General features: G+C 51.1%; 106 protein-coding genes and 1 riboswitch (1 of these 107 running past the window's edge). Of the genes, 35 read left to right on the top strand and 71 right to left on the bottom strand.

What is annotated here, in order from left to right; translation table 11 throughout:
* Window positions 1–41 precede the first annotated feature (41 nt).
* Window positions 42–887: an amino acid ABC transporter gene (locus ACQ66Q_RS11905; protein WP_430457006.1), complete on the top strand. Its 846-nt coding sequence runs from the start codon at window positions 42–44 to the stop codon at window positions 885–887.
* Here the strand turns inward: ACQ66Q_RS11905 and ACQ66Q_RS11900 are convergent.
* From ACQ66Q_RS11900 to ACQ66Q_RS11890, 3 genes are read right to left on the bottom strand one after another with little or no spacing between them, the layout of a single operon-like run.
* Window positions 848–1,882: an ABC transporter ATP-binding protein gene (locus ACQ66Q_RS11900; RefSeq protein WP_430457005.1), complete on the bottom strand. Its 1,035-nt coding sequence runs from the start codon at window positions 1,880–1,882 to the stop codon at window positions 848–850. The genes ACQ66Q_RS11905 and ACQ66Q_RS11900 overlap by 40 nt on opposite strands.
* Before the next feature lie 26 nt (window positions 1,883–1,908).
* Complete coding sequence (locus tag ACQ66Q_RS11895) at window positions 1,909–3,531, bottom strand: ABC transporter permease (protein ID WP_430457004.1); 1,623 nt, start codon at window positions 3,529–3,531, stop codon at window positions 1,909–1,911.
* Window positions 3,532–3,555: 24 nt separating this feature from the next.
* A complete protein-coding gene (locus ACQ66Q_RS11890; RefSeq protein ID WP_430457003.1) occupies window positions 3,556–4,560 on the bottom strand; it encodes a Fe(3+) ABC transporter substrate-binding protein in 1,005 nt (334 codons plus the stop codon).
* Window positions 4,561–4,746: 186 nt separating this feature from the next.
* On the opposite strand from ACQ66Q_RS11890, the gene ACQ66Q_RS11885 reads away from it, so the two are divergent.
* The 3 genes from ACQ66Q_RS11885 to ACQ66Q_RS11875 all read left to right on the top strand — a co-directional run bounded on the left by ACQ66Q_RS11885 (window position 4,747) and on the right by ACQ66Q_RS11875 (window position 9,185).
* Window positions 4,747–6,786, top strand: a complete 2,040-nt coding sequence (locus tag ACQ66Q_RS11885; protein ID WP_430457002.1) for a S9 family peptidase — start codon at window positions 4,747–4,749, stop codon at window positions 6,784–6,786.
* The gene (zapE, locus tag ACQ66Q_RS11880) at window positions 6,787–7,929 is read left to right on the top strand and encodes a cell division protein ZapE (protein WP_430457001.1); all 1,143 of its coding nucleotides are present in this window, start codon (window positions 6,787–6,789) and stop codon (window positions 7,927–7,929) included.
* Window positions 7,930–8,198: 269 nt separating this feature from the next.
* Window positions 8,199–9,185 carry a TerC family protein gene (locus ACQ66Q_RS11875; RefSeq protein WP_430457000.1) on the top strand — a complete coding sequence of 329 codons (987 nt, stop codon included), beginning with the start codon at window positions 8,199–8,201 and terminating at the stop codon, window positions 9,183–9,185.
* Here the strand turns inward: ACQ66Q_RS11875 and ACQ66Q_RS11870 are convergent.
* Window positions 9,151–9,582 carry a methylglyoxal synthase gene (locus ACQ66Q_RS11870; protein ID WP_430456999.1) on the bottom strand — a complete coding sequence of 144 codons (432 nt, stop codon included), beginning with the start codon at window positions 9,580–9,582 and terminating at the stop codon, window positions 9,151–9,153. The two genes, ACQ66Q_RS11875 and ACQ66Q_RS11870, sit on opposite strands and share 35 nt — an antisense overlap.
* Window positions 9,583–9,762: 180 nt before the next feature.
* Window positions 9,763–11,244, bottom strand: a complete 1,482-nt coding sequence (gene ilvC / locus ACQ66Q_RS11865) for a ketol-acid reductoisomerase (RefSeq protein WP_430456998.1) — start codon at window positions 11,242–11,244, stop codon at window positions 9,763–9,765.
* Window positions 11,245–11,436: 192 nt separating this feature from the next.
* On the opposite strand from ilvC, the gene ilvY reads away from it, so the two are divergent.
* Window positions 11,437–12,333, top strand: coding sequence for an HTH-type transcriptional activator IlvY (gene ilvY / locus ACQ66Q_RS11860; RefSeq protein WP_430456997.1), 897 nt, complete (start codon window positions 11,437–11,439; stop codon window positions 12,331–12,333).
* Here ilvY and ACQ66Q_RS11855 read toward each other — a convergent pair.
* From ACQ66Q_RS11855 to ACQ66Q_RS11845, 3 genes are read right to left on the bottom strand one after another with little or no spacing between them, the layout of a single operon-like run.
* Window positions 12,307–14,718, bottom strand: coding sequence for an FtsX-like permease family protein (locus ACQ66Q_RS11855; protein WP_430456996.1), 2,412 nt, complete (start codon window positions 14,716–14,718; stop codon window positions 12,307–12,309). The genes ilvY and ACQ66Q_RS11855 overlap by 27 nt on opposite strands.
* The gene (locus ACQ66Q_RS11850; RefSeq protein ID WP_430456995.1) at window positions 14,718–15,518 is read right to left on the bottom strand and encodes an ABC transporter ATP-binding protein; all 801 of its coding nucleotides are present in this window, start codon (window positions 15,516–15,518) and stop codon (window positions 14,718–14,720) included. Before ACQ66Q_RS11850 ends, ACQ66Q_RS11855 begins: the two co-directional genes overlap by 1 nt.
* Window positions 15,511–16,773: an efflux RND transporter periplasmic adaptor subunit gene (locus tag ACQ66Q_RS11845; RefSeq protein WP_430456994.1), complete on the bottom strand. Its 1,263-nt coding sequence runs from the start codon at window positions 16,771–16,773 to the stop codon at window positions 15,511–15,513. The genes ACQ66Q_RS11850 and ACQ66Q_RS11845 overlap by 8 nt, the downstream gene beginning before the upstream one ends.
* A gap of 309 nt (window positions 16,774–17,082) precedes the next feature.
* Here ACQ66Q_RS11845 and ACQ66Q_RS11840 point away from each other — a divergent pair, with 309 nt between their 5' ends.
* Window positions 17,083–17,277 (top strand): hypothetical protein, encoded by a 195-nt coding sequence (locus ACQ66Q_RS11840; RefSeq protein WP_430456993.1) that lies wholly within the window; start codon window positions 17,083–17,085, stop codon window positions 17,275–17,277.
* 64 nt (window positions 17,278–17,341) lie between these two features.
* On the opposite strand, the gene ACQ66Q_RS11835 is transcribed toward ACQ66Q_RS11840, so the two are convergent.
* The 8 genes from ACQ66Q_RS11835 to zapE (ACQ66Q_RS11800) all read right to left on the bottom strand — a co-directional run bounded on the left by ACQ66Q_RS11835 (window position 17,342) and on the right by zapE (ACQ66Q_RS11800) (window position 23,606).
* The gene (locus ACQ66Q_RS11835; protein WP_430456992.1) at window positions 17,342–17,785 is read right to left on the bottom strand and encodes a ClpXP protease specificity-enhancing factor; all 444 of its coding nucleotides are present in this window, start codon (window positions 17,783–17,785) and stop codon (window positions 17,342–17,344) included.
* An 11-nt stretch (window positions 17,786–17,796) separates the two neighbouring features.
* On the bottom strand, window positions 17,797–18,432 hold the full coding sequence (gene sspA / locus ACQ66Q_RS11830) for a stringent starvation protein SspA (RefSeq protein WP_430456991.1): 636 nt from the start codon (window positions 18,430–18,432) through the stop codon (window positions 17,797–17,799).
* 60 nt (window positions 18,433–18,492) lie between these two features.
* Window positions 18,493–19,233, bottom strand: coding sequence for a cytochrome c1 (locus ACQ66Q_RS11825; RefSeq protein ID WP_430456990.1), 741 nt, complete (start codon window positions 19,231–19,233; stop codon window positions 18,493–18,495).
* Window positions 19,233–20,507, bottom strand: a complete 1,275-nt coding sequence (locus ACQ66Q_RS11820) for a cytochrome b (protein ID WP_430456989.1) — start codon at window positions 20,505–20,507, stop codon at window positions 19,233–19,235. Before ACQ66Q_RS11820 ends, ACQ66Q_RS11825 begins: the two co-directional genes overlap by 1 nt.
* Complete coding sequence (gene petA / locus ACQ66Q_RS11815; RefSeq protein WP_208932830.1) at window positions 20,507–21,097, bottom strand: ubiquinol-cytochrome c reductase iron-sulfur subunit; 591 nt, start codon at window positions 21,095–21,097, stop codon at window positions 20,507–20,509. Before petA ends, ACQ66Q_RS11820 begins: the two co-directional genes overlap by 1 nt.
* Window positions 21,098–21,479: 382 nt before the next feature.
* Complete coding sequence (rpsI, locus tag ACQ66Q_RS11810; RefSeq protein WP_208932831.1) at window positions 21,480–21,872, bottom strand: 30S ribosomal protein S9; 393 nt, start codon at window positions 21,870–21,872, stop codon at window positions 21,480–21,482.
* Window positions 21,873–21,885: 13 nt separating this feature from the next.
* Entirely contained in the window at window positions 21,886–22,314 is a 429-nt protein-coding gene (rplM, locus tag ACQ66Q_RS11805; RefSeq protein ID WP_208932832.1) for a 50S ribosomal protein L13, read from the bottom strand.
* A gap of 197 nt (window positions 22,315–22,511) precedes the next feature.
* Window positions 22,512–23,606: a cell division protein ZapE gene (zapE, locus tag ACQ66Q_RS11800; protein ID WP_430456988.1), complete on the bottom strand. Its 1,095-nt coding sequence runs from the start codon at window positions 23,604–23,606 to the stop codon at window positions 22,512–22,514.
* Between the two features lie 121 nt (window positions 23,607–23,727).
* Between zapE (ACQ66Q_RS11800) and ACQ66Q_RS11795 the strand changes: the two genes are divergently transcribed.
* From ACQ66Q_RS11795 to degS, 3 genes are all read left to right on the top strand, one after another.
* A complete protein-coding gene (locus ACQ66Q_RS11795) occupies window positions 23,728–24,177 on the top strand; it encodes a YhcB family protein (RefSeq protein ID WP_430456987.1) in 450 nt (149 codons plus the stop codon).
* 58 nt (window positions 24,178–24,235) lie between these two features.
* Window positions 24,236–25,597 carry a Do family serine endopeptidase gene (locus ACQ66Q_RS11790; protein ID WP_430456986.1) on the top strand — a complete coding sequence of 454 codons (1,362 nt, stop codon included), beginning with the start codon at window positions 24,236–24,238 and terminating at the stop codon, window positions 25,595–25,597.
* Window positions 25,598–25,776: 179 nt separating this feature from the next.
* Window positions 25,777–26,862 (top strand): outer membrane-stress sensor serine endopeptidase DegS, encoded by a 1,086-nt coding sequence (degS, locus tag ACQ66Q_RS11785; RefSeq protein ID WP_430456985.1) that lies wholly within the window; start codon window positions 25,777–25,779, stop codon window positions 26,860–26,862.
* A 63-nt stretch (window positions 26,863–26,925) separates the two neighbouring features.
* Here degS and murA read toward each other — a convergent pair whose 3' ends face one another.
* The 7 genes from murA to mlaF form a co-directional block, all read right to left on the bottom strand.
* Window positions 26,926–28,188: a UDP-N-acetylglucosamine 1-carboxyvinyltransferase gene (murA, locus tag ACQ66Q_RS11780; RefSeq protein ID WP_430456984.1), complete on the bottom strand. Its 1,263-nt coding sequence runs from the start codon at window positions 28,186–28,188 to the stop codon at window positions 26,926–26,928.
* A gap of 6 nt (window positions 28,189–28,194) precedes the next feature.
* Complete coding sequence (locus ACQ66Q_RS11775; protein WP_208932836.1) at window positions 28,195–28,452, bottom strand: BolA family protein; 258 nt, start codon at window positions 28,450–28,452, stop codon at window positions 28,195–28,197.
* 120 nt (window positions 28,453–28,572) lie between these two features.
* Window positions 28,573–28,863 (bottom strand): STAS domain-containing protein, encoded by a 291-nt coding sequence (locus ACQ66Q_RS11770; RefSeq protein WP_430456983.1) that lies wholly within the window; start codon window positions 28,861–28,863, stop codon window positions 28,573–28,575.
* The gene (locus ACQ66Q_RS11765; RefSeq protein WP_430456982.1) at window positions 28,856–29,527 is read right to left on the bottom strand and encodes an MlaC/ttg2D family ABC transporter substrate-binding protein; all 672 of its coding nucleotides are present in this window, start codon (window positions 29,525–29,527) and stop codon (window positions 28,856–28,858) included. The genes ACQ66Q_RS11770 and ACQ66Q_RS11765 overlap by 8 nt, the downstream gene beginning before the upstream one ends.
* Window positions 29,524–29,991 (bottom strand): outer membrane lipid asymmetry maintenance protein MlaD, encoded by a 468-nt coding sequence (gene mlaD / locus ACQ66Q_RS11760; protein ID WP_430456981.1) that lies wholly within the window; start codon window positions 29,989–29,991, stop codon window positions 29,524–29,526. The genes ACQ66Q_RS11765 and mlaD overlap by 4 nt, the downstream gene beginning before the upstream one ends.
* Before the next feature lie 3 nt (window positions 29,992–29,994).
* Window positions 29,995–30,774 (bottom strand): lipid asymmetry maintenance ABC transporter permease subunit MlaE, encoded by a 780-nt coding sequence (mlaE, locus tag ACQ66Q_RS11755; protein ID WP_430456980.1) that lies wholly within the window; start codon window positions 30,772–30,774, stop codon window positions 29,995–29,997.
* On the bottom strand, window positions 30,774–31,589 hold the full coding sequence (gene mlaF, locus ACQ66Q_RS11750; RefSeq protein ID WP_430458553.1) for a phospholipid ABC transporter ATP-binding protein MlaF: 816 nt from the start codon (window positions 31,587–31,589) through the stop codon (window positions 30,774–30,776). Before mlaF ends, mlaE begins: the two co-directional genes overlap by 1 nt.
* Window positions 31,590–32,064: 475 nt before the next feature.
* On the opposite strand from mlaF, the gene ACQ66Q_RS11745 reads away from it, so the two are divergent.
* Genes ACQ66Q_RS11745 through ACQ66Q_RS11700 form a run of 10 tightly spaced genes read left to right on the top strand, consistent with a single transcriptional unit; the run spans window position 32,065 to window position 38,792 of the window.
* A complete protein-coding gene (locus ACQ66Q_RS11745; RefSeq protein WP_430456979.1) occupies window positions 32,065–33,033 on the top strand; it encodes a KpsF/GutQ family sugar-phosphate isomerase in 969 nt (322 codons plus the stop codon).
* Window positions 33,033–33,590 (top strand): 3-deoxy-manno-octulosonate-8-phosphatase KdsC, encoded by a 558-nt coding sequence (kdsC, locus tag ACQ66Q_RS11740; protein WP_430456978.1) that lies wholly within the window; start codon window positions 33,033–33,035, stop codon window positions 33,588–33,590. Before ACQ66Q_RS11745 ends, kdsC begins: the two co-directional genes overlap by 1 nt.
* Window positions 33,587–34,144 (top strand): LPS export ABC transporter periplasmic protein LptC, encoded by a 558-nt coding sequence (gene lptC, locus ACQ66Q_RS11735; protein WP_430456977.1) that lies wholly within the window; start codon window positions 33,587–33,589, stop codon window positions 34,142–34,144. Before kdsC ends, lptC begins: the two co-directional genes overlap by 4 nt.
* Window positions 34,131–34,619 carry a lipopolysaccharide transport periplasmic protein LptA gene (gene lptA, locus ACQ66Q_RS11730; protein WP_377244865.1) on the top strand — a complete coding sequence of 163 codons (489 nt, stop codon included), beginning with the start codon at window positions 34,131–34,133 and terminating at the stop codon, window positions 34,617–34,619. The genes lptC and lptA overlap by 14 nt, the downstream gene beginning before the upstream one ends.
* A 1-nt stretch (window position 34,620) precedes the next feature.
* Window positions 34,621–35,346 carry an LPS export ABC transporter ATP-binding protein gene (gene lptB / locus ACQ66Q_RS11725; RefSeq protein WP_430456976.1) on the top strand — a complete coding sequence of 242 codons (726 nt, stop codon included), beginning with the start codon at window positions 34,621–34,623 and terminating at the stop codon, window positions 35,344–35,346.
* 49 nt (window positions 35,347–35,395) lie between these two features.
* Window positions 35,396–36,874, top strand: a complete 1,479-nt coding sequence (locus ACQ66Q_RS11720) for an RNA polymerase factor sigma-54 (protein WP_430456975.1) — start codon at window positions 35,396–35,398, stop codon at window positions 36,872–36,874.
* A gap of 29 nt (window positions 36,875–36,903) precedes the next feature.
* The gene (hpf, locus tag ACQ66Q_RS11715; RefSeq protein WP_377244874.1) at window positions 36,904–37,191 is read left to right on the top strand and encodes a ribosome hibernation promoting factor; all 288 of its coding nucleotides are present in this window, start codon (window positions 36,904–36,906) and stop codon (window positions 37,189–37,191) included.
* Window positions 37,192–37,202: 11 nt separating this feature from the next.
* On the top strand, window positions 37,203–37,673 hold the full coding sequence (ptsN, locus tag ACQ66Q_RS11710; RefSeq protein WP_430456974.1) for a PTS IIA-like nitrogen regulatory protein PtsN: 471 nt from the start codon (window positions 37,203–37,205) through the stop codon (window positions 37,671–37,673).
* Entirely contained in the window at window positions 37,670–38,527 is an 858-nt protein-coding gene (rapZ, locus tag ACQ66Q_RS11705) for an RNase adapter RapZ (protein WP_031566769.1), read from the top strand. The genes ptsN and rapZ overlap by 4 nt, the downstream gene beginning before the upstream one ends.
* Window positions 38,517–38,792, top strand: coding sequence for an HPr family phosphocarrier protein (locus ACQ66Q_RS11700; protein ID WP_430456973.1), 276 nt, complete (start codon window positions 38,517–38,519; stop codon window positions 38,790–38,792). Before rapZ ends, ACQ66Q_RS11700 begins: the two co-directional genes overlap by 11 nt.
* Window positions 38,793–38,826: 34 nt before the next feature.
* Here ACQ66Q_RS11700 and ACQ66Q_RS11695 read toward each other — a convergent pair whose 3' ends face one another.
* The 8 genes from ACQ66Q_RS11695 to ACQ66Q_RS11660 form a co-directional block, all read right to left on the bottom strand.
* Entirely contained in the window at window positions 38,827–39,162 is a 336-nt protein-coding gene (locus tag ACQ66Q_RS11695; protein ID WP_430456972.1) for a Na+/H+ antiporter subunit G, read from the bottom strand.
* Window positions 39,163–39,170: 8 nt separating this feature from the next.
* Window positions 39,171–39,440: a K+/H+ antiporter subunit F gene (locus tag ACQ66Q_RS11690; RefSeq protein ID WP_377244884.1), complete on the bottom strand. Its 270-nt coding sequence runs from the start codon at window positions 39,438–39,440 to the stop codon at window positions 39,171–39,173.
* Complete coding sequence (locus ACQ66Q_RS11685) at window positions 39,428–39,937, bottom strand: Na+/H+ antiporter subunit E (protein ID WP_430456971.1); 510 nt, start codon at window positions 39,935–39,937, stop codon at window positions 39,428–39,430. Before ACQ66Q_RS11685 ends, ACQ66Q_RS11690 begins: the two co-directional genes overlap by 13 nt.
* Window positions 39,937–41,418: a monovalent cation/H+ antiporter subunit D gene (locus ACQ66Q_RS11680; protein WP_430456970.1), complete on the bottom strand. Its 1,482-nt coding sequence runs from the start codon at window positions 41,416–41,418 to the stop codon at window positions 39,937–39,939. Before ACQ66Q_RS11680 ends, ACQ66Q_RS11685 begins: the two co-directional genes overlap by 1 nt.
* Complete coding sequence (locus ACQ66Q_RS11675) at window positions 41,418–41,759, bottom strand: Na+/H+ antiporter subunit C (protein ID WP_430456969.1); 342 nt, start codon at window positions 41,757–41,759, stop codon at window positions 41,418–41,420. Before ACQ66Q_RS11675 ends, ACQ66Q_RS11680 begins: the two co-directional genes overlap by 1 nt.
* Complete coding sequence (locus ACQ66Q_RS11670; RefSeq protein ID WP_430456968.1) at window positions 41,759–44,560, bottom strand: monovalent cation/H+ antiporter subunit A; 2,802 nt, start codon at window positions 44,558–44,560, stop codon at window positions 41,759–41,761. The genes ACQ66Q_RS11675 and ACQ66Q_RS11670 overlap by 1 nt, the downstream gene beginning before the upstream one ends.
* A gap of 171 nt (window positions 44,561–44,731) precedes the next feature.
* Window positions 44,732–46,300 carry a sodium/proton antiporter NhaB gene (nhaB, locus tag ACQ66Q_RS11665; RefSeq protein WP_430456967.1) on the bottom strand — a complete coding sequence of 523 codons (1,569 nt, stop codon included), beginning with the start codon at window positions 46,298–46,300 and terminating at the stop codon, window positions 44,732–44,734.
* Window positions 46,301–46,632: 332 nt separating this feature from the next.
* Window positions 46,633–48,771, bottom strand: a complete 2,139-nt coding sequence (locus tag ACQ66Q_RS11660) for a S9 family peptidase (protein WP_430456966.1) — start codon at window positions 48,769–48,771, stop codon at window positions 46,633–46,635.
* A 242-nt stretch (window positions 48,772–49,013) separates the two neighbouring features.
* On the opposite strand from ACQ66Q_RS11660, the gene ACQ66Q_RS11655 reads away from it, so the two are divergent.
* Window positions 49,014–49,196, top strand: a complete 183-nt coding sequence (locus tag ACQ66Q_RS11655; RefSeq protein WP_430456965.1) for a helix-turn-helix domain-containing protein — start codon at window positions 49,014–49,016, stop codon at window positions 49,194–49,196.
* Here ACQ66Q_RS11655 and ACQ66Q_RS11650 read toward each other — a convergent pair.
* From ACQ66Q_RS11650 to ACQ66Q_RS11635, 4 genes are read right to left on the bottom strand one after another with little or no spacing between them, the layout of a single operon-like run.
* Window positions 49,170–50,066 (bottom strand): phosphotransferase, encoded by an 897-nt coding sequence (locus ACQ66Q_RS11650; protein WP_430456964.1) that lies wholly within the window; start codon window positions 50,064–50,066, stop codon window positions 49,170–49,172. The two genes, ACQ66Q_RS11655 and ACQ66Q_RS11650, sit on opposite strands and share 27 nt — an antisense overlap.
* Window positions 50,003–50,644, bottom strand: a complete 642-nt coding sequence (gene pnuC, locus ACQ66Q_RS11645) for a nicotinamide riboside transporter PnuC (protein WP_430456963.1) — start codon at window positions 50,642–50,644, stop codon at window positions 50,003–50,005. The genes ACQ66Q_RS11650 and pnuC overlap by 64 nt, the downstream gene beginning before the upstream one ends.
* Entirely contained in the window at window positions 50,641–50,889 is a 249-nt protein-coding gene (locus tag ACQ66Q_RS11640; RefSeq protein WP_430456962.1) for a YkoF family thiamine/hydroxymethylpyrimidine-binding protein, read from the bottom strand. Before ACQ66Q_RS11640 ends, pnuC begins: the two co-directional genes overlap by 4 nt.
* Window positions 50,890–50,910: 21 nt before the next feature.
* Window positions 50,911–53,052: a TonB-dependent receptor gene (locus ACQ66Q_RS11635; protein ID WP_430456961.1), complete on the bottom strand. Its 2,142-nt coding sequence runs from the start codon at window positions 53,050–53,052 to the stop codon at window positions 50,911–50,913.
* Between the two features lie 40 nt (window positions 53,053–53,092).
* A riboswitch (TPP riboswitch) is annotated at window positions 53,093–53,189 on the bottom strand.
* A gap of 138 nt (window positions 53,190–53,327) precedes the next feature.
* Here ACQ66Q_RS11635 and ACQ66Q_RS11630 point away from each other — a divergent pair.
* Entirely contained in the window at window positions 53,328–53,663 is a 336-nt protein-coding gene (locus tag ACQ66Q_RS11630; protein WP_430456960.1) for a hypothetical protein, read from the top strand.
* A gap of 132 nt (window positions 53,664–53,795) precedes the next feature.
* Window positions 53,796–55,445: a BamA/TamA family outer membrane protein gene (locus ACQ66Q_RS11625; protein ID WP_430456959.1), complete on the top strand. Its 1,650-nt coding sequence runs from the start codon at window positions 53,796–53,798 to the stop codon at window positions 55,443–55,445.
* A 10-nt stretch (window positions 55,446–55,455) separates the two neighbouring features.
* Here the strand turns inward: ACQ66Q_RS11625 and mutM are convergent, their stop codons facing one another.
* From mutM to radC, 5 genes are all read right to left on the bottom strand, one after another.
* Window positions 55,456–56,265, bottom strand: coding sequence for a bifunctional DNA-formamidopyrimidine glycosylase/DNA-(apurinic or apyrimidinic site) lyase (gene mutM, locus ACQ66Q_RS11620; RefSeq protein ID WP_430456958.1), 810 nt, complete (start codon window positions 56,263–56,265; stop codon window positions 55,456–55,458).
* A gap of 12 nt (window positions 56,266–56,277) precedes the next feature.
* Window positions 56,278–56,742 carry a hypothetical protein gene (locus tag ACQ66Q_RS11615; protein ID WP_430456957.1) on the bottom strand — a complete coding sequence of 155 codons (465 nt, stop codon included), beginning with the start codon at window positions 56,740–56,742 and terminating at the stop codon, window positions 56,278–56,280.
* A gap of 191 nt (window positions 56,743–56,933) precedes the next feature.
* Window positions 56,934–57,089, bottom strand: a complete 156-nt coding sequence (rpmG, locus tag ACQ66Q_RS11610; protein WP_031566726.1) for a 50S ribosomal protein L33 — start codon at window positions 57,087–57,089, stop codon at window positions 56,934–56,936.
* 11 nt (window positions 57,090–57,100) lie between these two features.
* Window positions 57,101–57,337: a 50S ribosomal protein L28 gene (gene rpmB / locus ACQ66Q_RS11605; RefSeq protein ID WP_377244929.1), complete on the bottom strand. Its 237-nt coding sequence runs from the start codon at window positions 57,335–57,337 to the stop codon at window positions 57,101–57,103.
* Window positions 57,338–57,502: 165 nt separating this feature from the next.
* A complete protein-coding gene (gene radC / locus ACQ66Q_RS11600; RefSeq protein ID WP_377244932.1) occupies window positions 57,503–58,177 on the bottom strand; it encodes a RadC family protein in 675 nt (224 codons plus the stop codon).
* A 60-nt stretch (window positions 58,178–58,237) separates the two neighbouring features.
* Between radC and coaBC the strand changes: the two genes are divergently transcribed.
* Genes coaBC through ACQ66Q_RS11580 form a run of 4 tightly spaced genes read left to right on the top strand, consistent with a single transcriptional unit; the run spans window position 58,238 to window position 61,840 of the window.
* Entirely contained in the window at window positions 58,238–59,467 is a 1,230-nt protein-coding gene (gene coaBC, locus ACQ66Q_RS11595; RefSeq protein ID WP_430458552.1) for a bifunctional phosphopantothenoylcysteine decarboxylase/phosphopantothenate--cysteine ligase CoaBC, read from the top strand.
* Entirely contained in the window at window positions 59,451–59,909 is a 459-nt protein-coding gene (gene dut / locus ACQ66Q_RS11590) for a dUTP diphosphatase (RefSeq protein WP_348728968.1), read from the top strand. The genes coaBC and dut overlap by 17 nt, the downstream gene beginning before the upstream one ends.
* Window positions 59,910–59,915: 6 nt before the next feature.
* Entirely contained in the window at window positions 59,916–60,509 is a 594-nt protein-coding gene (slmA, locus tag ACQ66Q_RS11585; protein WP_430456956.1) for a nucleoid occlusion factor SlmA, read from the top strand.
* Between the two features lie 2 nt (window positions 60,510–60,511).
* On the top strand, window positions 60,512–61,840 hold the full coding sequence (locus ACQ66Q_RS11580; protein ID WP_430456955.1) for a sialate O-acetylesterase: 1,329 nt from the start codon (window positions 60,512–60,514) through the stop codon (window positions 61,838–61,840).
* A gap of 5 nt (window positions 61,841–61,845) precedes the next feature.
* On the opposite strand, the gene ACQ66Q_RS11575 is transcribed toward ACQ66Q_RS11580, so the two are convergent.
* The 4 genes from ACQ66Q_RS11575 to rph form a co-directional block, all read right to left on the bottom strand.
* Window positions 61,846–62,556 carry a substrate-binding periplasmic protein gene (locus ACQ66Q_RS11575; RefSeq protein WP_430456954.1) on the bottom strand — a complete coding sequence of 237 codons (711 nt, stop codon included), beginning with the start codon at window positions 62,554–62,556 and terminating at the stop codon, window positions 61,846–61,848.
* Between the two features lie 129 nt (window positions 62,557–62,685).
* Window positions 62,686–63,060 (bottom strand): diacylglycerol kinase, encoded by a 375-nt coding sequence (locus tag ACQ66Q_RS11570; protein WP_430456953.1) that lies wholly within the window; start codon window positions 63,058–63,060, stop codon window positions 62,686–62,688.
* Between the two features lie 127 nt (window positions 63,061–63,187).
* Window positions 63,188–63,829, bottom strand: a complete 642-nt coding sequence (pyrE, locus tag ACQ66Q_RS11565; protein WP_430456952.1) for an orotate phosphoribosyltransferase — start codon at window positions 63,827–63,829, stop codon at window positions 63,188–63,190.
* A gap of 24 nt (window positions 63,830–63,853) precedes the next feature.
* Window positions 63,854–64,567: a ribonuclease PH gene (rph, locus tag ACQ66Q_RS11560; RefSeq protein WP_430456951.1), complete on the bottom strand. Its 714-nt coding sequence runs from the start codon at window positions 64,565–64,567 to the stop codon at window positions 63,854–63,856.
* A gap of 147 nt (window positions 64,568–64,714) precedes the next feature.
* Here rph and ACQ66Q_RS11555 point away from each other — a divergent pair, with 147 nt between their 5' ends.
* On the top strand, window positions 64,715–65,575 hold the full coding sequence (locus ACQ66Q_RS11555; RefSeq protein WP_430456950.1) for a YicC/YloC family endoribonuclease: 861 nt from the start codon (window positions 64,715–64,717) through the stop codon (window positions 65,573–65,575).
* A 140-nt stretch (window positions 65,576–65,715) separates the two neighbouring features.
* Here the strand turns inward: ACQ66Q_RS11555 and ACQ66Q_RS11550 are convergent, their stop codons facing one another.
* Complete coding sequence (locus tag ACQ66Q_RS11550) at window positions 65,716–66,837, bottom strand: Fic family protein (RefSeq protein WP_430456949.1); 1,122 nt, start codon at window positions 66,835–66,837, stop codon at window positions 65,716–65,718.
* 220 nt (window positions 66,838–67,057) lie between these two features.
* Here ACQ66Q_RS11550 and ACQ66Q_RS11545 point away from each other — a divergent pair, with 220 nt between their 5' ends.
* Both ACQ66Q_RS11545 and ACQ66Q_RS11540 read left to right on the top strand, forming a co-directional pair.
* Window positions 67,058–67,345: a type II toxin-antitoxin system Phd/YefM family antitoxin gene (locus ACQ66Q_RS11545; RefSeq protein WP_430456948.1), complete on the top strand. Its 288-nt coding sequence runs from the start codon at window positions 67,058–67,060 to the stop codon at window positions 67,343–67,345.
* Window positions 67,346–67,645, top strand: coding sequence for a type II toxin-antitoxin system RelE/ParE family toxin (locus ACQ66Q_RS11540; RefSeq protein ID WP_430456947.1), 300 nt, complete (start codon window positions 67,346–67,348; stop codon window positions 67,643–67,645).
* A 321-nt stretch (window positions 67,646–67,966) separates the two neighbouring features.
* Here ACQ66Q_RS11540 and ACQ66Q_RS11535 read toward each other — a convergent pair whose 3' ends face one another.
* From ACQ66Q_RS11535 to ACQ66Q_RS11510, 6 genes are all read right to left on the bottom strand, one after another.
* On the bottom strand, window positions 67,967–68,764 hold the full coding sequence (locus tag ACQ66Q_RS11535) for a GIY-YIG nuclease family protein (RefSeq protein WP_430456946.1): 798 nt from the start codon (window positions 68,762–68,764) through the stop codon (window positions 67,967–67,969).
* Window positions 68,765–68,851: 87 nt separating this feature from the next.
* Complete coding sequence (locus tag ACQ66Q_RS11530; protein ID WP_430456945.1) at window positions 68,852–69,412, bottom strand: hypothetical protein; 561 nt, start codon at window positions 69,410–69,412, stop codon at window positions 68,852–68,854.
* A gap of 97 nt (window positions 69,413–69,509) precedes the next feature.
* Complete coding sequence (locus ACQ66Q_RS11525; RefSeq protein ID WP_430456944.1) at window positions 69,510–70,076, bottom strand: hypothetical protein; 567 nt, start codon at window positions 70,074–70,076, stop codon at window positions 69,510–69,512.
* Between the two features lie 474 nt (window positions 70,077–70,550).
* Entirely contained in the window at window positions 70,551–73,376 is a 2,826-nt protein-coding gene (locus ACQ66Q_RS11520) for an ATP-binding protein (protein WP_430456943.1), read from the bottom strand.
* Window positions 73,373–74,644 (bottom strand): ABC transporter substrate-binding protein, encoded by a 1,272-nt coding sequence (locus tag ACQ66Q_RS11515; RefSeq protein WP_430456942.1) that lies wholly within the window; start codon window positions 74,642–74,644, stop codon window positions 73,373–73,375. The genes ACQ66Q_RS11520 and ACQ66Q_RS11515 overlap by 4 nt, the downstream gene beginning before the upstream one ends.
* A gap of 481 nt (window positions 74,645–75,125) precedes the next feature.
* Window positions 75,126–75,695, bottom strand: a complete 570-nt coding sequence (locus ACQ66Q_RS11510; RefSeq protein ID WP_430456941.1) for a hypothetical protein — start codon at window positions 75,693–75,695, stop codon at window positions 75,126–75,128.
* 186 nt (window positions 75,696–75,881) lie between these two features.
* Between ACQ66Q_RS11510 and ACQ66Q_RS11505 the strand changes: the two genes are divergently transcribed.
* The 4 genes from ACQ66Q_RS11505 to ACQ66Q_RS11490 all read left to right on the top strand — a co-directional run bounded on the left by ACQ66Q_RS11505 (window position 75,882) and on the right by ACQ66Q_RS11490 (window position 78,745).
* Window positions 75,882–76,754, top strand: a complete 873-nt coding sequence (locus ACQ66Q_RS11505) for a WYL domain-containing protein (protein WP_430456940.1) — start codon at window positions 75,882–75,884, stop codon at window positions 76,752–76,754.
* A gap of 105 nt (window positions 76,755–76,859) precedes the next feature.
* Complete coding sequence (locus ACQ66Q_RS11500; protein WP_430456939.1) at window positions 76,860–77,315, top strand: hypothetical protein; 456 nt, start codon at window positions 76,860–76,862, stop codon at window positions 77,313–77,315.
* A complete protein-coding gene (locus ACQ66Q_RS11495; protein WP_430456938.1) occupies window positions 77,299–77,964 on the top strand; it encodes a hypothetical protein in 666 nt (221 codons plus the stop codon). The genes ACQ66Q_RS11500 and ACQ66Q_RS11495 overlap by 17 nt, the downstream gene beginning before the upstream one ends.
* Before the next feature lie 478 nt (window positions 77,965–78,442).
* A complete protein-coding gene (locus tag ACQ66Q_RS11490; RefSeq protein ID WP_430456937.1) occupies window positions 78,443–78,745 on the top strand; it encodes a hypothetical protein in 303 nt (100 codons plus the stop codon).
* A gap of 9 nt (window positions 78,746–78,754) precedes the next feature.
* Here ACQ66Q_RS11490 and brxL read toward each other — a convergent pair whose 3' ends face one another.
* The 10 genes from brxL to ACQ66Q_RS11440 all read right to left on the bottom strand — a co-directional run bounded on the left by brxL (window position 78,755) and on the right by ACQ66Q_RS11440 (window position 98,043).
* A complete protein-coding gene (brxL, locus tag ACQ66Q_RS11485) occupies window positions 78,755–80,842 on the bottom strand; it encodes a BREX system Lon protease-like protein BrxL (RefSeq protein ID WP_430456936.1) in 2,088 nt (695 codons plus the stop codon).
* 3 nt (window positions 80,843–80,845) lie between these two features.
* A complete protein-coding gene (locus tag ACQ66Q_RS11480; RefSeq protein WP_430456935.1) occupies window positions 80,846–83,368 on the bottom strand; it encodes a PglZ domain-containing protein in 2,523 nt (840 codons plus the stop codon).
* Window positions 83,365–87,633, bottom strand: a complete 4,269-nt coding sequence (gene pglX, locus ACQ66Q_RS11475) for a BREX-1 system adenine-specific DNA-methyltransferase PglX (RefSeq protein ID WP_430456934.1) — start codon at window positions 87,631–87,633, stop codon at window positions 83,365–83,367. The genes ACQ66Q_RS11480 and pglX overlap by 4 nt, the downstream gene beginning before the upstream one ends.
* 34 nt (window positions 87,634–87,667) lie before the next feature.
* A complete protein-coding gene (gene brxC / locus ACQ66Q_RS11470; RefSeq protein ID WP_430456933.1) occupies window positions 87,668–91,294 on the bottom strand; it encodes a BREX system P-loop protein BrxC in 3,627 nt (1,208 codons plus the stop codon).
* Between the two features lie 33 nt (window positions 91,295–91,327).
* Complete coding sequence (locus ACQ66Q_RS11465) at window positions 91,328–91,909, bottom strand: BREX protein BrxB domain-containing protein (protein WP_430456932.1); 582 nt, start codon at window positions 91,907–91,909, stop codon at window positions 91,328–91,330.
* On the bottom strand, window positions 91,884–92,675 hold the full coding sequence (locus ACQ66Q_RS11460) for a BrxA family protein (protein WP_430456931.1): 792 nt from the start codon (window positions 92,673–92,675) through the stop codon (window positions 91,884–91,886). Before ACQ66Q_RS11460 ends, ACQ66Q_RS11465 begins: the two co-directional genes overlap by 26 nt.
* On the bottom strand, window positions 92,668–93,210 hold the full coding sequence (locus ACQ66Q_RS11455; RefSeq protein ID WP_430456930.1) for a BrxE family protein: 543 nt from the start codon (window positions 93,208–93,210) through the stop codon (window positions 92,668–92,670). The genes ACQ66Q_RS11460 and ACQ66Q_RS11455 overlap by 8 nt, the downstream gene beginning before the upstream one ends.
* A gap of 390 nt (window positions 93,211–93,600) precedes the next feature.
* Complete coding sequence (locus tag ACQ66Q_RS11450) at window positions 93,601–95,295, bottom strand: methyltransferase domain-containing protein (protein WP_430456929.1); 1,695 nt, start codon at window positions 95,293–95,295, stop codon at window positions 93,601–93,603.
* Window positions 95,296–95,462: 167 nt separating this feature from the next.
* Entirely contained in the window at window positions 95,463–97,328 is a 1,866-nt protein-coding gene (locus ACQ66Q_RS11445) for a diguanylate cyclase (RefSeq protein WP_430456928.1), read from the bottom strand.
* A 298-nt stretch (window positions 97,329–97,626) separates the two neighbouring features.
* A complete protein-coding gene (locus ACQ66Q_RS11440) occupies window positions 97,627–98,043 on the bottom strand; it encodes a hypothetical protein (RefSeq protein WP_430456927.1) in 417 nt (138 codons plus the stop codon).
* A 161-nt stretch (window positions 98,044–98,204) separates the two neighbouring features.
* Here ACQ66Q_RS11440 and ACQ66Q_RS11435 point away from each other — a divergent pair, with 161 nt between their 5' ends.
* On the top strand, window positions 98,205–99,194 hold the full coding sequence (locus tag ACQ66Q_RS11435) for a tetratricopeptide repeat protein (protein WP_430456926.1): 990 nt from the start codon (window positions 98,205–98,207) through the stop codon (window positions 99,192–99,194).
* 501 nt (window positions 99,195–99,695) lie between these two features.
* Here ACQ66Q_RS11435 and ACQ66Q_RS11430 read toward each other — a convergent pair.
* The 9 genes from ACQ66Q_RS11430 to ACQ66Q_RS11390 form a co-directional block, all read right to left on the bottom strand.
* Window positions 99,696–100,895 carry a diguanylate cyclase domain-containing protein gene (locus ACQ66Q_RS11430; protein ID WP_430456925.1) on the bottom strand — a complete coding sequence of 400 codons (1,200 nt, stop codon included), beginning with the start codon at window positions 100,893–100,895 and terminating at the stop codon, window positions 99,696–99,698.
* A gap of 215 nt (window positions 100,896–101,110) precedes the next feature.
* The gene (locus tag ACQ66Q_RS11425) at window positions 101,111–104,173 is read right to left on the bottom strand and encodes an efflux RND transporter permease subunit (protein ID WP_430456924.1); all 3,063 of its coding nucleotides are present in this window, start codon (window positions 104,171–104,173) and stop codon (window positions 101,111–101,113) included.
* On the bottom strand, window positions 104,170–105,345 hold the full coding sequence (locus ACQ66Q_RS11420; RefSeq protein ID WP_430456923.1) for an efflux RND transporter periplasmic adaptor subunit: 1,176 nt from the start codon (window positions 105,343–105,345) through the stop codon (window positions 104,170–104,172). The genes ACQ66Q_RS11425 and ACQ66Q_RS11420 overlap by 4 nt, the downstream gene beginning before the upstream one ends.
* A 333-nt stretch (window positions 105,346–105,678) precedes the next feature.
* Window positions 105,679–107,892, bottom strand: a complete 2,214-nt coding sequence (locus ACQ66Q_RS11415) for a PepSY domain-containing protein (RefSeq protein ID WP_430456922.1) — start codon at window positions 107,890–107,892, stop codon at window positions 105,679–105,681.
* Window positions 107,893–107,919: 27 nt separating this feature from the next.
* On the bottom strand, window positions 107,920–108,390 hold the full coding sequence (locus tag ACQ66Q_RS11410) for a DUF2271 domain-containing protein (protein ID WP_430456921.1): 471 nt from the start codon (window positions 108,388–108,390) through the stop codon (window positions 107,920–107,922).
* A gap of 85 nt (window positions 108,391–108,475) precedes the next feature.
* Entirely contained in the window at window positions 108,476–108,904 is a 429-nt protein-coding gene (locus tag ACQ66Q_RS11405) for a PepSY domain-containing protein (protein ID WP_430456920.1), read from the bottom strand.
* A 178-nt stretch (window positions 108,905–109,082) separates the two neighbouring features.
* Window positions 109,083–109,907 (bottom strand): DNA ligase, encoded by an 825-nt coding sequence (locus ACQ66Q_RS11400; RefSeq protein WP_430456919.1) that lies wholly within the window; start codon window positions 109,905–109,907, stop codon window positions 109,083–109,085.
* A 174-nt stretch (window positions 109,908–110,081) separates the two neighbouring features.
* A complete protein-coding gene (locus ACQ66Q_RS11395) occupies window positions 110,082–111,374 on the bottom strand; it encodes a YncE family protein (RefSeq protein WP_430456918.1) in 1,293 nt (430 codons plus the stop codon).
* 60 nt (window positions 111,375–111,434) lie between these two features.
* Window positions 111,435–113,864 carry a TonB-dependent receptor gene (locus tag ACQ66Q_RS11390; RefSeq protein ID WP_430456917.1) on the bottom strand — a complete coding sequence of 810 codons (2,430 nt, stop codon included), beginning with the start codon at window positions 113,862–113,864 and terminating at the stop codon, window positions 111,435–111,437.
* A gap of 131 nt (window positions 113,865–113,995) precedes the next feature.
* On the opposite strand from ACQ66Q_RS11390, the gene ACQ66Q_RS11385 reads away from it, so the two are divergent.
* Window positions 113,996–114,379 (top strand): MerC domain-containing protein, encoded by a 384-nt coding sequence (locus tag ACQ66Q_RS11385; protein WP_430456916.1) that lies wholly within the window; start codon window positions 113,996–113,998, stop codon window positions 114,377–114,379.
* Here the strand turns inward: ACQ66Q_RS11385 and ACQ66Q_RS11380 are convergent.
* On the bottom strand, window positions 114,370–115,343 hold the 3' portion of the coding sequence (locus ACQ66Q_RS11380) for a DUF1624 domain-containing protein (protein WP_430456915.1). The gene runs 208 nt beyond the window's last position; 974 of the gene's 1,182 nt are visible here — the last part of the coding sequence; the start codon falls outside the window, past its right edge; it ends in the stop codon at window positions 114,370–114,372. The two genes, ACQ66Q_RS11385 and ACQ66Q_RS11380, sit on opposite strands and share 10 nt — an antisense overlap.

The following is a 115,343-nucleotide window of genomic DNA, read 5'->3' as shown; positions in this document are numbered from 1 at the left end:
CTATGCGATACTGCAAATCCGGTTGTCTTGGATGGCGTGCTGTGCTGCGAATTCCTACTCTGCTGACTTTATTGTTGACCACACTGGCCGCAGGCAATCTGCAGGCGGCGCAACCCACTACGACTGCAAAATCCGCGGTGGCACTGCGTTTCTGTTACGAAGACAAACCGCTGGAGCCTTATTATCGGGGGCATGGTGCTCAGGTTCCTAAAGACTACCCAGGTGCCACCATCGAGCATTTATATCAACTCACTGCAGCCATACCCGGTGTTAGCCTCACACTGGAGCGGCTGCCGTGGAAACGCTGCCTGTCAAAACTGCAGGCGGGAGAGACCGATGCGTTAGTCGCCAGTTACAGGCCGGAGCGGGAAGACATCGGCAATTATCCGATGTTAGACGGTAAACCGGACCCGAGCCGTGCTTTTAGTGAGCATCACACTTGTCTGGTGAAAAAGGCCGACAGTCAATGGACCTGGGATGGTGAACGGGTGCAGGGTATTGATAGTTTGGTGGTCGCCAGACCGCTCGGCTATGCGCCACTGATAGTGCCGGGTCCGCAACAAGTCAGCATGCATTACACGTTATCCGGCACCATGGATCTCGACTTGCTGCAAGCGGGCCGGATCCATGCCGTGACGACCTTATGTAAAATCGCCGGGCAAGCCGTGGTTTCGTCAGTGATTAGCGACCTTGGACTTCAAGTGTTACAACCGCCATTGCACAGCAATACAGGCTATCTGGTATTCAGTAAGCAGTTTTCAGAACGCCACCCACAGCTGAGTGCGGCGCTCTGGCGCGAGTTACAGTTGAATAAAGCCATACCTATCTATCGTAACTATCTGAAGCTTCATTTCCTGCAGCCGTCCGCGGAAAACAACACCCAGTGAGCCATCTCAGCCCTGATGCCAATCCATTCGCCCACTGAATGACAATGATGGCTTTGCAACTGACAACTCAGTTGCTCCCCTTGCGCCAACCTCAGCTCATAGTGATAACAACTACCGCGAAAAGCGGTACTGACCACCTGTGCTTTGAGCAGGCTTAAATCGTCATGTTCGATATCTTCAGGACGAACCAGCAACCAGCAGGCATCTGCCGGCACTGCTACTGGCAGCGGGCCTAATGCCGTAAAACTGGCGCCGGCGAGATCCCGTTGTACCGCCAGCAAATGCCCTTCACCAATAAAATCAGCGACAAAACGATTGACCGGTTGATGATATAACTCATAAGCAGTTCCCCACTGCTGCAAGCGGCCCTGCAGAATCACCCCAAGCTGGTCGGCCATCGCAAATGCTTCATGCTGATCATGGGTCACCAGCAAAGCTGTGATCCCTTCATGTTGTAAAATCTGCCGGATATCTTTTGCCAGCGCTTCTCTGAGATCGGCGTCCAAGCCTGAAAACGGTTCATCCAGCAATAGCAATTGCGGTGCCGGGGCCAGTGCCCGGGCCAGCGCGACCCTTTGCTGTTGCCCACCGGATAATTGATGGACCGGCCGCTCAGCCAGCGCCGCCAACCCCACCAACTCCAGCATCTGAGCTACACGTTGCCGGCGTATTTGTTCCTGCAATTGAAACAAGCCAAAACCAACATTGCCTGCGACCGTTAAATGCGGGAACAACGCATAATCCTGAAACACCATACCGACCTGACGCTGCTCAGGCCGCAGGCTAAAAGCAGCCGAGCCGACGGGTTTGCCACCCACGGCAATCTCGCCGGCACTGAGCGGCTCGAACCCAGCAATAGCGCGCAGGATCGAACTTTTACCGGAGCCGGAAGGGCCCAGTAAACAACCGATCTGACCTTTCTCCAGCCCCAGACTGAAATCCTGCACAATTTGAGTCTGACCGTAGTGCAAGTCCAGTTGTGTGATCGTTAACATAAATGAAGTCTCCTGACGGCCTCGCCTCAGCGTTTCAGTGCCGCTCGGTTGAGCAGGATCACCGGCAACAAACCAGCCAGCACAATGGTTAATGCGGGCACTGCTGCCGCGGCCAGTTGCTCGTCCGAGGCCAGCTCAAAGGTCCGGACGGCGAGCGTGTCAAAGTTAAATGGACGCAACAACAAAGTGGCCGGTAGTTCCTTCAACACATCGACAAAAACCAATAACGCCGCGGTCCACAAAGAAGATTTCAGCATCGGCAAATGTAAACGGCGCCACACCTGAGCGCGTGAACAACCTAAGCTCGCGGCAGCTTGATCCATACTGGGTTTAATTTGACTGAGGCCGGACTCCAGCGACTGCATGGCGACGGCCAAAAACCGGATCAGGTAGGCCAGCATCAGCGCCACGACAGTACCGGACAACAGCAGGCCAGTGCGGATGCCAAATTGCTGTTCCATCCACTGGTCCAGCTGATTATCTATCGCGCTGAGCGGCCACATCACCCCAATTGCAATCACAGTGCCGGGTACCGCGTAGCCCAGGCTACTCAACCGGATCAATAGTTTCTGCCAACCTGCCAGACGCTGGCGCAAGCCATAGACCAGAACCATCGCGACAACCAGTAATAATATGGTACTTGCGGCGGCCAGGCTCATGCTGTTCCAGAGGAGCTGCAGATAATCCAGCGATAACCAGGCTTGCGGCGTTTCCAGACTCCAGACCAGCAGAGCCAGCGCCGGCCAAAAAAAAGCAAACCACAAGACCAGCCCAACAGCGCCTGTCGCCAGCCAGCCTTTGACATGCGGCAGCCGTGTTGGCAGCACCGAATGACCAGCCTGGCCGGTATGGTAAAACCTTAACTGGCGGCGGCTATACAGCTCGAGCAGCATCAGACACAATGCAAATGTACAAAGCAACGACGCCAATTGAGCCGCACCGGAACGGTCATTCATACCAAACCAGGTCCGAAAAATGCCGCTGGTCAGCGTCGGAATGCCGAAATACTGCACAGTGCCATAATCAGCGAACACTTCCATCATCACTAACGCCATTCCGCCAAACAGTGCGGGCCGGGTTAATGGCAATACAACTGACCAGATATAACGCCGCCGGCTGACGCCAAGGGTTTGACAAGCTTCCTGCCAACGTGGGCTTTGGCCTGCCAGCGATGCTCTGGTCAACAGGTAGACGTAAGGAAATAATACCAGCGCGAACAAGCAGATAGCCCCGCCGACTGAACGCACTTGCGGAAACCAATACTCGCCGTAACCGAGTCCGGTCAACTGCCGCAAACCAAGCTGAACCGGCCCGCTAAAATCCAGTAGCGCGGTATAACTGTAGGCAATGATGTATGCCGGCAGCGCCAGCGGCAAAATCAGTAGCACGTTAAATAACGCCCGGCCAGGGAACTGGTAGAAATGCAATAACCACGCTAAAGAACCACCCAGCAATAAAGCGAGTAAGCCCGAACCGGCCGCGAGCAGGACAGAGTTCCACAGATAATCCGGCAGCACAGTGGTCGCTAAATGGGTCCATAGCTGTGGATCAAACTGCCCCCAGCTGGCGTACACCACCAGCAAGGGGATCAGCAAGATCCCCGGTAACAGCCACCACTGCGGATTGACGAATAACGGAGTCGCCTTCATCAGTATCTCAGCAACAACTCAACGTCATTTCCAACCCGCTTTATCCATCACCTGAATAGCCTGCTGGTTCAGTTCACCCAGTTTGATCAGCGGTAGTGCATCCGCTTTGAATTCACCAAAGCCCTGTAACACGCTGCTGCGGGCGACCCCTGCCACCACCGGATATTCATGATTCGTTTGTGCGTACCAGGCTTGCGCCTCTGCACCGCTCATATACTCCAGCAGCTGCGCGGCTTGCTTGGCATTTGGGGCAAACTTCGCCACGGCAGCGCCAGAGATATTGATATGGGCACCGCGGTCAGACTGATTTGGCCAAAACACCGAGACCGCTTTTGCCGCTGCCGCATCTTTCGGATCATCAAACATTGCAGCAAGGTAATAGGTATTCGCGATAGCAATGTCGCAAACGCCAGCAGCCGCCGCTTTGATTTGGTCACGGTCGCCGCCTTTTGGTGGCTGGGCAAAATTCTTCACCAGACCATTGGCCCAGGCCTGGGTCTTTTCTTCACCCAACACGGCAATCATGCCAGCCAGCATCGATTGGTTATAAATGTTGTCTGATGAGCGGATACAGATCTTACCGCGCCATTTCGGTGCCGCTAAATCTTCATAAGTACTGAGATCTTTCGGATCGACTTTTCCGGTGACATAAATAATAGGCCGCGCTCTGGTGGTTAAACCAAACCAATGACCAGCTGGATCACGCAACGCTGCAGGGATCGCCTGCTCCAGTGTGTTTGATTTCAGCGGTTGCAACAGCCCCAGCTGCTGCGCCCGATATAAACGGCCCACATCAGTACTGATTAACAGATCTGCCGGGCTATTACGGCCTTCACTTTGCATCCGGCTTAACAGCTCATCCGGTTTACCGGTGATCAGATTCACTTTGATGCCACTTTGCTGGCTGAACTTATCGAGCAGAGGTTTAATCAGTTCCTGCTGGCGCGCGGAATACACATTCACTTCGGCCGCCTGTACCGCAGTCAGGCCGGACATCACTAAAACAAGGCTTAATAATCTGAATTTCATAAAAATCCATCATCCTGTGGGTTAAAGACAAGGCAGTATATCGGGAAAACTTGCGAAACCGAGCACATCTGTCGGTTTTTCCCTGCAGTCAGCCTCAGTCGCACTCCACACGGGGGTCATGCTGTTGCTAAGGCTGTGTAGCTTCACCTATGCTAGCGACTGTTCTTCAGTCCGGGTTCTATATCTATGTTCCGACATTCTCAGATCAGTTTATTCGCTGTTGTTTTTCTCGGTATCAGCAGTCAGGCGCACGCCAGCACGCCGGCACCGCTGACGGCAACCGATTTATATCAGGTACAAAAACCAACCGGTATGCAGGTCTCACCGGATGGACTGCGGGCCGTATTCAGCCTGAACCGCTATGATCTGGCGAAAAATAAAAGTAACACCGACCTGCATGTGTTGGAGTTGGGTTCCGGCAAACAAACCCAACTGACTTTTCATCCGGCAGCCGACAATCAGCCCGCCTGGAGCCCGGATGGCCGCCAGCTGGTATTTGTGTCCAAACGTGATGCGGAAAAAAACCAGCTGCAACTGCTGACCTTGGGCGGCGGTGAAGCACGCCAGCTGACCGATTTGCCGGTCGGCGTCAGCAATCCACGTTTTTTCCCGGACGGCAAAAAAATTCTGTTTAGCGCCGAAGTGCCGGCCGGTTTTGCCGGCGATTTTAAGTTGTTAAAGGACGAGAAAAAGCCGCTGCACTCAGCCAAAGTCAGTGAAAACCGCATCTATCGCTATTGGGATCACTTTCTGACTGACGACAAAGTTACGCAGTTTTTCGCCTACGACATTCAAAGTGGTGATATTCAGGCACTGACGCCGGGCTGGACCCAATGGACCAGCCTGGATGGTGGGCCGGAATTTGATTTGTCACCGGACGGTAAGCAGCTGGCGCTCAGTGCAGTCAGCAGCAAACCGCCGTATAACAGCCTGAATTTTGATGTGTATTTAGTGCCGACCGACGGCAGTGGCAAAGCGGTGAATCTGACCGAAGCCAACCCGGCGGACGACAGTAAACCGGTGTTCAGCCCGGATGGTCGCAGCCTGCTGTACGGCGCGCAAAAACGCACTGATTTTGGCAATGACAATGTCACACTCACGCGGTTCGACCTCGCAAAAAAAACCGCCACAGTGCTGGCCGGTAATATCGATTTATCCCCACAGCAATGGTTCTTCAGCAAAGACAGCCAGATGCTGTATTTCCTCGCTGAAGACAAAGCCCGGGTGTCGTTATTCTCAGTGCCGGCCGCCGGTGGCCCGGTCAAACAAGTGTTGCGTCAGGCCAGTAACGAACAGGTCCAAATGGCTGGCCCGCAAAGATTTGCGCTGGTGCAACACGGCATCAGCCAGTTACCGGAGATCTTTTTACTCGATAACAAAAGCCGCACGTTAAAGCAAATTAGCCAAATCAACACCACACTGCAGCAGAACACCCAGTGGGGCAAAGTAGAAGAGATGAACTATCCGGGCTCGGATGGCAAACCGATCCAGATGTTTGCCATTTTTCCGCCGAATTTTGATACCAACAAACGCTGGCCGCTGCTGAGTTTGCTACACGGCGGCCCGCATGGTGCTTTTAACGACGCCTTTGGCACGCGTTGGCACCCGCAAGTGTTTGCCGCCATGGGTTATGTTGTCATCATGCCGAATTTCCATGGTTCGACCGGTTTTGGTGAAGCCTTCACCGCCTCTATTCATGGCGATCATTCCACTAAGCCATTTTTTGACAGCGAAGCCGCCATTGATTACATGACCTCACGCGGTTACATCGATGAAAGCCGTGTCGCTGCGGCTGGTGGCAGTTATGGCGGCTATCTGGTGAGCTGGATAGCTGGCCACAGCACCAAGTACAAAGCGCTGGTTAATCACGCCGGTGTTTACGACCTGATGGCACAGTTTGCTTCCGACAGCACGCTGCTGCGAACTCATGCATATGCCGGCTCACCGTGGAAAGACAAAGAGAATGTGCTCAAAGCCAGTCCGGCGATGTTCGCAGAAAACTTTAATACGCCGATGCTAATCACTCATGGTGAACAAGACTACCGTGTGCCGGTGACACAAGGTTTGGCGCTGTATGGCGTGCTCAAAGGCAAAGGTGTTGATGCAAGACTGGTGTATTTCCCGGACGAAAACCACTGGATCTTAAAACCGCAAAACTCAATTTACTGGTATCACGAATTCGGTCAGTGGCTGGAGCGTTATATCGGTAAAGGACCAAGTGAATAAGTGCCGGATTTGATTGCGACCGACCTGTCAGCCGGCCTGTTGCAGCGCTATCACAGCGCATTGCAGAGCGGCGAGCTTAGTCCAGATCTGGCGCAGCAACACCTCATCAGCCAACTGGCACAATTGCAACAGCAGCTGGCCTCAGGCGAAAACAGCCGCGGTATTTACTTGTATGGCCCGGTTGGCCGTGGCAAAACCATGTTGATGGACTGGTTTTTCGACAGCACTGTCACGCCACGTAAGTTACGGCTGCATTTTCATCATTTTATGGCGGCGGTGCATCAGGAATTGCGCGTCAGGCAAGGTGAAGCCGACCCGCTGCAGCAGGTTGCGCGTAGTTGGGCTGCACAGTATCAGCTGCTGTGTTTTGACGAGTTTTTTGTCAGTGACATTGGCGATGCGATGTTACTCGCCACCTTATGGCGCCAGCTGTTTGCCGAAGGCGTGGTACTGGTAGCAACGTCCAACTGTGCGCCGGAAAACTTGTATCAAAATGGTCTGCAGCGCGCCCGCTTCCTGCCTTTTATCGATTTACTGCAGCAGCATTGCCACATCTGTAACCTCGATGCCGGTATCGACTACCGCCGCCAGCAACCAACCGACTGGCGTTATCTCGGCATCAACCAAACGAAAGACTGGCTGCAACAACAAGCAGAGCGGCTTTATGGCGCGGTTGAGCCCTGCCCGCTGATCCAGCTGTATAGCCGGCCGATCCCGGCTTTGTGGCGCAATGATCAGGTCATTGCGTTTGATTTTATGGCGCTTTGCAGCGGACCGCGCAGCCAGCTTGATTACATGGCACTGTGTCAGCCAGATCAGGGCAGACATGATCAGAGCAGACAGTATCGGGCCATCGCCGTTGCCGATATCCCGCAGTTTTTACCACACAGCGACACCGCGATTTTACATGGCGTCGAAGAGAGCTATCAGCGCGAACACAGCAATGTGTTTGTCAGCAAACTCGATAATGAAGCGCGCCGGCTGATCGCGCTGGTCGACGAATGTTACGAACGCGGGGTGTTGTTGCTGTGTACGGCGAACACGCCGCCGGAGCACTGGTATCAGGCCAGTCAGCTTAGCTTCGCCTTTGAGCGCACCGTCTCACGGCTACATGAAATGCAGCGCTGGCAGGTAGAAAATTAGGGAGGCGCTGCGGCGAAATTTTCGCCTGTTGAATAGTTGACTAATTTAGTCTGCTTTTGTTAGAGTCGCGCCATCCCAAAGGGGAGTAGCTCCACGCCGGCTTATCGTCATGCCGAAACCAACAGGTTTCCGGTAACCGGGTCAGATCATCTGATGAGCAAGACCTTTGCCACACTGGCAAAGATCCCCCTCTAAACAGGACATCCGGCCAGCGTGGGTCCGGACAACGCTGGTATCTGCCGGCCATACCATCCTGTTTGGAGTTATTCATGGAAACAATTGCCAATCCCTGGCTCTGGGCGGTGTTTTTCAGCATCGTGCTCATCATGCTCGCCATCGACCTCTTTGTCGTCGGTGGAGGCAAACAACATAAAGTCTCTGTCAAAGAAGCCGCTATCTGGTCGGTGATTTGGATCTCGGTCTCAATGCTTTTTGCTGCCGGTTTATGGTGGTATCTGCGCGATAGCGCAGGTCCGGAGATCGCCAATGCCAAAACGCTCGAATTCGTGACCGGCTACCTGATTGAAAAATCGCTGGCAATAGACAATGTGTTTGTCTGGCTAATGATTTTCAGTGTCTTTGCCATCCCGCCTGAGTTACAAAAACGTGTGCTGGTACTGGGCGTCCTCGGTGCCATTATCCTGCGCACTATTATGATTTTTGCCGGTGTCTGGCTGATCTCCCAGTTCCACTGGTTGCTTTATGTGTTTGGCGCTTTCCTGTTGTTAACCGGGATTAAAATGTGGTGGGCTGCCGATAAAACGCCCGACTTGAAAAACAATCCACTGATCCTATGGATCCGGCGGCACATGAAAGTGACCGACGAGCTCGAAGGCGAAAAATTCTTTGTCCGTCGTGAGGTAAACGGCCGCTGGGTGCGTTATGCCACACCGCTATTTTTGGTCTTAGTGTTGGTAGAGTTCTCCGACATCATTTTTGCTGTCGATTCCATTCCGGCCATTTTTGCCATTACTACAGACCCTTTCATCGTCCTGACATCTAATATCTTTGCGATCCTGGGTCTGCGCGCGATGTACTTCTTACTGGCCGACATGGCAGACCGCTTCAGCTTACTGAAATATGGTCTGGCGTTAGTCCTGATCTTTATCGGCGCGAAGATGATGCTGATCGATATCTACAAGATACCGGTTGCGGTATCCCTGACGGTGGTCGCACTGATCATCGGCACTTCGGTGGTACTGTCACTGCGTCGTAGCCGCATCAGCGCGGATCAAACCGGCGCTGATGGCCAGTAAAATCCGGCACGGCACGCTGATAATCGGTCTGAAATAGACTGGAATGCACGATAAAATCCGCGGTGGCCTGGTTACAGGCCACCGGGATATTCCACACCACGGCGAGACGGATCAGTGCTTTCACGTCCGGGTCATGTGGCTGGGAACTGAGTGGATCCCAGAAAAACACCAACCAGTCGATTTTCTGCTCGGCAATTAAAGCGCCGATTTGCTGGTCGCCACCCAAAGGCCCGCTGGCAAAACAATGCACCGGTAACTGCAATTTATTGCTAATCAAACGCCCGGTAGTGCCGGTTGCGTACAGCGTCTTGTTTTGAAAAAAGCCGGCATGAGTTGCCACCCAATCCAGCAGTTCAGCTTTTTTGCCATCATGGGCAATCAGGGCAATAGATTTCATAGCGTTCCTTAGCGATAAACAGATGATTGAAGATAAAGGACTAAAAGCAAGAAACAAAGTCTGGAACGATTTTAGCCTCTAAAGAGTTTTGGCTTAGTGCCAAACAAAAAAAAGCCCGGCAAAGCCGGGCAAACAACCAAGGTCCACGTAAAAAACTCAGTGTGGGGTTGGTAGCGCTATTTAAGCGCTAACTACAATCCGCTTCATCGCGGTCATGTAACCCCGTAATGTCTTGCCAACGATTTCCACCGGGTGATTGCGGATGGCATCGTTTACTTCAATCAATCGCACGTTATCAACACCGTTGCTGCCTGCAGCTAAACCTTTACCCAGCAGTTCAGGGCTGATGTTGTTCACCAGGTCGCGCAGCATCGGCACTGCAGCGTTGCTGAACAGGTAGTTACCGTATTCGGCGGTGTCGCTGATCACCACGTTCATCTCATACAGACGTTTCCGCGCAATGGTATTGGCAATCAGTGGCGTCTCGTGCAGAGACTCGTAATAAGCAGATTCTTCGACGATACCGGCTTCCACCATGGTATCAAACGCCAGCTCTACCCCTGCTTTGACCATGGCGACTAACAAAATCGCCCGGTCGAAATAATCTTGTTCTGCGATGTTTTCACTAGATACCGGTGCATTTTCAAAACCGCTTTGACGGGTTTCTTCGCGCCAGCCAAACAGTTGTTTGTCATCGTTCGCCCAGTCCGCCATCATGGTCTCGGAGAATTTACCGGAGATGATGTCGTCCATATGTTTGGCGAACAGAGGCTGCAGAATGCCTTTTAATTGCTCAGCTAAGTCGTACGCTTTGATTTTCGCCGGGTTCGACAGGCGGTCCATCATGTTGGTGATGCCACCATGTTTCAGCGCTTCGGTGATGGTTTCCCAGCCGAACTGGATTAACTTAGCAGCAAAACCAGCTTCATAACCATCAGCGACCAGTTTGTCGTACGCCAGAATCGCGCCGGTCTGTAACATACCGCACAGGATGGTCTGTTCGCCCATCAAATCTGATTTCACTTCAGCGACGAAGCTGGATTCCAGCACGCCGGCACGGTCGCCGCCGGTGGCAGAAGCATAAGCTTTGGCGATGGCCAGGCCGTTGCCGTTCGGGTCGTTTTCCGGGTGTACAGCAATCAGGGTTGGTACACCAAAACCACGTTTGTATTCCTCGCGCACTTCAGTACCCGGACACTTCGGCGCCACCATGATGACGGTGATGTCTTTGCGGATCTGCGTGCCTTCTTCAACGATATTAAAACCGTGCGAACAAGCCAGTGTCGCGCCTTGTTTCATCAACGGCATCACCGCTTTAACAACTGACGTATGCTGTTTGTCCGGCGTCAGGTTCAGTACTAAATCCGCCGTTGGGATTAATTCTTCGTAAGTGCCAACTGTGAAGCCATTTTCGCTGGCTTGCAGGAACGATTTACGTTTTTGCGCAATGGCATCAGCCCGCAGTGCATAAGAAATATTCACGCCAGAATCGCGCATGTTCAGGCCTTGGTTCAAACCCTGAGCACCACAGCCAACGATGACTACTTTCCAACCTTTGATAAAGTTACAACCGTCAGCAAATTCTGCTTTTTGCATGAAACGGCATTTGCCCAGCTGTTTTAACTGCTGGCGTAAGTTCAGTGTGTTGAAATAATTAGCCATGTGTCGATCCTAAAAATTCTGTATTTGCCGGTCCGGGCAATGTGGCTGATAGCAACGACTGCGGGACGTTTCGGCAGAACAACGCTCTGTGCGCTGTTTTGATAAAGCCAGCATAAGACACTGGTCTCATTGCGTGAAGTGATATATTCTCAAAACAGTATTTCACTTTTTGCAATTAAGAATAAGCATCTGATGGATATCCGTAGCGCTCAGCTTTACCTGCACCTGGCCAGCAGCCTGAACTTCACTAAAACCAGCGAACAGCTATATGTGTCGCCGTCGACGCTGACGCGGATTATTCAGCGGCTGGAAGAAGATTTAGGCGTGCAGTTATTTAGCCGCGACAAAAGGTCAGTGCGGCTGACGCCGGCCGGCGTGCGCTTTGTGCAGTTTGTGAAACAATATCTGGCCGACTGGCATCAGCTGCAGGTCGATTTGTCGTTAACCTCTGACGCGCTGCAAGGCGAGATCCGACTGTTTTGTACAGTGACCGCCAGCTACAGCCATTTACCGGCGATCCTGGATAAATTCCGGGTACTGTGCCCCAAAGCAGAAATCAGCCTGACTACCGGCGATGCGGCGTTGGCGCTGGAGAAAGTGAAAAACGACGAAGCGGATATTGCTTTGGCGGTGTATCCACCAAATTTACCGCTGAATATCGCTTTTGCCAGCATCGCTAAACTACCGCTACAGCTGATTGCACCGGTGATCCCCTGTAAAGTCAATGATTTACTCAACGAAACGGCGATGGACTGGGACAAGATCCCGCTGATAGTGCCGGAACATGGCCCGGCGCGTAGCCGCCTCGATGCCTGGTTAAAACAGCAAGGCATCACGCCGAATATTGTCGCCAAAGTGGAAGGCCACGAAGCGATGGTCAGTATGGTGGCGCTTGGTACTGGCGTGGCGATAGCGCCTGATCCGGTGGTGCAACACAGCCCGGTGCGCGACCGGGTGCGCGTGCTGGCGCTCGATTACCAGTTTGCCCCTTTTGATTTGGGCATCTGTATGCAATCCAAACGCCTGCACGAACCGCTGATGCGAGCGTTCTGGCAAGTCGCCTCAGGTGGCCCTGCCCTGCAGCAATAAGGCGATTGGTTTTTGCAACAAGCGCAGCGCCGGTAACACTGTGGCAAGCAACACCAGGCCCAGCAGCAATGCAAGCGCCGGTAACACAGCGTTGTGCTGAAATACCGACGCCCCCAGTTTGCCACTGAGCCAGGGCGAAAGCCCCCACAACAACAAAGCACATGCCGGTACACTGAATAGTAATAACCCCAGCTGATGGCCACATAACCGGCTGATTAACCCTGGCACTGTGGCGCCAACCGCCAGCTTGGTTGCCAGCACACTTTGCTCTAACAGCAGCTGGGTTTTCAGCTGATAATACAAACTTAACGCGGCGAGCAGGCTAATCACCCCGGCTAACAGCATAGAGATGCGGGCAAAAATCCAATAAGGTTCATTCATTTGTTCCAGTTGAGTGGCCAAAGTGCCCCGGTAGCTGATGTCTAAATCCTGACCTTGTCGGTCGGCCCAGTCTTCCAGCGCTGTGGTTACCTCATCGACCAGTTTTGGGTTTGTGATGAGGGTAAGAACATCATGCGGACCCCAGCCGTTGACTTTCAGCTGGGTGTACATCATCGGCATTGAAGTCGCAGCAACCCCACGATGCGGCAGGTTTTGAATGACCCCACGGATTTGTGTCTGCACGGCAAATGGGGCTAAGTAGCTCAAAGTCGTGCCAGGTAAATCCGCATAGGTCTGGCCCGGCTCCAGCAAACGGTCGGCCAGCGCTCGGTTAATCACAATGCCTTCACTGTCTGTTTCGGCAGTACCTGCAATGACATCGGCACCGATAAATTGCAGATAATTGCTGCTCATTTCAGTACTGTGGACAAACAGCTCCAGTGTGTGACCGTTGACTGTGGTGCTAAGTTTACGTTCCACCGGCTCCGTGAACTCGCTGGCAAACGCCAGCTGTGCTGCTGAATACTGACCAAACTCACCGCGTTGCAACGCTGCATCCGGGTGAATTCCGGGATTAAGCCGCAGCCTGATCTCCTCGAATGGCAACCAGCGGCTGATGGTGTTTTCCTGCTGCAGCAATTGAAACTGTAACGACAACGCCAGCACCAGCGCCAGACCGGCAAAACTCAGTTGCAGTACCTGCTGCGCCAGCGCCAGCCGTTGCTGTAACACATTGCGCTGCGCCTGACGATTGCGGAACATCCGGGCACGGCGTAACAGCCACAGCAGGGGCAACTGGCTGCACAGCAGCAAAAATACAGTAAGCCCCAACACGGCAACGGCGGCATAGCCCCAATCAAACGGCACCCCAGCACTGCCAAAATATTGCTGATACACCTTGAGCCCGGCAAGCAGCCCAGCGCCCTGCCAATACAACAACCCACCTATGGCCAAAGCCGCGCACCAAAGTGGTAACTGCTCCAGCGCCAGCTGCCGGCTTAACTGCAGGCTGCGGGCACCCAACACCTGGCGCATCCCCATTTCATGCTGGCGTTGTACCAGCTGACCTATCAGGCAAAACACCAGGTTGATAGCGACCACGGCGCCGCATAACAACGTCAGACAAGACAGTAACCAGAATTGCTGCAATAAGTCAGCGCGTTGCTCCGGAAACAGCTCAATCCCAGGAATAATGTCAGCCTGATGTTTATCTTCAATCATTTTAAAAGCTTGCAGACCCAGCCATTCAACCGGTGTCGCATCGTAGTTCTTGGCTAGCGCAGTGAGATCCGCTCCCGTTTTATGCTGAATAAAACCAATACTATCAGGAAGGTTTTCAGTCATCGCTAATGCTTCAGGGCCAGGGCCTTTGCTGGTGTCATGGTCCTCATCAATGTCCAATAAAGGCAAAAACCGGTCCTCCCAGGGTAACCACAAACCCGGTCGTTTCTCACTAAAGCGGTCCAGCGCCGGCGGTAATACCGCTGCAATCACATAACGTTTGTCATTTTCACGGACTAATACATCTAAGCCTTGAACTTCCGGCTTACCCAATAACTGCCAGAGCCAATGACTCAGGTACACCGGCTGCGCCTGCCCTGCTTCCGGCCGGGTAAAAGGCGCTTGCATCCCCAACACTTCTGGCAGATTTTCGCTGTAATACACCAGCTTAGTGCGGTCGATATTCTGTTCGGCAATCCGCAGCTCGCTGCTCTCAAACTGAGCTATAGCCAGCGCATTCACTTCAGGTTGCCGCTTTAACCGGTATAACTCCGCATTGCTTACGGGTTGATAACGGCCTTGCGGGTCGGTGCGGTGCACAGTCGCCACCAAGTCTGCCGGCTGCGCCCAGCCCGGCAATGGTGTTCGCAGCTGTGGCCCTAATTGCAGCAGTAACAACAATAAAGCACTGAAACAACCTAAGCCGAGCGCCAGCAAACTCCATTGCAGGCGCTGGCCACGCCATAAGCGCCAGCTAAACTTCAGCGTGAACAGCAAATGCATTAGCTGGCCCTCTGCTCGGTCGCTGCTGTAGTCATTGACTTAGGCTCTGGCGCAACAGTAGTTGGCTCTGTCGCTGTAACCGGCTTTGATGCTGTTACGACAAACTGGCCATCGGTCAGATACAAACGGCGCTGTGCCCTGGCGGCCAGCTGCGGGTCATGCGTCACCATCAGCACGGTTGCGCCATTCTGGTGCAATTTAGCCAGCAGGTTCATCACAATCTCGGCACTTTGCGAATCCAGGTTCCCGGTCGGTTCATCCGCCAATAACAAGCTCGGGTTAGTGATTAGCGCCCGTGCTATCGCCGCCCGTTGTTGCTGACCGCCGGACAACTGCTCCGGATAAGCATCCAGCTTGTCGGAAAGCTCCACTTGTGCCAGCACTTGCGCTGCGCGGCTGCGGTAGTCGGCTGCTTTGACACCGGCTAAATAACGCAGCGGTAAACTGACATTCTCCGCCACTGTCATGCTGCTAATCAGGTTAAAGTTTTGAAAAATCCAGCCAATATGGCGGTTACGCAGCACACTATGCTGATAAGCCGACAAACCCGGCACCGACTGGCCAAGCAGCAAATACTCACCGGCTGAAAAGCTATCAAGCAAGCCGATAATGGATAACAACGTCGATTTACCACTGCCGGAGCGGCCTTCAATCGCAACAAACTCGCCGCGTGTCACCTGAAAATCCAGTGCCTGTAGCACCGGCAGTTGTAGCTTGCCCTGAGTAAACACCTTAGACGCCTGCCGGATGTCGATGAGGGTTTCCGCCTGATGGGTTGGTGTTTTATTGGCTTCAGCCATTGAGATCCTCCGGTGCAATCACTTCGTTGTTTAACAGCGCCGCCGGCACCTGCAATAGAATTTGTTCACCGGCTTTGACACCGTCTAACAGCTGCATTTGTTTGTTGGTCAGGCTGCCGATCAGCACTTCACGTCGCTGGTACTGCGCTGAAGACGCATCCCAGACAAACAGCGCCTGACGTTGTTGTGGTTTTTGAATATAAGAAGCGCGGTCACTGAGCAGGGTTTGTTCTTGTGTCCCGACATTGATATCTGCCTTCACTTCAATATTGGCGCGGGCGGTATCCGGTAGCTCACTTAATAAAGCCACATCGACCCGTAAAAAGTTATCCACCACATTCGGCGACACCCAGCTGACTTCACCGAGCATGGGTTTGCCTTTGATATTCAGCGTCACCGCCTGACCGGGTTTGACTAAAGCCGCATCGACCGCGCCAATTTTTAACTCTGCTAACAATTGCCCCGGCTCAGCCACTTGCCCCAAAGCTTGCCCTGCTACCACCTGACTACCAGGTTTTAAGCTTTCATCCAGCGCAATCAGCTGGCCGCTGATATCGCTGCTGACGGCCAACGCCTGCACATCCTGCTTTGCGATATCCCGTTGTTTTTCTGCGCGTTGCCGGTTGAGTTCAGCTGCCGCCAGCCGGTTTTGGCTCGAACTGGCAAAGCCTTTAAGTTTCTCTTCGGCCAGCAGTACTTTTTGTTTGGCCTGAGTCAGCAATGCTTCGCTTTGGGCAAAATCCAGCGCTGAAACAATTTGCTGGCGAAACAGCTCTTGTTTTGCGGCCAGTTGGGTTTGCAACAGCTGTTGCTCGGCCTGAGCCAGCCGTAAATCATGCCGCAGTTGTAACTGCTCTTGTTCCAGCTGCTGCTGCAGCAATAAAAATTCGGCCTGCTGTGCTTGTAATGCCAGCTCCTGCTCTTCCAGCTGGCGCTGTAATTTTGGATTCACCAGCTGCAAAATCGGCTGCCCAGCCTCGAGCATAGCGCCGGGTCTTTGCGCCAGCTGCAACACCCGGCCTTCGGTCATCGCAATCAGGCTTTGCACTTTTTGCGGGACTAAAACGCCGAAAGCGCTGATTTGATTGTCCAGTGTCCCCTGCTGTATCCGGCTTGTCTGCTGCTGTAATGATGCAGGTGAGGCAGAAAAGAAACCGGATATCAGCATGCCCAGCGCTAAGGTAACCAGAGTTATCACGCCAAGGATTACTTTAGGTTGTTGCCAGAAAGGGAAACGATCAGTGGGGATATGCATCAGCAACACGTCCTGTGTGAAAAGTCTGCCAAAATCAGGGCAGATAACTTCATATTGATAACTCGAAATGTAATATTTTTGTTTCTGCAGTTCAACAACTGTTGCAACAGCGCAAATTCAGCCTAAATAAAATCGACTTGAAAAACCTGATGAAACATTGATATCGGTTGGTAATAGCGTCTGTGCGACCTTGCTGGTGCGTTGCGTTCCCGTAAGAGATTTACCCAACCTTTACCTGCCTTTTCACCTGATTGACATGTTAATCACTACACTCAGTCCGTAAATAACCAACACGATAAAGGACCTGAGATGCAAAAGTTTACGGGTGCGGTGATAAGAGTCTGGCTGACGGGCTTAATCGCGATGGTGGTGCTGTCAGGCTGTGTAGTACATCCGGCGCATCACCGGCACGTGGTAGTGGCAAAACCGGTGACGAAGACCGTGGTAGTGAAACCTGTGGTGGTGAAAAAACCGGTCGTCGTGCGAAAAGTCGTCGTGCATTAATTTTACCGGGCCATAAAATAGAAAAGCCGCATAATGCGGCTTTTTGGTTTTACTCAGGCAATGTCTATTTCACTACCCGCAAATGACTACCTTTTTTCGGTTTGTCATCATCCGGACCAGGTTCCGGGCTGTCACTGGCTGCGACTTCTTCAACGTCAGTGTCCGCGTCATCCAGCTCATCTTCCTGCCATTCTTCTTCCGGCGTGAACATAGTGCCGGCGCCGTTTTCACGGGCATAGATCGCCAGCACTGAACGCTGCGGAATATACAGCGCAAAGGGATTACCGCTAAACCGGGCATTAAAAGTCACTGCATCATTACCCAGCAATAAATTGCCAATAGCTCCCGGGCTGATATTCAGCACGATTTGACCATCTTTGACATGCTGCAATGGCACTTTCACGCCAGGCATAGTGGCATCAACGACCAGATAAGGCGTGCAGTTGTTGTCGACAATCCATTCGTAAAAAGCACGTAACAGATAAGGCCGGTTTGGAGTCATTTGCATGATGAATTCTCTTAATACATACCGGGATGAATGCGGCGCTCTGCTTCAGTCAAGGACTGTTGGAAGGCATCGCGCTCGAACATCCGCAGCATATAATTTTTAATTGGTTTACTGCCAGGACCGGACAACTCAATGCCAAGCAGTGGCAGGCGCCATAACAGCGCTGACAGGTATACGTCCTGTAAGCTGAATTCGTCACTCATAAAAAACGGTGAGTCAGCAAAAATCGGCGCGGTCGACAGCAGACTTTCACGTAAATCGTGCCGGGCATCCGCCGCACCGGGTGCATCGGCCAGAATTTTATTAGCAAGACCATACCAGTCGCGTTTGATGCGATACATCATCAGCCGGGTCTGGCCACGCGCGACCGGATAGACCGGCAATAATGGCGGATGCGGAAAACGCTCGTCCAGATATTCCATAATGATATCGGCCTGATACAGCGCCAAATCCCGGTCAATCAGGGTGGGCAAACTACCATATGGATTCACTTCATACACATCTTCCGGCAGGTTGCCGGGATGCACGACCAGAATATCTGCGCTGATGCCTTTTTCGGCCAGCACCATTCGCACGTGATGGCTGTCCATCTCGGCTGCGGCACTGAACAAAGTCATTGTATTACGTCTGCTGGCGTTGCTCGCCATGGCTTCCTCCGAAAAAGGCAAAGGGGCCTTGCGGCCCCTTATACTGACAGCGCGTGGCGCTTAATGAACGTCTTTCCAGTATTCTTTCTTCAGCAAGAATGCCAACACAAAGAAAATAAACAGGAAGATCATCACTTTAATACCCAGACTATGGGATTCAAGTTTTGAAGGCTCGCCAGTGTACTCCAGATAGTTCACCAGATCAGCTACAGCACGGTCATATTCTTCCGGGCTGAGTTCACCTGAACCATCGGCGACAATACCGACATAAACTTCTTTCGACTCACCATCGACCATTTGTGTTTCGTGTTTTTTATGCGGGATACCCTGCAATTCCTGCAGCACATGCGGCATACCAACCAGTGGGAACACTTCGTTGTTCACGCCGAATGGACGCGTTGGATCGACGTAAAACGAACGCAGGTAGGTGTAGATCCAATCTGGACCGCGCACCCGGGCGACGTTGGTCAGATCCGGTGGCGGCGCACCAAACCATCTGGCCAAATCGGCTTTTGGCGTTGAGTTCTTAATGAAATCACCGACCTTATTTGCCGTAAACGCCAGCTCTTTCATCCCGACGTCATCCGGAATACCCAGATCACGGAACGTACGTGAATAACGCTGGTATTCCATCTGGTGGCAACCCAGACAGTAGTTCTGGAACATCTTAGCGCCGCGCTGCAATGATTCTTTGTCATGCAGGTTAATAGGTGCTTTGTCCAGGTGGACAGCATGACCACCTGCAGCCAACACTGAAGCAGACGTCACCAGTGCCAGTACTGAGAATAACTTTTTCAGCATTATGACAACCTCACAGGCAATGGTTTGGTTTTTTCGTTTTTGCTGTACCACCACAGCAAGCCGAAGAAGCCGAAGTAAGCAACGGAAGCAATTTGTGCATAAAGCGTGTAAGTCGGCGTTGCTGGTAATACACCCAGAACCCCTAACACGATAAAGCTAATCACAAAGTTAACCAGATTCAGTTTGTGCAGTGTTGAGCGATAGCGCACTGAACGCACTTTACAGCGGTCTAACCACGGCAACAGTGCCAGCAGAATGATGGCGGCGAACATCAGGATCGCGCCCCACAACTGGTCAGGAATCGCCCGCAAAATGGCATAGAATGGCGTGAAGTACCAAACCGGAGCAATGTGATCTGGTGTTTTCATCGGATTCGCCGGTTCAAAGTTCGGTGCTTCCAGCAGATAACCACCGCCTTCCGGTGCAAAGAAAATCACTGCACAGAAAATAATCAGGAATCCCACCACGCCAACGATATCCTTCACCGTGTAATACGGGTGGAATGGGATCGCATCGACGATGATTTTCTTACCACCTTTGGTGAAATACTCATGGAAGGTGAATTTTTCTGAGACGTTATTCTCAAACTTCTGCCCTTCGTTTGGTACTTTCACATCGATACCATCTGGGTTATTTGAACCCACTTCATGCAATGCGATGATGTGCAAGAACACCAGAATAACCAGAACCAGTGGCAGCGCAATGACGTGTAACGCGAAGAAACGGTTCAGTGTCGCGCCGGAAATGACGTAGTCACCACGGATCCACAGGGTTAAATCATCACCAATCCCCGGAATAACACCGAAGATAGAAATAATAACCTGAGCACCCCAGAACGACATCTGACCCCACGGCAGTAAGTAGCCCATGAAAGCTTCAGCCATCAGCACGACAAAGATCAGCATACCGAAAATCCACAGCAGCTCACGTGGTTTCTGGTAAGAGCCGTACATCATGCCGCGGAACATGTGCAGATACACGACAACAAAAAAGGCAGAAGCACCGGTTGAGTGCATATATCGCAGCAGCCAGCCGTAGTCGACATCACGCATGATGTATTCAACAGAAGCAAAAGCGCGTTCAGCAGAAGGCTCGAAATTCATCGTTAACCAGATGCCGGTGACAATCTGATTTACCAGTACCAGCATCGCTAACGAACCGAAGAAGTACCAGAAATTGAAGTTTTTTGGTGCTGGGTACTGCATCACATGGAGATTCATCTTCTCCATAAATGGCATACGGTACTCAATCCAACTCATGAAATTTTTAAACATCAGGCAGTCCCCTCGTCAACACCGATAACCAGCGTCGTGTCATCAGTGAACATATATGGTGGGATCATCAGGTTTTTTGGCGCAGGAACGCCGGAAAACACCCGACCAGCCATGTCATACGTGGAGCCGTGACATGGGCAGAAGAAACCAGATGCGATCCCTTCAACATGGGCATCAAAATCAGCCATCTTATAAGTTGGCGAGCAGCCCAGGTGGGTACAAATACCGACCGCGACAAACACTTCTGGCTTTTTCGAGCGATGCTGGTTCTTCGCATAAGCCGGCTGCTGTTCTTCATCAGAATTCGGATCCCGCAGCTGACCTTCAACGGCCGCCAGACTTTTTAACATATCAGGTGTACGGTTCACGACCCACACCGGTTTACCGCGCCATTCCACCCGAATTAACTGACCTGGCTCGAGTTTGCCGATATTCGCAGTAACAGGCGCACCGGCTTGTTTTGCTTTCTCACTCGGATTCCAGGACGCAATAAAGGGAACGGCTGCTCCAACAGCACCAACACCACCTACAACAGAGGTCGCGATGGTCAGGAAGCGACGGCGACCATGATCAACTGGCGCATTGCTCATCCACTCATCTCCACGTTTACGCTTAAAACTTAAACAGTTTAAGCGGCTGAATTACAGCGATTATTATAAGTTGCAAAATACGGCGGATCATAATGAAAAGCCCTGCCTGTTACAAGGATTTACACTGATTCTATGCGACCAGCTGCAGTTTTTTTTCGCAATTTTTTGATCCCGGACAATGTGGGCAACAGACTGAATTTGCTTTACAAATTACTAACGATAACCAGCAGCGCATCTGAGCAGATTTTGCTCCTTAATCACCATAGCTGTTTTATGCCGGACGCAAACAAGTATTACCGGACTTTGTCGAATTGCCAGAGTGCCGGACATTGTTTCAGACGAAAAAAAACCCGGCAGAAGCCGGGTTTTTCGGGAAAACGAATTAACGTTTTGAGTACTGTGGGCGCTTACGCGCTTTGTGCAGACCGACTTTCTTACGTTCTACTTTACGAGCGTCGCGGGTTACGAAACCAGCTTTACGCAGCGCAGGACGCAGAGACTCGTCAAATTCCATCAGTGCACGGGTGATACCGTGACGGATAGCACCAGCTTGACCAGAAATACCACCACCTTTTACAGTGATGTACATGTCAAACTTGCCAACCATTTCAACTAACTCTAATGGTTGCATAACAACCATACGAGCAGTTTCACGACCGAAGTATTCAGTGATAGTGCGTTGGTTGATAACGATGTTACCAGCACCCGCTTTCAGGAATACACGTGCAGTAGAGGTCTTACGACGACCAGTACCGTAATATTGATTCTGTGCCATGTCTATGCTCCCGTTAGATGTCTAAAACTTGTGGTTGCTGGGCAGCGTGCTGATGCTCGGCGCCTGCATACACTTTTAACTTACGGAACATAGCGCGACCCAGTGGACCTTTTGGCAGCATGCCTTTGATCGCGGTCTCCAGTACCATCTCAGGTTTTTTATCCAGCAGCTTTTCAAAGTTAATTTCTTTGATGCCACCTGGGAAACCAGAGTGAGAATAGTACATTTTGTTTTTCGCTTTGTTACCAGTTACAGTCACTTTGTCAGCGTTAACTACGATGATGTAGTCGCCGGTGTCAACGTGTGGCGTGTATTCTGGCTTGTGCTTGCCGCGCAGACGGCTAGCGATTTCAGTTGACAGACGACCCAGGGTTTTACCTGCGGCATCAACAACGAACCAGTCGCGTGTTACGCTTTCTGGTTTAGCAGTAAAAGTTTTCATCAAAAACTACCCAAAAATAAATATGTTACACCTTACACAACCTACTCAGGCTGCGTCGTTTATCGTACCCCTTCGAGTACTGCAAACTGCCAGGCTACGGCAGAATCAGGCTGTAACGTGGGCCGGCGGCGGATTATAAAGGAAGGCTGCACAAAAAACAGCTATTTTGTGCAGATTTTTTCGATCGAATCAGTGTTTTACGGCAAATGAGCCAATGCCAGATAATCCTGTGACTGCATTTCCTGCAGACGGCTCAGGCAGCGCCTGAACTCAAACGACAGGATTCCTTGCGTATATAACTGCTCCATCGGCAACTCAGCGGAGATGATCAGCTTCACTTTACGCTCATAAAACTCATCGACCAGTGCAATAAAACGCCGGGCCACATCATCGTTGCCCTGCCCCATCTGCTTCACGCCGCTGAGCAGCAGCGTATGGTAGATTTTTGATAGTTCCATGTAGTCGTACTGACTGCGCATCGTCTCGCACAACTCACTGAATTCAAACCAGATGATGCCATCAGCTTCACGGCGGTAATTCAGTTTCCGGCTGGCAATGTCAATTTGGCCATCCTGCTGACGCGGCTCAACCGACAGGGCCAGAAAATATTGCTGCAAATTCTGTTCTGCTTTTTCATCGAGCGGCGCGTGATAAATTTCAGCCTGCTGCAAAGTACGAAGCCGGTAATCAATACCACTGTCAACATTGACTACATCGGTATGTTGTTTAATCAAAGCAATCGCTGGCAAAAACCGGGCGCGCTGCAAACCGTTGCGATATAAGCCATCCGGCTCAATGTTCGATGTCGCTACCAGCGTAATGCCACGGGCAAACAAGGCCTGCATCAGCGTGCCGAGGATCATCGCATCGGTGATATCTGACACAAAAAACTCATCAAAACAGATGATATCCACATCACGTTTAAAGTGGTCGGCGACTTTTTCTAATGGATTTGACTCACCGGCCAGCGCTTTCAGTTCGTCATGTACTTTGTGCATAAAACGGTGAAAATGCACACGCAGTTTGCGATCACCGGGTAAGCATTCAAAAAATGTATCAACCAGATAGGTCTTGCCGCGGCCGACACCACCCCAGAAATACAAACCTTTGAGCGGGCTTACATCCGCTTTTTTTCCAAGTAACTTATTGAAAATCGATGTGCTTTTTGGCTTCCGGCTAACAAAATCGTCATACAGGCGTTGCAGTTGCAACACGGCATGTTGCTGAGCAGCATCAAACTGAAAATCGGGGCGCTGTAAATCAAGCTGATATTTTTGCTGTGGCGTCATCATACAATGCAGTGCGGGCGCAGGTTCTGGCCGGGAAAAGTTAGCGCTTATAGTAACATGCCTTACCACTACCGATAAGAAGATCGGTTACACTTGGCAGTAAATCGTAGTTTCAGGAGTTGTTATGTTGATATCTTCCATTCTTTGGCTGATTGCCGGTTTAGTGATTGGTGCTGCAGCAGCCCGTTTTTACAGTGTCCGGCAATTTAATCAGAACAAACTGCAGGTTGAACTCGAAGAGAGTAAAACCCAGCTGCAAAATTATCGCACAGAAGTGTCCGACCATCTGGAAACGACGCAACGGTTGATGAGTCAGTTGCAAGACAACTACGAACAGATCGTCCGCCATATGGCCAGTACCAAGATGACGCTGGTCGACAAAGCCCCGGTTCAACGCCCAACGCATTTGAATTATTTGTCGACGGATACAGCGGAACACATTCGTAAATCGCTTGGACAAATCGATGAACGCCGACGCAAACAAGTGTCACATGCACAACAACCACTTGATTATGCGGGTCATTCCAGCGGGTTGATGAAAACCTTCCCAACTGAAAAAAATTCAGGAAACTGAAACTTTTTAAAAATGCACCGGTCTTCAGAGGCAGTTACCCGATGGAGACAAGTGCGTTATGAATATGAAGTTATCCTTTGTCACCGCAAGTATTCTTGCAGTTTTTCTGTTAGCCCAACCAAGCCCTGCAGCGGCAAAACTCCCTTTCTTCGGTGCCGAAGCCGGCACCGAAATGCCAAGCCTGGCACCTATGCTCGACAAAGTGACCCCTGCCGTCGTCAACATTAACGTCGCAGGCAACCGGGAAGTGCGTCAGCGTGTGCCGGATGCGTTCCAACAGTTTTTTGGTCAAGGCGAAATGCGCCGCTCTCAGCCGTTCCGCGGCTTGGGTTCGGGTGTGATCATTGATGCAGCCAAAGGTTATGTGGTTACCAACTCTCATGTGATTAATCAAGCCGATGAAATTCAGGTCACCTTAAAAGATGGCCGGACTTTTGATGCAAAAAAAATCGGTGAAGACCCGGACAGCGATATCGCGCTGTTACAAATCAAAGCCGACAACCTGACCGCGATCACGGTCTCGGATTCTGACACGCTGCGGGTCGGTGATTTTACGGTTGCTATTGGCAACCCGTTTGGTTTAGGCCAAACCGTCACATCCGGTATCGTCAGCGCGCTTGGCCGCGGTGGTCTTGATATTGAAAAATATGAAGATTTCATCCAGACCGATGCAGCGATCAACAGCGGTAACTCAGGTGGTGCACTGGTCAACTTAAAAGGTGAGCTGATCGGCATTAACACCGCCATTCTGGGACCAAACGGCGGCAATATCGGTATCGGTTTTGCCATTCCATCGACGATGATGAAAAACCTCGTTAATCAAATCATCGAATTTGGTGAAGTAAAACGTGGTGTGCTCGGTATTGAAGGCTATGACTTGAACGCTGAGCTGGCCAAAAATATGAACGTGAAAACCAACAAAGGTGTCTTCGTCCGGATGGTTACACCCGATTCAGGGGCGGAAAAAGCTGGCGTAAAAGCCGGCGACACTATCGTCAGCCTCAATGGCAAACCGATCCAGGGTATGTCAGAACTGCGTGCTAAAGTAGGTACACTCGGCATCGGTAAATCAGTGAAGCTGGGAATTCTGCGCGAAGATAAACAAGTCTCACTCGACGTGAAATTATCTGCCGCGGATCAGGCCAATGTCACCGCAGAAAATCTGCATGAAATGCTGGCTGGCGCCAACTTTGCCAACGGTAAAACGCCAGACGGCGAAGCTGGCGTTGTCATCACTGAAGTTGCCGACGGCTCACCGGCGGCACGTCTCGGTCTCAGTAAAAATGATGTCATTATCGGTATCGGCAGAACACGAATTGAAAATATCACCCAACTCAGGTCCGTACTGGAACAGGCGCGTGGTGTGATTGCTCTGCAAATTCAACGAGATAACACTGTGTTCTATACATTGATCCGTTAATTCGAACCATCAGATAAAGCCGGGGCAACCCGGCTTTTTTATTGCGCTCGTAGCAGACTCTGGTCAGTTTCAATTTGATTTCGACAAGCCCAATTTCATGATCAGTAACGTTTTTTCTGCTGCAGCTTTACAGGCATCAATGCTATGCTGAAGCATTACTGAGTTCAGATACAACCGTCGTGACTAATTTCCTGCTGCTGATTTTTAAGAGCGTGGCCTATGGGCTGGCACTTGCGCTGCTTTACCTGTTGCTCGCCCCGTCCGGGCAATTGCAGCTTGCTCATCTGCTGCAACCTGCGGAATCCGAGCCAGCCGCCATATCCTACGCCAGAGCGGTCCGTGCCGCTGCACCTGCAGTGGTCAATGTTTATACGCGCAGTACGCAATTGGACGAGCGTTCGTATGAACGCCGCGTGATCCAGAATCAGTCGCTTGGTTCGGGGGTGATCATGCGCAGCGATGGTTATATCGTGACCAACTACCATGTCGTACACGGCGCAGATCAAATCGTCGTAGCGTTGCAGGATGGCCGGCAGTTGGATGCCTTGCTGATCGGCCAGGATCAAATGACCGACCTTGCTGTGCTGAAGGTAGAAGCAGAAGATCTACCCGTCATTCCACAAAATCCTGAGCTGGCACCCCAAGTCGGCGATTTGGTACTTGCGATTGGTAACCCATTGAATTTGGGCCAATCAATCACTCAAGGCATCATCAGTGCAACTGGCCGGGCTGGCCTGAGTACCAATTCTTACACTGATTTTATGCAGATGGACGCAGCCATCAATGAAGGCAACTCCGGTGGCGCGCTGGTCAACAGCAATGGCGTATTGGTCGGCATCAATACCGCCGCCTTTCAGCGTCAGCGCAATCTGGAAGTTCAGGGAATATTCTTTGCGGTGCCCTACAAACTGGCCGCCACCGTGATGCAAAAACTGATTAAACACGGACGCGTCGTGCGTGGAGCGCTCGGGATGAATGGCATTCCGGTCGTCAATGCCGCCGGCGAGCGCCAGGTATCAACCGGCCAGCCATTTTATGGCGTGCTGATCGATCAGGTTGAGCCCTTTGGCCCTGCCGATACTGCCGGCGTGCAGCAAGGCGACATTTTGTTGCAGGTCGACAATAAAGCGCTGACGAGTGTCGGTCAGGCGTTGGACATCGTCGCCGAAACCGAACCCGGCTCAGAGATTGATTTATTACTGGAGCGGCAAGGCCAGAAAGTCACGCTCAAATGCCGGATTGGCTTGCGGCCAGAAGCGGAATGATCCGAAATAGAAAACGCCCGCGGCTGCGGACGTTTTTTATCGTGTTTAACACAGCGAGCGCTATTAAGCCGGCGCGTTGATCCGCGTGATCTCTGCACCTAATTTCTGTAATTTAAACTCTATCTGCTCGTAACCGCGGTCAATATGATAAATGCGGTCAACAACAGTGTCGCCTTGCGCGACCAGACCGGCAATCACCAGGCTGGCTGAAGCGCGCAGATCGGTCGCCATCACTTGTGCGGCGTTCAGCTGTGGCGTGTGTTGGCATACAGCCGTATTGCCTTCCAGCTGGATCAGCGCGCCCATCCGCTGCAATTCCGGCACATGCATAAAACGATTTTCAAAGATGGTCTCGGTGACCACACCGACACCACTTGCCACCACGTTCAGCACCGTGAACTGCGCCTGCATATCAGTCGGAAAACCCGGATGTGGCACTGTTTTCACGTTCACCGAGTTTAAGCTGCGTCCGGTCATATTCAGGCGGATCCAATCGGCACCTGTGGTGACTTCAGCACCGGCTTCCCGCAATTTTTCCATCACGACTTCAAGTTCAGCCGGATCGGTATTGGTACAGGTTACATCCCCGCCAGTCACCGCCGCTGCGACCAGAAAAGTACCGGTTTCAATCCGGTCCGGCAGTACTTTATGGTTGGCACCAACCAATGACGGCACCCCTTCAATCCGGATTGTCGCACTGCCAGCGCCGCTGATTTTTGCACCTAAAGCAATCAAATAATTAGCTAAATCAACCACTTCAGGCTCACGGGCGGCGTTTTCGATAATGGTCACACCATCAGCCAATGTCGCAGCCATCAACAGGTTTTCAGTGCCGGTGACACTGACCATGTCCATCACCAGGTGCGCGCCTTTCAAGCGGTCAACCCGTGCTTTGATATAGCCATTCTCAACAACAATCTGTGCACCCATTTTGCGCAAGCCATCGATGTGCAGATTAACCGGACGCGCGCCGATCGCGCAGCCACCCGGTAACGATACTTCGGCATAACCAAACCGGGCTAACAACGGCCCTAACGCCAGAATAGATGCGCGCATCGTGCGCACCAGCTCGTAAGGTGCGACCTGGCTGGTGATGTTGGTCGCGTCGACGGTCACCCGATCGGCTTCACGTACAACGACGGCGCCAAACATCCGCAGCAATTTAAACGTGGTGTCGATATCTTTTAACGCAGGCACATTGCTGATCACTGACGGCTGTTCAGCCAACAGAGTTGCGAACAGGATCGGTAATGCGGCGTTTTTAGCACCGGAAATGGATACTTCGCCTTGCAGGCGGGCGCCGCCTTTGACTAAAAATTGTTGCATCTTTGCTTACACCGGCGGGTTAAGAAGTTTTTCACGACGCCATTGGGTTGGCGTGAAGGCTTTAATTTGCAGGGCATGAATACTGCCATTCGCGATATCGCTCATCAGCGGTGCGTATACCAGCTGCTGTTGTTTCACCCGGCTCAAGCCGTCAAAACAATCGCCCACGGCCGTGACGGAGTAATGACTGCCATCAGTTTTCACATACACTTCAGCCAGTTGCAGCTGCTCAAGCAACCGCTGTTCAATCTCTTTACAATCCATCTGGATACCCTTGTGCCACAGTGTGGTGATTTGCGAGCATCCGTAAACCGGACAATCGCCAAAAATAAAACCCGGCATACGGGAGCCGGGTTGTCATTATATCCTGCCTCGGAGTGCTTTTCAGCTCTCTGTCGGTAAAAGGCTTAATACATCGCTGACCGCAGCCAGTGAATGCAATTGTGCCGGCATGCCACGCAAAGTAACCTGCAGAGATTTTGCTTTGGCTTGCGACAACACCTGAATAAGCCAGGCCAGGCCTGCCGTATCAACATGCTTCAAAGCGGCAAGGTCAAACACGGCATTGCCCTGCATACTCTGCAGCGGTTTAAATGGCCAGAACTGCACAACGGTGTTGCGATCCAGCTCGCCGCTGAATACCAGCACTTGCTGTTCCTGACGGATCTCAAGCATTTTTCGCTTTCTCAGGCGCTTTAATCGGTGCTTTGGCTTTTTCTTCTAACTGCGCAGCCACGCTGACCAGGCCTTGCTGACGGATCAGGCTGCCCAGTTCAGAACGCTTACTATCCAGCAAAGAAATACCTTCGGCGACCATATCAAAGACCAACCAGTTGGTCGCACCTTTGACGCGACGCAGTTTAAATTCGATTTTGATATCCGGTTTGCCAGGGTCGATCACCCGGGTTTTGATCGTGATAATTTTCTTTTGTGCTTCAATCGGCTGACCAGGCTCAATCATCACTTGCTGATCGCGATACTGGGTAAATACACCGGCATAAGTTCCAACCATGTAGTTCTGGAAGGCGCCGACAAATGTATTAAAATCTTCCTTCGGCACTGTATTCAGTTTGACTGCGTTGCCAATGACATAACCGGCAGCGTAACGGCTGTCGATATAAGGCACCAGTTCTTCTGTCACGATCGTACGCAGAATTTCCGGATCCTTTTTGATGTCAGCCTGTTGCCGGGCAATACGTTGGAAGGTTTTATCTGCCAGCACTTCCATCATTTTGTATGGGTCGTCATATTTCGGCACTGCAGCGTCTGCCGCCTGAGCCTGCGAAAACGCCAGCAGCGCAGTCGCCGCCAGCAATACTTTGAATAATGCTTTCATCATTGATTCCCACGATTGAATAAGAACTGGCCAATGAGCTCTTCCAGCACAATGGCGGATTTAGTGTCTTCGATGTAGTCACCGTTTTTCAGAATTTCAACGTTCTCATCGACAAAACCTGGCTGTAACCCGATGTATTGTTCACCCAGCAGCCCTGAGGTCAGGATCGCCAGCGAGCTGGTTTCCGGAAAATTGTTATAACTGCTGTTGATCTCCAGCGTCACCACCGGCTGGAATGACTCCGGGTCTAACTGAATTGACGCGACCCGTCCTACCACAACACCACCCACTTTGACCGGTGAACGCGCTTTCAGCCCGCCAATATTTTCAAACTTGGCCAATAACTGATAACTCTGATCCGAACCGGCGACACCGGTATTGGCCACTTTCAGTGCCAATAACAACAACGCTGCGATCGCCAGTGCGACAAAAAAACCTACAAATAACTCTAATTTACGTGATGCCATTTCTCATCCACCAAACATGACAGCGGTTAATACAAAATCAAAACCCAGTACAGCCAGTGAGGCTGTCACCACAGTCTGAGTCGTTGCCTGACTGATCCCTTCCGACGTTGGGACCGCATCAAAACCTTTGTGCAGCGCAATCACGGTCACCACAAAGGCAAACACGATACTTTTGATCACGCCATTCACCACATCCTGCTGGAAATCCACATTAGCCTGCATCGCAGACCAGTAACCACCACCATCGACCCCCAGCCAGTCGACACCGACCAGATGGCCACCCAGAATCCCAACCGCATTAAAAATCAACGCCAGTAACGGCATACTGATGACGCCCGCCCAGAACCGCGGTGCGATCACACGACGCAGCGGATCTACGGCCATCATTTCCATACTCGACAACTGCTCAGTGGCTTTCATCAGACCAATCTCTGCGGTCAGCGCACTGCCGGCCCGACCGGCAAACAACAATGCAGTCACGACCGGCCCCAGCTCGCGCAACAGACTCAATGCCACCAAAGGCCCTAACATCTGTTCGGCACCAAACTTCGCCAGAACGGTATAGCCCTGCAGCGCCAGTACCATGCCAATAAACAGGCCGGACACCAGAATGATCAGCAAAGACAATACGCCGACCACATAAATCTGTTTCATATACAGATGCCAATTCTTCAGCGGCCGTGGCCGCCCCCATAAGGCCCCAAACAACATCAGGGTTGCCCGGCCAAGGCCCTGCAACGTACCCAGTGTATTGGCACCTAACTGCTGGATTTGCTTCAGCATCAGCGGCTTAACTCCATTAATTCAGTAGCATAATCGGCTGCTTTAAAGTGGAACGGCACAGGCCCGTCCGCTTGTCCCTGCAGGAATTGCTGCACCAACGGTGATTCGTGTTGGCGTAACTGTTCAGGGGTGCCATGACCAATGACACGGCGTTCCGCCACCACGTAAACGTAGTCCGCGATACTCATCACTTCGGCGACGTCGTGCGACACGACAATCGAAGTCAGCCCCAGCGCATCGTTCAGCGATCGGATCAACCGGACTATCACACCCATGGAAATTGGGTCCTGCCCGGCAAATGGCTCATCGTACATAATTAATTGCGGATCGAGCGCAATGGCGCGGGCCAGCGCTGCGCGGCGGGCCATCCCACCAGATAGTTCGGCTGGCATTAAATCCCGGGCGCCGCGTAACCCAACCGCTTCGAGCTTCATCAGCACCATAGTGCGGATAATCGCTTCCGGCAGCCGGGTATGTTCGCGAATAGGAAATGCGACGTTGTCGAACACCGACATCTCGGTAAACAACGCACCACTTTGGAACAACATGCTCATTTTTTTACGGGCCTGATACAGCTCCTGCCGGCTGAGCGAGGGAATATCAGCCCCTTCAAACAGGATTTTGCCGCTATCTGGCTTTAACTGACCGCCAATCAGGCGCAGCAGCGTCGTTTTACCGATGCCGCTTGGCCCCATGATCGCGGTGACTTTGCCACGCTGAAATTGCATGCTCATGTCATCGTAGATGACACGTTCGCCGCGGCGGAAAGTCAAATTTTGAATATCAACCAATGGTTTATCCAAACCAAACTCCATTCGTTTCTCGCTATGCACATTCCTGACCGGAGTGCTGATTCCGGTCCCTGCACTGGCAGGCGGGAAAAAACGGCGCAATATACGGGGCCTGACAGTACTATGCAAGGCAAATGCCTAATTAATCACCGCATTTTAACCGCATTCACCGCCGGCGTCGCTCTGAAAAATTGTAATCATCAGTTGCAGAAATTCGAACTGTTGGCGTTTACCTGACCCATCACTTGTATAGAAGTCGCTCTAACCACTTCGCAGCGCTGAAAAGCAGTCGCAACACCGGGCATTGGTGCCTGCAAACGGCCATCAGTTCAGGTTTTTTTGCAATTACCGGACAGAAACTGGAAAATGCTGCGTCATCAACGCCTGCTTTCAGTGTGAAGCTGATTGCATTTGCTTATAATTCGCATTTTGCCGGCGTTAACTGAATATCAGCTTAATAGAACGGTGATATCAGGCACAAAAGGGCTGGAGGATTGGGGTGAGCACGAATTTTTGCGAGACCGCCACGCGGGTGCTGGATATTGAGGCCAAGGCAATCACTGGTCTTAAAAAATATATTAATCAAGACTTTAACGACGCCTGCCAATTGTTCTTTAATACTAAGGGCAGGGTCGTCGTCAGTGGCATGGGCAAATCCGGCCATATTGGTAATAAAATTGCCGCCACGCTGGCATCCACCGGTACGCCGGCCTTTTTTGTTCATCCGGGCGAAGCCAGTCACGGCGATCTCGGCATGATCACGCCATCCGATGTAGTTCTGGCACTATCTAATTCCGGTGAAACCGAAGAAATTCTGAAGTTGTTACCGGTGCTAAAACGCCTGGGTATTGCGATTGTCGCAATGACCGGTAATCCGGACTCCACACTGGCGAAGCTGGCTGATATTCATTTATGTGCCCGCGTCGAACAGGAAGCCTGTCCGCTTGGTCTGGCTCCAACCGCCAGCACCACCGCTGCGCTGGCATTGGGCGATGCCATCGCCGTCGCCTTGCTGGACGCCCGTGGCTTTTCCGCCGATGATTTTGCCCTGTCCCATCCGGGCGGCAGTCTTGGCCGCCGTTTGTTATTACGCATCAGTGATGTAATGCACGATGGCAGTCAAATTCCGCTGGTTGACGAACAGGCAACGATCTCAGCAGCGCTGCTGGAGATTTCCCGTAAAGGTCTCGGCATGACCGGTGTATTAAACGCGCAAGGTCAATTAGCCGGCATTTTTACCGATGGTGACCTGCGGCGGATCCTCGACCAGCGCATTGATATTCATCAGACGCTGATTGTCAGCGTGATGACGCGTAACTGTGTCACAATCCGGGCAGAGCTGCTGGCCGCTGAAGCGCTGAAGATTATGGAGCAAAAGAAAATTAATGCCCTGATGGTAGTTGATGCCAACAAAGTGCCGGTCGGCGCTTTGAACATGCATGATTTGTTGCGTGCAGGAGTACTCTGATGTCACTGGGTTATCGCGAACTCTATCAGCCTTTAAGTGCCGAAGCAGAAGAAAAAGCAAGCCAGATCAAACTGCTAATTTGTGACGTCGACGGGGTTTTTTCCGATGGCCGTATTTACCTCGGCAATGACGGCGAAGAACTAAAAGCGTTTCACACGCGTGATGGTTATGGCGTGAAAGCACTGCGCCAGGCAGGTATTGAAGTGGCGATTATTACCGGCCGACGCTCACTGATTGTCGAAAAACGCATGCAGGCTTTGACAGTGCAGCATATTTTTCAGGGACAAGAAGATAAAATGCCGGCATATCAACAATTAAAGCAGCAGCTGACGCTGGAAGATCAGCACATCGCCTACATCGGTGATGACTTATCCGACTGGGCCGTGATGCAACATGTGGGTCTGTCGGTCGCCGTCGCCGATGCACATCCGTTGTTGCGTCATCAGGCGAGCATGACAACCAGCTTGCCGGGTGGATTTGGCGCTGTACGTGAACTTTGTGACCTGTTATTACTCTCTCAGCACAAGTTTGGGAATTTCTCAGGAAGCAGCACATGATCAGGCAATTGCTCTGGTTATTTCTGGTACTCACCGGCGCCACAGTGTTATACAGCTGGATTGAAGCGGCTAATGAGCCAAAGCAAAAACCAGTGGAGCGTGAACTGGTGCCGGATTTTGTTGCCTACCAGCTGACCCGGCGTAGTTTTGACAAAGACGGCAATTTGTCTGGCCAGGTCAAGGCTGCCCAGATGGCACATTTTGAACAGCTGGGTCAGATCCAGTTTGAACAACCGGCCTACACGCTGTATGAAGATCGGCAGCCACGCTGGCAAATCAGCAGTGCTCAGGGCGTGTTTTATCAGGATAACAAAGTGATCCTGGAGCAAAATGTTCAGGTCGACAACCTGCATCCTGACGAAATGTTCAAACAAATTCAGACCGAACAGCTGGAAATGCTGCTCGATACGCAAATGCTGCAAACCGACCATCCGGTACTGGTGTTGGGCCAGAGTTTTCAAATCCATGGTCAGGGTCTGCAAGCCGATTTAGCCGCGCAGAAATTGCGCCTGTTCAAGCATCAGGGGACGGTATATCAACATGAAAATCAATAAGCTGGGTTGTTTGTGCCTGCTGTTAATCAGTATGACGGCTGCGACAAAAACAACCGATTTCAGCGAACCTATTGAAGTAAACGCTGACCGGAACGAAGCCAGCCTGAAACAGCAAATGCTGGTCTATTCAGGCAATGTCATCGTCAAACAAGGCACGTTATTGATTAAAGCTGAAAAGCTGACAGTCGATCGCTCCGCCGGTGAAGGCAAAGAAGTCTTCATCGCTGTCGGGCAACCTGCGGTGTACTCACAAGTGCTGGATGGCGACAAACCGATCCAGGCCAGTGCTGAAGAAATTCGTTATGCGATGGCAACCCGGGTGCTGACACTCACCGGGAAAGCGGAGATCACACAAAGTGGCAGCCTGGTACGCAGCGCCAAAATTGAATATGACCTGCTAAAACAACAACTCAGTGCTGAAGGTGAAAAAGGCAAAGAGCGGGTCACAACTATCTTTACCTCTGAAGGAAAATAGGGTGAAAAAGCTTGTTGCTGCGCACCTGGCGAAGAGTTACAAAGGCCGCCAGGTAGTCAAAGATGTCAGCCTTGAAGTAGGTGCTGGCCAAATTGTCGGGTTATTAGGTCCAAATGGCGCCGGTAAGACCACCACATTTTATATGATTGTTGGTCTGGTGCCGTCTGACAAAGGCCAAATCACTTTGGGCGGTCAGGACATCACTTTTGACCCGATCCACGCCCGCGCCCGCCAGGGGATCGGTTATCTGCCACAGGAAAGCTCGATTTTCCGCAAACTAACAGTGTTTGAGAATCTGATGGCGATCTTGCAGATACGCAAAGATCTGACCGAAGATCAGCGCGAACAAACGGCCGACGAGCTGTTGGATGAGTTTAATATCACCCATATCCGGAACAGCCTGGGCATGAGCTTGTCCGGTGGCGAACGGCGTCGGGTTGAAATCGCCCGCGCTTTGGCTGCCAATCCGGCATTCATTCTGCTGGACGAGCCATTTGCCGGTGTGGACCCAATTTCAGTGCTCGACATCAAAAAAATCATCCAGCACCTGCGTAATCGCGGCATCGGCGTATTAATTACCGACCATAATGTCCGCGAGACCCTTGATGTTTGTGAGATCGCCTATATCGTCAGTCATGGGGAGTTGATCGCCTCTGGTACACCGGCTGAGGTATTAGCCAACCAGCAAGTCAGAGATGTATACCTCGGTGATCAATTCAGGCTATAGTTAGCAAAAAACCAGTCCCCAGCTGGTCGTCAGGAGTGACAAGAAGTACATGAAGCCATCTTTACAACTTCGGCTTGGACAGCAACTAACAATGACGCCTCAGCTGCAGCAAGCTATCAAGCTGCTTCAGCTGTCGACCATTGAATTGCAACAGGAAATCCAGGAAGCACTGGACGCCAACCCGCTGCTCGAAGCCGAAGATGAATTTAGTTTTTCCGAAGCCCCCAGTGGCAATGAATTGCAAAATACTGACCCTGCGCCTGAACATAACAGCGCTGATGAATATGCTGAACCGGAAGTGCCGGACAGCAGCGAGTCGATGACCGAACAGAACATCAAAGAAGATTTACCCCTCGACAGCAACTGGGACGATCTGGTCAGTGCAGCCCCGGTATCAGGCACAGGCTCTCCTGACGAAGATACCGTGTTCCAGGGCGAAACCACCGAAACCTTACAAGACTATCTGCGCTGGCAAATGCAGTTAACGCCGTTTAGCGAAACAGACCGCGCCATTGCCGAAATTATTATTGAAGCCATCGACGAAAACGGCCTGCTGACCATCAGCTGTGAGGACGTGCTCGAATCATTGGGCCTTGATGATATCGAAGCAGACGAAGTGGAAGCCGTACTGAAACGGATCCAGCTTTTTGACCCGGTTGGTGTGGGCGCCCGCACTATCCAGGAATGTTTATTGATTCAGTTGCGCCAGTTTGACCCGCAGACGCCTTTCCTGAAAGAAACCTGCGAAATAATTAAGCATCACAGCGAATATTTAGCCAATCGTGATTTCCGTTCTCTGATGCGCGTGTCTAAACTGAAAGAGGATGATCTGCGTGAAGTGATGCGACTCATCCACAGCCTGAATCCCCGCCCTGGCGCGGATGTGATCCGGCAGGAACAGCAGTATACGGTGCCGGACGTGTCGGTGAAAAAAGTCAAAGGCCGCTGGATGGTCGAACTGAATCCCGACGCCTTCCCGAAAATCAGAATTAATGAACAATACGCGGCGATGTCGCGGCAAGTACGCAATTCATCAGACAGCCAGTTTATCCGCTCGCATCTGCAGGAAGCGAAATGGTTCCTGAAGAGTCTGGAGAGTCGCAACGAAACGTTATTAAAAGTAGCCAACTGTATTGTTCAGCAACAACAGGCGTTTTTTGAACATGGCGAAGAAGCCATGAAGCCGATGGTGCTGAATGATGTGGCAGAGATGGTCGGCATGCATGAATCAACGATTTCCCGGGTCACTACCCAGAAATATATGCATACCCCGCGCGGAATTTTTGAACTTAAGTTCTTCTTTTCCAGTCATGTCAGTACAGAGAGCGGAGGCGAATGTTCGTCAACCGCGATCCGGGCCTTTATTAAGAAATTGGTGGCGGCGGAAAATCCGGCCAAACCGCTCAGCGATAGCAGAATGGCCGAGATCCTGTCGGAACAGGGGATAAACGTCGCACGGCGCACCATCGCCAAGTATCGGGAATCTCTTTATATTCCGCCGTCTAATCAACGTAAGAGCTTGCTCTAAGTAAGTGCTCACCTAAGAAGGAAATGTCTATGCAAATTAATCTAACTGGTCGTCATGTAGAAATTACTGCAGCACTGAGAGAATATGTAGACAGCAAATTTGCCAAGCTTGAAAAGCATTTTGAACATATCAACAATGTGCATGTCGTGCTCAATGTCGAAAAGTTAAAACAAATCGCCGAAGCCAAACTGCATTTAAACGGCGGAGAGGTGTTTGCGCAGTGTGAAGATGATAACATGTACGCCGCGATTGACCTGTTGATCGATAAATTGGATCGTCAGGTCATCAAACACAAAGAGAAGATTTCTCGTCACTGAACTCTGGATTTATGAACCTAAGCTCAATGTTATCGGAGGACTGCACAAAAAGTGCGGTCCTTTTTAATAGTAAAAAACGCATCCTTGAATACGTCGCGGAGCTTGCACACCAGCATATGCCGGAATTGTCTGAGTCCACTGTGTTTGAAGCGCTGATGGCGCGGGAAAAGCTTGGCTCAACCGGTATTGGCGGCGGCATTGCCATTCCCCATGGCAAACTGAAAGGCGTTACCACCCCTGTACTGGTGTTTGTCGTCAGTCAGGATGCTATCCAATTCGATGCAATTGACAATCAGGCCGTGGATATCTTCTGCGCCATCCTCATTCCGGAAAATCAGTGCCAGACGCATTTGACGACGTTAGCCGGCATCGCCCGTCTGCTCAGTCAAAAAGATCTGACACGAAAAATCCGTCATGCCGGCACTGATCAGGCCCTGTACCAGCTACTGCTCAGCCACGCTGACACAGGCACCGCCAAATGAAATTACTGGTTGTTAGCGGCAGGTCAGGCTCAGGGAAATCCGTCGCGTTACGGGTGATGGAAGATTTGGGCTACTACTGCGTTGACAACATTCCGGTCAATTTGTTGCCCACGCTCGCCAATGCTGTGATGGGGCAATATGAACGGGTCGCTGTCAGTATCGATGTGCGCAACTTACCGCAGGAACCGGAGGAACTCACCGAGATCCTGTCGTATCTGCCGCGTAAAGTTGAACTGACCATCCTGTACCTCGATGCCGACCATACCAGTCTGATCAAACGTTTCAGTGAAACCCGCCGGCTGCACCCGCTGTCGCATCAGGCGATGTCACTGGACGAAGCTATTCAACGCGAGCAGCAGCTGCTCGATCCAATCTCCAGTCGCGCCGACTTGTATATCGACACCACAGAACTAAACGTGCATCAGCTGACCGAGCAGTTGCGCGAACGGATCCTCGGACAAAAAACCGGTCGTCTGGTGATGTTATTTGAGTCTTTTGGCTTTAAATACGGCATCCCGAAAGACGCAGACTTTGTGTTTGACGCCCGCTTCCTGCCGAATCCGCATTGGGAACCTGAACTGAAGATCCTGACAGGTCTTGATCAACCCGTGAAAGATTATCTGGAAGCGCAGCCGGTTGTCGCAAAATATACCTGGCAAATCAACAGCTTCATCAGTACCTGGTTGCCACACCTCGAACGCAATAACCGCAGCTACCTGACGATTGCCATCGGCTGTACCGGTGGACAACATCGTTCGGTTTATATTGTTGAATCTTTGGCAGAGAGCTTCCGGGCTTTACGCGAAGACGTGCAGATCCGCCACCGGGAGTTAGTCCGTCACCATGGCAAATAGCTTTAAAGATACTGTCACCATCGTCAATCAACTGGGCCTGCATGCCCGTGCAGCAACCAAGTTGGCGCAGCTATGTATGCAATTTGATGCCAAAATTGAACTGCAACAGGATGGCCGTAGCGCCGATGCCAGTAGCGTACTGGCATTGTTAATGCTGGCCAGCAGTAAAGGTAAAAATGTTGATGTGGTCACCAGCGGTGAGCAGGCTGAAGCTGCGCTAATAGCTGTCACCACGCTGATCCGTGCCGGTTTCGACGAAAACTGAAGTGCGCCGCAACCGGCACTCTAGCCTTGCGGTTTCAGTCTTTTGGTAATTGTTCCTGTCCCTGCGTGTTGTCACAGGCTTTCAGCCGATGGTGTAACGCCACCTTAATCAGCATGTGTGCAGTCACCGGCGCTGAAATAAACAAAAACAATGCAATCAACAGTTGTTGCAGACTCAACGTCTGCTGATGCAGATTAAAATACAGCATGGACGCAAGCACAAGGCTGCCAAGCCCTAGCGTTGTAGCTTTCGTCGGGCCGTGCAATCGGGTATAAAAATCCGGTAATTTCAGCAACGCGACCGACCCCAACAACACAAATAATGCACCCAATAGCAAAAAGCCACTAATCATCCACTCCAGTAAGCTCATCTAGCCTCCTATTCGATAATATCGCCGCGTAGCATAAATTTACAGACCGCAACTGTACTGACAAACCCCAGCATCGCAATCAACAGCGCCGCTTCAAAATACAGCTGGGTCGACACATAAATTCCGTATACCAGCAATAGCGCGATACTGTTGATATACATAGTATCCAGGGCCAGCAAACGGTCTGCCAGATCCGGGCCACGCAATAATGAAAGACCATTTAACAGTAGTGCAAACACGATCACACTCATTACAGCAATCAGGATCAGACTGAACATGCAAAAATCTCCTTCAACGGCATTTCATAACGCTGTTTCAGCTCTGCGATCAAACTTGCTTCATCTTGCAGATCGAGCACGTGTAATAACAAGAACTGTGGTTTGTCTGCATTACGCGGCAATAATTCAGCGCTGACGGTGCCGGGAGTCAGGCAAATCGTGCCGGCCAAAATCGTCAACGGCAACGGCTCAGTCAAATCTAAAGGCAGCAACACGAAACCAGGCCGCATGGCACTGTTAGGCCCGAGCACGACTTTGATCACCTGTAAATTGGCGACAATAATGTCCCACAACACCATCAGCAGATAACGTAGCAACAAACCATAACGCCGCACTGCCGGCTGAGGTTCACGAAAACCGCGACTGAGCCATGGGATCAACAATGCTAACAAAACGCCGGTCACCAGGATCAGCGGCGCAAAACTGTTGTGCAGCGCGCACCAGACCAACAGCAGCAACGCACTGCGCAAAGGTGTAGCAAATAATGTCTGTTTCATCAGTGCACTCCCACGCCAGCCTGTAGCTGCGCAATTGCATCAACGCAAAATTGGGTCCACCAGTTGCCACACAGCACCAACGTCAGGCCAGATAATAACAATAAACCCACTGCGCTAACCGGCAACCGGCTGGCCGGGTTTAGAGCCTGCGCCGGTGAGTTGGCTCGCCAGAACAGCATGCTGCCAGCCCGGCTTAATGCAATCAACACCGCCAGACTACTCAGTAAAAGCACAGCAATCAGTAGCATACCGGCCGGGTGGCTGGTAATGCCCTGGAGTAGCCACAGCTTGGCGACAAAGCCGGAGAATGGCGGCATCCCAATCACTACCAGTGCACTCAGCGCAAACAGCCAGCCATAGAGTTGCGGCTGCACCAGACGTGGACCAGGCACCAGACGATCGCCGACACTACCGCGTTGCTGCCCTATCTGGTCAGCCAATAAAAACCATACCGCGCCAATCCAGCTGGAGTGAATGGCATACAACAAGGCAGCGGCTTTAACTTCAGCCACTCCACTGCCCAGCGCCGTCAGTAGGGTGCCGGCTGACAACAATACCAACGCCGCCGCCATGCCTTTTAAATCCACTGCGGCCAGCACCATCGCCGTGGCGAGTAGCATTGTCAGCAACCCGCCCCACCACAGCAATGCATCGCCATAACCACTCAGCGTGCCGGCTGTGGCGCCAAACAACAGACCAAACACTCGCAGCAGGCTGTAAATCCCGACTTTGGTCATCACCGCAAAAATCGCCGCCACGCTGGCATTGGCATGACTGTACGCCGCCGGCAACCAGAAATGAAACGGCAACAACGCAGCTTTTAAACCAAATACAATCAACAATAAGGCTGCCGCCGCTTTTACTGCCAGAGCTTGCGACGGCTCCAGTAGACTGATCCGCTGGGCCATATCGGCCATATGCAAAGAGCCGAGCATCGCGTACAGCAGCGCCAGCGCCAGCAAAAACAATGCCGAACCGACCAAATTCAGCACCACATAATGCAGTGCCGCCTGAATGCGTTTTTTGCCACCGCCATGCACTAGCAGGCCGTAGGACGAGATCAGCAGCACTTCAAAAAAGACAAACAGATTAAACAAATCACCGGTGAGGAAGGCGCCGTTGAGCCCCATCAGCAGAAAATGTAATAACGGATGGAAATATGAACCTTTTTCATCATCACCGCCGCAGCTGTACAGCGTCACTGCCAGCGCCAATAGCGATGTCAGCCAGACAAACAGTGCAGACAGCTGGTCCGCAACCAGCAGGATGCCAAACGGCTGCGCCCAGTTTCCGAGTAAATAATGCTGTGCCGGCACATTAGTTTGCTGCCACAACAGCACTGAGCTGACCAAGAACGTCAGCAGCATTGCCGCAACACTATAACTACGCCGTAGCTGTGCGGACCCCGTCAGTGGGTGCAGCAACAATAAAACCGCAAATAAAGCCGGCAATAAAATCGGTAGAATGACTAAATGTGACATCAGGGCATCCCCCGCTTCGGCGAGCGTTGATTATCCAATTCGTCATGCCCAAGCTCGGCACGCGACCGGATCGCCAACACCACAAGGAATGCGGTCATGGCAAAACCAATCACAATCGCAGTCAGTACCAGCGCCTGCGGCAGCGGATCAGCGTAGCGAGCAGTGGCACCCAGCACTGCACCGGCTCCGGCAGTAAGTCCACCGCTGACAAAAATAAACAGATTCACGGCATAAGACAGCATGGTCAGGCCCAGCATTACGGCAAAGGTACGGCCCCGCAGTAGCAATAACACACCACAGCCAGTCAACAGACCAATGGCTACTGCCAGTAATAATTCCATCAGGCTTGCTCCTTATGTTCCGGTTTATACCTTGTCGTCAACTTGCCAAGGTTGGCCAGGATTAACAGCGTGGACCCCACAACTGTCAGATAAACGCCTAAATCAAATGCCATCGCACTGGCCAGCTCAATTTGTCCCAGCAGTGGCACCTGGAAATAATCAAACCAGGAGGTTAAGAATGGTTTACCAAACAGCCAGCTAAACGCGCCGGTCAGCCCAGCAATCAAAATACCGCTGGCGATCAGCGCCGAAAACTGCAGGTTTAACCGCGGTTTGACCCAATCCACGCCGTGGGCAATATATTGCAAAATCAGCGCAATTGCAGTGACAAGACCCGCGACAAAACCACCGCCCGGCAAATTATGACCACGGAAAAAGACGTACACCGACACCAACAATGCCAGCGGCAACAAGCCCTGCGAGACCACCCGCAGCAACAGCGGATGTGCATCCAGTGCCCAGCTACGACCATCGGCATCAGCACTGGGTTTAAAGCGCGGAATGCCAGTTAGTAGCTTGTAGATGCCAAGCGCCGCAATCCCCAGCACTGTGATCTCACCAAAGGTATCAAAACCGCGGAAATCGACCAGGATCACATTCACCACATTGGTGCCGCCGCCACCGCTCTTAGCATTGGCCAGAAAATAAGCCGATACCGAATCCACCTGTTGGGTCAGCATCAGATACGCCAGGCTTCCGACGACAATGGCACAAGCGCCAGCCAGCACCAGATCGCGCAATAAGGTTGAATGTGCGCTCTGTTTCGGGCTGCGGTGCGGTAAAAAATACAACGCCAGCATCAACAACACCGCGGTCGCAACTTCAACGGCCAACTGGGTCAACGCCAGATCCGGTGCGGAGAAACGGATAAACAACAAACTCAGCATCAGGCCGACGACTGACACCATGATCAGCGCCAACAGACGTTGCCGCTGCCAAAGCACTGTAGCAACAGCCGCCAGTACCATCACCAGCAATAATGCGGCAGTCAGCAGATCAGCGGCCATCGTAGGCCGTGGCCCCTGTAAATCAGCAAGTTGCAATAATGGATAACCGGCCAGTAGCACCATCGCCCACAGGATAATGGCAATGTACCACTGCAGACGACCAGGCTCAGCCCATTGACTGAAGCGGCGACAAGCGTATACCAGCCGTTGTACCAGCCCTTCAAAACGATAAATCGCCAATGTCGATTGGAAGCCGGCCTGAAACAAAAACAACTGTTTACGGTTGATGTACAGCACAATACCGGCAAAAAATGCCACCGCACTCATCACCAGCGGCAGGTTCACCCCATGCCATAACGCCAGGCTATAAGCCGGCGGCGCTTGCTGTAACGCTGCCGTTGAGGCCGCAAGCAAAATATCGCCCACCAGCCACTGCGGAAACAAACCAACACCGATACAGAGCGCGACCAGAATCTCCATCGGCACCCGCATATACCGGGGCGGTTCATGCGGGGTCTTGTCGAGGCCTATTGGCTTACCGTTAAAAAATACGTCGTGAATAAAACGGGCAGAATAGGCCACCGAAAACATCGCAGCTATAGTCGCCAGCAGTGGCAATAACCAGCTGAGCGAACCCAGCACACTCTGGTGAAGCGTCTGGCTGAAAAACATCTCTTTTGACAGGAAACCATTTAACAGCGGTACGCCAGCCATTGCGGCAGCAGCCACCATCGCCAGGCTGGCGGTAACCGGCATAAAATGCCATAAACCATTGATCTTACGCATATCACGTGAGCCGGTTTCATGGTCGATAATACCGGCAGCCATAAACAACGAGGCTTTAAACACGGCGTGGTTAATAATATGAAAAATGGCGGCGACGGTAGCCAGATCGGTATCCAACCCCAGCAACAGGGTAATCAGCCCCAGATGTGAAATGGTCGAATAAGCCAACAAACCTTTGATATCGTGCTGGAACAAGGCGAAATAGGCGCCGGTCAATAGCGTCAGCAAACCCGCCAGGCTTACCAGGCTGAACCACAAATCGGTCCCGGCTAATGCCGGATATAAACGGATCAGTAAGAAAATACCGGCTTTGACCATCGTCGCCGAATGCAGATAGGCGCTGACCGGCGTCGGCGCGGCCATCGCATTGGGCAGCCAGAAATGAAATGGAAATTGGGCTGATTTGGTAAAAGCCCCCAGCAGCACCAAGGTCAGGATCAGCGGATACTGAGCGTGAGCAACAATCTCCGATCCTTTGCTGAGGATTACATCAAGCTGATAACTGCCAGCCACCTGGCCAAGTAACACCAGGCCAACCAGCAACGCCAAACCACCAGCGGCCGTGACCGTCAGCGCTAGCCGGGCGCCTTTGCGCGCATCGGACCGATGCGACCAGTAGCTGATGAGTAAAAACGAGCTGATACTGGTCAGTTCCCAGAACAGCCAGAGTTGTAGGACGTTACCCGACAATACAATGCCAAGCATCGCCTGCATAAACAGCAGCAGACAGGCATAAAACCGCCCCATCGGATCTTTTGGACTGAGGTAATACCGGGCGTAAAAAATCACCAACAGGCCGATGCCGAAGATGAGCAGGACAAACAATAAAGCCAGAGCGTCCAGGCGTAAAGTCCACTGCAGACCCAATAATGGCAACCATTGCCATTGTTGTTGCAGCACCTCTCCTTGCAGCAACTGCGGGATCGACGGCGCTAACAGCAACAGACCAAAAGCCGGTGCTGCCAGTGCTATCCATGTTTGCTGATTGCGGCTGAGCTGCCTGAAACACAACAACAGCGCAATACCGAATAAAGGGGCAGACAAAATCCAGGGGAGTATCGACACCATGTCATCGCCTCTTTAGCAGTTTTGTGTATTGAGCGCAGGCAAAAATCTGTACCGGCTCACACAACAGATTAAAAGATATCCTGAGTTGTCTGGGTGACAGCGGATGAAAACAAGTCCCTAACCGGTCAATGGGGCATTCTGACCGGTGAATGCCCCAGTTTTACCGATGAATTAATGCGCCGCTCCCGGCACATAATGATGGATCCAACCAGCACTGTAGAAGTAATGAGTCACTTCCGGCAGCAGGAACACCGTCGCCAATAAGCCTGCCACTGTCAGCACGATGGTATACGGCACCGCCATCCACACCATCCGCATGTATGACAGACGAATGAGCGGAGCCAGAGCGCTGGTCAACAGGAACAGGAACGCGGCCTGACCGTTTGGCGTCGCGACACTTGGCAGGTTGGTACCCGCATTAATCGCAATTGCCAGCATTTCAAACTGCTCACGGCTGATCCGGCCAGCTTCCCATGCCGCTTTCACCTCGTTGATGTAAACAGTGCCGACAAAGACGTTATCACTAACCATCGATAACACGCCATTAGCCAAAAACAACACAGCCAGTTGCTGCTGCCCGTCAAACGTCAGTACCCAGCTAATGATTGGGGTAAACAGATGCTGGTCAATAATGACCGCGACCACGGCAAAAAACACCACTAACAGCGCGGTAAAAGGCAAGGCTTCTTTAAACGCATTACCGATGGCATGTTCGTCAGTGACACCACAAAAAGTAGTCGCCAGAATGATTACCATCAGACCAATCAGGCCAACAGACGCGATGTGCAGACTCAGACAGATGATCAGCAATACTGAAATAACGCCTTGTACCCACAGCTTAGATATATCTGAAGCAGTCAGTTTTGCGCTTTGGTGTGCATCATAGTCGACCAACACTGCCCGTACGGCATCCGGCATTTTATAACCGAAATCAAACCACTTTATTTTCTCTACCAGCGCCGTGGTCAACAAACCACAAATTAAGACCGGTACACTGACGGCACACATCCGCAATGCAAATTCAGCAAAGCCCCATTCCACAGCTTCGGCAATAATCAGATTTTGCGGCTCACCCACCATTGTCGATACACCGCCCAAGGCAGTACCGACACCGGCATGCATCAGCAGGTTTCGCAGGAAACCACGGAAATTCTCCAGATCGGCGCGCGATAACTCGCGAACCTCACCATCTGCATTGTGATCATGGCTATCGAGAAAAGTCTTGCCTGAGGAAATTTTGTGGTAAATCGCGTAAAAACCAACGGCAACGCTGATGACCACCGCAACCACCGTCAGCGCATCGAGGAACGCCGATAAAAATGCTGCCATTACACAAAATGCCAGTGAAATGCCGGTTTTAGACTTAACTCGCAACAACAGCTTGGTGAACACAAACAACAGCAGGTCTTTGACGAAGTTAATGCCTGCAACCATAAACACCAGCAGCAAAACAACTTCTATATTGACGGAGACTTCATGCATGACTTTTTCGGTGCTGGTCATGCCCATCGCAACTGCCTGAATCGCTAACAAGCCACCGGGTAACAATGGATAACATTTCAGCGCCATCGCCAGCGTGAAAATAAATTCCAGCACCAACAACCAGCCCGCAACATACGGGTTCTGAATAAATACCAGTGGATTCAAAAACAGAAAGGCAATTATGGTCAGTTTGAACCAGTTGGGCGATTGCCCGAGAAAATTGGTGTACAGCGCCAGCGCAGTGCCAGATGGTTTCATAGCGGATCTCACTTGTTATTATCTGATTTGATCTTTATCGGCAGTTTCGTCAACGTTTAATGTAGCGTAACTGAGATGATTCGCCTGCCCTACCCATGAGTAAATTACGGTCCAGTCCCGAAAAACATCAACGACGTCAGATTCTTATACCTGAGTTCAGCCAAATATGTCTATGGCAGCTTTATGACATTTATGAATGCAGCCTGAAATTTGCGACCAGTCAACTTAGCTTGTGGCTGACTAACGTCTGTGTCTTGCCTCACTGAAAGTGGCGAAAAAAAACCCGGCAAATATGCCGGGCTTTCGTTTATACATATTATATTACTGATATATCAGGACTTCTTATCCAGCAACGACAGGATAAAGGCATATTCCTGCGCCACTTCTTTCATCCGCGAGAAACGACCTGACTTACCACCATGACCCGCTTCCATATTGGTGCGGAATAACAACGGTTGCGCATCAGTTTTCTCTGTTCTGAGTTTTGCCACCCACTTCGCCGGTTCAAAATACTGCACCTGGGAATCGTGCAGACCTGTCGTCACCAGCATCGCCGGGTAAGCCTGCTTTTTCACCTGGTCATAAGGCGAATAGGACAACATATAGTCGTAGTAGGCTTTTTGTTTTGGATTACCCCATTCGTCAAACTCGTTGGTGGTCAGTGGGATAGATTCATCCAGCATAGTCGTCACGACATCGACAAAAGGCACGTTGGCCACTAAAGCCCGGTATTTCTCCGGCGCCATATTGGCAACAGCACCCATCAGCAAACCACCGGCGCTACCGCCCATGCCAAATACTTTGTCTTTGGCCGCGTACTGCTGTTTTACCAGATAGTCGGTGACATCAATGTAGTCAGTGAAAGTATTGATTTTTTTCAGTAATTTCCCATCTTCATACCAGTGACGCCCCATTTCCTGACCACCGCGGATATGCGCGATGGCATAGACAAAACCACGGTCGACTAACGACAATACGCTGGAGCGGAAGCTTGGAGCAGATGAAGAACCATAAGAGCCATAGGCATATTGGTACAGTGGCGCACTGCCATCCTTTTTAAAGCCTTTGCGGTACAGCAAACTGACCGGCACTTTGGTACCGTCACGAGCTTCAGCCCACACCCGTTCGGTCTGATAGTTGGCACGATCAAAACCACCTAATACTTCCTGTTGCTTCAGCAGACGTTTTTCGCCGCTACGCAAATTCACTTCATAAACGGAATTCGGCGTGGTCAGCGACGTATAGCTGTAACGCAACCATTCAGTGTTTTGTTCCAGATTGACGTCGGTGGCGGCGACATACACCGGCTCATCTGAACTGATATAGCTGGCTTTCGCCGGGTTTTGCCACGGCAGCACACGGATGCGATTTAAACCTTCACTGCGTTCGTTAATGGCCAGATAGTCATTAAACAACTGAAAGGACTCGATAAAAACGTTTTTGTCATGCGCCAGTAATTCAGTCCAGCGTGCACGGTCACCGATTTGATCGTCCGCCACAGCCATAATGCGGTTATTCGGTGCATTCCAGTCAGTGCTGATAATCCAGCGATTGCCTAAGTGGTCGGCCTCGTATTTGAAGTCCCGTTGCCGCGGCGCAATGGCCTTAAATTCGCCCGTCGGCTGGTTAGCCGGCAATACACGGATTTCAGACGAGACAGTACTTCCCAGCCACAACACAATAAACTGGTCATCACTGCTGTTGCCGATGCCGGTGTAGAAGCTGGTATCTTTTTCTTCATACATCAGCACATCTTTGGCGACCGCTTCACCCAGCTGATGACGGCGGATTTTATTGCCTAGCAATGTTTGTTTATCTTTTTCAATATAAAACAAATGCTTGCTGTCGGATGACCAAGCCAGCGATGCTTCGACGCCCGTCAACACATCGGGCAGATCTTTACCGGTTCTGAGATCGCGAATCCGTACCGTGTATTGGCGGCGGCCATTGGTGTCTTCGGCATAGGCCACCAAATTGTTGTCAGGACTCACCGCATAATTACCGACCTGATAAAAATCTTTGCCGGCAGCCATTTTATTGACGTCGAGGATCACTTGCTCTTCGCCGGTTTTCAGCACTTTACGCAGATATACCGGGTACTGCTGGCCAGTTTCATAACGGGTATAAAAGCTGTAATCACCTTTTTTCGCCGGTACAGAACTGTCGTCCTGCTTGATGCGGCCAATAATTTCGTCGGTCAGTTTATTCGTCAGGTCCTGATACTTATCTGCATATTGTTGGTAATACGCGTTTTCTGCGTTCAGATGCGCCAGCACTTTCGGGTCTTGCCGTTTGTCATCGCGCATCCAGTAATACGGATCTACCCGATCGCCGTTGGCCGATTTGACGGTATATGGAATTTGTTCCGCAACGGGCGCCTGCACGGGTTGACTGGCGTGACTGATGCCGCTGATCAACATTGCGCCGGCACCCAATAGTGCAGTCCATTGAGAGAGAGGTCTATTTGCCATTTTTGCTTCCTGTTATTTTTTTGCTTCATGCTTAAACATTTATAACTTTGCTTTTTTAACATATCAGATACAAGGCTGCCCACAGGATTGCGTTCAAACGCCTGCGTTGACCGACTTAAAAAGTGTAACTAAGGATTTTTCCGGACTTAATCGGGTTAAATTTCGATTGTTCCGGCGATCAGTATTCACAAACCTGCATATCTGCGCTTATATTATTGAGATACATCACGCAGGAAATCATCATGGCTTTAATGACTGTAGCCGAAGTTGCGGCTTTTTTATCAATTCAGGATATCCGGGTCGAACGACTGGCACGAGAAAATTTATTAGTACCGGCCGACAAGGATGCTGCAGGCAAACCGATGTTCGAAGAAGAAGACGTGAAGCGTTACAAGATATTAGCTGAGCGTCTTGGCGGCATCTGAATGCTGACAAGGGAACTGGCGTAATGTAAGTTGCGCCAGTTTTGCTTTATCTGCACCACCTTCCAGCGATTTGTACCACAACCAGCAAAACCCACTGTATAACAACGAAGCCAACTGCAAGCGCTGCGCTAAATCTTGCCGCGCCTGAGGCCGGAATTGCAGATATAAATTCAGTAATTGTTCCTGTTCCTTTGCATTCAGCTGCAGATTCAAACATAACGCTGCTAGATCAAAGGCACTGTCAGCCTGCTGACAATATTCATAATCAATCAGCCATAACTGCTGGTGCTGCAACAAAATATTGCCGCTGTGCAAATCCATATGACACAACACCTGATCACCCGGCAACAAGCTGAAGGCGCTGGCTGCAGTGCGGAGTCGTTGCCAGTCGTGCTCATCATCCGCACTCCAGGCTGCATCAAACACTTTGTCACGCAATTGCTGCAGATAAACAAAAGGATCTAACACCGGCGTCTGCACTTTCAGTTTGTGCAGCCGCACCAGTTTTTCTACCAGCTGCAATAAATGCGTGTGGTGTAGTTCCCAGTCAAAATGCCGGCTGTGAGTCAGAAAATCACTGATCAGAATGCGTTGATGGTTATTCAGGCACAGCGGTGCCGGTGCCACACCTGCGGCAGCAGCAGCATGCTGGCAACGCAGTTCCTGCTGCCGGCACACCCCGGCCACGCCCGGTTTATAGTGCCGGACCAGATAGTGGCCACGCTGCGTATGCACGTAGTAATTGTCGTTAGTGCTGCTGGCCGCCAGCTTCTGTAACGCCAGCGGCACGTGATTGGCAAAAAACTCTAGCCGCTGACACAGATGCCAGATGCGTTGTTCAGTTGCTGTTGCCGGTAGTTGCTGCGCCATGCGAAATATCCCGAAGCTGCGGTCAGCGTATAAATAACAAAAAGCGCACTGAAAAAATACAGATCTTTTTGCAGATACATGTAAATAGAGGCCGCATCAATGACAATCCAGTACAGCCAATTCGAGACGACTTTCTTCGCGACCAGATAAGTTGTCACCACGGCGAAACAACTGATTTGCGCGCCAAGCCAGGCAAAATCGGTACTGGTGTATTGCTGCATCAGGAAGCCCAGACACAAACCGGCGACCGCCGTCAGGCTGATGAGCAGCAAATGCTGCGAACCACGCCACTCCACCACCTGCTGCGCCTGACCACTCTGGTTGCGCAGTTGCTGCCAGTTCCACCAGCCATACAGCGCCATACCCGCGTAATACAGCTGCAGCAGTGCGTCAGTGTACAGATTGGCGCTTAGCATAATTTGCAACGTCAGCACTGTGCTGGCCAATGCCGCCGGCCAGCACCAAAGACTATGGCGGATCGCCAGCACTGTGTAGGACAGCGCCAGCACTGTCGCAATCAGCTCCAATGCTGTCTGAAGTTGCCACTGGTTCAGCAGTTGCTGCCACAGTTCCGTCATGGCCGCAAATCACCGTGCAGGAACTTCACAACAAACACCACTTTGCCATAACGCTCAAACGACCAGCGGATGCACCGTTGCAGCGCCGCCATCACCGTATCGTATTCCCCAAACACCTGAGTGCTCATCGTATTGGTTAACACGTGCAGGCCCGCGTCTTTATTCAGCTCTTCGATAAAACCTTTAATTGGTTCGATGTAATCACTGGTCAGCGGATATTTACTGATTTCGATCGAAAGTTGCATCACGAGATCCTTTTAATGGGTTCAGAACTGATAAGTCGCGGTCAGACCGATACGGCGCGGTTCGCCAAACTGCTCATACAGATGGTCGGTATAACCATCACGTGGATCGTTTCCAAAGTAAAAACCACGGACGCCGTAAGTTTCATCCAGCAAATTGCGGCTCCACAGTGCCAGCTCCCACTGCGACCACTGATAGCTTGCCCGAAGGTTCAGCAAGTTACTGTGCGAGGCACGGATGTTCTCAGAATCTGAATAGTAATAACCATCTTTGTGGGCAAACTGTGCCGAGATTTGCAGTGCTTCCAGTGGCGACCAATCGGCCCCGACACTGAACTGATATTCAGGCGCTTGTGCTTGCGCGCGGCCGCTCATATCGAGGCCAGCTTTGGTGACAAAACCGCGGATCTCAGATTTCAGCACAGCACCACTGAAATGCGCCACCAATACCGGGGTTAACTGCCAGCGGTTTTCCGTTTCCAGACCATAATTACGGCCGCTGAACGCATTATCAATATAACCGACAAACTTAGTGCCCTGATTGATCCAGGCTTTGAGCTGCATGTCATCCCGCCACATATAAAATGCCGAGACACGGCTGACCAGCGTTTGATCCGCATTCTGACCTTTGACACCAAATTCAGCGTTAATCAGCTGTTCTGGCGCAAAAGTCGCTTTGCCCAATAAGAAGTCTTTTAATCCGGTCAGTTTTGGGTTCAGTGTTTCAGCCAGAGCTTCACCATTGACGCCTCCCACTTTGTAGCCTTTGGACACTAAACCATAAATCTGGCTGAGGGGGCTAACCTGATAGGCCAAACTCAGTTTGCCACCCCACATCTGGTCATCGCCATCAGTACGAATACCGTTATTGTCGGTATATTCGTCCTGATATTGCTCAAACCGGCCGCCATAAGTCAGCGTCAGATCTGGCGCTAATTGTTGTTCATTCTCTGCATAAACGGCCAGATTCTGTCGTTCGAAATCACTGATAAAGTTCTGATCAAGCCAGGTATATAACCGGGTTAAGTCAATCATCTGCTGGCTGGCATACAAACCAGCGACCCAGTTGTGACCCTGCTGATTTTTATTGATGAACCGTTGTTCCAGACTCATGAAATCACGCTCACGCAGATATTGGTCTGTTGACGAGTATTCATCCGGGTGCAACCCGACATAACCCCAATCTTCGTCGTACCCATAATCGGTATCTGCTTTTAACAGACTAAGCTGCGTCAAACTATCTACGTTGGCAAATCCCTGATACTGCAGTTTGAGCGCGCTGGCATCTACATCCTGTTTGTCCTGACCGGGTTGGTCCGACAACGTTATGCGGTTGCGATCAAGCGAAAACGCATCGTAGCCGTTATCGATGTCGTGATGGTTCCACAACCAGTCCAATGTCAGATCCTGATTCGGTTGGTAGCGTGTTTTCAGCCGGAACGTAGTTTCGTCGATGCCGTTAGTATCTTCGCGTTGCAGAAAATCGTTGCGGATAAAGCCATCTGACTTTTGCTGATCTGCCACCAGGCGCACAGCAAATTGTTCTGTCAGCGCCTGGTTTACCATCATGCTGGCTTGCCAGCTGTCGTAATTCGCTGCCGTCAGTTGTACGCGACCTTCGCTGGCAAACATCGGGTCAGCCGTTTGCAGGTTCAGCATGCCTGCCAGCGCGTTGGCGCCAAAACGAGTCGCTTCCGGGCCACGGAATACTTCAAGCTGCGCCGTGTCGGCCAGCGACAGCAGCCCAAGCGCTGAATAGTCGATGCCGTCGACCAGCAAACCCACCGACGGATTGATGTTGTCGACAAACTCACTGCGCTCACCCACCCCGCGCATCTGTAAAAAACGACTGCGCGATGCGCCGGCGGACGCGTTTAAATTGGCGATATTGGCAAGTAAATCATCAAGATGCTGAGCGGATTGGCGTTTGATGTCGGTTTCGCCCAGTACGACGACACTACCCGGTAGTTTTTGCAGATTGGTCTGCCGAAAATCACCACGCACTTCGATACGTTCGACATCCTGCACCGTGACGGCCTGTTCTTCGGCATGCAAAGCGCCGGACACAAGCAAGGTAATAGCAGATAACGCCGGTAAAAACGGCGGACGCTGAAGAGTTACAAAAGAAAAATGACCGACAGATAAAGGCGAGAATGCACGTAACATCAACTTACTCCGGTAAGGACCGGGATCACGCGCGCGCAGCTGGAAGTGTTTACACCATCCCTCCGCCGGTATGACCCGGATCAGGTTCTAAGGGTTTGCCTTGCGGCATCTCAGCTTTCGCACCCCTTGGTTTGGCCGGCAGTTTAGCGGCTTTTCTGTACAGTCGCAAGAAATCAGAAAAATTCATCTGGGTACAAGCTGGCAAAAAAGTTTTCTAGCAGCTAGGGTTAAAACGAACGTCATTTTTGACGTGCAGTTATAACAAGAGGAAAACTATGAAAAAAAGTCTTATCGTACTGTTGGCAGCCGGGGCTCTGACCAGCAACATCGCTTTTGCTCAGGAAGCAGAAGACGTCGTGTACTCTACTGAAGGTTATTGTTTACTGTCGAATGAAGGCGCGTCAGACGAATATCTGAAAGCCTATGCCAAGAAACTCGGCGGCAAACCGACCAACTCTGTCTGCGCCAGCTTCAAGAAAATCGTTGAAGAATCACGGCCACGTGAATGGGATTACCCAGCCGGCCGTGCTTATCCGGGCAGCGTGATCAAGCTGTCACCCAGCCAGGTCGCATTATTAAAATCACTGAAGAAAAAAGACGGCAAAATGTAAGTCGTCTGCTCAGCTCTGCCAACAGGCAGAGCTGATCTCTTTGTTATTTCTCACAATTTTATCTTCCCTCTTGCATTTCTGTGTCAAAGCGCATTAACTGAGCCGCATCGTTCCGGAACCAAGGAAGCTGTGATGCGACGGATCCGATCCCTGCCGATCATACTGAGAATGGCTGTACTGCTAACTCTTTGCGGCAAAGCAATGGCCGCGGAGAACTGCACCACACTCGCTGCTGCCGAAACACTGCCCGCAGCAGCGCAACAGTGGCGTATCGCTAAAGTCCTGTTTGCCCGCAACGACATTTTTGACCTCAATAACAAACACAGTGTCTGGTTTCATCGTTTTGCCAATGAATACCATGTGATCACCAGCGAAACCGCGCTGCGTGAGGACTTATTGTTTCAGGAAGGGGACCGGCTGGACCAAGCCGTCCTGGCGGAAACTGAACGCCTGTTACGCTCCCGTCGTTATTTGCGCCATGCCGAGATTCATATCACCGCCTATTGCCCGGCCAGCCAGAGCGTGCAGATCACAGTACAAACCTGGGATAACTGGTCATTACTGCCACGTCTGTCGTTAGGTCACACCGGCGGCGCGACCAAAGCGAATCTGGGTCTGGCCGAAGATAATTTGTGGGGCACCGGCAATCAGGCACAAATTGAATACTTCACGGATAGCGAACGCGATGGTTACAAATTGCAGTTTCATAGTCCGAACATCAGCGGCAGTCACTGGCAAACCACAATGCAATATGCCGACACCTCAGACGGTGAAAGTTACCGGCTAAATCTGGCAAAACCCTTTTACCGGCTGTCTTCCGAGCGGGCGTACAATTTGGATATCTTTAAAGAAATCAAAGATATCAGTGAATATGCCCGTGGCGATGTCTACAACGAATACAAAAGTAACCAACAGTTAATCGAACTGAGCAGCGGCTGGAGCTTCTGGCGGGACAGCGACAGCGTGCAGCACCTGAACAGCGGTATTACGCTGGACGAGCGTCAATTTGATTTGAACAGTGACAGCACTCAGGCCGCTCCCGAGAACCGCGATTTATCGCAAGTCTGGTTAAGCTGGGAGTTCCTGCAATCGGATTATCGCGAGCTGACTAACTTCTTTTTGTGGAACCGCGTAGAGGACGTAAATTTTGGCTGGCAAGCCTCATTGCGTCTCGGCCGGCTGCTGGAAAGTCTGGGCGCCGATGAAGGCGGCTGGCACTGGCAGGCCAGTGTACAAAAGAATTTTGTGCTCAATGACATTAGCTGGATTGTGGGCCGGCTGAGCTATTCGCAGTTACATCGCAATCAGCTACAGGAGCAGCAGCTATTTCAAAGTGAGTTGCGTTATATCCGCCATTTATCGGCGCAACAAGTGCTCCTTGCCCAGCTGCAGTGGTCGGTGGGCAAAAATCTGTTTCGCGATCAACGCATGACGATCGGCGGTGACGAAGGTATGCGTGCGTTCCCACTGTATTATCAAACTGGCGATAAAGCGGCGATAGCGTCACTGGAGTACCGCTATATCACACACTGGCATGTGTATCAGTTATTAGACGTGGCGTTAGCCGGTTTTGTCGATGCCGGCCGCGCCTGGGATAATCCGCAGCGTCCGGCAGGCCCTGACGACGAACAGAATCTGGCGGGTTACGGTATCGGTATCCGCTTGTTGCCGAGCCACTCCAGCCGCGGCAGTGTGATCAGTATCGATTTGGCTAAACCGGTCAGTGATAACCCGGATTTATCCGGCTGGCGCTGGCGTCTGATCGCGAAAAAGCCGTTTTAATAACGCCCCGCTAGGCCTGACAATGCCGGCAGAACACCGTGCTGCGCTGGCCTAAACGGATTTCCTCCAGCGGGCTGTTGCAGCTGACACAGGCATCGCCACCGCGACCATACACCAGCAATTCCTGCTTAAAATAACCCGGTTTGCCGTCTGCCTGGCTAAAGTCTTTTAACGTGGTACCACCCTGCGTGATCGCCTGCGCCAGAATTTGTTTCACCACCTCGACTAATACTGCACATTGCGCCAAAGTCAGTTGATTAGCCGGTTTGGTCGGTAAAATTCCGGCTTTAAACAAAGATTCATTGGCGTAAATATTTCCCACGCCAACCACGACATGATTATCCATCAACACCAGTTTGATGGCGCTGCTGCGTTTCTGGCACTGCACGAACAACTGCTCGGCGTGAAAAGCCGGCGTCAATGGTTCTGGCCCTAAAGTGGTTAACAACGGATGATCGATTCCGGTTGGTTGCCACAGCACAGCCCCAAAACGGCGGGTGTCGTTCAGACGTAATAAGGTCTTGTTATCAAGCACAATATCGACATGGTCATGTTTACCGGCGGGCGTATCGGCGCTGAGGATCTTCAGGTTACCAGACATCCCCAGATGCAGAATAATGCTGCCGCCCGACACTTCAATTAGTAAATATTTGGCGCGGCGGCTGACGTTCAGCACCGGCGCATTTGCGACAGCCATCACCTCTGCCGGCACCGGCCAGCGCAGCATTGGCTGGCGCACATCAATGTGGCGAATCGTTCTGTTCGTCAGGTGTGGCGTGATGCCTAACCGGGAGACTTCAACTTCTGGTAATTCAGGCATAACAACTCCGGTTTAACGTAAAGAAGGCGGGCAAAGCTGGTCAGCGGTAGCCTGATCAATCGGGAATAACACCTGCTGATACTGCAGATACCACTGTTGTTGATCAACCGCAATGAGCCATAGCGCAGGCTGCGCCTCGCCACTTTGATAAAGCAGAACGCGGCATACCTGCGCCAGGATCTGTGGACCATCGGTTTTCGCCGCAGGTAACTGAAAATTCGCCCAATGCTGCAAAATGGTGTCGGGCGCCGGCTGATCCAACTGCGGTTCGAAGCGCCAGACCGGTCCGGCTTGTTTCAGCGTGGCACGGGGAAATTGTAATTGCAGCAGTTTTTGTCCCGGCACAACAATGCTGATGGTCTGGTCGCGGCTTAACATAAAAGCCAGATGACTGGGCGCAATGTAAAACAGGAAAAACAGCGCCAGCACGCCAAAAATAATCAGATTGTTCCAGGATTGGCGGGATAATCTCAGCATAGGGTTCGCTTGTCGCCTGAATATGCTTGCAGTGTACCGGATCGTGTTGCGGTCGCCAATTTGTCTGCGATGCAACTTCGCCTGTCGCCATAGCGTTTGATATCGGCACTTCAAACGGCAGCGGATTTACAGCAGGCTAAAAAAACAAAACCCGACACGAGGTCGGGTTTTGTTTTTGGAAATAAATCCGATTACTTGATTTTCGCTTCTTTGAAAATCACGTGCTTGCGCACTTTAGGATCGAATTTTTTGATTTCCATTTTTTCTGGCATGGTGCGCTTGTTCTTATCAGTTGTATAGAAGAAGCCAGTACCAGCAGAAGAAACTAAACGGATCTTATCGCGCATTTGCTAATTCCTTAAACCTTATGACCTTGCTTACGCAGATCAGCTAAAACGGCATCGATACCATTTTTATCGATGATACGCATAGCCTTAGTTGTCAGGCGCAGCGTGACGAAACGGTTTTCACTGTCAACCCAGAAACGGTGAGTTTGCAGGTTTGGCAGAAAACGGCGCTTAGTTGCGTTGTTGGCGTGTGAACGACGGTTACCTACCATCGGACCTTTACCAGTGATTTGGCATACTCTAGACATGTCAATAAATCTCCAAAATTACTTCAGCTCGAGCTATCGTCATCCTTCTGGCCAAGAAGAATGCCCCGGATTTCTGAAAGGGCGCAATTTATACACGATCAGCTAAAAAAACTCAAGCAATAATGCCTGAACTTTACGCATAGATCGTGTTGATCCTTTCAGATCTTAAAGCCAGCCGCGTTCGGCGAAGGATATGACCTCGGCGTCGCCGACCACAAAGTGATCCAATAACTTAATGTCGACCAAAGCCATGGCTTGGGTCAGGCGCTCCGTTATCGCTCTGTCAGCGCGACTCGGCTCAGCAACTCCGGATGGATGATTGTGAGCCAAAATAACGGCGGCGGCATTATGCGCTAAAGCAGCCTGAACTACAATACGCGGATAGACCGGCGAGGCATCTATCGTGCCATAAAACAGCGGTTCGGCTTTGATCAGCCGGTGTTGGCTGTCTAAATACAACGTCATAAAGACTTCCCGCGTTTCGAGGCCAATGCTGTATTGCAGATAATGCTTCACCATACCGGGATCGGAAAACACCGTATCGCGCTGCATATGCTGATATAAACAGCGTTTACATAGCTCCAGCACCGCCTGGGTTTTTACGTACCGATGCACGCCGAGCCCTTTGTGCCGGCAGAACTGGCCACGCGGTGCGGCGAAAAACGCCCGCACGCCGCCAAAATCATGTAATAGCTGCCGCGACATCGCGACCGCATCGAGGCCAGCGCAGCCGTGGCCGAGAAAAATCGCCAGCAACTCGCCGTCGGACAAGGCGCCGGCGCCATAACTTAACAATTTCTCGCGTGGTTGTTCGGCCGTCGGCCATTGCTTGATGGTCATGATTACTCGTCCTTGAGTTCGTGGTATCTTATCGGCCAGTTTCTGGCTGATGGTTTTCTTATGCACAACATCCTTGCTGGCAAAAAGATCCTGCTTGGGATCAGCGGTGGCATTGCTGCCTACAAATCTGCAGATTTAGTTCGCCGACTGAAAGAGCGTGGCGCCGACGTCCGGGTGATCCTGACTCCGGCCGCTGCAGAATTTATTACCCCTCTGACGCTGCAGGCGCTGTCCGGCAACCCGGTGGGCCAGTCGTTGCTCGACCCGGCGGCCGAAGCTGCGATGGGCCATATCGAACTGGCGAAATGGGCAGATTTCATTTTAGTGGCGCCCGCCTCGGCCGATGTAATCGCCCGCATCACCCATGGCATGGCCAATGATTTGCTGACCACCTGCATTCTTGCCAGTAGCGCGCCGCTGGCGATCGCGCCGGCGATGAATCAGCAGATGTATAAGAACATAGCGACTCAAGCCAATTTATCAACCTTAATTTCACGAAATATTCACATATTTGGACCTAATGCCGGTGAGCAGGCGTGCGGCGATGTCGGCCCGGGCCGAATGCTGGAACCGCTGCAGCTGGTCGATGCGGTAATTGCGGTGCTGAGCAAGCCTGCTGATCAGCCGCTGCAAGGTGTGAAAATCACTATTACTGCCGGCCCGACGCGTGAAGCGATTGACCCGGTGCGTTACATCAGCAACCACAGCTCCGGCAAAATGGGTTATGCCCTCGCCGCTGCCGCTGCCGCGCTGGGTGCTGAAGTGACGCTGATTAGCGGCCCGGTACAGTTGGCAGCGCCTGCTGGCGTGACGAGGCTGGATGTCACCACCGCCGAACAGATGTATGTCACTAGCATGCAACAAGCGCCACAGAGCGACATTTTTATCGGTTGCGCTGCAGTGGCAGATTTTCGCGTCGCTGCACTCGCTTCGCAGAAAATCAAAAAAACCGCCGACAATGACGGCCTGACGCTGCAGTTGGTGAAAAACCCGGACATTATCGCCAGCGTTGCGGCACTGACCGCACAGCGGCCTTTTACCGTCGGTTTTGCCGCCGAGACCGAAAAAGTGGCCGAATACGCCCGGCAAAAGCTGCAGAAGAAAAATCTCAACCTGATTTGTGCCAACGACGTGTCTGACCCGGCGCTTGGCTTTAACAGCGAACAAAACGCCATCACGGTGTACAGCAGCACCGCTGAATTCGCGCTGGGCCAGCGCAGCAAAACCGACTTAGCGCAAGCCTTAATTTCCTTGATTTATGAGCAATACCAACATGAAAAAAAGCATTGAACTGAAAATTCTTGACCGGCGCATTGGCACTGAATACCCGCTGCCGGAATACGCCACGCCAGGTTCTGCCGGTCTGGATTTACGCGCTTTGTTAGACGCACCGCTGACGCTGTTACCTGGCCAGACGGAACTGATCCCAACCGGTCTTGCTATTCACATCGGCGACGCAAACCTGTGCGCCACTATTCTGCCTCGTTCCGGCATGGGCCATAAAAACGGCATCGTGCTCGGCAATCTGGTTGGCTTAATTGACTCGGATTATCAGGGCCAGCTGATGATCTCGACCTGGAACCGCGGTCAAAACGCTTTTACCATTCAGCCGGGCGACCGCATTGCCCAGCTGGTATTTATGCCAGTGGTGCAGGCGCAGTTTGAGCTGGTCGAAGAATTCGATACCTCAGAGCGTGGCGAAGGTGGCTTTGGTCACTCAGGCCGGTCGTAACGACTGATGTCGACGCCCAGAAGCAGCAATCGCAAAGCGGAAATTCTGGATGCGCTGGCCGTGATGCTGGAAAAAAGCCCCGGTCAGCGCATTACCACCGCCGCGCTTGCGGTGCAAGTGGGCGTCTCTGAAGCCGCGTTATACCGCCATTTCCCCAGTAAAGCGCGGATGTTTGAAGGCTTGCTTGACCTGATTGAGCAAGAGCTACAACAAGAATTTCGCGTCATTTTTCAGACCCACAAACAAGCCGAAGCCCGTATTCAGCTGATGCTTGAGGCTTTGCTGCAATTCGCCGGCCGCAGGCCCGGTTTGTGCCGGCTGCTGACCAGTGAAGCCTTGCAGGGCGAGCAGGAACGGCTACGCGAACGCGTCAGCCAGTTGCTGGAAGGACTGGAAAAACAACTGAAACAGTGCCTGCGCGACCGTAAACTCGGCACCGGCAAACGCCACGGTGACGAAGCCGCGGTGGCCAATTTGCTGCTGGCGTTTATCGAAGGCCGGCTGCATCAGTATGTCCGCACCGGATTTAAAGAACCGCCGCATCAGAGTTTTGCCAGTCAGTGGCCGGCGCTCAAAGCGGCGCTGTTCGCGCAAGATTAACGATGATCCGCTTGTCGCCGCTGTGGTCATCGGGCGCTGTGCTGCAACATAGCAGCCTGCAACAACTATGCGGCACTGCCGCACCACAGCAGCCGCTTCGTATCAGCCTGCGATCGGAGCACCGCGTTTATCACTTCGAAGCCAACACCGATGCAGACGGTGTATTCAGGGTCGGTATCCCCGCACAGCCTCCTTCCGGCCCCTGGTCCCTGTCTATTTCAGGCGTATCAGCAGACAGCATCCGGCTGGATGACCTGTGGTTTGGCTTGCGTTTGGTATGCGCCGGGCAGTCGAATATCGGCTGGCCGCTGCGGCACTACCCGGAGCAGCTGGTCGATGTCCGCGAAAAACTTTCCGCAGCATCCCCCCAGTCGATGGCGCGGGCTTATCTGACCGGCGCTTATCAGCATCCCGATCATCCGGCCGATTTTCACAGCGCCGGCAGCTGGCAAGCGCTGACCGTCGAACAATGCGCCGACTGGCCGGCACTGCTGTGTCATTTCAGTCAGTGCTATCAACCCAAAGCGGGCGCCACCCCACTGATGCTGGGGCTGGTCGATCTCAGCTGGCCTGGTTCAGCGATAGACGCCTGGACCGAAGCCTCTGTTCCTGCCAGCAGCCCGTGGCAACCCGGTGCATTATTCGCTGCGCGGCTGGCGCCGTGGCTGCAACAGCCTTTTGCCGCGTTGTTGTGGTATCAAGGCGAACAGGATGCGATGGGCAAAGAGGCAGCCTGCTATGCTGACAAGCTGCAGCATTGGCTATTCCGTTGCCGTCGTTATGCCGGTTGGGATTTCCCTTTGCTGTTGGTGCAAATCGCCGGCTTTGGCAAACCGGGTTTGCCGGACCTGCAGCATGGTTTTGTCCAGGTCAGACAAGCGCAACAGCAATTCGCGGCCAGCACGCCCAACTGCGTTTTAGTGTCGGCCGCGGATTTAGGCGCTGTGCAGGATATTCATCCGCCTTTAAAAGCCGAACTGGCACGCAGGCTGGCCCTGCAGCTGGATCAGCTGCTGCAGCCTGAAAAGACGGCCACGCCACTGCAGGCGCAGCTACAACAGGTGACGGCCGCTGTGGCGGTCTTGCGTTTGCCGGACGGGGCGCAATGGCCACAGACTGAGTTGATAACAGGCTTTTTTGCTGATTGCCCGCCGACCGGTTGGCAAGCGGTGCCGGCCAGATCCAGTGCAGATCAGCAACAGATTGAGATTGACCTGCCACCCACTGCCACAATGCTGTGTTATGGCATGGCCGCACAGCCAGAACTGACGCTGTATAACGCCGATGGCTTGCCGTTATGGCCGGGAATTTGGCCGTTACAGTCGTCTTAAAAAGTTTATTGCGCTGTGGCCGCGGCTTGCTGCCACTGGGCTTTTTTTGCCGCCAGATGTTGCCAGATTTGCTGACATTTTGCCGCCGAGCCCTGACAAAACCCCGGATAAAACGCCAGATACAGTGGCATCGCAAACAACGGCGTGTCGAGCTGCTTCAGCTGTGCAAAGCCAGGTTGCTGTCGGAAAATCCGCTCGACAGCACCGGGTGGGATCACAAAACCATCCAACCGACCTTTATTAACCAGCTCTACCGCCTGATGGATATCGGTTTGCAGCGGTGATAAAGCGCCGAGTTCGCGCAACCGGTCTTCTGCCAGATAACCTTTGAGAGTGATGAGACCATAAGTTAAGCCATTGAAACGCTTGCCGTTCCAATGCACTTTACTGTCGCGGTGTACATAGATGTGGTATGGCACTTCGTATAACGCCAATTGGGTGTCCGGCGCTTTGCCTTGTAGTGGAAAGCTGAACCATTGGGCCCGTTCTTCTGTCCAGCCAATCGACAATAATCCGGTGACGCGCCCTTGCTGGGCTTGAGTCAGACAACGTTGCCACGGCTGATTAACAAACACCGCGTCAGGCAACACTTCCAGCACCCAACCGGCAATGCGCGCCGTATGTTGTCCGTCGACACGCTGGCCGTTGACCTGAATTTGTTCGGAAGCCGGCACTTCGCCCGGCATGTCGTAGCAGAATACTTCTGCAGCAAACAAAGCAGGCTGCCAACAGCAGCAGATGAGGAAAAGGCCGCGCCAATGCATAGTCCGGACAGCTCCGCCAAGATAGATAGAACTACCTTAGCACAGCCTGGTCCGGCGCGGTAAAACCAATGCCGCGGCGTTTTATTGCAGCAATTGCCAGATCGCCGCGCCCCATACCAGCGCAACAATAGTCAGGCTTAAGGTGACAGCAGCAGAGCCCATGTCTTTGGCGCGGCCGGATAATTCGTGGCGTTCCAGACTGACACGGTCGGTCAGTGCTTCAATCGCCGAATTCAGCAGTTCTACAATCAACACCAACAACAACACGCCAACCAGCAAAGCCCAGTGGCCGACCGATTCAGCCAGCACAAAAGACAATGGAAACATCAGTATCGCCAGCAGTGCTTCCTGGCGGAACGCCGCTTCAAAATGCCAGGCGGCGACAAAACCTTTGCGTGAACATTCAGTTGCTTTCAGAATGCGGCCAAAACCGCTGCCGTTTGGTTTGTTGATCAACACAGACTCCGCTTTAAAACAATCAGGCCAGCAGCGCTGGCCTGTTCAGATGACAGAACGTCTTTAGTTATCGCAGCTTAAACTTAACAATTCCTGAAGACAAATCTGTCCGGTTTACAGGCCAAACTCAAACGCCAAACTCAGCCCGGTAAGCTTTGACTGCATCGAGATGCGCCGCCAATTCTGGCTTGCCTTCGAGGTATTGGATTAAGTCTTTCAGACCAATAATCGACACCACTTTGGTGCCAAAATCACGTACCACTTCCTGAATCGCCGACAGTTCGCCTTTGCCGCGTTCCTGCCGATCCAATGCGATCAGCACGCCCGCCAGTTCCGCGCCCTGCACCTGAATGATTTCCATCGATTCGCGGATCGCAGTGCCTGCCGTGATCACATCGTCGACCAGCATAATGCGGCCTTGTAATGGTGAACCGACCAGACTACCGCCTTCGCCGTGCGTTTTGGCTTCTTTGCGGTTAAAGCAATACGGTACGTCCTGGCCATGATGTTCAGCCAGCGCGACTGCGGTAGTCGTTGCGATCGGAATACCTTTGTAGGCCGGGCCAAACAGCACGTCGAATGCAATGCCAGCATCCATCAGCGCTGCCGCATAAAAGCGGCCCAGTTTCGCCAGATCGCCGCCGGTATTAAACAAACCGGCGTTAAAGAAATACGGGCTGGTACGGCCGGATTTCAGCGTAAATGAACCAAATTTCAGCACCTGACGCGACAGGGCAAATTCAATAAATTCTTGTTGAAAAGCTTTCATCGGAAGACCTTTTAGACGGATTCGTTATGCCAATACACGTTTTTGTTCGTCGACGATTTCGCGGATAGCGTCTTTCGCCAGCGCCAGCATCGCCTGCATTTCTTCGAAGCTAAATGGCTCAGCTTCGGCAGTGCCCTGAATTTCAATCAGTTTGCCGGTTTCGGTCATGACCACGTTCATGTCGGTTTCAGCGGCTGAATCTTCAACATATTCGAGGTCGGCGACTGGCTCGCCTTTGTAGATACCAACAGACACCGCAGCAACCATATATTTCAATGGGTTAGTTTTGATCATGCCTTTGGCGCGCATAAAACTCAGTGCGTCACATAAAGCCACACATGCGCCGGTGATAGCTGCAGTGCGGGTGCCGCCGTCGGCCTGGATCACGTCACAGTCAAAGGTGATGGTGTTTTCACCGAGTAATTTTAAATCCACCGCTGCGCGCAGAGCGCGACCGATTAAACGTTGGATCTCCATGGTGCGGCCGGCTTGTTTGCCACGTGCGGCTTCACGGTCGTTGCGGGTATGGGTTGAACGCGGCAGCATGCCGTATTCCGCCGTGATCCAGCCTTTGCCCTGGCCTTTCATAAAACGCGGCACGCCTTCTTCGACAGACGCGGTGCACAACACTTTGGTGTTACCGAATTCGACCAAAACCGAACCTTCGGCGTGGGCAGTAAATTGACGGGTGAAACTGATAGGACGGATCTGACTGGCTGTTCTGCCGCTTGGACGCATGGGAAACCTCGGTGGCCGGTGAATTGGCGAAAAAAGATGGCGGCATTATAGGGCTTTCACCATCATCCTGCCATCTATTCGCCTAAAGGCATTGTTCTGGGTATACTCGGAATTTCCGCTATTCCAGATGTATAAAAGGATAATCGCATGATCCACAGCATGACCGCTTTTGCCCGCCACGAAGTTAAAGCCACCTGGGGCAACGCCGTGTGGGAGATCCGCTCCGTTAACCAAAGATATCTCGAGAGTTATTTTCGGTTACCCGAGCAATTCCGTGGCATGGAAAGCCTGCTGCGCGACAAACTGCGCCAGAGCCTGCAACGCGGCAAAGTGGAAGTGAATTTGCGTTATAACGCGGCGCAGCAAAGCGGCGACTTAAAGATCAACGAAGCCTTTGCCGCTCAGCTGATTAAAGCGGCGCAGGCGTTATCTGCACAGTGCCCACAAGCCCAGCTGAATATCGCCGACATCCTGCGCTGGCCTGGCGTGATGGAAACGCAGGAAGAGGACATGGACTCGGTGCAGGCCGAACTGCTGGCTGGTTTTGACATAGCGATGAAAGATTTCCTCGCCGGTCGCGGCCGCGAAGGCGTGGCGATTGAGCAGCTGATCCGTGACCGTCTTGACCAAATCTCCACCCACGTCGCCAGCTTACGTGTCCACCTGCCGCAAGCGCTGCAATGGCAACGCGACAAAATGCTGACCCGCTTACAGGAAATTAAAGCCGAGATGGACCAAAACCGTCTCGAACAGGAAATGGCCTTTCTGGCACAAAAATCCGACGTCGCCGAAGAACTCGATCGCCTCGACGCCCACATCAAAGAAACCCGCCATCATCTGAAACAAGGCGGCGCCATCGGCCGTCGCCTCGACTTTATGATGCAGGAATTTAATCGCGAATCGAATACGTTGTCGTCAAAAGCGATTTCGACGGAGATCACCAATACCGCGGTGGAATTGAAGGTGTTGATAGAGCAAATGCGGGAGCAAATTCAGAACGTAGAGTGATGTTTCTGGCTGGAAATCAACTGCTTAAATAAAGCATATCTTACTGATTTATATAGTTTTATAACTACCTACATCGTCCGCAGCCATTCAGTAGCAAACAACTGGTTACCACTTTGGTAACCAGTTGTTTTTTGCAGAACCTAAGACTGAACCAGCCGATACCGCGTACTCCTGCCCCCTGCCTCAGTCTTCACTAAGCAGCCCAACTCGACCAACTGGGCCAGGTGGCGGGTCGCGGTTGCCGGACTGACTTTGGCGACTTTACCGTATTGGCTGTTACTGATGCCTTCGCTGAAATCGCCGTCCAATAAGCGGTTCAGCACTTTGACTTGTTCCTTATTCAGCTGGGTTTGGTCCACACGCTGCCAGAATCTGGTTTTTTGCAGCGTTTGTTCGATATCCGCCAGCACCTGGCGCATGCTTGCAGCCAGCGTATCGAGGAACCAGGTTAACCAGGCGGTAATGTCAGTCTCCCCTCGCTGGCTTTGCTCAAGGATATCGTAGTAACTATTTCGACGTTCCAGGATGGTAACTGACATGGCATAAAAGCGGATGGATTGATGCTCTGCCTGCGCCAGCGCGAAGTCGGTCAACAGCCTGGCTAACCGGCCATTGCCATCTTCCATCGGGTGAATAGTGATAAACCAGAAATGCGCGATGCCGGCGCGCAGCAACGGATCTAAATCGCTACTTTCTCTTGAGCGGTTAAACCAGTCGATAAAGCATTGCAGTTCGCGCTCTAACACCTGCCGGGGCGGCGCTTCGAAATGTACCTTAGGCTTGTCTATCCTTCCAGAAACAACCTGCATGGGTTCGTCACCCCGCCGCTGACCACCCTGTACTCGCTGTACCAGTGAACTGTCAGATGGGAACAACCAGGCATGCCATTGCAATAAGCGCTCTAACGTCAATGGCTGCTGCCAGTTGCCAATTGCATCGGTCACCATGGCAGCTAAACCATCGGATTGTACTGTAGTTGCAGTTGGCTGAAGCTCTGCGATACCCAGCTTACGGGCCAAAGACGATCTAACCACGCTGTGATTGAGCTTCTCGCCTTCAATAGCGCTGGACGTGAGAACATTCGCCAGCATGGTATCAAGAGCAGCGTGCTCGTTATCCTGTACACCCATTTTACCCAGCAGCAGCCCTTGCAAAAAATGCAGCTCGCGCAATGTCGGGGACAATGCAGCAAGATCATAACGAAAGGCAGGCGATACCCCTTGCTGACGGCTAGGCCAGTCCGATTGTTGCCAGATCCACATAGACAGGACTCCTGCTGATTGAGGGGAATAACACCATCAATCTAATCAAATGGTGAGCAGATTAACAAATCTATTCATCTCCACAACAACCAGATTACTTACCCGATCACTTGGCACAAAGTGCCCTATTCAAGATTTGACTGGCGGAGCCAATCCCAGAATTTCAAAATAGCACTCATTGACCATACCAGTTAACAGGTGCTATTAATGGCGCCTAACTATGAAGGAGATAATCGTTATGCAAGTAAAATTCTCCGAGGATGTCATTCCTCTGTCAGATCTTAAGATCAACCCTGGCAAGGTGGTTAGCCGGGCGCAAGACACCCACCGCCCTATTCTGCTGACTAGCCGTGGCCGCGGCATCGCTGTTGTGCAAGGGCTCGAAGATTATGAGAGAACTGCAGAGGAGCTACAGTTTGTAAAAGCGGTTGCACAAGGCTTACTGGATGTCCGTGAGGGAAACACGGTATCGCTGGAAGATGCTAAAAAAGTGCTAGGCATAGAGTAAATGAAATTACGTATCGCAAAGTCTGCGGTTGCGGACTTACAGGCTATTCAAGCGTACTACAAAGAACAGGGTGTTCCTCATATCGGCAATGATTTCGTGGCTGCGATCTTACAGCACATCGAGATACTACAGCCCCATCCGGATGCCGGCAGAGTTGTACCTGAATTCAACCAAGATAATATACGCGAATTGATCCATGTGCCATTTCGGCTTGTCTACTTCAGACAGGCTGAGGGGATTGTGCTCATTCGGGTCTGGCGAAGTGAAAGACAGCTTGCGTTACCTGATAGCGAAATATAGATACGCCTAAAAAATTGATTGAGTAGGATCGTATTTTTCATGCGGTGGGTAAGATGGTGGGCACTATTTAAAATGAATCAAACGCTTACATGCAACCAATTGATTATTTACAACATAAACTCACCAAACCAAAAACAGATCCAGAACGTGGAGTGATGGGCATTTTCATACAAACGTGCCCGATCAACGATGTCGGACCGACAAAGTGAGCAAAGCCCTAACTGGTTGTAGGGCTTTGGTTTTTACAGGATGCGGGTTTGCTGCAGCAGACATTCCTGGCAGAAACGGTGCGTCAGTATTGTGCTGGTGCTTTAACCGATCTTAATTGCAGTTGAGCTGTTTGCCGTTGTATGGTCCAGCGTTATACGTGCCTAAAGTTGTTTTCCAACGCGTTTCAGCCGAAAGCGCGTTATCCACCGGAGTGATTTCAAGCACGGTAAACAAAACATTGTTATAGCCATTTTCCAGAATATAAAAATTGAGATGCTTGGCGTCGCCATTGCTGCCTAAATGCCGAATCCAACGTCCGAGCAACCCGCCAGTGCCATATGCTGAACCCACATAACGAGCGGTCCCGTCTGCGGAGCGCTGAAGATAAACACCACTTTGCGAAAGTGCTTTTTTCAGATTGTCATCGTCAGCATCGTGAATAGCCAAGATTTCCTTCCACGTAAATGTACGCCCAAGGATCGTATCATCTGCGGTATCGACGTCTGGCAAACTCAACCCTTCATAACCAGAGTTTCTCGAATACACAGGGTTAGCTTTTGCAGCCGCTAGCGCCGTATCTGAACTCAACACTTCTTTTAACTGCTTGCAGATGATCGAAAAATCCCCTCGAAAATCATGCACATTCCCTCGCGCGTTAAACAGCCCATCAACCTGCTGAAGCAGTATTTTGACCTCATCCGCGATCTGGCTGCCATGATAAACACGGAAAAACTGTCCTTGAGGATTATCCCAAATCTCAATCGCCCTGATCCGTAAATCGTTCGATTTAAACCGTAACGAAGAGAAGCGTTCGAGCTCATCCTCTTTACGAACAGAAAATAATTCAGACAAAAGTGAGTCCGCAAATAATTGTTTTAATTGCATAATCTTTGAATTTGGTAATTCCATTTGTTCAATCTCTGAAAAGTTACTAAGAGTGCAGCATGGCTACTTTGAGCACGCTTGCACATAAAACGCATGCTTTGGTTGTAACGCCTAACCTTGCAACCACTGGAAAAACTCTGCGGGCATCTCCGCTTCCACCACGTCCATCGTGCGGATATCGACAGTCGAGTTACAGCCCAGTAGCGGCACTTCAATCTCGTCGCTTTGCGCTGACCATTCCATCTGCAAAAAGCGTACGTTGTTTTCATCGGTAGCCAACGCAGAAACCCGGCCGTGACCATATAACTTCATGGTTTTACCGAATTTCTCCCGTTTTTTCAGTACAACTAAATCGCCTTTGCAGATACTTTCAAAACGTTCCTGCTGATGAGCACTTTCAGGCCAATCAAAGCGGCAGATGCCTTTTTCTTTCCATTCAATATCGAGACGACCATTAAAGTCTGCAGCCGGGCAAAATCCCATAAACAGAATGTATGCATCGTCCGGTACGGCAACATCCATTGCATCTAACACTTGTTGCGCCGCCGCATCACCTTGTTTGAGTTTCTCCTCAGCGTTGCGTTTCAGTTTGCTGAGCTCGGCGCGCGACATAGTGCCGCTTTGAATACGCGTGATCACTTTGGCGTATTTGGCATTTTCGATTCCTGACATTGACCAATCCCCTGGTTCTAAATTCTATCCAAAAACAGGCTATAGAAAGTCTTTGCCCACAGCCATATTTTTTGCTGAATCAGCAGTTAAACGTTTGTTATTTAATCACTTGCACCCAGTTGGCTGTGGCATAGGTTTTGGCTGCATATGCCTCTGTTTCCGGGCTCATCATCTCTTCACTGATGCCACGTTCACGGCGCTTTTGTTGCCAGGCCGCCTGATATGCAGGCGACATCGGATCTTGCCCACGGCGGCGGATCCGCGCATCTTCGATGCTGTCGTACAGATGGTCATAGCACTCGGGAAATAGCTTCAGATGCAGCGCATCGATGCGCTGTTGCCGCGATGATTTCAGTTCTTTTGCAGCATTGCTTTGCAGCACTGCCAAAACCGTGTTGGTTTTGTCTGCAGCGATGTCCGCGTCAAATAAGTCGGTCAGCGCGGAGCGGACTGCCACTTGTTGCGATCCAGCCGCAGCTACGCCGTCATGGATCCACTGCGCCAACTGGTCATATTCGTTTTCCATGCCGGGGTTTTGCTGACAACCGGTATTGAGCACGTCAGCGTGATAAAGCAGATAACTGATTTCACAAGGTAATAACGCGCTGTCTGTAATGGCTTGTTGCTGGCGCGCTTCAAATTCTCTTAACTTCGTTTTTGACATTCATGCTCCGTGTTTGATGTAACAAATGCCTGTCCTACCCTTGTTCAATAGCAAGGTTCTGACTTTGTAGATCCGAACTAAAAATGCCCGGTATTCGTCCTGTCGCGTCCTGGCGAACCAACATCGGCCGTTTTCCTGCTGCCGGTCCCTGCTGGCACATCCTCGTTCCCTGTGCCGGCAATGCGTCCTGCATTGCTTGTTGTTTCTCCATTCCCTCAGAGCATTTCCCTCGACCATCATGCTAACAGCGTAAATTTTCGCCGCCAGAGCTGTGTTTTTACTCATGTATGATTTGGCTACAGCACTTGCCGGCAACACCCACGGCAGCCGCAGCAATGTTGCCTGACCGGACAGCGGGAATAGCCTAAATTCGGCAGGACTATCAATGAATTACAGAAGGAACAGTGAGATATCTCAGCCACTGGCTAGCGCCTTGCCAAAGCACTTTGATGTATGGTTGTGATAGCCGTCGCTTTAGGCGCTCTCTGCAGCGAATGTTGCTGCTACTGCAGCAAAATCAGCGCTGCATTGCGCAATCAGCTCGAATGCCTTGGCGACTAGCTGCTGGGCGTCAGGATGTTGCGGATCATGCTTTAACAATTTTTCGATAGTGGCAATCTCATTGGAAAAAGCACTTGCGCCCATCATTGCCGATGAGCCTTTTAAAGAATGCAACTCACGGCTGAATGTGACCATATCAGCGGCGGCGGCCAGTGTTTGCAGCCGGTTTGGTAATTCATCCAACTGTTGCATGAAACGAGGCAGAAGTTTCAGATACATACTCTGATTGCCGCCCATGCGCGCAATTGCGTCCTGTAAGCAAATTGCATCTTGTGTGTGAGTTGCCGCACGCTCTTCGCTGCTCATGGCTGGCGATGGGGCGACCTGTGCTACGGTTTGATTGTTGGCAACATCACACTGTCCTGTGTACTGGCAGATGATCTGGATCAGATGCTGCGCATCAAATGGTTTGCCTATGTGATCGTTCATGCCTGCGCGAAGACAAGCGTCGCGGTCTGATGCCATCGCATTGGCTGTCATCGCTATAATGGGCACAGTGCTGAGTTTTAATTCTGCCCGGATCTTTTGCGTGGCAGTGATGCCATCCATAACCGGCATTTGTAAATCCATTAAAATCAAATCGACATGGCTGGATTGTTCAGGCCGTGAATGCTGGATTAAATATTCAATTGCTTCTTGGCCGTTATTTGCCACCGACACTTTCGCACCTTCAGCCTCTAACACTTCCACAGCGATCTGTTGATTAATAATATTATCTTCAGCCAACAATATATGTAAGCCGGTCAATCTCGCAGCTGTATGTTCCTGCGTTTCTAAGCGCTGATTTAATTTATATGTTTCAATCTGACTATCAGATAACCGCGGAATATCAATTGAGAAACTAAACACACTGCCAAAGCCGACCTGACTTTGCAGTGATAAAGTGCCCCCCATCAGCTCGACTAAGTTTTTACTAATGGCCAGGCCTAATCCAGTGCCACCAAAGCGTCGAGTGATATCCCCTTCAGCCTGAGTAAAGCCACTGAATATTTTTTTCTGATGCTCTGGGGCGATACCAATCCCGGAATCTTTAATTGTAAAGGTAATATTAACCCTATCTGCAGTGATTACATTTTGCTGAACAGATATCACTACAGAACCCTGCTCAGTAAATTTAATCGCATTGCCGCCCAAATTAATTAATATTTGCTGCAGCCGTAATGGATCACCGAACAAGTATCGAGGCACATCATTGCCTATATCAAAAAGCAAAACGACTGGTTTAGCACCAATATATGTAGACAAAATATCTGAAATATCCGCAACCAAACTATCCAGATTAAACTCAATTAAGTACAGTTCCATTTTGCCGGCTTCGGCTTTTGATAAATCCAGAATATCGTTCAGGATGCTGAGTAATAACCTGGCCGCAGAAGAGGTTTTGTCGGCATAGTCCGCTTGTTTTGGTTTTAACCCCGTCCTCTTCAACAGCGACAACATCCCCAGGATCGCATTCATTGGCGTGCGTAATTCATGGCTCATATTGGCAAGGAACTGGCTTTTCGCCAGATTGGCCGCTTCTGCTTTTTGCACTGCGAGTTTTAAATCGATTTCACGTTGTTGTAACTTAAAACTGAAATCTTCCGTCTGCGCCAGCAATTGATGGGTACGCACATTGGTTTGGCGGAAAATATCGGCGGCGCTGGCTAACCGGCCTATCTCATCAGACCGTTCTGCTTCTGGAATTTCCGATACATGTTCACCACTGGCCAACTGACTAAAGGTGGTCGTGATTGATTGCAACGGTCTACGAATATTACGACTAATCTGCAGGGCAATGGCGATAGCAAAAATGGTCCCGAGCAGAGAACTCACAACCGCGATCTTTTGTAGATAACTGATTTGCTGATCTGTGGTGACGATTAACTCTTCCAGCCTCGCCAGATACTCAATACGCAGGCTATCAGAGAGCACGCTAATTTCGGCGGTTTCACCGGCCAGTACAACGTTAATCAAAAATGAGTAACTTCGGTCTGCTTGGACTGCTTGGTTAAAAATATTTTTCGCTTGTTCTAGTTTATTTTCAATACGGAGAATAATTTCTTTGTTTTCATTGCCGCCAGGTAGGGATTGAATTGTTTTTAATCTGTCTTGCGCCTCACGAATGCTGGATAAAACCTTACTTTTTACCGACGATTCGTGTTTATTAAAATACCGCGTAGATAAAACACTAAAATTTGTCACATCAGTTTTTATCAACCATAAAGCATCAGCTGCAACTGCTCTACCGTTCTTGTTATTCGAAATAAAAAACTCATTTACCAAACTATCAAGCTCAGTGTAAACACTATCCAGCTGACCATAAATAATTTCGGTGCGCGATTGCTGCTGTGATTGTAAACTTTCAATTTTCTCCTCAAGCCCCACCACCAACGCTAACATTTTATTGATTTGCTCTGGTACAGCTTCGTTATAACCTGCGCTTTCACTAACAATGCTGTTTATTTCAGCAATGATTAACCGATGATGCCCTTTTATTTCATCGATATTATTTAATCTATCTGCGCGACTAAAAGTTAAAATATGCCGTTGCAGATCTGAAATTTCTTTATCGACGGTAGCTATGGCGCGAGCCAAGGTACTGGCCTGTTGATAGGTATCAAAATAATGATGAAACTTTTTCAAGCCAGACAGATGCAATCCTGTCACCACCAATAGGATCAGCATCAATAGAGAAAATCCAACAACAATACTTTGGATAATGCCAAGCTGGATAAATTTTGGAGCGAATTTTGTCATGCCAGTAGAAACTCGTACCAGCGATCTAATGAATATTCATAGTTTTCCATGACACTATTCCACACCCGCACATGACTAAATCGATTGACATAAGAGCCACCGGTTCTGATATCGCCTGCTGGCACTGAAATGCGCCCATCCGTGCCTTTCAGCGCTATCTGAGTCGGTTTACCGTCATACCAATAATCCCATTCATTGGCGGATAACAACGGGCGGGAACGCTCGGGATTGGAGATGTAGTAGCCCTGCCGGGCAATAAAGGCGCCAGCCCAACCACTCAACCACCAATTCATATAGTCATATGCCGCATCTTTCACCGCGCCCTGACACTCACGCGACATACACATCACGCCATGCCAGGCCCGATAGCCTTCTTTTGGCGCGGCATAAGTGACCGGGACCCCTAACCCATTTGCGCTGGAAACGCCTGGTGAAAACATGCTTTGAATGGCAACACGCTTGCTGGTCATAAAGTCGACGGATTGCGGCACTGAGTTCCAAAAACCGGCAAAATGTTTTTGTTTCTTAAATTTCATCAGAATGGCAAACAATTGATCGATTTCCGCAATGGTCATATTGCTGATGTCGGCAAATGTCATCAGCCCGTTCGCTTCTGCAGCGAGGGCTAAATCAAAAATACCAATGGTTGGCGCGTTCACGACAGCGACTTTGCCATGCCATTTGGGGTCGAGTAACCAGCCCCAGCTTTCAGTTTGGTAGGGTACACCTTTTGGGATCACGTCGGTGTTATAGCCAAATGAATCGACATTATGGACATAAGGTAAAAAGCTGATATTGCCGGTGAATTCACTGCCCAGGCTGCCATCGGCTTGGACGTTGAGAATTTTGTATGGCGCGTCTCCCGCACCGATGGGTGCTTCAGGTGTGATACGGCCTTTTTTCGAGATGTCGTTGATTTCTTTCCAATAAGTCAGGCGGTCTGTTTTGATCGGTTGGATGGCATTGGCTTGCCATAAGGTGCGGATACTGTCTGTCCACTGCTCGAATAGGTCAAATTGATGCGGATAGGTTGTCGCTTTTTGTACCAGTTCCGCTTCGCCTTTGGTTTCAAACTCCAAATGGATGCCCAAATCGGCCATGGCTTTTTGTCTTATTTCTTCTTGTAAGGTGACGTGTGTACCTAACACCCGCAAAGTCGTTTTTGTTTTTGCAAACACGTATGGCGCTTTGGCAGCTGCCAAACCTACGCCCGCCAGCGTAAGACTTTGCGTTAAGAATCGACGACGTGTTGAATTAAAACTATCCATAGAAACCAACTACCTGAGCAACCCTGTAGGCCGAGTATAGTTAATGTTTCACCACTTTCCATTGGTCCCAAAGCAGCAGATAATGAAATGAAATCCGTGAATAGTTGTTTAAATACAGCTATTTAATCAACACAACCGCCTTCACCACAGTCCCTGAAGTTTTAACAGAAGCCGCGCAACAGATGACAGCAACAGGCAACTGAACGAATCTCCAATGATTTTGGGTATATACCCTTATTCTTTGAAAACTCGGGGTTGTTGGGCATCCGTGCCCGGTATTCGTCCTGCAACGTCCTGTTGAACCAACATCGGCAGTTTTCCTGCTGCCGGCCCTTACTGGCACATCCTCGTTCCCTGTGCCGGCAATGCGTCCTGCACTGCTTGTTGTTTCTCCATTCCCTCAGAGCATTTTCCTCGACCATCATGCTAACAGCGTTGATTTCCACCGCCAGAGCTGTGTTTTTACTCATGTATTGTTTGGCTACAGCAGCGCATCGCCGGCCAGACTGAAATAGTCTGGCGCGGTGCGGATATGGCAACTGAAGTCGGAATATCTGGCTTGCCATAGTTCGCCACAGCTGTGTCGCAAAGTTTCAGGGATCTTTGCGAGAAAACATGAATCTCGATATGGATATTCCGGGTAGCCAATGAATGCCGTGCTACCACAACTGAGGCAACGCGGTTGTCGCTCCGGTGTTTGCCTGACCCGCAACAACAATTCTGTTGCGGCGATTTGTTGACTGAGTTCAGCGTATTGACGCTTACTTGCCGGCCAAAACTGCAACATAAATCGTGGCCAAATCTGCCCGACCATCTCATGTTGCAGTTGCTCTAACGCCCAAAGCTGCTGGCGCAGCGAGGCAATTGGCGTGCTGAAATCTTCAACTGAAATCAAGCCCTGACAGCAGTCACAAAACCCAAGGCAGCTCGGAATTGCTATGCAAAGCTGACTCGTTTCATCCCAATAAAACATCGGCGGCTTGCGATTCGGCAACGCCATGCTGACATCACAAAGTTCACAGTGCAGATAAACCGACGGACAATTTCCCATACAACACTCCGGCAGGTAACAAAGCCACAGCCTACAAAATGCCAGGGCTCAGTTCAGTACTGGATAAAACCTCATGTCACCTCAGCATGCAGATAGAGCCAGCAGCGCACTGATACAAATTGACCTTATTGCAGGAACAGCTTAGATTCGGCAGGACTATCAATGTATTACAGAAGGAACTGTGAGATGTCTGAGCCTGTGGCGAGCGCCTTGCCTTATAGCTTTGAAGTACTGATGCGCTATCGCCTGATTGAAATCATCGCGCTGTGGGAAGGGCGGCTGACGACTAATCACCTGTGCCAAAGCTTTCAAATCAAGCGCCAGCAAGCCTCCAAAGACATCAATAAATACAATCAGGACATCGCCCCCGGCAACCTGGTGCTGGACCGTAAACTCAAAGGCTACCGCCCTTCTTCGACTTTTAAACCGGTGTTTACCCGAGGCATCGCCGAAGAGTACCTGCTAGCGCTGGCCAGCAATCGCGACATCTCGCACAACTTCAGTACGCTCGATTTAGGCTTTCATCAGACCGAAATGCTGCATTCGCCGATGCGCCATGTCGACCCGCAGATCTTACGGGCATTAGTGCAAGCGGCCCGCACCGGCGAAAAAATTGATATGGGTTATGTATCGATGACATCGCCCGACGAAGAAAGCCGCATCATCACGCCGCACTCGCTGGTGTGCACCCCGCTGCGCTGGCACGTTCGCGCCTACTGCGAGAAAAACCGCGACTACCGCGATTTTGTGTTAAGCCGCTTTCGCTCCATCAATGATACCGGCGGCCCCAGCGCGAACCTGAAAGATCAGGACAGCCGCTGGAATACCGAGGTCAGTATTGTGCTGCGGCCAGATCCGCGCCTGACCGACTACCAACGCGCCATCGTCGAACACGACTACGGCATGGTCGATGGCGCGCATACCGTGCGCACCCGCTCCGCCTTAGTGCCCTATGTGATCCAGCAATTGAACCTCGACCTCAGCAAACTGGAAATCAAACCAGAGGCGCAGCAAATCGTGGTGGATAACTTAGAAGAAGTGAAGAAGCACGCGTTTTAGGGCGATGTGTCTGCTTTGCAGACATGACAAAAACCACAGTATTGGCCGGCAAGCAGCAGCGTTCTAGAATCAACACAAAATGAAACACCCGCCCCGGGAGTTACGATGAAACCTTTGCTGTTAAAAACGCTGCTGAAACCGTTGTTGCCGCTAAGCCTGCTGCTGGTATTGAGCTCGCTGCCAGCTATGGCTGACGGGCAAACCAATAAAAACCAGGCCAGCAAAACCTATGATGCCAAAGGCAAGTTGCTGCAAAAAACCGACGACAAAGGCCGCATCTACGACGCCAAAGGCCAGTACCAGGGCAAAACCACACGCGACGGCAAACACTATAACGCCAAGGGCAAACTCACCGGCAAAACCGTCACATCGCCCACCGGCAGCAAAAGCTATGACGCTAAAGGCAAGTTGCCGCAAAAAACCGACGAGCGCGGCCGCATTTACGACGCCAAAGGCAGCTATAAGGGCAAAGTAAAACCGGTCAGCCCGGTAAAAAGCGAAAAGCGCGATGCCAAAGGCAAGTTGGTTGAAGTGAAGAAGACTGATGATCCAGGCCTTTGATGACATTGCAGTAGCAGCGCAAGCCTGCATCGAAAGCCACTTGCCGCCAGACCCAAAAGCCGCGGCATTGTTTGTCGCGCTGAAAAACTGGCATCTTGCAGCGCTGCACCGGGATCACAACCGGCTGCTGCCAGATTTATATCCATTGCTGCAACAGTTCACCCAGCTCAACGCCCAGCAACAGCAGCAACTGACCAGCCGTTTTGCTTTTAGTTATGCGCTGCGGGCCCGTTCCGAACAGCAACAATTAGCCGATGCTCTTTGCCACGCCGTGCTGTGGCAACGCTACGATGCTTTGTGCAACTGCCTAAAAGCAGGCGATTCGAATGTCCGACTGGACGCTTTATGTTGGGGCTATCGCTTGCGCAGACAACTCCCCTGGCAGCAGGCCGTCCCGGCACTATTGAATAATGTCTGCGACAAGATCTTTGATGTAGATTTGTCGTTAGGGCTGGCTTGGTGGCTGCTAGTCCAAGCCGACCAAGATCCAATTCCCTACATGCAAGCCTTCGCCCCGACGCAGCAACTACTTTGGACACAATACCAAGCAAGGTTAACCGAGCTGATGCCGGGTGTTGGCGTGCATGTGATGGAGCTGGCGAATATGGCGGGGCAGACAAAGTACATGACAAACAAGTTAGGAGATTAGATATGTTTGAGGGACACTCATGCGACCACTGCAGGCTTCATTTTTCGGGTATGTCTCAACATTGCTACCTCAACGAAGCAAATGAGCCCGTGCTTAGTATGAGACCGACGGGCTCACGCCCGCTTTATGAAGAAATAAAACAGCGATTACCTGCGGATTTTTTTAAGCCTGGCGAGTTTTACTTTTTATGGGATGCTTTTTGTATCGACTGTTTTCACATGTCCCAACTCCTCAGTGGCGAACCCCATTGCTGCCTAAAATGCGGCAGCAAAAATGTGAAATCGATCGAACAACTAAAAGATAAGACATGCCCCAAATGTAAGATTGGCGTGATCCGGCAAAACCCGGAAAGTGGGATCTGCTATTGAGTGTTGCCGCAATTAATACCGCACAGCGTTGTTTCACTTCATACTGCCTTCAAGTAACATCTCGCCGTTCAAACCATCTTGAGTTGTTTTTTTGAAGGCCAAGTACCGAAGTGAAACTACTAAACACCTACGAAGACCGCGAAGAAGCAGAAACGGCAGCGCAAAAAATAACTGGTGAAAAACGACTGGCTAGCGAACGTGACAGCACAGTCGTTATTTACAACCTTTTTGGCCAGCCAACCTGGAGTAATTTTTACGCTCTGGGAATGTTTAACTTGGCAGAGCTGAAGCAGATCATCGAAGCTCGTCGGTTAAGCCAGAATTACAACCAGCGCAGGCACCAAGAGATTCTTGGCACCTTGCGCTATGTTGAATCAAGTTTTGAGATCAAAATTCCGAGCCACTGGTTGTAAAAAGCCCAACTAAGCTTTGTAGATATCTACCTTGGTTTCCAGGCACTTGCGAAGTGACAGGTCATTCGTTCCAATACCAAACCAACTGTCAGGCTTTTGAAAGAAGTCCAAACCTCGGCCAATCTTTACTACCCAGCCATTGTCGATGCGAATTTCGCGATCATGCATATGCTCGTTGATTTTAATATCCAGCTCGATATCGATCTCCAATAAACTTTGCTTGAGCTCACCTAACTTATCCGACATCTCTTTAAGGTCAGTATCACTGTCATAACTGGTAATCAGCTGAATTTTCCGAATATTCGGAACTTTGACTATCGCTTCACAAAAACGAACGAAGTTTTGGATCTGATGAGTCAGTCGAATATACGGATCTTCAATGACTACAACCTTGCCGCCAGCTAAATACGGGCCAACGATTGATTCATAGCTGTAGCCAGTAGCACCATAATGAATGGTGTAATGTTGTTCAGTTAGTTGCGGCACAACCACAACAGGAGCACTCAAAGCTTGTTCGGTGGATCTAGCTTCGGTTGCTGCAATTACAGGCGTTCCAAACAGCGATTCAGGTCTGGAAACTGGTTGCTCTGTAGTTTCACCTGCTGCGTCATGAATATTCTTACGAACAGGCTCTTGGGTTGCCTGTGCCAGCTTAGATTCAGGGCAGAAAACAACGATCTCTTTGCCATCACTATTGAAATACGACAGATTAATCTTGGCAAATTCATCATCTGATTTACGCTTATTCATCTGCTCTTTTACCCGTCGACGAGCTTCAATCGCATAGGCCACATACTCTTCAAATTCTGCATCAGTAGCGGTACAACCTGGGTGTAAGATTTTTAAGAAGGCTGCAACCGTCTTCTTAATCCCTTTCTCGTCACGGCCTTCAACGGCTCTCCCTAAGCGGATCCGTTTTGTGACTTCCTCGTACCGATTGGTCTGCTTCAACTGATAATGGAAGGCTTCAGCTAAATAATCAGTGATAAAACCATAGTTACTGGTTAAAAACTCACTACTATTTTTTGGCATTTCCCAGCCGGGTAAATAGCAAGCGAATCGGTCCATTACTGCTAAATCAAACTCTTTAGGCAATGGTTGGAACAAGTCATAGACTTCAGAATTAACGATTTGCTCGACGGACAAATCTAAATTGCCAACAAATGCCATCGAGGCATCTGCAATAACCTCAACACCACGAGAGAAACGGCCATTCGCCATAAAGTCTTTCATGATCTGAATGGTGTCGTGGTCTTTGACTTTAATCCCACCAACTTCGTCAAATGCCACCGTATCCCAAAAGCCAACGAGACCGATTTTTTTCCGTTGATTGTTATAAAACAAAGTGGATTTCGTCGCTTGACCACCGCTAATCAAGGTTGAATACGGTGAGAACTCACTGAAGAAATAAGATTTACCGGTACCACGCGGACCTAGTTCGATAAAGTTGAAGTTGGGTTCAACCAAAGGCAACAATCGCGCGATAAAGTGCATTTTCATTCGAGGCGACAAGCGCGAAGGCTCTAACCCTACCGTGCGCAGAATAAAACTCATCCACTCATCACGGCTGCAAGCATTTCGCCCTTCACAGTACTGCTCAAAATTGAATCGACTTAATTGAATAGGCCGAAGGTCTTCAATGTAAAACGCATAGTCATCGTCTTCAATTTCGTTGTAAGCAATGGTCACTTCAGCCCAAAGCCCGCCTTGTAATAATCGATCATGGTCTCGATAAAATTTCTCGCTTATCGCCACTTTGCGTGAGTCGAAGTTTTCCAACGCAGCCCAATGGCGCCGGTCTTTTTCTACATAGTTGACATGAACTTTATCGATGAAGCGGTATTTGCCTTTGGTCGCGACTTTAGACTGAGCTTTATTGGCCTCATTCGGCCGAACATAATTGTCATTTAGAGTGTCAAGTACCGCTTCCATGCCCGCCTGGATCTCGGCTTCATCGTCACTGGCACAATAACGCGCTAATAAAAACTCCAGAACAAACGTTGGTACGTTCGTACCTTTTTTTATCCGATGTACTAAGTCTTTTCGCACAACCTTGCCATCGAATAACTGGTTTAGCTTTTCATCAATCGCGTCCATAAATTACACCGTGTAGTCCGTTTCAAGATCTAATTGGCAGAACGCTTTTAAAGTAGAAGGGTTTAACGCCTTCACCTTAAATTTGCCTTCAAATTCCAATTGCATTTTTAACGTGATTTGTTTTTTTTCATCAGGCTTCAAAGTAATTGTGCCTGTCGCCGGGTTAACTGCACCACCAGGCTTCGCTTCACCCACGACATTGCCACTTTTATCGTGCGCTTCCAATAAGATCTCAAAATCACAGCCCACCGAGAACATATCCTGGGTTTCGACTGAGATTTCAACAACAGGTAAGCGAGTGGTGATGCGAGTCGCACCATTCTTATAGGTCAACACCACATTTGCTTGTTCAAGCGGCGCTTGTTTAGCAATGGGCAGTTGAATATGAATTACAGGAACAACACACTCTTGTAACGACGCGCCACCATGGTAATACAACATGCCAGCCTTGTATGACGCCATCGTTAATGGACCGGCAAGCTTAGCAAAGTCACCACGAATACCTGCTTTCTCCGCAGCTATGGCAAAATGGTGTTGGTCAGCACTTCCATCACCCAAGCCGCAACGTTCATGGATGTTTAACCAGTCCCCTGATGGCTTATTGCAGGTGTCACCCGCCTGGGCATGTGTGTTCATAAAGAAGCCATGATCGGTAGCTATTACCACATCTCTAAATCCAGCATCTTTTAGCTTATGGATCGCCACTCGAATACGTTTTAAAGCACTAATGATTTCAGCAGGTGCCGTATCAGGCGTATTTTCAAAATGACTGTCAATTTCTACGCTGCGAAGAACCAATAATTCAGTGCCATCTTCAATCTTAAAGCGACTTCGAACAAAATCCTCTAACCGGCCTTCTTGAAAACGAGCCCCATAGCGTTTACGGATATGCTCCATGCGCTGCGTCACTGTTTTCACTTCTTGATCATGGATATAAGGGACTAATTTGCCGTCAACTTTATTTAAAGTCAGCCCTGTGCTGGCATCAGGCAGCAAACTTGCCATTCCCACCAGCGTAATACTGGGTAACTGGGCTAAAGCAGGCATTAACTCTACTTTGCCATCTTCCTGCAACTGTTGCTCCAACGCCATACCAAGCTCGTAACGCAATGCGTCAACCATCAGGTAAGCGACTTTGGTACCGCTTTGCTTCAGCTTAGGCGCAACAAGCTTATCAAATACTTCGGTGTTGGCTAGGTAACCTGGTTGTGGCCAGCCAGAACTTTGCAGGTGTTTGGTAAACACCAACTGCAATTTTTCAATTAAACGGCCATATTGCTTACGAACTTGCTGTTGCAAAGGTTGCATCAGGCCATGTTTGTCTTGCCAATCATAATCGCTAACGGCTTGCTCAAACTCACGATGTAACCTATCAACTTCCCTAAACTGGGCAATATAGAAAGCTAACAAGGAATCCATGGTCCGAGTGTTATCGGCAAGCACGCGCTCATTGTCCTGGCAGGCGGCAATCAAACTTAAGGCCGCGCGCAATAAATCCCACTGCGCCTGACTTTCCCCTTTTCCTGTCCAAACCGATTGGGCATGGCGGGATAAAATCTGGCGAACCTTATCAGTATCGTCTCGCAACAAAGCATCGATAGCCTGGTGCAAGAAAGTGCGCTCTTCAAATGGAAATGTATCACGCTCCCCTAAGTCAGCAATGGCAACACACGAATCTCTTAAGCCAAGCTCGTTTTCAACGGCTTCTGCCCGCTCAATGTAAGTTGGACGTGTCCGGCGATCGCTTCGTAGCCGCTCACAAATATCTTCTATAAGTGGCTTGGCAGCTTGATTGGCTTTGGGTACGTCAGTCAATTGGGTTGGTAATGCAGCTGGTAAGTCAAATACAAACTCACTAAACAGTACAAAGCGCCATACTTCATCGGCAATTGCAGACCAGGTTTTCCCTTTGGTCTTTAGTTCAAGGCCAATACTGGCAGTCAGCAATTCTTTTAATTCAGTTACCCACGTTTCATTACCTTTTAATGCCGTCAGCTGCGGCTCGCTAGGTACCAATAGGCTAAATAAAATGTCTCGCGTCGATTCAACTTTTAAAGTTGCACGTAAATTTGGCCAGTTTAAACCACCACCAATGGCATCAATCACTGCAAAGCTTGGGTTTAAATCACGCTCAAATACTGCCCTCACCTGTGTGGCATAATCCGGTTTTGCTTTCAGGCAAATACTAAGGAAGTTATCGCCGTCACTGGCTGGAAACACTGCGCCGCACGCTGCATAGAGTGCATAAGGGTCGCGCTGTTTTTCTTCGTCTTCCAGCGGTTTTTCGGCGGGGACATACACTAACAACTGAGCAAGTTTATGCCCACCCAGTTCTGTCAGTGTTTTGATGGCTAGGGTTCTTGCATGAATGCTCGACTCGGTAGCATCAACTACAACACATTTTTCGGATGCTAAACCTAAACAGGTCTCGCGATACCGCAAATCAGGGTCATAGACTACCAAAACCTGGCTCTTTTCTAATCTTGGCGTCAAAAGTTGCTTTTGAATAAACTGCTGAATACTCATAAAGCCCTCGCGCTTTTAATTTGCTTAATGAGGTTTGAAATTTCTATGTCAGTGAATGGCTTTGGTTGCCATTCATACTTACTTTCACCAGTCGTTTTGCTACCACGTTTTGCTGGTACTTCCACTTCATGCCAAAAGTAGACTTCAACATCATGGGCAATAGCTAGGCTGCGGTCCTGATGGCACTTACGTAGAACACGATCCGGCCAAATGCTGCACGCAAGATGTGCCCAATCGTATTCGCCTTGTTCCAGGCTTTCCCAGGTTTCTTTTAGCTTTTTCTGCCAGGCTTTGTGTTGGAATAGCTTCCATAATGGTGCGGCGGTAATTTGCACGCCGTCGTTTAAGTTAGGTTTCCAGAATTTAGCGATGCGCAGCAATTCATCACGGAAATCGCGAAGCTCATTGGCTAAGTCACTTAGTTTTTCCAGGTCCTTTTCTTCATGGGTGCTGCGTGCAGACTTGCTACGCAAAATGTTCAAATCTTGTTCTACTAGCGCAAGCTTGGGCTCTACGTGATCGTTAACGCAGCTGTAGACTGTTTGCTCATCCAAGCCGTGGTAATAAATCCAAATGGTATAGGAACTAGAGGGTGTCTGTAGCGGCCAATATATCGGAGCCTTTCTTCTACTTTTAGAGTAATTTGACAGATGATTATTAAAAAATAGCTTTGAATCACAGAAGTAATTGCTGATCCCCTTACCTGGCAAAATATCAAATAGTGAGAGATCATAACTGTCAAAAATCGAGGAAATTGCCGCTTCAAATTTAGAAGAAAAATCAGTTGCTGTTTCGTCGATGCTTAATACAATATTTGAAATATGCTTAAAATGTTCTTTAGTATGACTACTGAAGCCCGAACCGTTTATAAAACAATCTAAATCAAATAAACCACCAGATTTAAGAAAACTCGAGTCGAACCTACCAATTAGTAAACCGAAAATCTCAGACGCAATACTACTTACGATTTCCGAAATTCTTACAGAGTCCTTTACGGGATCGTACTTTTTCAAAGTTGAAAGTGGGTTAACTTGGTATATATGGCTAATGATCTCAATTTTTCTATCAACAAAAAACATTTTTTTTGTCAACCATCGACTAGCTCCATGGGTTTCAATTGCTAGGTCAACAATATCTTTTTCATTCCCATACATTAAACTAATCCCAGACGATGGCACATCGCCATGTGGATATTCCATCGGGTGCGGCCCTACCTCTTCTCTTATAAAAGCTAGCTCTTCAGATGAAAGAGATAAGAAATCTGTTATTTTTTTATCTATGAAAAAAGAACATTGTAAAGCTTCGAAAACATCTTCTTTTTCTTGAATTAAAAGTACACGAATAGACGCTTTTGATAAATCCTCTAACCGAGACACATACGGCTTTGAAAAAATTCTTGACGACTCATCAAAATTAAATTTTGTTATAGCTCTTTCCAAAAGTTTCAATGCATTAATTTGTATATCGTTATCATTAAGATAGCTCGCAGGTACAGTAGGAACTCCCTCAATAATTGATGTTGTATATCTTCGAGCGGCACCTCCGGAGGCTGATACATCTCCTCCTCCAGTGGCAATGTCTATAAAAGTTTGCGCAACTCTGGATGTAAGATATGCCATTGACCCGATTAGGGTTTTAAGCTCTTCGCTATGCCATGATTGCGCATTGTGGCTGTATATTGTCCCGGCAGGAAGAAATTTTGGTGCAAATGCGCTTGCAGTTCTTACAGTATAAGTAACACCCTTTTTGAAATATGTATCAGCATTCTTGATGACAAAAGACCAATTACCATTCAAATATGGATATTGATGAGATATATATGCTTTCAACTGCTTACCATCAATTCCCCAATCTACAGATAAATGAATATCATCAAAAAATGGACTGTACTCACCGCCTTTAGAAAATGGAGCCCACCGGTTGCTACTTGATTCCCATGCTAGTCGTACAAAACGAAAATCATCAGCGGTTGCCATGCCCTGTCTAACTTTTGATACTTCCTTCTGAAAGGAAGGCATTTCCTTATACCTAAGAATAAATTTGGGTGGAGCCCAATAAGCTAGTGTTGAGCTTGGAATTATTTCAAGAAGGCTCTGTGGAAAAACATATGTATTACTAGGCATTTTTCTTATTAATGCATCTTCAAGAGATGTCTCTTTATCTTTCGAAGACAAATGACGGGAGGCAAAAATATAGTTATTTTGATTGCGATTACGTTCTAATACATAGGCAGCGGCCTCAACGAGTGCATCATCAAGAACATTAAGCCCAAAGTCACCGAAACAATTCATCTGATTACAAAAAACAATTTTTTTCCGCCAGCTTTCACTGTCACCAAAAAAGAATCCCGTGCGCGCACTCAAAACGCCTTGCTTTCCGCATGAGACTAGCAATTCGAAAGCTCTTTCGACAAAACATTGAAGAATGTCTTGTGCACTGTCTGGGTATATATTTTTTATTTGCTTTTTAGTAGAACCTGTAGGCTCACCAAACGGTGGATTCATCAACACGACGTCAAACCGTTTACGGCATAAATCAATAAAGGCAAAGCCTTTTGCTGCATCCTCAGCAAAAAGTCGTTTTTGACCTGCTGTAGTTTCTGCCTGCTCAGCATAATCACTTAAAGCCTGCAAAATACGCTGCTCAGCATCATCCCAAAAGCTTTCGTCGTTAATGCCGCGCAAGTCAAAACCCAGCGTGGTTTGTGGAATGGCAGCATCCAGTTCAGCTTGAAATAAATCGCTGGTACCGCGACTACCTGATTGCTTTAGCCATTGCTCACGAGCTTCTTGGATCGCCGTTTGAATTTCTTCTTCGATTTTGAGCAGCGTACCGGCCTCACCAGCTAACTGCATCTTGTCGAAAATAACCTCTAACAGCTGCCCTAATACCGGCGGGTTCAGCTTACTAGTAAATTCCTGCAATAAGGCTTTTTCGCCTGGCATCGGCTCGGCACAAACGATATTCGATTTAACAATGGTTGGCCGCTGCTGTGGTTTAATCCCTTGCTGGTTCCATGCGCGCTGGGCGCGTTGCCATAAACTTAGCCCAGCGATTTGTACTGCTCGTGGGTCAATATCGACGCCATGAATATTGTGCTCGATAATCAGTTTAGGAATTTGCTGCTTAAATGCATCTAGCGACACATAGCTTTCTTGTAATGAGGCTAAGCCTTCCTCCCGGGTAAAGGCGGCAGCACCAAATTGCTTCTCTAACTGCCAAGCTTCCAGGTAGATGCGCTCAAATAAGTCAAAAGCATATAAACCAAAATGCATAGAGCCGCAGGCTGGGTCTAGCATGCGAATGGTACGCGGATCTTTTAACGGCCTATGTGGAATATAAACAGGTTGCTTTAATAGCTCTTCCTGGCTTAACGCCTCATCATTTAGTTCTGTCTCCGGCGCAATTTGACCGGGTTTTAAGAAAATTTCTGTTGGCCTACGTACCAGATATCGGCAGCTATCTGCTAAGCCGGTATTACCCTGGGTCATCTCATACCAAATACGTCCCAGGGTATTGTCAGTTAAGAACTCGACAACGTAACGCGGGGTAAAAAACTGATTGCGAACTGCAAGTTCACGGCTATTGCGCGGCGCCTGTGATTCGGCGCGCATTTGCTTGCGCTCTTCCTGCGAGTTGAAATATTGGTAAATCCAACCAATGGTTTCGTCCTCAGCCCACAGGTGCTCGATGTCAGCATGGTTTATCTCAGCCAAAAGCTCTAATAAAGCGCTTTCCCTGGGAAACAGCCGGCCTTGCGCGCTATGGCGGTCAAACAGGACTGCGAGATCTAAACTGAACTCGTCGAACAAGCTAAACAGATAGTTCTTGTATGCATCACCGGTTTCACCATGTGCCGTACCAGACAATTGCCGGTAAAGTTGAAAGCCTTTTGAGCTGTGTGCTTTGGCAATAGATTCCAATAAAAAGCCACGGGCTTCCGCCATGCGAAGTGCCGACAAGCGGTTCAGCACGGTAAAGGCTTGCTCGCGTACGATGCGATCAAGCACTTGCTTAATACGATCTTTTTCAGTTTTACCCGGTGTGGTTGCCAGGTAATGCGCCAGTGTTTCACGCAACAAATGTGCTGTTTGTCGCTGCCGGTTATCCAAATGGATTAAGCTTTTGATTGGCGCATTAGTGCCAAGTTTCGGGTCTAAACCATACGTTGCTTGCAGTTGCCGGGTAAACTCTTCACTTAAAATGGCCCGCGCGCTACTGACAAATTTTTGCAAGCGATTACGGGTACTTTGATCAAATGCCATTTATGACTTCCTGTTAAATGTGTTCACCGGGCTGTTATTCGCCAAGACTAATTTCCAGTTCAAACTCATGGGCGTAGTGCAGCTCGCCACGTAATTGCTCTAGCTGGCTAATGAGCTGGTTCAGTTCTGTCAAACTGGTAATGTGTTTCTTGGCTTTCACACTACGGGTAATTTTCTTTTTACCTTCTTTGGCAGCAGCCGCTTGTTCTTCACGCAGTTTGTCTTGCAAACGCTGCTGGCCTAAGCGTTGGATACGCTGCTTGAACTGTTGTACTTGGCTTTGGATGTTGTATTCCTGGTTTACTAAGGTCCGTAACCCCTGTAAATCACTGCCGGCTTGGACTGAAAGTTTCTCTAAATCAGCCAATAAATTGTTTTGCTCTTGCTGGGTCAGCTCTGCCCATTCTGCGACACGAGTTAACTCTTGCTCCGCATCAACAATACGTTGCTGTTGTTCGTTTTGCAGGCTAATCGCCGTATCGCGGACTCGTCCTTTGATGTGGGTTAAATGACTGGCAAATTCAGTGGTGTATTTAAAGAAATCCGCTGATTGCAAGCGAGAAACGATATCGCTTAACGGTTCAGTTAATTCTTCTTTTAATGAACCCGGCGTACCACTGGCAGGCAATGAATCAATTACGCCGCGATAATGTTGCAGGTCGTTTAGAGTCACTTCTAAGCCATTTTCCAGGCTGCGTTTCAGTTCTGCTGCCCATTTGAGGCTGTGGTATAAATTAGATTCTTCGCTGCCCAGCCGTGCCGGGGCATCTGATGCATCCGTGAACAACACGTCTTTAATATCGTTACCGAGTGAATTTATCCGTTCAACACCAGGCAAATGCAGACGGCGCAGTTTTTCAGCTAAAGGACCGTACTGATATTGCAACTGCGGAAACAGTTTAATGGTCGCCTTACTGATTTCATCCTCCAGCGGCACCACCATATCACCACTTAATTCCGTCAGGCGTTCAGCTGCTCGCGCCATAACTTCCATACTGGGGCGTTCTTCACGAAGCGATACACCCACGGTTCTAAAGGTATTGTTAGTTTTAAGTGCTTCGATTGCCTGCTGGCCATTAACTGTCACTTCACGGCCAGATACTTTTAGTTTGATTTCACCGGCAACCAACATGGCAGCCAGTAAGTAACGTAAAGTGTCTTGTGACCAACCATAAGGGGCATCGGTAAAGATATCGGTGAGTCGCTTACCTTCAATCGTCCCCTGGCGTTCAATCATGTCACGAATACTGGTGATGGCTTTATGATCGATGTTAATGGATGGGCGACCACCACTTCGCTGCACCAACCCTAAAGGGTCAATGTCACTTGTAATACCAGACAGGCTATTGGTACTTAGGAACTTTTCTGCAAGGTTAGTGTTGACCCGCACAGATGCTTCGCTGTATCGGTCAAACACTTGTTCAGCCACGTTATTTAATTGTTTCTTGGCTGCATCTAACAGTTTCAAATCTAGACTTTCTACTGCACTCACTTCGCCACGGAAGATAAAAGAGCCTTGTGTTAAGCTTCTGCGTAACAGCCCCTCTAATTCAGCCATTTTCCGATTAGCAATGTCACCTTGGCTTTCGCAATACTGTTTCACTTCCTGGTCTGGTTCGCTTTTGTATTTGCTTGCGATTTCACGACAACGATAGATTTCGCCCACTAACTCATCAATATCATGAGTCGTTCGGCCAAGCAGGAATATGGTGTATTGCGATGATTTATGGCGGCTTTCATCGGTGAGACGTGCTTTAACCGCGTCATAATCTTTTGGTTCTACTAATTCAACGATGGTTTGCACTGGGTTACGTTCACCTGCCAGTGAAGTCGGCACGCCAGTACTATTTTGGGCTTTTAAACCGGTTTGAACACTCAGACTGCCGTGCAAATTTACGCTGGGTAGTGGTGCATAGGCTTCGCGCAGCGCCTCATTTTGAATGCGGCGAAGTTCAATACTACGTAATGGAATATTTGCGCGCTCTTGTTCAATATCATTTAACTTTTCACTGAAAAAACACAACTGACCTTCTTGTTCACCAAAAGGTACAAATGCATCGCTAATTAATTCATCGACTGCTTGTTTCACCGCGTCGGCATTAGATGCATCGCTGATGCCTGCATGCATTAGGCTGGTTACGTTCTGAATAGTGCGAGGTAAATTGTTGAGTATCTGAAGGACACAGACCGTTTTAGCGATATTCTGATGTAAATCAGAATTTGGGAAGCGGACCTTGACCTTATTAACAACTTGATACAGTGACGCATATGCCTTCTCAATGTCTTTACGTAATGCATCAAATAAGGTCACAGTATTGGCAAGCCAACCGACTTGTTGATTCGCAATCGGTGTCTTGCCATCAGCGCCTTCGACCAATACATCCTGAATAACTTTAATCGCTGAACGAAGACCAATACCACCCGTTGATTTAGCCAAAGCACCCAAGAGATGCAGCAAAATGTCAAAATGGGCAGGCAAAAACGGATAGAGATTAATAAAAGTTTGCTTATCAAAATCGGCACCATAGGCACGCGCATCAACCAGCTTTGTGTGATTTCGCAGGGCTTGACCATATTTATCAAACAAGCTCGCCAGTTCAGTTTCACCGGATGGCGATTTGCCAAGTAAACGGCTATAACAAATCTCTTTAATGTCATTCGCTTCCAAGTCAATTTGGATCGGGAAGCGGTCTTTTAGTTTGTATAGTTCTGGCGAGTTTAAGGACGCTTTAGGGTCATCCTCTGTCAGTGTCTGTTGCGCTGTACCAATGACCCAGACTTTACCATCACCAATGTTTTTTAAATTTTTAGCCAGACCATCAAGGTTCAAGATCAGATTTTGCCGAGAGCCAACATATTGACCGACTTCATCGATTATAAAGATGATGTGCTCTTTACCTGAAGCCTCTCGAGCAACTTCAATCATTTCTTCAACGCGGTCATTTTCAAAACGGATAACTTCGCTAGTTTCTGTTGAGAAAGACGACTCAGTTTTAAAAAGCGAAGGGTACATCTGGTGTGCCAATGCAGGGATCACGCTATCGACAATCAGCTCGTTGTTACGATAATCATCCCAATCTAGGCCCTCCGTGTACTCACTGAACAGCTGAACAAATTCCTGATGGCGTTGCTCTTTCTTCAACTTGCGTTCAAACGCTGCAACTTTCAAATTTCGCGAGTAGCCCGCCCATTGCAGCACTTTGTAATAAAGCACCGTCGACACTTCTTCCATTGTCGCGCCAGCGACTTGCTCACTCGCTAAATCGAGCATCAGAACCGCTGCTGGGAACCGTTTTGCGACGGAGGACAGTAAGGCTTTGGTGGTGGATTTCTTCAGCCTGTCTTGCAAATGCTGGATAAATGGAATGCCATCAATTTTGATATTGTCATCAAACGCTAGACCAAGATATTTGGTAAAGGAGCTTTTACCAGACCCATAGAAGCCTGATACCCAGACGCCAACCTCATTTTGGCCGCCAGCTTCCATTGCAGCTTGCATTTTTGCGAGCAGCTTTTCGAATTGCTCTTCGATGCTTTCAGTTACAACGTATTCAGAAATTTCTGCCTTGAGACGCGCCTCTTGCGAGATGCCATAAGTGATAACTTTTTCAATAGCACGGTAAATATCTTTGTTGTTATCGAATAGTGATTTGATTTCCATTTCTACTTCCTAAATCTTGTTGTAAGCGGGTGATTAGCCACCAACGTGTTCTGAGCGGTAATTACCATCTTCTGGATAAAAACCCAAAAATTTTAAACGGGTTTTCCCGGTTCTTATCCCTGGGTAAAAAAAGACGGTTGGCACGTGGAACTTACCCTGCAACTGACTTTCAATAGAGCCAATACGCATATATGGGTGGAGCGCTTCAATATCTGTGACTAGCAGGATATTCTTAGGCTTGCCTTCCAGTTCGCTAAGAACCGCTTCAAGCTTGTTCTGCAAAGCATTTTTCTTGGTTAGCGCTTCAGCCAATGAGTTGTTGGTTTTTTGCCATTGCAAAGGGGCTGCTGAGTCCTGCTTTTCCCAAGTTCTTTTGACAAAGGGTGGCATTTCATCGAATACCTCCTGAATGGCTTGGGCGATTGAAAAATGATGCACCGTCCACCCATCGTTCTTTAGCTTAGAATCCCAGGCTGGTAGCAGACGCTTTACTTCCAGGATTTGCTCAGGCCGGAAAATAAGATAAAAAATCGGCTCAAAGCTGGCGTGAATGAACTCACGGCCAGCTCTCACTTTTTCCATTAATTCATTAAAGTCTTGTTTCAGTGATGACATTTACCACCTCATCCATAGTTTTGAACTGCCAGCTAATCCTTGTGACATCAGCGGCGGACTGCACGATCATCCAGTTATGCTTTGCTAATTTTTTGAATTCTTCACGAACATCATGCGGCTCCAACCCAAACAACTTCCAGCTGTCGTGGTGAATGACTGCATTGTCACCAAGACCAGAAAAATGCAGCAAATGGGCTAGGTAGAGGGATGTTGACTGTTGTAAGCGCACTGGTTGGATAGTTCGGTTAGAACTTCGAGCAGCTGAAAGCAAACCATAATCGGCACAACAACCTAACAGATAAGAGGATTGTCGCTTGATCGTGATCTCAGACCACGGCATTTGGGTTTTACCTTCACGAACTGCGTTTTCGACAAAGCGGTGAGCATCTTCCGAACTAACCACATCTTGGCCTGAAATGTACTTAGACCAATATATTTCGACAATAAAATCAAGGAGTAACCTATTCGACATAGCGGTATGCAACAAGAGGAATTGGACAAATGCACTACTGTTTAGGCTGATTGACAACGGTTTTAGAAGAGTGGCTACGCTTGTTTTTAAATACCTAGGCGAAAAGCATTCTGCAACGATATTTCTCAACCGGCGTGCAGCAATGTTTGGAAAAATGCCTGAACTCAAAGCTTTTTCGATTAAAGTATTACTATCCATACCGCCTTCGTAAATGGATAGCAGTGCCTTGGTTTCATCAACCAAACCTAAACCTGCACTGAGCCGTGTTGCATATTTGTTCTCCACCTTAATCATGCGAACCTCGCATGTAAGGGAAAGAGCGCTTACCTTGCTCAAAAGCACTGAGGTAACAACCTGCACTCGTCCTTATCAACTGTTCTAAACAAGACTCGTCAAAATTGCCGATATTTACTGGCCCGTCTTCGGCATTTGCTTTAATAGCTAGTTCAGTCAATCGGCTGAGTGCATTCTCTTTGGAGCTAAGTGTATTTCCCAATGAATTTGCCAGTGTCATTTCTCTGACTGCACTCGCGATACTGCGCTCAATCGAGACTGGTAACCTGAAGAGATGATAATTGTGACCGATACCCACACTCTCATCGTGAGCAAGCAAAGCTGCTTCACTTACACCATGGTATTGGGCCAGCAATGTGGTTCTTGGATAAGGATGGATTAAAAAAACACCACTAGATGTCCCTAAAAAATTACTGTCCCACCAGTTGAATTGATTCTTTTCACCCAGGTAGCCAATGAGGAGTTTGAGCTCAGCAATTAGTTTGTAAATGTTCTTTGTCATTTCTTTCCTGGTAGTGGTTAATTTCAGTTGCATGATTGTCTCTGACTTAAATGCAAATAGCTCGTGGGGTTTTAACTAAAAAATGGGCTCTGGAGCAATGTCTATTGGATGTTAAATTAAAAAACAATCTAAGAGCTCTAACTTTGAAATGATATGGCCAGTAGGATACCCGGATGGACCTATAAAAGAAAATATCTATTCACAGCAAGGCGCTTTGACTCCATATATCCATATCAAAGCAATTAAGCATAAAGGCAAGGATATCTGAGATCAGCAGAAAACCAAAAGCTGGCTATCCGTACATGTCGCAAAACCGTACAGTTGGTTTGAGTTGATAACTTTAAGTAAAGTTTGGGCGTTAATTTACTTAGTATCGCGCTTTGGCGCTTTGCCATTTTAGTCGGTGGGGTAACGATTTGCCCCCTACCACTCTGCCACCTGCAGCCGCTGTTTAATCCCTGCCGACTGGAACTGCAGAGCTTCAAATACAGCGTCGAAATCAGTGCAGTTGTAGGCGATGTTAGGTAGGGACAACGCGGCTTCGACAAAGAACCTTATTTGCTCGGTTTCACTGTGCCAGGCTTGTTGCCACCAGTCGGTGATTTGGCTGCGCGAGGCGTGCAGCCTGGACTGGCTGGGTAAGCGGTCGCTTTTCTTGCGGTTCTCTTCGCAGCTGGCTGGCAGCAGGTTCCATAAATCGTTGTTGGGCCAGTAACTAAATGGCAAACAATGGTCGATGTCGTAGCTGTACAGCGGTTTGCCGCTCCATACACTGCGAACGTCATGCCCGGCACCACGCAGCGTTTCTACTTTCTTCCTGACATAGCCTGTATCGTGTTGCCGGTCGAGCCAGCGCAGGTGATGGTGGTAGGTATCCAGCGTGAAACCCTGCTGCCGGTTCAGTTCATACTTTTGCATTTCGCTGACCCACTGCTGCACCAGCAAAGGTTCAATCCAGCAGCCGTAAACGCGAAAGCAGTCCCACATCGATTCACTCAGAACAAAATGGCCGTAACTATTTAAAAACGGCTTATCGATCAATACAGTGCTTTGCCGCTGTATCTTTTGACGCAGCATACTGAATAGCTGGTTGTCTTTTTGCCCCTGCCAGATATAGGTGACAGGCCCGTCTTTGATGGTTTTTAGCGTATCGCTGAACAGTTGTTGCAACGCTTCGGCGTCGGGGCCGGTAAATAGGGTTCCGACCGCGAAATCGTCGGCGGTTAGATGCTGTAATGCCTGCCAGCCGCGCTCAGTGACAAAACCCAGACCTTTCGCCGGGTCCGAATTTTGCTGAATATTGTTGTCGACCAGACGCTTAAATAAGCGGATCCAATACAGTGCGACCAAGCCAAGCGAAATAGCTACTTTGCCGTCTTGCCGGTCCAATACTACGCCGGGATGCGCGTCGGCGATCCTGACCAAGGTGCGCAGTAGCGCTAGCTTGTAGGTTGATGATTTGCTGTCATTGAGCACGATGTGGCGAATTCTGCTGAGGCTGGCGCTGCCATCGTCGGGCAGTTCCAGCACCAGTGTTTGCCACTGCACACCGGCACGGCCGCCGCTATCTGCGGTCAGCGCGCTGACAAAACTCAGCACCAGACCAAACTGCCGGGCCAGCTTGGCGATTTCATCGACACTGACCGGAAACGACACACGGCCATCGCTGAAGTCACCAAAACGCAGGCTGAGCACAAAGCGCCCGCCAGGAGCGAGTAAATTGGCAATTTTACGAAAAGCGCGTTCGCGCTCGGACGGCGCCAGGTGCATCCAGACGGCGCTGAGCAGGATGGTATTAAACTGCAGATTGAGCTGATAAGTGGCTTTGAGTTCAGGCAGGCTGTCGCTCAGCCATTGCACTCTTGATACAGAATGCTTATCGGTTTTGCTTTGTCCGATGCGCAATAAATCGGCTGCAGGTTCGGCGGCGATAACCTGACAGCCGCGCTCTGCCAGCCATAAGGCATCGCGGCCACTGCCGGCGCCGATATCCAGCACCATGCCGTTGTCAGGCCAAAATTGCTGCCAGCTTTGATGCACTTGCACAAAACTCAGCGCATCATATTGCTGTGCAAATAAGGCGGCGCCTTGATGGTAAATATCCAGCGTTTTGTTCATCAACTTCCCTTTAGATCCCTCAACGGGCTGGCACTTTTGTACCAATATTCACCAAACTCTGCAATCCGGTTGGTCATATGCAGACCACGCAAAATGCCCATCCAATCAAGTCGTTAGGACAATAAGGCTCAATAACCTCAGAAAAACGCTGTGTATCGCTGTGAAACCTACGCCATCGTCAGCAATGGCACACAGATGTCTGCCATACATACCTGCTGCCGACCATTGCCCTTCGCTCTGTACAGCTGTTCGTCAGCCTGACGGATCGCTTCCTCGATGGCCTGCTCATCATTGATTTCATGTTGTATGTTCAGAGCTGCAGTGCCGGCAGAAAAGCTGACGCTAAAACCGATTTGGCTATCCTGCAAACACATCTGTTTAAAGCAGTGCTGTAGCCGTTGTAACAGTGAGGCGAGCGCGTCTGCATTTTGCTGCGACGTCATCAGGATAAACTCTTCGCCACCAAAACGGCCGACTACATCGGTTTGGCGCAAGGTGGCCTTGGCCGCATCGGCAAAAGCGCGCAGCACTGCGTCGCCCGCCTGATGGCCGTGTTGGTCGTTGATTTGTTTAAAGAAGTCGAGGTCAATCAGCGCCAGTGCCAACGGGAACTGCTGACGTTGCGCCAACAGTTTTAATTGCTCGGCCTGGCGCAAAAAGGCGCGGCGGTTTAATAGGCCGGTCAGTGGATCCGTGTCTGACAGGCGCTGCAGTTTTGTACTCAATTGACGGCTACGCACCAGATACAGCGACAACACTGCTGCAACGACAAAACCTGCTACCGCGATGGTCAGCAACAGGTAAAAACGTAAGCTGGCTTTTTGTTCCGAGGCCTCCAACAGCTCTGCTTGTTTTAATTGCTCAGCTGCAATAGCTTCATCTTGCGCAAGCTTGAGACGAACTTGATAGCTAGCACTCATCAACCGGCGAGCGTTTTCGGCAGCTTGTTCGCGAAGTCGCATCAGGTTTTCTGCTGCAGCCAGGGCTTTGTCAAATTCACCCCGCTCACGATGAATACGCTGCATTAAATCTGCATGCTGCCAACGCCCCACCATGCTTGCTTTACCTGCCATGCGTTCAGCCGCATCAAGATCACGTTTTAACAAAAAAATCCGTGCCGAATAGTAGTAATAGCTAACGGCGCAGTCCGATTTTCCCTGCTCCACTTCGGCTGAGGGGCTTGCTTCGGCAGCGCTAAATTTTCCGTTCTGTGCATCTGCGAGCTCAATCATCTTTTTTAGCCGGTCGGCGCAATAGACGGTTGGATCTTCGATCAATGCCTTTCTGGCAAAATCGACCTGCTCTGCAAACGGCAAAAAATCTAAGTTAGAAAGATTGGCGTAAACGACTGCGATATTAAACTTCTGATCGAACTGCCGAAGATGGTCCACCATCTGCATCGATACTTGTTTCGCTTGTTCAACATCACCAGACTTGCCTGCAAGGGTAGATAACTCAGTCAGAAAAGGAATTAGCAGGCCAATTTCATCACATTGCTGTCCATGATGTTTTTCAAGCTGTTGGGCAAATTTAAACAATGGCTCTGGAATACGCTCATAGGCATGCTGTTGGTAATACAAATCCAACAGGTTTTGCAGATAGCCGCTGTACAACCATAAATCGTCCTGCAGCGCCTTGTTACCAGACAAGTTTTCCAATATGGCGATGGCTTCTTCAGTTCGATTACGATAGGTATATTGATAAAAACTTTCGAGGATCTGTGAATAGACGTACAAATCGGGGGTTCGCTGCGGATCGAACAAGGGTTTGGCTTTGGCAATATTCGCTGCGAGCAGGTCAGCCGATTTAAACATCTCGCATTCTGCTTGCGTCAGATACAGCTGTGCCAGTTTGGCTGGTGCTTGTTTCTGCTGCGCAATCCCTTCGGCCAATAGCTGCGCCCAAACATCTTCGCTAGGACAAGGCGTAGATAGTTGCCCCCGTAACTCAACCCGTTCGGATTGTGACAAATCACTTGCAACTGCCGCCTTGACCAAAAAGATCAGTAACAGAACGCTGAATGTTTTAAACATCAAACACAAATTCCTCAAACGGCAACTACTTAACCGAACCGATTTTTGCCCAGATTCTCAGCCACCTGCAACCGCTCTGCGAATAAAGCGGCGCCCTGATGGCAGATATCTAACGTTTTGTTCGTCGGCTTCCCTGTAGATCCCTCAACGGGCTGGCACTTTTGTACCAATATTCACCAAACTCTGCAATCCGGTTGGTCATATGCAGAGCACGCAAAATGCACTTTCATTCAGGTCTTGAGAAAAACAAGGCCACTAATCCACTCACTTAATGAGCAGAATAACTCAGCGATTCCCCTCAGCCCTCCTCCACCACCAACGGCGTCCACAGCTGTTTCCAGCGTTCGGTTTTGCTGTCTGCCGCTAATAATCTGGGTTGCACTGTCATAGCTGCGACGAAGGGGGGTTGCGGTTGCAGCAAGCTGGCGTTGATAGCGCCGACGCTGATGTCTGCTTCGCGATAGCAGACGGCGACGACGGTTTGGCATTGGCTGCAGGCGAGGAATTCGGCTTGTTCTGAGCCTTGTTTTAGCCGGGTCAGTGCGCTGTTGGCGCTGATATGTAGTTGGCCGTTGGGGTCTGATAGGTACAGCAAATCGCGGGCGGTGCAGAAATCACAATCGCAGCGCCTTGGTGCATAACTGCCTGGCGGTTGCGGCAGCTGGATGTTACAACTGACTGCGCCACAACGGCAGGTTCCGGTCACTGCGTGCATCTGTCTGTCCTGCTGGGTTGCAATGCTGCCACATTAACGGAACTCGATGCTGTTGCCCAGTAGGCTAACTTCTCTGCTATTTTTTCAGCACAGCGACGGGCAATCAGCTGAGAGACACAATGTCTACACGAAGCCATGCCGTTTTCAGATGCAGAGGGACGATGAAAAAAATCCTGCTAGCCGTGTGGCTGCTTCACACCAGTACGTCCAATGCGACGGACGCCTTCGACAAAGCCCGGGCTGCGGCGCTGACGCAGCCAGCGGAAACTGTGGCGTTGTTTGAACAACAGTTGCCGGATCTCAGCAGTACACCGGCCTGGCATCAGCGTGATTGGCTGGTACTGGCCTCGCGTGCTTACACCCGACTGAAACAATTTAGTCAGGCCGAACAAAATCTGCGGCAGGCTGATCAGCTGCTGTCCGCAGGTTTGAGTAAAACCGATTTGTTGCTTGCGGCTGGTTTCGTCAATTTTATGCAGCAGAAATATCCGGCGGCGTTTTACTGGTATCAATGCAGTGCCCGCTTTGATTTGCCGCCCATCGAGCAAGCGCGGGTCGGCACGAGCCTCGGGCAAATCAGCTATATGCAAGGCGATTTTGCTGCAGCCAAAATCCATTTCGAACAAAGCCTGACGGCGGCGACTTTATATAAACAAGCGGCGTTGGTGGCTTTGCTACAAAACAATCTCGGGCTGGTGCTGTGGCGCCAGCAGCAATATCAGCCCGCATTAGCCCGGTTACGTCAGGCGATGTATGGCTATACCCAGCTGCAGGAACCGTATTCATTGCAGATGGCTTCGCTGAATTTACTGACAGTGGTGGTCGCGCAGCAAGACTGGCCGGCGTTTGACCGTTTTGCCGCGGGTATCAGCAAAAGCATTGATGACAAAGCGCCGGCTGAACTACAAAACTATCTAGCGTTGCTGCAGGCGCTGCGCCAGGCCGCGCGGCCTTTGCAGCCGGCTGAGGTGCAGCATCTGCAGCAACTGGCAGCGCCTTTGCAAATTCCAGGTTTGGTGCAAAACGCTGCGTTGCTGTTGCAACAAGCCGGTGCGGGTAACGGTATCGCAGCGCCACCAGCGTTGGACCCACAGCAGGATTTACGCCTGCCGCAACTGGAACAGCATTGCGGGCCTTATCACGCAGAATAACAGGTTGTTCAACAAGTTGAGGCGAGCGGGGTCTATCGTACGGCGTGTGACGCCCAGCGAGCGTTGCTTGCCGTACCTACCACCCAAACAAGATCGTAGGAGCGGCAAGCAACGCCCGCTGGCCACCACATGACGAACATCAGTGAAACCAAAATGACCAAACAAGATCGTAGGTACGGCAAGCAACGCCCGCTGGCCACCACGTGGCGTACATCCATCACATGACGAACATCAGTGAAACCAAAATGCCCAAACAAACCGTAGGTACGGCAAGCGAAGCGTCGGCGTACATCCACCACGTGGCGTACATCAGTTAAACCAAAATGCCCAAACAAGATCGTAGGTACGGCAAGCAACGCGCCGCCGTACATCCATCACGTGGCGTACATTAGTGAAACCAAAATGCCCAAACGAACCGTAGGTATCGGCAAGCGAAGCCGCTGGCCACCACGTGGCGTACATAAAGCACGTGGCGTACATTGGTAACCGCATGTCGGTGCATTACCCCCGCCTTTCGTCGCCGTTGTATAGCCGGTAGCCATTGCGGCCATGTTGTTTGACCTGGTACATGGCGCTGTCGGCTTTTTCTAATAATTCGGCCAGTTCCTGGCCGTGGCGCGGATGCAGGCTGACGCCGATGCTGGCGCCGAGTTCGTAGCTGTGTTGGTCAATTTGTACTGGCTGACGCAGTTGTTTCAGCAGCTTCTCGGCGATCTCCAGCACGTGCTGTTCCTGCTCGATTTGGGTGGCGATCACGACAAATTCGTCGCCGCCGATGCGGGCGCAAATGTCGGTACTACGTAAACAGGCCCGCAGCCGTTTCGCTACTTCCTGCAGCACTAAATCACCGGTTTTATGGCCGGCGTTGTCGTTGATGGGTTTGAAGTTATCCAGATCGATATAAAACACCGCCAGCGCCTGGTGCGGCCGGTTGGCTAATTGCAGCGCCTGTCCAAACAGCACATCAACATATCTTTTGTTGCTAAGGCCGGTCAGCGGGTCGTGATAGGCCATGTCCAACGCTTTGGCTTCGGATTCGCTCAGGCGCCGGACAAACAACACGATCACGGCGCTGAGGATCAGCAAATACTGCAGCATGGCCTGCACAGTACCAAATACAAAGCCTTGCTGCCGCCAGTCCGGCAACCACCACAAATACAGCGGCACGATCAGGCTCCAGTGCAGCGCCAGCAGGCTGACTACAACAACGATGCTGGATTTCAGCCACTGCGGCAGCCGGATCCGGCTGCGATATACCGCCACGGCCAGTAACAACAAGGCCACAACGTTCAGCACTGCCAACCCCAGATCATAAGGCACCCGCGGCAAGCCCAACTGGCCATAGGCGAAGATCCAACCCAGCGCTAAGCCCACCAGGCCGTACAACCAGCGATCGGTCAGCATCCGCCTGCCGCCAGGTAAATACACTGGACCGAAAAAGCGGAAAGCACCGAGCAATAACAGCAATTTTTCCAACGTGATAAACACGGCATACCAGAGCAGACCGCCGCTCGCGTCGGATTCAGTAGGCAGTAATAACATGGCTAAACGGGCGCAACAGGCGGCGAGTGCTGCACCGGCCCAAAAGGTAATACCGGGATTGGTGCGCGGCACCAGCCGGGCACACAAAAACAGCAGAAACAACATGAAGTACACGGTACTGCCGACCGCATGGATGGTTGGATACAGCATAAATCGCATCTGCCTTCTGAAAATGAGACCTGGATAAAACGCGATTAGATAACACTGCTGGTGGAATCAGAATAAAGCTGTTCCGCCGGCCGACAAAGCCGAAGGAAAAGCTTTACACAGAATGAGTGGGGACAGCGAAACTTGTCAAGAAAAGTCGCGTCGGCTACCGCGCATTACGAAAAAACGTTAGGCGCACTAGCATAGAAAAAAGCACAGCAAGCCGATTAAGCTTGCCGGCGTTTTTGCAAAAACAATTTATCCAGCGCCAGAAACACTACCGGCGTGGTCAGCAACGTTAAAATCTGGCTAAACGCCAAACCGCCAACAATGGCCACCCCAAGCGGTACGCGCAGTTCAGAACCGGTACCAAAACCCAGCATCAGCGGCACTGCGCCCAGAATTGCCGCCAGCGTCGTCATCATGATCGGCCGGAACCGCACCAGACAAGCCTGATGGATGGCATCACGCGCACTTAAACCCTGCTCGCGCTGGGCCTGCAGCGCAAAATCGACCATTAGAATGCCGTTTTTCTTCACGATACCGATCAGCAAGATAATGCCAATAAGCGCCATGATGGAGAAATCCAGTCCCCACAGCCATAGCAGCCCGATAGCGCCAATCGCTGCCGACGGTAGCGTCGACAGAATCGTCAGCGGGTGGACAAAACTCTCGTACAACACACCAAGGATGATGTAAACCGCCAGTAAGGCCGTCAGGATCAGCAGCGGCTGACTGGCAAGCGAATCCTGGAACGCCTGCGCTGCGCCTAAGAAAGTGCCCAGCACCGCCGGTGGCATATTCAGTTCGGCCCGCGCCTGCTCCAGTGCTTTGACCGCATCACCAAGCGCCACACCGGCCGCCAGGTTAAAAGAAATATTCGCCGCCGGCTGCATGCCGTGGTGCGCAATGACCACGGGGCCACTTTGCGCTGGCAGCACTTTGGCAAAGCTCAGTAGCGGCACCATGTCGCCGGTCAGCGGCGAACGCAGGTAGAAATAATTCAGGCTGTCGGCACGGCCACGTTGCTCCGGGCTTACTTCCAGAATCACATTGTACTGGTTGGTCTCGGTCTGATATTCGCTGATTTGGCGCTGACCAAAAGCGTCGTACAAAGCCTGGTCCAGATCGGCCGCGGTAAAACCAAGCCGGGCCGCTTCCTGCCGGTCCAGTTCCAGCCGGATGATATTGGCGTCCCACTGCAGGTCGTTGGATAAATCAGTGAACATCGGGTTTTGCCGCAACTTGGCGGTCAGCTGATTGGTCCAGCTGGCCAGCTCGTCACTGTCGAGCGCCTTTAATACATACTGATACTGCGCGCGGCCCTGATTGGCGCCGAGGTTAATATCTTGCGACGCGCGCAAAAACACCTGCAGCCCCGGAATTTGCGCAAACTGTGGCCGTAACCGGTCAATGACTTCACTGGCGCTGGCGTCGCGATCATCCGGGTCGCTCAGCACTATCCAGATGCGGCCGGCACCGGTGGAGTTATTGCCGCCGACCGCATGGTTAAAGCCAGTGATAGCCGGATCTTTGCGCAAAATGTCTTCCAGCTGTTTATGTTTGGCGACCATATCTTCATACGAAATATCTGACGCCGCTTGCGTCGAACCGATGACAAAACCGGTGTCCTGCAGCGGGAAAAAGCCTTTTGGAATGGCGATAAAACTCATCACACTACCGGCCAGCGTCAGGCCGAACACGCCGAGCATAAAGCGCTGATGCGCTAAGGCCCAGGTCAGCACGCGGTCATAACGCTTGACCAGCCGGTCAAACAGTCCCGGATGATTCGGGTCATGTTTAGGCGCCTTATCCATAAAAATCGACGCCAGCGTGGGCGCCAACGTCAGACACACCACCACTGAGATCAGAATTGCAGCTGCGGCGGTCAAGGAGAATTCGAGGAATAACCGGCCGATAATGCCGCCCATAAACAGCAGCGGAATAAAAGCGGCAATCAGCGACACGGAAATCGAAATCACCGTAAAACCAATCTCTTGCGCACCTTTCAGCGCTGCTTCGGTTTTACTGAGGCCAAGTTCAAGATAACGGTGGATATTCTCGATGACGACAATGGCATCGTCGACGATAAAACCGACCGCTATCACGATCGCCACCAGCGTGAGGTTATTCAGACTAAAACCAGCGACATACATAAAGGCGCAAGTGGCGATCAGCGACACCAACAGCACGGCCGTGACGATTAAGGTCGCCGACCATTGCTTTAAAAACGCTGCCATCACCGCAATCACCAGCACCACCGCAATCGCCAGCGTCAGTTCGACCTCGGCCAGCGAGGCGCGGATGGTGCGGGTGCGGTCGTTAAACACTTCCACTTTGATGTCGGCCGGCAATGCCGACACCAGCTGCGGCAACGCCGCCTGAATCGCATCCGCGGTGGCAACAATATTGGCGCCTGGCTGCCGGCGGATAATCAGCGCGACGCCCGACTCGCCGTTCGGCCAAATCTGCAAAAAGTCGTTTTCCGCGCCGGCAATCACATTGGCGACATCGCGTAAATACACCGGATTGCCATTGTCGTATTTGACGATGAGGTTGCCGTATTCGTCGGCACTGAAGATTTGGTCGTTCACCGCCAGCGTCGACACCCGGTTCGCGCCAAACAGTGCGCCCTTCGGCTGGTTCACACTGGCTTTTTGCACCACGCCACGGATATCCGCCAGCGTCAGATTATTTGCGGCCAGCACTTCCGGCCGCGCCTGAATGCGAATGGCCGGCTTTTGCTGACCACCGATAAAGACTTCACCGACGCCATAAATCTGGCTGAGCTGCCGCGCCAGCACTGTTTCTGCCATGTCGCTGATTTGCGTACGCGACAGTGTTTCTGAGGTCACGCCGATGATCAAAATCGGGCTGTCGGACGGGTTAGCTTTACGCCAGGTTGGCTGATTCGGCATGTCCGGCAAACGACCGGCGGCCTGATTAAGCGCAGCTTGCACTTCCTGCGCGGCGGCATCGATGTCTTTTTCCAGCACAAACTGCAGCGTGATATTGACCGAACCGAGCGCGCTGCTGGAGGTCATTTCGGTAATGCCGGGCACGACACTGAGCGCCACTTCCAGCGGCGTCGCCACGGCGGAGGCCATAGTCTCCGCGCTGGCGCCAGGTAAACGGGCACTGACTTCAATGGTCGGAAATTCGGCTTCCGGCAACGGCGCAATCGACAGGCGCGGAATGGCCAGAATACCCATCAGCACTAAGGCGCAGGTCAGCAGCACAGTGCCGATCGGGTGGTTCATGCACCAGGCAAAAATACTGCGGCTATTCATGCTGCGTGCTCCGCCGCTGCTTGCTTGCCTTCTTTCCTGGTTTTGTTAGCCTGCGCTTGTTCAGCGGCGGTTTTAATCACCACAGTCGCGCCCGGCCGCAACCGGCTCTGGCCATCAACCACCACTTGTTGGCCGGCACTGACGCCGCTGACCACGATGACTGTCTCGGTGCTTTCCAGCACCTGCACCGGCTGCACTGTGGCTTTGTCGCCATCAATCCGCCAGACAAAAGCACCTTGTGGGCCTTGTTGTAGCGCTTTGACCGGAATGGTCAGCGCTTGCGGTAACAGTTTGCTGCGCAGCGCCACCACGACGGTCTGCGCTGGCCATAAGGCCTGGGTCGGATTAGCAAAATCGGCTTTGATGCGGATAGTGCCGCTACCGGTACTCACCCTGTTGTCGACGACGACCAGACTGCCGCTGGCCAGTTTGTCGCCACCATCACGGACAAAAGCTTCGACCGGCACTGCCTGCTGCTGCCGCACCTGCTGCATCAATTGTTGTAATTGCGGTAACTGGGCCTGCGGTAATGCCATCTCGACACTAATCGGGTCGAGCTGCACCACAGAAAACAGGCCCTGCGTATCAGATGGGCGTACATAGTTACCGGCATCGACATTACGGATACCGACCTGGCCGGCAATAGGCGCATGAATTTGGGTGAACGACAGCTGCACCTGCTGCGCATTGATTTGTGCTTCGACACTTTGTAACTCAGCCTGCAGCTGTTGCACTGTGGCTTGCTGCTGGTCTTTTTGCTGGGCAGAAATGGCCTGGCTCTGGCTTAAATTCTGGTAGCGTTTTAAATCGCGTTTGGCCACATTGAGTTTGGCTTCTGCCACGGCGCGCTGCGCCTGCGCCTGCGCCAGAGCGGCTTTGATGGCGCGGTCATCCAGCGTTGCCAGCAACTGGCCGGCTTTTACCATATCGCCTTCGCGCACCAGTACCTGCTGCAATAAACCATCGACCTGCGGCCGGATCTCCACGCTTTGTTGTGGCTTCACCTGCCCGATACCCCGCAGCCAGACCGGCACGTCTTGCGCAGTCACCGCAGCAACCACCACCGGAACCCCCGCTTGCATTCTCGCCGCTTGTGGTTTTTCCTGAGCCGTCGCAGTGCCAAGCGCAGCGAGCAGACCGAGGGTGGCCAATAAGACCTGAGATAATTGCATTGTTGTACTCCCGAAAAGTTGCGGCACGGCGGACTCTTGCCAAATCATGCCCGATGATGCCGATATTCTGCCCAAGCAAAACGCAGGATAGATCGGCGCCGATCAGCAGATGCGGCCAAGCACCGGCGAAAGGCGACTAAATGTCTGAGTGATCACAGGAAAGTAACAGGATCTGCCTGAAAGGAACAGCGTACCGGACTGCTGGCTGATTCAAACCGGTACTGAGGAGGCGACAATGTTCAGAAATAACGCACCCAGCGCCAGTGGCTGCGTTGTTTAAAACCAGCGGGTTGGCCAATACAAAGCTCAATAGGTGCGGGCTCAGGCACCGCTTTAATAACTATCTTCAATATAACGGCCTGACTTTTTCAACTGGTCCACATCCAATGCCAAAGGCGCCAACAGCGTATTGAGTGTGGTGGCGACATCGCTGGCCATCCGTCGCCCGCCACAGATTAAAATTTGCCCGTCCGCCTGCATCAATGCGCGAATGTGTTCGGCATCTTGTTGCAAAGCGTCCTGCACATAGGCGGGTGTTGCGCTGCGCGAAAAAGCGGTATGCAGCTGGGTCAGGCGCTTTTCTGCTAAACACCTGTTCAGTTCATCCTGATATAAAAAGTCAGCAGTGGCGAGCCGCCCGCCCCAGTACAGGTACATCGGGCGCTGTGCGCTATTAGCACGGATAAATCCGATCAAAGGCCCAATGCCGGTACCGGCGCCAATCAATAGGATCGGCGACTTGCCGGCGGCAGGTTTAAAGCGGGCATTTTTCTGAATAAAACCAGCCGCAGTTTCTCCCAATTTCAGGTTGTATAAAAACCCTGAACACAGGCCATGGTCCTGCTGCCGGACACAAATTTCCAAGACACCGTCGGTATTGGCGGATGCCAGCGAATAGAACCTTGGCGCAGCGCCACCCGGTGGCAGGATGCCAACCAAATCACCCGCGCTAAAAGTTGGCAGTGCGCTGCCCGGAGCTGCGGCTTTAAAGCGCAATACACAAGTCGGCGCCTGCACGGCTTCACCGTAGTTTTGCCGTTCAACCAACATCAGCGTATGGCTGGGCGGCAGCTCCGGCGTATTGTGCAGCGTCAAAGGCCGGCCAATCGCTTTGCCAAGTGCGGTGCCCCAGTGCTCAAAGGTAGCGACGGACTGTCGATCGACATAGTCGGTGGCCAGCAGCTGGGGCCACTGTTGTTGCTGCAACGCCTCAGTTACCCGATCGGCAAAAGCACAAAAGCTGCAAAATTGCCGATCGCCAAAACCCAGCACGGCGAACGGTAAACTGAGGGTTGGCTGTGATGTCGAAGGCAGTTTCTGCAGTTTTGGTAAAAACTGACTGGCCGAGGCCGGTGCGTCGCCATCGCCGTAGGTTGAGGTAAGGATCAACAACCGTTCGGCTTTGGCATAGTGGTTTGCCAGTTGATCCATCGGCGCGAGGTGCACGCGACAGCCGGCAGCTTTTAATCCTTCGAATAAGGCGTTGGCAAAACCCCAGGTACTGTTGGTTTCAGAGCCGACCAGCACAATAGTGTCGGCCAGATCCGCAGCAGAGTTACCTTGCAGGTGCGGCATGGCTCGGCGCCGTTGCCACCAAATTTGCACACCGGTAACCGCCAGAACCGGCACCGTCAGCGCCGCAACACCAAACACCAGCCCAAGCCACCAGTACGCTTCGCCGGTATGTAACTCGACAATAAAGGTTTGTAGCCGTGCGCCCGAGCCATAGTCGGCGTAAGACAGCCATGCGCCGGTCGCTTGGTCAACATACCCCGAGCCCTGATGGGTGCGCAGTGCATACAAATCCTGTAAATCGGTGCGCGACGGGAAAATCAGCTGATGTAAATCAACCAAATCGGTTTGCTGCAATGCCGGCAATGCGCCAACGGGCGCGGCAGCCGTGCCAGCCACACTTTGTGGAAAATCAGCCTCCAGCTCCGGGGCTTCAGTCAGCAAGCCAAACCGCAGTGCCGACATCCAGCAACCGGTCAGGGCCGACAGCAGCAAACCCAATGCAGCAATACGCGCCAGCTCGGCGTGCAGCCGCGGGCTGACAGTACCACTGGCGGCACTGCGCATCGGCCCAAATAACTGGCGCCAGCCGCCGGCGCGAGCGGCCAGCAAAAATAACCCAGAGATACACAGCACGCTCAGCAGCAGCGCAACAATGCCCGCGCCAACGCGCCCTTTGTCATCCCACAAGAACGCGCGGTGTAAATCTTTCAGCCTGGCAAAAACAGCTGACTGCTGATAAGTCCCAAGCCGGGTGCCGGTGAAAGGATCAATCAGATCGGCCGCGGTTTGGCCATCTTCGGTGAAATAAACCACCACGGCGCCAGAGGGCAGGCGTTCAATTTGCTCAGTGCCGGGATAAACCAGCAGCACTTTTGCCGCCACATCGGCCACGCTGAGTGCTCCACGGGCTGGCACGGGCGCCGCTGCGCGCTGCAGTGCAGGCTCCAACGACAGCAATGCCCCCGTAATCGCCGTGATCAGCAAAAACAGCGCTGCAACAAGACCGGCAAAGGAGTGGAGGCGACGCAGCATTCGGCAATATCCTCTGGAACAACGACTTTACAAGGTGTAACTAATAGTTTTGACATAACCGCGCCCAGCCACAGCAGTGCCAGCGCCCTGCCGTGTCAGCGGCACCTCGGCATCAACCCGGTGGTCGCGCTGATCTTCCACCGCACTATCGACCCGGATCAAATAACCGGCATCAATCAGCGCATCATCAATGTTCACCTTGACCGTGAGTTGCTCACCTGCGGTGACACTGGCGCCGGTGAAGCCATCGTATTCGGCGCTTTTTAGGCCACTGCCGCGGGCCCAGCCCTGCAAGTGTTTGTAATATTTACTTTTACCACCCGCGACCCACAGTGTTTTGCTGTACTTACCGTTTGCATCGGTTAGATAAAACGCCAGATAAGCGCCATTGCCGCTATAGGCATTCAGTGTTGTGGTAATGGTCACTTCAGCGGCCTGCGTCAGATTGGGCAGACCCAGACCCAGGATGAAACTTGCGGCGATCCATAATTTTTTCATCTGATTGCTCCTGACTATCTGTTGATCATATCTGTTGATCATATCTGTTGATCAATGTGGTTGAATCGGCTGACTGCGCGGCTATTCAGTGTTCCTGCGGCTCGCGCTGATTTTGCTGTTCGCGCTGATTTTGGTGTTCGCGCTGCGCTTGGTGATCATGTTTCACCTCCAGTTCCAGTAAGGTCAGCGTTGCCGGCGCATAAGTGGCTTTCACCCGGCGGCCTTGCTCATCCATCGCGCGCACCTCATAGCAGCCGTCATCGATGCGAATACGTTTGACCACCCAGCCTTGTTGCTCAAGCCTGGCTTTAAGCACCTCGCGGGTTTGCCACTGCGCGATCGGATCCTTACATTCCTCGTCGGCCCATGCCGCGCCCGCCAAAGTCACGCCCGCCAAAGTCACGCTGGCTAAAGTCACACTGACTAAAGCCACGCCGGTAAACAGCCTGAGGCTGATGCTGAGCAACAGACCACAGAGCATTGCTATTTTTCGAACGGCGGATAATTTACGCATCGCACTTTGTGCTCCAAAAAACACTGGCAACAATCACTAACAACAAGAGTGGTCCTGCAATAACGCATGTTAACCCGCTCCGGCAGGCGCAAACTTTGTTCTATATCAGCTAAAAGCGGGATCATGCCTGAACGGGACCGTAAGCACTGTGCAGTGCCACACGCACGCCAGCTGGCTTTTACTCCAATGGCTGGCGGATGCGTAAAAACCTGGCAAAACGCGGGAGTCCTTTGTTGGTAAAGCCGTTGTAGCGGTAGGTCACCATGGTGCCCAGTGGTGGTGGGTTTTGCCGCAGTGCATCGGTTAAACCACTACCGATCGCAAAGGTTTTGCCGTCTGGTGTTTTCACCACTAACGCCCCAACCATGCCTTGATATTTGCCCTTACCAGGTCGGTAGCCGATGACTTCGGCTTCGGTGTCCTGGTAACTTTTTAGCTTCAGTAAATCGCTGCTGCGCCCGGTTTTATAATGCGCATCTTGATGGTGCAGCATCAGGCCTTCGGCGCCTTGTTGCTCTAGTGCTGTCAGCTTGGTCATTAACTCGGCGTGGTTTGCCAGCCGAAACTGCGGGATCACGTGCAGATAGGGGCTTTGGTGCTTGGCGCTCAGTGCTTGCATGGCGTGAATGCGCTCGGTAAAAGTACCGGGGGCGTTGGGTAATTCAAAAATATGGTAGCGGATCTGCTGCCACTCCGCGTCAATCACCTGTGCTTTACTGACAATACTCAGCGTCTGTGCAAACTGATTGCGCCCCAGCCATAACTCACCGTCCAGCGCTTGAGGCGGAAATTTGGCAACGAACCAAGCCGGCGCCGCAATCACTTGCCCGCCGCGGGTCAACAGCTGCTGTCCGGTCCAAAACGCACGCACGCCATCGAGCTTTTCACTGATCCAATACTGCTGCACATCAATGCCAGCTTCATAGCGTTGCGCCAAGAGCAGTGTTGGTTTGGTCGCCCCCGCCAGCAATAAGCAGCAGATTAACAGAAATATCTTATTCAATATTTACACACTTAATTAACATTAAATTTAACAAAGTGTAGTTGGACGCGCAATTTCAGCAAGCCGTATTGCTTTTTCGCTGCGGTTTTCACTGAGCCTTGCAGTAAAAAACACCGGCACTCAACGAGTGTGAGGCCGGTGTTTTGTGTAGAACATGCTTAGGGTCTGTTGACCTTAGTTAGCAATACCCAGCCAGGTCAGCTTGTGCGGGGTGTAGTTTAATTGCAGAGTTGAAGTCACCTGCAGTTTGGCCAAATCGACCGCCACCACAGCTTTATTGACCGGGTTGCTGACATAAGCGCGGTATTCACTGCCCGCCAGCGTCAGTTGCAGACTGCTGCCGGCTGGCATGGCGCTCAGACCGGTCGCGACCTGCACTTTGCCGGCCAGCGTAAAGGCGCTGCCGCTGTAGTTCAGCACGGTCAGATAACCCTGGTTATCCAGCAGCACAAAGTGCTTGGCTTTGGCTGTGAAACCATAACCGACGATGGCGGCATTGGCCGGTGCCTGCCAGTCGATTTTATTGATGGTTTTGTTTTGCGGGTCGACTGCAAATACCAGCGCACCAGCGAGGCCAACAAAATGCGCCGCATCATCGTGCCCTTCGACAGTGCCGACCCGGTTGGTGCCGGTGATGTCCGCCGGATTGGCGATTTTACTGGCGGTATATGTGCTGCCGGATTGCGCAATCACCAGCACACCGTCGGTACAACCAAAGCCGACAAAACCTTTATTCTGCGCACTGCCGTGTAAGCGTGGGCAGGTCGGCGCGAACGTCTGGCTCAGGCTGAATTTGCCAGCGGTCTGGCTATAGACCCCGACTTTATCCGGCAGAATATCGCTGCTGGCAGCGTCGCGGATGGTGGAGATCAGCTGGTCGCCACGGGGCTGCGCCGCACCATGCATATGCGTATCGTATTGCAGCAGCGGCAGGTCTTTTTTGTCGGCACTGATGTTGGCTTCGGTCAGCGTGACCACGGCGGCCGGTGTTTTGCTGGCTGCATCACCATCCATAAAGACCGCGGTGGTGCTGGCATTACTTTGCACGTGCGTCGGGCGGCTGCCGTTTAGCTGAAAGCTCATCAGCTTTGGTTTCTCGGAATAGGGATGTAAATGGTCGCCATGATCTTCCTGCCACTGACCGCCATCGACCAGCTGGATCCGGTCATTGGGCCGCTGCACCACCAACGCATACCGCTGACCCGGCGACGGATAAACAGCATCCGGGGTGTTGATCAGCTGGAACTGTTCGATGAGTTCTGAACGGTCCAAATCATAAACACTAACCACTGCGCTGCTTTTATCGCTGACCAATAAGCGACCTTTCCCCACAGCAGCGACCGGTGGATGCGGGTCTTTAATCACGATCGGCTCTTTCTCAACGATGTTGGTTGTCGCATCGCCACAGCCCGCCAGAATGGCACTGGCGATGGCCAGCGGCAGCAATTTCATTTTTACACTGTACATATCAACTCCTGTTTTATATTCATGAGCCGGCCGCCATTAGGGCCTGCCGGCTGGATTTGGTCAGAATTCGCCACGAATACCGAGGCCAATAGAACGGCCCGGTAATGGCGCTTTGTCTTTTAAGAATGAGGTGTGGACGCGGGCGTCTTCGTCGGTCAGGTTCTGCCCTTTCAGATACACCGCCAGCTGCTGGTCAAACAGGTCGAGGTAATAACTGACATTGGCATCGAGCAGGTTGTAGCTGCCGGTCGCGCTTTCCAGCGTTTCGACTTTGTCCTGTTTGCTGTAATGGCTGTAGCGCAGCTCGGCACTGAACTCGGCAGACTGCCACGACAACGCCGATTGCAGGCGCAGCGGCGGTGTGCGCGGTAAATCACCGCCTGCATCTAAGCGGGCCCGCACGTAATCGACTTGCTGCGTCCAACGCCACTGCGGCGCGATCTGCCAAATCAGCTGGGCTTCAAAACCGTGCAGGTTCACATCAGCTGCACGGAACAGATACACCGGCAATTCGCCGCTGTGGTCATGCGCCTCTTCGGTATGTTCTGCTTCGTTGTGCTCGTCATCAGCGTGGGCATGGCCATCTTCGGCGAACAAGCCGGTATTTTGCTGGTAATAGTAGTTATCCACCTGGTTGTAGAAGGCGTTCAGGATCAGCGCCACATCGCCGCTGTATTTGCGCCAGGTCAGGTCAATGTTGTTCGACACTTCCAAATCCACCGGATCTTTATTCAGCGCAAAGGCCTGATGCGGGTCCTGCGTTGGATTGCGGTGGAATAAGGCGCCGATCTCATAGGCGTTGGTGCCGATATGCGGGCCGAAAGACAGCAACTCTGAAGCAGAAGGCCCGCGGCCTGAACGCGACAACGACAGCGCGGCGTTGTAGCCGTCCTGATATTCCCAGACCAGGCCGGCCGACAGGCTATATGGCTTGAAATTCTGATCGACGGCAAAAGTGCGGATCAGCTGATCGCCGCCATGGTCATGATCATCGTGTTCGCTGCCGTCATGGGCGTGTGCGGCCAGTTCAGGCAGCAGTACCTGATCGGCTTTGAGTGTGACGCGCTCCAGCCGGGCACCGGTTTGCAGTAACAGCGGGCCAAAATGCCGCTCTTCCATCCAACCGATCGCCAGCATTTCCTGCGTCGATGGCGGCGTAAAGGCTTCGTCGCCTACGGCAGCGAAATCGCTGTGTTTGTAGTGCAGACTGAGGCCGCCGCGCCAGTCCAACCACTCGCGGTGCAGTAATTCCAGCCGCGCTTCGTCACTGCGGTTTTTGAAAGTGGTGCCAGTCGCGCCGTCTTCAATTTCGGCATGTTGATAATCAGTAAAACCAGCTTTGACATTGAGTTGCGCCAGCGGCCCGCCGCTGAAATTTAACTGGCTGTGCAGTTGCACCCGGTCTTGTTCAAGGTCGGCAAACACGCGTTCTTCGGCATGGTCGGCCTCAGCTTCGTGTTCCTCATGCTCGTGACCGCCATGTGAATGGCCCGGAATACCGTATTGCCGTTCCAGCCGGCCGACCGACACACCGACAAAACCATTCGGCAGCAGATAACTGGCACCGACAGTGCCGCCTTTGCCGGTCGCATCGGTATTGGCGACGCGTCCACCGGCGGCTTCGTCACTGCCCGTTTCGGCGACGCCGGGAATTTTGTAATTGTCTTGTTCACGCCAGAACGCATCGGCATAGAGGGCGACATCACCGACGCTGGTTTGGCCGGCAGCAGCAGCCAGTTTTTCGTTATTGACGCTCTGGCGCTCCAGCTGCCAGTTGACCTGAGTCTCCCGGCGTGTCGGCACGCGTTCGTCCACCACGTTGACCACACCGCCAATAGCGCCACTGCCATAAAACAACGTTGCCGGGCCACGCAGCACTTCAATTTGCTGGGCCGTACCGGCTTCACTCGCCACGCTGTGATCCGGGCCTACCCGCGACGCATCGCCGGCATCCAGACCGTTTTGCGTGATCATCACACGCGGGCCATCTAAACCGCGGATGATCGGGCTACTGGCAACGGAGCCATAGAAGTTGCTGTGCACACCGACCTGATTTTTCAGCGTGTCACCGAGTGTCGAGGCCTGCTGCATTTTCAGCTGCTCACCAGACAGCACGCTGACCGGCAAGGCCGACTCCGTCGCGGAGGCGTGCAGCGGGCTGGCTTTGATATCAATGACTTCGAGCAAGGTCGGCGCCAGACGTAGCTCGACATTGTTCAGCCCCGCCTCTGGTACATTCAGATGCAGATTGCGGTGGGCGAATTGCGGCGCTTCGACGTGCAGCTCTGCCAGCTGTCCGGCTGGTGCTGCCAGCAGGAAAGTGCCGGCGGCATCGGTTTTCACCCGCGCCTGACTGCCGGCCAGCGACACTTCTGCCCCGGCGATAGGTTGGCCTTTGCTGTCCAGCACCACACCAGACACGGATTGCGCCCACAGCTGCTGGCTAAATGTCGCCGCCACCAGCATGGCTATTTTGTTACGGTAATGCATAGATCTCCCTGCGTTATACCCAAATCAGAAAACTTTACGTTCGATTCCGCGCTCGATAATGTGATAATATAACATTTCATTCAGGTATGAAAACCAGCGTTTTCCGTTCAGGTGCAGCAGAGGTGAGACCAATGAGAGATTTAGTAGCAGCTTATATATCAGGGCTTTGCATTATTCATTGCTTAATAACGCCGATTTTATTGGCGTTGGGTGGTGCAGGTTTGCTAGGGCATTGGCTGGAAGCCGAGTGGGTGCACTATCTGCTGATTGCACCGATTTTATTGCTGGTGATCTGGAGTTTGCCGGCGGCAAAGCGTCAGCATCAGCAGCATGCGCCGTTGTGGCTCGGTGTTGCCGGGGCCGGTTTGATGTTGCTGTCGTTGTGGGTACCGGCACCGCTGGAGCCATGGCTGGCGATCAGTGCCGGTATTTTGTTAATGGCGGCGCATTTGTTTAACCGCCACTTCCTGAAGCTGCATGTCAACGCACAGCTCACCGCTCAGGCTCAGAAATAACGCACCCAGCGCCAGTGGCTGCGTTGTTTAAAACCCGCAAACCAACGGGTTGGCCAGTATAACGCTGCGGCGAGCAACACGGCGATCAACCAAACCCAGCCGACATGACTGACGCCGAGCATCGGGCCATAAGCGGTTTGCTGATTCGGCGCAAAGACCAGCAATGCCAGGCTGTACAGCAGCAACAAGGCGTACAGATGCAGGATATAAAAAAACATCGGCGCCGCGCCAAAATCAGCAAGTACCTGCTGCCAGCGCGCGGCAGGGTTGGTCATGGCGGCCCGTTCCAGCGCCCGCAGTGCCAGACACATCAGGCCCAAAGTCAGCAGCAGGAAATCCAGCGACGGCGGATATTTGGTGAAATTCAGCAGGTCCATCATGGTCAGAAGCGCTGTGGGCTGAACCTGCCAGTCCAGCGTTTCGCCATACAGATTCAAACCGCGCAACAGCACCAGCGTAGCCAGTGCCAACCAGCCGGTTCGCGATAAAATCCGCTGCCGCTGTGCTGCTGATTGCTGATACCAGCAACCGGCCAGATAACCTAGCAGAATCACGCCAACCCAGGGCAACAACGGATAACTGATTTTGACGGCGATGGCCGCTTCTGAGGGTGCCAGCAAAAAGCCGCGGTCGTGCAGGATGGTCCAGAGCCAGTATCCACTCTCGCCCGGCGAGAACTGCAGCGGCGTCAGCAGGTTATGCCCTGCAACCAGCAGGCAACCAAGCACCAGCAACAGCTGCCGTGGCAAATGATGCAGCAGCGCCAGCAACAGCATGCATAGGCCAATCACCCAAATCACCTGTAAATACAGCGTGTTGTAGCTGCCAAGCCAGGCAACATTGACCAGTGTCATTTCCAGTAAAATCAGCACCAGCCCACGTTTTAGTAAAAAAGGCGTCAGCGCACGGCCCTTTTGCTGGTACAGATAGGCCGACACCCCGGTCAGAAACACAAACACCGGCG

Source organism: Rheinheimera sp., from assembly GCF_965283995.1.
In the GTDB taxonomy this organism is placed as follows: Bacteria; Pseudomonadota; Gammaproteobacteria; order Enterobacterales; family Alteromonadaceae; genus Pararheinheimera.
The sequence above is the reverse complement of the archived record's forward strand: the minus strand, read 5'-3'. Positions and strand labels throughout refer to the sequence as shown.

Coding starts and splice junctions, on each gene's coding strand:
- ACQ66Q_RS11900 (WP_430457005.1), bottom strand. CDS start 1,882: ATGTTAACGATCACACAACTGGACTTGCACTACGGTCAGACTCAAATT.
- ACQ66Q_RS11895 (WP_430457004.1), bottom strand. CDS start 3,531: ATGAAGGCGACTCCGTTATTCGTCAATCCGCAGTGGTGGCTGTTACCG.
- ACQ66Q_RS11890 (WP_430457003.1), bottom strand. CDS start 4,560: ATGAAATTCAGATTATTAAGCCTTGTTTTAGTGATGTCCGGCCTGACT.
- ACQ66Q_RS11885 (WP_430457002.1), top strand. CDS start 4,747: ATGTTCCGACATTCTCAGATCAGTTTATTCGCTGTTGTTTTTCTCGGT.
- ACQ66Q_RS11875 (WP_430457000.1), top strand. CDS start 8,199: ATGGAAACAATTGCCAATCCCTGGCTCTGGGCGGTGTTTTTCAGCATC.
- ACQ66Q_RS11870 (WP_430456999.1), bottom strand. CDS start 9,582: ATGAAATCTATTGCCCTGATTGCCCATGATGGCAAAAAAGCTGAACTG.
- ilvC (WP_430456998.1), bottom strand. CDS start 11,244: ATGGCTAATTATTTCAACACACTGAACTTACGCCAGCAGTTAAAACAG.
- ilvY (WP_430456997.1), top strand. CDS start 11,437: ATGGATATCCGTAGCGCTCAGCTTTACCTGCACCTGGCCAGCAGCCTG.
- ACQ66Q_RS11855 (WP_430456996.1), bottom strand. CDS start 14,718: ATGCATTTGCTGTTCACGCTGAAGTTTAGCTGGCGCTTATGGCGTGGC.
- ACQ66Q_RS11850 (WP_430456995.1), bottom strand. CDS start 15,518: ATGGCTGAAGCCAATAAAACACCAACCCATCAGGCGGAAACCCTCATC.
- ACQ66Q_RS11845 (WP_430456994.1), bottom strand. CDS start 16,773: ATGCATATCCCCACTGATCGTTTCCCTTTCTGGCAACAACCTAAAGTA.
- ACQ66Q_RS11840 (WP_430456993.1), top strand. CDS start 17,083: ATGCAAAAGTTTACGGGTGCGGTGATAAGAGTCTGGCTGACGGGCTTA.
- ACQ66Q_RS11835 (WP_430456992.1), bottom strand. CDS start 17,785: ATGCAAATGACTCCAAACCGGCCTTATCTGTTACGTGCTTTTTACGAA.
- sspA (WP_430456991.1), bottom strand. CDS start 18,432: ATGGCGAGCAACGCCAGCAGACGTAATACAATGACTTTGTTCAGTGCC.
- ACQ66Q_RS11825 (WP_430456990.1), bottom strand. CDS start 19,233: ATGCTGAAAAAGTTATTCTCAGTACTGGCACTGGTGACGTCTGCTTCA.
- ACQ66Q_RS11820 (WP_430456989.1), bottom strand. CDS start 20,507: ATGTTTAAAAATTTCATGAGTTGGATTGAGTACCGTATGCCATTTATG.
- petA (WP_208932830.1), bottom strand. CDS start 21,097: ATGAGCAATGCGCCAGTTGATCATGGTCGCCGTCGCTTCCTGACCATC.
- rpsI (WP_208932831.1), bottom strand. CDS start 21,872: ATGGCACAGAATCAATATTACGGTACTGGTCGTCGTAAGACCTCTACT.
- rplM (WP_208932832.1), bottom strand. CDS start 22,314: ATGAAAACTTTTACTGCTAAACCAGAAAGCGTAACACGCGACTGGTTC.
- zapE (WP_430456988.1), bottom strand. CDS start 23,606: ATGATGACGCCACAGCAAAAATATCAGCTTGATTTACAGCGCCCCGAT.
- ACQ66Q_RS11795 (WP_430456987.1), top strand. CDS start 23,728: ATGTTGATATCTTCCATTCTTTGGCTGATTGCCGGTTTAGTGATTGGT.
- ACQ66Q_RS11790 (WP_430456986.1), top strand. CDS start 24,236: ATGAATATGAAGTTATCCTTTGTCACCGCAAGTATTCTTGCAGTTTTT.
- murA (WP_430456984.1), bottom strand. CDS start 28,188: ATGCAACAATTTTTAGTCAAAGGCGGCGCCCGCCTGCAAGGCGAAGTA.
- ACQ66Q_RS11775 (WP_208932836.1), bottom strand. CDS start 28,452: ATGGATTGTAAAGAGATTGAACAGCGGTTGCTTGAGCAGCTGCAACTG.
- ACQ66Q_RS11770 (WP_430456983.1), bottom strand. CDS start 28,863: ATGCTTGAGATCCGTCAGGAACAGCAAGTGCTGGTATTCAGCGGCGAG.
- ACQ66Q_RS11765 (WP_430456982.1), bottom strand. CDS start 29,527: ATGATGAAAGCATTATTCAAAGTATTGCTGGCGGCGACTGCGCTGCTG.
- mlaD (WP_430456981.1), bottom strand. CDS start 29,991: ATGGCATCACGTAAATTAGAGTTATTTGTAGGTTTTTTTGTCGCACTG.
- mlaE (WP_430456980.1), bottom strand. CDS start 30,774: ATGCTGAAGCAAATCCAGCAGTTAGGTGCCAATACACTGGGTACGTTG.
- mlaF (WP_430458553.1), bottom strand. CDS start 31,589: ATGGAGTTTGGTTTGGATAAACCATTGGTTGATATTCAAAATTTGACT.
- kdsC (WP_430456978.1), top strand. CDS start 33,033: ATGTCACTGGGTTATCGCGAACTCTATCAGCCTTTAAGTGCCGAAGCA.
- lptC (WP_430456977.1), top strand. CDS start 33,587: ATGATCAGGCAATTGCTCTGGTTATTTCTGGTACTCACCGGCGCCACA.
- lptA (WP_377244865.1), top strand. CDS start 34,131: ATGAAAATCAATAAGCTGGGTTGTTTGTGCCTGCTGTTAATCAGTATG.
- ACQ66Q_RS11720 (WP_430456975.1), top strand. CDS start 35,396: ATGAAGCCATCTTTACAACTTCGGCTTGGACAGCAACTAACAATGACG.
- hpf (WP_377244874.1), top strand. CDS start 36,904: ATGCAAATTAATCTAACTGGTCGTCATGTAGAAATTACTGCAGCACTG.
- ptsN (WP_430456974.1), top strand. CDS start 37,203: ATGAACCTAAGCTCAATGTTATCGGAGGACTGCACAAAAAGTGCGGTC.
- rapZ (WP_031566769.1), top strand. CDS start 37,670: ATGAAATTACTGGTTGTTAGCGGCAGGTCAGGCTCAGGGAAATCCGTC.
- ACQ66Q_RS11700 (WP_430456973.1), top strand. CDS start 38,517: ATGGCAAATAGCTTTAAAGATACTGTCACCATCGTCAATCAACTGGGC.
- ACQ66Q_RS11695 (WP_430456972.1), bottom strand. CDS start 39,162: ATGAGCTTACTGGAGTGGATGATTAGTGGCTTTTTGCTATTGGGTGCA.
- ACQ66Q_RS11690 (WP_377244884.1), bottom strand. CDS start 39,440: ATGTTCAGTCTGATCCTGATTGCTGTAATGAGTGTGATCGTGTTTGCA.
- ACQ66Q_RS11685 (WP_430456971.1), bottom strand. CDS start 39,937: ATGAAACAGACATTATTTGCTACACCTTTGCGCAGTGCGTTGCTGCTG.
- ACQ66Q_RS11680 (WP_430456970.1), bottom strand. CDS start 41,418: ATGTCACATTTAGTCATTCTACCGATTTTATTGCCGGCTTTATTTGCG.
- ACQ66Q_RS11675 (WP_430456969.1), bottom strand. CDS start 41,759: ATGGAATTATTACTGGCAGTAGCCATTGGTCTGTTGACTGGCTGTGGT.
- ACQ66Q_RS11670 (WP_430456968.1), bottom strand. CDS start 44,560: ATGGTGTCGATACTCCCCTGGATTTTGTCTGCCCCTTTATTCGGTATT.
- nhaB (WP_430456967.1), bottom strand. CDS start 46,300: ATGAAACCATCTGGCACTGCGCTGGCGCTGTACACCAATTTTCTCGGG.
- ACQ66Q_RS11660 (WP_430456966.1), bottom strand. CDS start 48,771: ATGGCAAATAGACCTCTCTCTCAATGGACTGCACTATTGGGTGCCGGC.
- ACQ66Q_RS11655 (WP_430456965.1), top strand. CDS start 49,014: ATGGCTTTAATGACTGTAGCCGAAGTTGCGGCTTTTTTATCAATTCAG.
- ACQ66Q_RS11650 (WP_430456964.1), bottom strand. CDS start 50,066: ATGGCGCAGCAACTACCGGCAACAGCAACTGAACAACGCATCTGGCAT.
- pnuC (WP_430456963.1), bottom strand. CDS start 50,644: ATGACGGAACTGTGGCAGCAACTGCTGAACCAGTGGCAACTTCAGACA.
- ACQ66Q_RS11640 (WP_430456962.1), bottom strand. CDS start 50,889: ATGCAACTTTCGATCGAAATCAGTAAATATCCGCTGACCAGTGATTAC.
- ACQ66Q_RS11635 (WP_430456961.1), bottom strand. CDS start 53,052: ATGTTACGTGCATTCTCGCCTTTATCTGTCGGTCATTTTTCTTTTGTA.
- ACQ66Q_RS11630 (WP_430456960.1), top strand. CDS start 53,328: ATGAAAAAAAGTCTTATCGTACTGTTGGCAGCCGGGGCTCTGACCAGC.
- ACQ66Q_RS11625 (WP_430456959.1), top strand. CDS start 53,796: ATGCGACGGATCCGATCCCTGCCGATCATACTGAGAATGGCTGTACTG.
- mutM (WP_430456958.1), bottom strand. CDS start 56,265: ATGCCTGAATTACCAGAAGTTGAAGTCTCCCGGTTAGGCATCACGCCA.
- ACQ66Q_RS11615 (WP_430456957.1), bottom strand. CDS start 56,742: ATGCTGAGATTATCCCGCCAATCCTGGAACAATCTGATTATTTTTGGC.
- rpmG (WP_031566726.1), bottom strand. CDS start 57,089: ATGCGCGATAAGATCCGTTTAGTTTCTTCTGCTGGTACTGGCTTCTTC.
- rpmB (WP_377244929.1), bottom strand. CDS start 57,337: ATGTCTAGAGTATGCCAAATCACTGGTAAAGGTCCGATGGTAGGTAAC.
- radC (WP_377244932.1), bottom strand. CDS start 58,177: ATGACCATCAAGCAATGGCCGACGGCCGAACAACCACGCGAGAAATTG.
- coaBC (WP_430458552.1), top strand. CDS start 58,238: ATGCACAACATCCTTGCTGGCAAAAAGATCCTGCTTGGGATCAGCGGT.
- dut (WP_348728968.1), top strand. CDS start 59,451: ATGAAAAAAAGCATTGAACTGAAAATTCTTGACCGGCGCATTGGCACT.
- slmA (WP_430456956.1), top strand. CDS start 59,916: ATGTCGACGCCCAGAAGCAGCAATCGCAAAGCGGAAATTCTGGATGCG.
- ACQ66Q_RS11580 (WP_430456955.1), top strand. CDS start 60,512: ATGATCCGCTTGTCGCCGCTGTGGTCATCGGGCGCTGTGCTGCAACAT.
- pyrE (WP_430456952.1), bottom strand. CDS start 63,829: ATGAAAGCTTTTCAACAAGAATTTATTGAATTTGCCCTGTCGCGTCAG.
- rph (WP_430456951.1), bottom strand. CDS start 64,567: ATGCGTCCAAGCGGCAGAACAGCCAGTCAGATCCGTCCTATCAGTTTC.
- ACQ66Q_RS11555 (WP_430456950.1), top strand. CDS start 64,715: ATGATCCACAGCATGACCGCTTTTGCCCGCCACGAAGTTAAAGCCACC.
- ACQ66Q_RS11550 (WP_430456949.1), bottom strand. CDS start 66,837: ATGTGGATCTGGCAACAATCGGACTGGCCTAGCCGTCAGCAAGGGGTA.
- ACQ66Q_RS11545 (WP_430456948.1), top strand. CDS start 67,058: ATGAAGGAGATAATCGTTATGCAAGTAAAATTCTCCGAGGATGTCATT.
- ACQ66Q_RS11540 (WP_430456947.1), top strand. CDS start 67,346: ATGAAATTACGTATCGCAAAGTCTGCGGTTGCGGACTTACAGGCTATT.
- ACQ66Q_RS11535 (WP_430456946.1), bottom strand. CDS start 68,764: ATGGAATTACCAAATTCAAAGATTATGCAATTAAAACAATTATTTGCG.
- ACQ66Q_RS11530 (WP_430456945.1), bottom strand. CDS start 69,412: ATGTCAGGAATCGAAAATGCCAAATACGCCAAAGTGATCACGCGTATT.
- ACQ66Q_RS11525 (WP_430456944.1), bottom strand. CDS start 70,076: ATGTCAAAAACGAAGTTAAGAGAATTTGAAGCGCGCCAGCAACAAGCC.
- ACQ66Q_RS11520 (WP_430456943.1), bottom strand. CDS start 73,376: ATGACAAAATTCGCTCCAAAATTTATCCAGCTTGGCATTATCCAAAGT.
- ACQ66Q_RS11515 (WP_430456942.1), bottom strand. CDS start 74,644: ATGGATAGTTTTAATTCAACACGTCGTCGATTCTTAACGCAAAGTCTT.
- ACQ66Q_RS11510 (WP_430456941.1), bottom strand. CDS start 75,695: ATGGGAAATTGTCCGTCGGTTTATCTGCACTGTGAACTTTGTGATGTC.
- ACQ66Q_RS11505 (WP_430456940.1), top strand. CDS start 75,882: ATGTCTGAGCCTGTGGCGAGCGCCTTGCCTTATAGCTTTGAAGTACTG.
- ACQ66Q_RS11500 (WP_430456939.1), top strand. CDS start 76,860: ATGAAACCTTTGCTGTTAAAAACGCTGCTGAAACCGTTGTTGCCGCTA.
- ACQ66Q_RS11495 (WP_430456938.1), top strand. CDS start 77,299: ATGATCCAGGCCTTTGATGACATTGCAGTAGCAGCGCAAGCCTGCATC.
- brxL (WP_430456936.1), bottom strand. CDS start 80,842: ATGGACGCGATTGATGAAAAGCTAAACCAGTTATTCGATGGCAAGGTT.
- ACQ66Q_RS11480 (WP_430456935.1), bottom strand. CDS start 83,368: ATGAGTATTCAGCAGTTTATTCAAAAGCAACTTTTGACGCCAAGATTA.
- pglX (WP_430456934.1), bottom strand. CDS start 87,633: ATGGCATTTGATCAAAGTACCCGTAATCGCTTGCAAAAATTTGTCAGT.
- brxC (WP_430456933.1), bottom strand. CDS start 91,294: ATGGAAATCAAATCACTATTCGATAACAACAAAGATATTTACCGTGCT.
- ACQ66Q_RS11465 (WP_430456932.1), bottom strand. CDS start 91,909: ATGTCATCACTGAAACAAGACTTTAATGAATTAATGGAAAAAGTGAGA.
- ACQ66Q_RS11460 (WP_430456931.1), bottom strand. CDS start 92,675: ATGATTAAGGTGGAGAACAAATATGCAACACGGCTCAGTGCAGGTTTA.
- ACQ66Q_RS11455 (WP_430456930.1), bottom strand. CDS start 93,210: ATGCAACTGAAATTAACCACTACCAGGAAAGAAATGACAAAGAACATT.
- ACQ66Q_RS11450 (WP_430456929.1), bottom strand. CDS start 95,295: ATGAACAAAACGCTGGATATTTACCATCAAGGCGCCGCCTTATTTGCA.
- ACQ66Q_RS11445 (WP_430456928.1), bottom strand. CDS start 97,328: ATGTTTAAAACATTCAGCGTTCTGTTACTGATCTTTTTGGTCAAGGCG.
- ACQ66Q_RS11440 (WP_430456927.1), bottom strand. CDS start 98,043: ATGCACGCAGTGACCGGAACCTGCCGTTGTGGCGCAGTCAGTTGTAAC.
- ACQ66Q_RS11435 (WP_430456926.1), top strand. CDS start 98,205: ATGAAAAAAATCCTGCTAGCCGTGTGGCTGCTTCACACCAGTACGTCC.
- ACQ66Q_RS11430 (WP_430456925.1), bottom strand. CDS start 100,895: ATGCGATTTATGCTGTATCCAACCATCCATGCGGTCGGCAGTACCGTG.
- ACQ66Q_RS11425 (WP_430456924.1), bottom strand. CDS start 104,173: ATGAATAGCCGCAGTATTTTTGCCTGGTGCATGAACCACCCGATCGGC.
- ACQ66Q_RS11420 (WP_430456923.1), bottom strand. CDS start 105,345: ATGCAATTATCTCAGGTCTTATTGGCCACCCTCGGTCTGCTCGCTGCG.
- ACQ66Q_RS11415 (WP_430456922.1), bottom strand. CDS start 107,892: ATGCTGCGTCGCCTCCACTCCTTTGCCGGTCTTGTTGCAGCGCTGTTT.
- ACQ66Q_RS11410 (WP_430456921.1), bottom strand. CDS start 108,390: ATGAAAAAATTATGGATCGCCGCAAGTTTCATCCTGGGTCTGGGTCTG.
- ACQ66Q_RS11405 (WP_430456920.1), bottom strand. CDS start 108,904: ATGCGTAAATTATCCGCCGTTCGAAAAATAGCAATGCTCTGTGGTCTG.
- ACQ66Q_RS11395 (WP_430456918.1), bottom strand. CDS start 111,374: ATGTACAGTGTAAAAATGAAATTGCTGCCGCTGGCCATCGCCAGTGCC.
- ACQ66Q_RS11390 (WP_430456917.1), bottom strand. CDS start 113,864: ATGCATTACCGTAACAAAATAGCCATGCTGGTGGCGGCGACATTTAGC.
- ACQ66Q_RS11385 (WP_430456916.1), top strand. CDS start 113,996: ATGAGAGATTTAGTAGCAGCTTATATATCAGGGCTTTGCATTATTCAT.